This is a genomic window from Neorhizobium sp. DAR64872/K0K18 (assembly GCF_050500175.1).
Classification (GTDB): domain Bacteria; phylum Pseudomonadota; class Alphaproteobacteria; order Rhizobiales; family Rhizobiaceae; genus Neorhizobium; species Neorhizobium soli.
Window position 1 is genome coordinate 1177190 of the sequence record NZ_CP191446.1, and the last position, 115343, is coordinate 1292532.

The window sequence follows — 115343 nt, forward strand, 5'->3', positions numbered from 1 at the left end:
ACGGACCACCGGCAACGGGCGTTCCTGTACCGGGCGCGTAGGCGGGGTCCAGGCAGTCGATGTCGAAGGTGAGATAGCACGGGCGGTCGCCGACATGGGCAAGGATCGCGTCGGCAATTGCCTGGGCGCTCAGATCCTCTACCTCATGGCCCGGCATGATCCTGATGCCGAAATCCCCAGGCGCATGGGTGCGGATGCCGATCTGGATCGAATGCTGCGGCTCGATCACGCCCTGTCGCACGGCGCGCGCCACGAACGAGCCGTGGTCGATCCGTTCTATGTCGCCGGTCTCGTCCGCATCGTCGCTCCATGTGTCCTGATGGGCATCGAAATGCACGAGGGCAAGCGGACCGTGGCGGGCTGCATGCGCCCTCAAGAGCGGCCAGGTAACGAAATGATCGCCGCCGAGCGACAGCAGAAACGCGCCCGACTCGATGATCTTCGTCGCCTCCGCCTCGATCAGCCGCGGCGTCTTCCAGTGATGACCGTAGTCGAGCATGACGTCACCATAGTCGATGACCGACATGGCTTCGAAGAGATCGCGCGAGAACGGATATTGCGGGTCGTTGTCGAAGATCGCCGAAGCCCGGCGGATGGCCTGTGGCCCGAACCGCGCACCCGGCCGGTTGGAGACCGCAGCGTCGAAGGGAATACCGAGGACGACCGCATCGGCGCCGATCAGATCCTTGGTATAGCGCCGCCGCATGAAGGACAGCGCGCCCGCATAGGTCGGGTCGGTGGCAGCATCGCGCAGGGACTTGGCGGTAAAGGCGTTGTCGATGGATTTTGAAGCCATTGCATTCTCCCGGATCGCAGAGAAAGTGCAGTGGGAGTGTCTGGAAGACAAGACTCGGACCGAAGAAAGCCCGAAACGAAAAAGGCGGAGCCGAAGCCCCGCCTTTCGAAATGCAAAGTCTTGAAGCGATTAACGCTTCGAGAACTGGAAGGACCGGCGGGCCTTCGCCTTACCGTACTTCTTACGCTCGACGACGCGGCTGTCGCGGGTCAGGAAGCCACCCTTCTTCAGAACCGGGCGAAGGCCTGGTTCGAAGTAGGTGAGGGCCTTGGAGACGCCGTGACGAACGGCACCGGCCTGACCGGAAAGACCACCACCGGTGACGGTGGCAATGATGTCGAACTGACCTGTGCGGGCAGCGGCAACCAGCGGCTGCTGAAGGATCATCTGCAGAACCGGACGGGCGAAATACGCCGAGAAGTCGCGACCGTTGATGATGATCTTGCCGGAGCCTGGCTTGACCCAAACGCGGGCAATCGCGTTCTTGCGCTTGCCGGTTGCATAGGAACGGCCCTGTGCATCGACCTTGCGGACGTGAACCGGTGCCTGGCTTTCAGCCGGAGCGAGGTCCTTCAAAGAGGAAAGATCGGCCATGATCAGGCGCTCCTTACGTTCTTGCTGTTCAGCGATGCCACGTCGAGAGCGACAGGCTGCTGTGCTTCATGGGGATGGTTGGAGCCGGCGTATACACGCAGGTTCTTCAACTGGCGACGGCCGAGCGGGCCGCGCGGGATCATACGCTCAATCGCCTTTTCGACGACGCGCTCAGGAAAGCGGCCTTCGATGATGGCGCGTGCAGTACGCTCCTTGATGCCACCCGGGTAACCGGTGTGCCAGTAGTACTTCTTGTCTGTGTATTTCTTGCCGGTCAGGACAACCTTTTCAGCGTTGATGATGATGACATTGTCACCGTCGTCGACGTGAGGTGTGTAGGTGACCTTGTGCTTGCCGCGAAGGCGATTGGCAACGAGGGTGGCGAGGCGACCGACAACGAGGCCTTCGGCATCGATGATGATCCACTTCTTCTCCACCTCTGCAGGCTTCTGAACGAAGGTTGACATTGTTTTTCTCTCTCATCTGAACCCAAGACCACCGGAAGACCGGCCGTAAGGGCGTTTTTTGTTGCTTGATTTGCTCGGCTATGCCGACAAAAAAGAAAGCGGGCCTTCGAGAGGTCCGCGATCTGGGCGGCTTATACGACGGAGCCTAAAAAGCGTCAAGCAGCCGGCCCGGAGCGGTCGGAAAAATAGCTCAACGTTTAGAATGACTTACTGATGAGGTAAAATAATACCTCACAAATATTCGGCCGGTGTTTCGTCTCTTACACGACTTCTTGAGAAGGGATACCTTGGTTTGAGCCGCAGCAGGCCGGACGCCTGGCTGGTGGGAAAATGTGATTCCGGAACCGAGTTGGAAGATTTCCATTGCTTTCCTATGTCCAGGTGACTGCATGAGGAGGTTAGAACCATGGCTCACGATCGGTATGACGACGACGTCATCGCTGGCGTCTTGAAAAGCACGAAGACGATTTCGCTGGTCGGCGCATCGCCCAATCCCGACCGGCCCAGCAACCGCGTCATGGGATTTCTGTTGCAGCGCGGCTACCGGGTGTTTCCGGTCAATCCCGGCCAGGCCGGCAAGCAGATCCTCGGTCAGGACGTCTATGCGAGCCTCGCGGATGTGCCCGAACCCGTCGATATGGTCGATGTGTTCCGCGCTTCGGAATATCTGGACAGTGTGGTGGACGAAGCGCTGGCGCTGGATCAGCTGCCCAAGGTCATATGGGCGCAGCTTGGCGTGCGCGACGATCAGGCCGCAGTCAAGGCGGAGGCCGCCGGCATCCAGGTAATCATGGATCGCTGCCCGGCGATCGAGTACCCAAGGCTTGCCCGTCTTCTCGGATAGGGTAAGGGAGCGGGGCAGGTAATTCGCGGACTCTTTTCGCAATCGCTGCGAATGCTGCAACGATATTTCTTGATCGCCGTCGGCCCGCAGGCCCTGCTGTGATGAAACGACCCTAGAGGAGACCGGCATGGCCAACCCGAATTCACGCAGTTCCGGCAATCCCGGATTTTCAACGCTCGCTGTTCATGCCGGCGCCGAGCCCGATCCGACGACCGGCGCCCGGGCGGTGCCGATCTATCAGACGACGTCCTTCGTCTTCAAGGATACCGAACATGCAGCCGCATTGTTCGGGCTGAAGGAATTCGGAAACATCTATACCCGCATCATGAACCCGACGCAGGCCGCGCTGGAGGAAAAGGTGGCGGCGCTGGAAGGCGGCACGGCAGCCCTTGCCGTCGCGTCCGGCCATGCAGCGCAGTTGTTGGTCTTCCACACGATCATGCAGCCCGGTGACAACTTTGTCGCGGCGCGCAAACTCTATGGCGGTTCGATCAATCAGTTCGGCAACGCGTTTCAGAATTTCGGCTGGCAGGTGCGCTGGGCCGATAGCGCCGATCCGGAAAGTTTTGAAAACGAGATCGACGATCGCACCAAGGCGATTTTCGTCGAAAGCCTGGCAAACCCCGGCGGCACCTTCGTCGATATCGCGGCGATTTCGGAGGTGGCCCAGCGTTTCGGAATCCCGCTGATCGTCGACAACACGATGGCGAGCCCCTATCTCGTCCGGCCTCTCGAACACGGCGCCGATATCGTCGTGCACTCGCTCACCAAATTTCTCGGCGGCCACGGCAACTCCATGGGCGGCATCATCGTCGACGGCGGCACGTTCGACTGGTCGCGCTCCGGCAACTACCCGGTACTATCAGAGCCGCGGCCAGAATATTCAGGCATGGTGCTGCACGAAACCTTCGGCAACATCGCCTTTGCGATCGCCGCCCGCGTGCTTGGCCTTCGCGATCTCGGGCCGGCCATCTCGCCCTTCAACGCGTTCCAGATCCAGACGGGGATCGAGACACTTTCACTGAGGATGCAGCGGCACTGCGACAACGCGCTTGCCGTTGCTGAATGGCTGAGCCGCCATCCGAAGGTTGGATGGGTGAACTATGCCGGCCTGCCTGACGACCCGAACAATGCTCTGCAGCAGCGCTATTCGCCGAATGGCGCAGGCGCTGTCTTCACCTTTGGCCTGAAGAACGGCTATGAGGCCGGCAAGATCTTCGTGGAGAGCCTTAGGCTCTTCTCGCATCTCGCCAATATCGGCGATACCCGCTCGCTGGTCATCCACCCGGCATCGACCACCCACCGGCAACTTACCGAAGAGCAGCAGATCGCCGCCGGTGCCGGACCTGACGTGGTTCGCCTGTCTGTTGGCATCGAGGATGTGGCAGACCTGCTCTCCGACCTCGACCAAGCATTAGCAAGGACTTGAGACACTCATGAAGAACTGGCTGACATTCGATCTGACCGCAATTGAACCGGAGGAGGGCGCACCCGCTCCCGACCGCGTCATCTTCGGCGATCCGAAATTCCTCACCTGGAATTTCGAGGAGGCCGACGGCGGCATCTATGCAGGCGTCTGGGAAGCGACGCCGGGTAAGTGGAAGATCGTCTATGACGAGTGGGAATATTTCCACATCCAGTTCGGCTACTCGATCATCACCGAAGAAGGCGCAGAACCGCTGCATCTGAAGGCCGGCGACAGCATGGTTCTGCGGCCAGGTCTGGTTGCCACCTGGGAAGTGGTGGAGACGACCCGCAAGGATTACGTCATCAGGCTGTAAGCCTGACGGCGGGTCCTCCGGCTGCTCCTACCCCCAGGTGAGATCGAGCCGCTCCAGCCCGTGGAAATGGTAGACATCCTTCACCGTCGGCACCCCGGCCAGTTTGAGGCCGGGCAGGCGGCGAAACAGGATGGGCAGAACGGTATTCAGTTCCAGCCGCGCCAGTGGTGCGCCGATGCAGAAGTGGATGCCGGCGCCGAAGGACAGGTTCTGGCCTTCCTGACGATCCGGCTTGAACGTCAGCGGATCTGAAAATTTCTTGCTGTCGAGATTGGCGGCGGCGAGGATCAGGCTCACCTTGTCGCCACGCTTCAGGGAAACGCCGTCGATTTCCGCGTCTTCGAGCGCCCAGCGCTGGAAAATATGGACGGGCGCGCACAGCCGCAGCGTCTCTTCCACCGTCCGCTCCGTCGCGGCCTCGTCGCGGAAGAGCTCGACCGGCGCTAGACCGCTTTCGAGGATCACGCGAACCGAATTGCCGATCTGGTGCACGGTCGCCTCGTGGCCAGCGTTGAGCAGCACGATCGTGGTCGAGACGAGTTCGTCATCGGTCAGATACTGGCCCTTGTGCTCCGTATGGATCATGTGGGTCAGCAGGTCTTCGCGCGGTTCACGCCGGCGCTCAGCGATCAGCGTCTTCACATAAGCTGCGAATTCCGCAGCGGCGCGGTCCGCCGCATGTTCGTCTTCCCGCGAGCGCTTGAACATGTACATGCCGACATAGGCATGGCTCCATTTCAGCAACTGCGGACCCATCTCGTCCGGAATGCCGATCATTCTCGCAATCATCGTCACGGGAATGATGTCGGCGAAAGCCGAGAGCAGTTCCACCCGGCCTTGCCCGTCGAACGCATCGATGAGACGCTCCGCAAGCTCGGTAATCTCCGGCCTCAGCTTCTCGATATGGCGGGAGACGAAAGCGCGGTTTACCATTGTCCGCAGCCGCGTATGTTCCGGCGGTTCGATCTCCAGCAGCGAGTGCCGCTCGGCGAGGTCGAAATTCGCAAGATGCGCTTCCGGCTCGGGGAGGCCAAGCTCCTCGCGGCTGGCGACATGCAGGATCTGCCGGCCGAATCGGCGGTCGCGAAGGAGAAGGTTCACATGGTCATAACCTGTGAAGAACCACTGCCGCTGCTCCTCCCAGAAGAACGTCGGACAGTTTTTATGCAAAAGCTCGTAGACGCGGTTCGGATCGCTGTAGAAGGCCGGGTTGCGGCCATCCAGCGAGACGCGGCGGGTTTCTGGATCGATGCGGAGGAAATCGGGGATCGCGGTCATGCGGAATGGGTAACTCAATCCGCGGTCCCACGAAAGCCCGTCATTCGCCTGTCGCGATACCCTCGCGCCGCGGATCGGCACTTCCCGCAAGTCCTCGGTCGGTGATCTCGATTGCCTGCAGGCCAGACGTCATTTCGCCGGCCTTCACCTCGTAGCCGAGTGACTTCAGCGGCTCCATCAGCGTCTCGGCCCGCGTTCCGGCTTCGATATCGTATGTCCCGAAACGGTTGATCAGATGCGGCTGGGCGACGATTTGCTCCACCGGCATGCCCCAGTCGATATAGGCGACCAGCGCCTGCGCCACATATCCGATGATCTGGCTGCCGCCGGGCGACCCGATGGCCATCAGCGGCTTGCCGTCCTTCATCACGATCGTCGGCGCCATCGAGGAGCGGGGGCGTTTGCCCGGCTCGACGCGGTTGGCGACCGGCAGGCTTCCATCATGCGTCTTGAAGGAAAAGTCGGTCAGTTCGTTGTTCAGCAGAAAGCCGTTGACCATCAGCCGCGAGCCGAAGCCGTTCTCGATCGTCGTCGTCATGCTGGCGACGTTGCCGTCGCTGTCGACGATGGAGATATGGCTGGTGGAGGGAAGTTCGATCGCCTCGCCGCGGCCAAACAGGAGCGCGTGATCCCAGGTCGGCTCACCCGACTTCACGGCATCCTTGGCAAGCGCCTTATCCGTGTCGAGCAGTCGTGCCCGTTCGCCGAGATACTCTTTTTTGAGGAGACCCTTGATCGGTGCCGGCACAAAATCGGGATCGGCGAGATATCTTTCGCGGTCAGCAAACGCCAGACGCTGCGCATCGCCGATCAGCCTCCAGCTTTCAACATTGTCCGGCCCGAGCCCCTTCAGATCGAAGTTTTCGAGCATGCCCAGCATCTGGCCGACGGCAACGCCACCGGAGGAGGGTGGGCCCATGCCGCATATATCGAGAGCGCGATAGGCAAGGCAGACGGGTTCCCGCTCCTTGACCCTGTAGTTGGCGAAATCGGATAGCGACAGAACGCCGGGATTGCCCTTCGCTTCGCGCACGGCCCTGACGATCGCCTGCGCAATCGGGCCGGAATAGAAGGCATCAGCGCCGCCGGCCGCGATCGTCCGCAGCGTTTCGGCATAGGCCGGGTTCTTGAGGAGAGTGCCGGTTTTCAGCGGTGCGCCGGCATCGTCGAAGAAATAGCGGATCGTAGCGTCATCGGTCTTCAGCTTGTCACCCTCGGCCGCAAGCAGAGTGCCGAGCCGCGGCGAGACCTCAAAGCCGTCAGTGGCGAGGCGCTCGGCGGCAGTAAACAATCCCGCCCAGTTCGCCTTACCGTATTTGCGGTGGACGGTTTCCAGAAGCCGCACCGTGCCCGGCGTGCCGACCGACCGGCCGCCGACCACGGCTGCCATGAACTTCAACGGCTGGCCCTGATCGTCGAGAAAGAGCTTCGGCGTGGCTTCCATCGGCGCCGTCTCGCGGCCGTCGAACGTCGTCAGTTTCTGCGAGGCTGCGTCGTAATAGACGAGGAAAGCGCCACCGCCGAGGCCCGAACTTTGCGGCTCCACGAGCCCGAGCACGGTCTGCACGGCAACCAGTGCATCGGCGGCACTGCCGCCTTTCTCGATGACGGCGCGACCCGCTTCCGCGGCGAGCGGATTGGCGGCGGCGACCACGTAGCGCTTCGTCTCCACCCGCTTGGCCGACGTGACTGCCGATGCCTTTTCCGGCGCGGTGGTGTCCGATGCCTGCTGCGCCGAGGCAACCGAGATCGTCAGGAAACCGGCGAGAACAGTTCCGGAAATTTGCTTCAGCATGGCATGTCTCTCCGCATTTTTGAATTTGCTCGGAGAGAGTGTGGAGCATTGTCGCGCCATTGCAAGACTTTAGGCGGTCGTGGGCAACGGCACTATTGGCTGAGGACGACGATGCGTTTCAGCGACGCCACCTGTTGGGACACGCTGATGTCTTCGAAAGGTTCTGCGGCAAACGAGGTTGGGGACGCAAAATCCGTCGACGGTACGATCATGATTTCCTGATCCGTATGAACGGCGGTGCGGTCGCGGCCGCTGGTTTTCGACACGTAAAGAGCCTTGTCGGCAGCGGTTAGCAACACGTCGATATCAGCGTCCTTCGTGGAGCACAGCGAGATGCCGGCGCTGACCGTCACGGCTATCCTGTGTTCGCCGACACTGATTGGCTGCCGTCTGAGCGTCGAGCGGATGGCCTCTGCGATACTGGCTGCTTCGACCATATCGGAGACGCGGATGATAGACGCGAATTCCTCGCCGCCCATGCGTCCGAACGAGCCGCGGCCGCGCTGAGCCGCCGCACCAATCCGTGCAAAGGCGGAGAGCACGTCATCGCCGGCCTGATGACCGTAGACGTCGTTGATCTGCTTGAACCCGTCGAGATCGAACTGGATGAAAGCAATCATGCTGCCATCCACCGCATCAACACCCTTCGACCGGTGAAACTCTTCCAGCAGACCGCGGCGGTTGAGCACGCCGGTCAGCGGGTCGGTCCGCGCCAGCTCCTTCAGGGTCAGCTCGGACCGCTCGGTCAGGAGTCGCGCCCCGCAGACGATGCTGCCGACAAAGACGAAAGCCGTCGGGAGATAGAGCCACGGCGAATGCGACGCAGCGACAAGCGCATCCGGTCTACCGATGAACACCATCAGGACAATCAGCGCACAGGAGAAGAACTGTATCCCGATGACGCTGGCAAACACGCGACGGGTGATACTGGGCGGACCGCGATGGTAAAGCAGAATGCCGATGATCATGGCGTGACCGACCATGGCCGCGACGTGGTGAAGGATGGCGCGACTGGCGAAGTCGCCGCGGACGGGGTCGAGAAACATCCCGGCAATCCAGATAAGGGCCGGAATGCCAACATAGGGTTCCACGGGCCGGCGGTCGAGTTGCATCAGGCCCGCAGCCCACAGGCCGATACCCGCAAGAACCACGGTATTGGCGATCTCAATCGAAACGAAGTCCGGGATGTCGCCGCGCATTGCGACCAGAGCTGCGCCAATCCCGTGCACAGCGAAGCCGCTGCCCCAGCTGAGATAAAGTGGTTCGCGCTCAAAGTACCAGCGTGAAAAGAGCAGGACGGCGAGCGTCACCGCTTCAGCGGCCCAGATCAACAGACCCGTCAAGATATCCACGTCCAGCTCCGTCATTCATTCCCGGCCGGCTCAGTATGCGGCCAAGTCTTTAAGGCTGCGTTGCTGTTTTGCGTCGGTTATTTTGATTAGAATGCTGTCATTTATTCATATCTGCTTTACCCTGCTCGATCAAAAATGCTTGGATGGCCGTCGATACTTCTCTTTTGCCTCTGGTATATGAGAGTTGTTGCATTATCGGTCAGCCTCGCGCATCCCAAGCCGATTAAGGATATCGGGCTCTCCGTCTTGAAGTACCCGGCGGTGACACTCTATGTAGGAGATAACCCATTCCAATGATTCCGGAGCGCATCGCCGCCTTCGGCGATGCATTTGACAAAGGACGGACATGAGAAATCCAGTTGATACCGCAATGGCCTTGGTGCCGATGGTCGTTGAGCAGACCAATCGCGGTGAACGCTCCTACGATATCTACTCGCGCCTCCTGAAGGAGCGCATCATCTTCGTCACCGGTCCGGTGGAAGATTACATGGCGTCGCTCGTTTGCGCCCAGCTGCTTTTCCTCGAGGCTGAAAATCCGAAGAAGGAAATCGCGCTCTACATCAATTCGCCAGGTGGTGTTGTTACCGCCGGCATGTCGATCTACGACACGATGCAGTTCATCAAGCCGGCGGTGTCGACGCTCTGCATCGGCCAGGCCGCGTCGATGGGCTCGCTGCTGCTGTGCGCCGGCGAGAAGGGCATGCGTTTTGCAATGCCGAACTCGCGTATCATGGTTCACCAGCCCTCCGGCGGCTTTACTGGTCAGGCCTCTGACATCGAACGTCACGCCCGCGACATTCTGAAGATGAAGCGCCGTTTGAACGACGTTTACGTGAAGCACACTGGCCGTACGCTTGAGGAAGTTGAAAAAACCCTCGATCGTGACCACTTCATGACCGCCGACGAAGCTCAGGACTGGGGCGTCGTCGACAAGATCCTGACCACGCGTCAGGAAATGGAAGGCGTTTCGGCGTCTTGAGGCAATAGTGGCATCCGTGCTGCTCACCCGGATTTGAGTGATTTCGGGGGTTCCAAGTGGCACGGAACGCGCTATTAGTACCTATTAAGGCTGTGTTGAGTGTTTATGACATAGCATTGGCGTCTTAGGGGTTTCGTTGCAGCCGGTCATTCTGGACCTGCGAAAGCGAGTTTAAGGCCGGTAGAGTACCCCTTGAGCGAAGACAGGCGCGGCATGGCGTCCGCGCGTGTCGACAGCGACAAAGTTGACCGCGACCGTCTGGACAGGCGGATAGGCGGAGTGCTGGAAGGAAAGTGATATGAGCAAAGTCAGCGGCGGCAACGGCAGCGACTCTAAGAATACCCTGTATTGCTCCTTCTGCGGAAAGAGCCAGCACGAGGTCCGCAAGCTGATTGCCGGCCCGACCGTATTCATCTGCGATGAATGCGTCGAATTGTGCATGGACATCATTCGCGAAGAGAACAAGTCTTCGATGGTGAAGTCCCGTGAAGGCGTTCCCACGCCGCAGGACATCATCAAGGTCCTCGACGAGTACGTCATCGGCCAGAAGCAGGCCAAGCGTATTCTGTCGGTCGCAGTCCACAATCATTACAAGCGTCTCGCGCATGCCTCAAAGGGCGGCGATGTCGAGCTTGCGAAGTCGAACATCATGCTCGTCGGTCCGACGGGTTGCGGCAAGACCTATCTTGCCCAGACGCTCGCGCGCATCATCGACGTGCCCTTCACGATGGCCGACGCGACGACACTCACGGAAGCCGGCTATGTCGGTGAAGACGTGGAAAACATCATTCTGAAGCTGCTTCAGTCTGCGGATTACAATGTCGAGCGCGCCCAGCGCGGCATCGTCTATATCGACGAAGTCGACAAGATCTCCCGCAAGTCGGACAACCCTTCGATCACCCGCGACGTGTCGGGCGAGGGCGTCCAGCAGGCGCTTCTGAAGATCATGGAAGGCACGGTTGCATCGGTTCCGCCGCAGGGTGGTCGCAAGCATCCGCAGCAGGAATTCCTGCAGGTCGACACGACGAACATCCTGTTCATCTGCGGCGGCGCCTTTGCCGGTCTCGACAAGATCATCTCTGCCCGTGGCGAGAAGACCTCGATCGGTTTCGGTGCATCCGTCCAGTCTCCGGACGATCGTCGCGTTGGCGAAGTGCTGCGCGAACTCGAACCGGAAGATCTGGTCAAGTTCGGTCTCATTCCGGAATTCATCGGTCGTCTGCCGGTTCTGGCAACGCTCGAGGATCTCGATGAGGATGCGCTGATCCAGATCCTGTCGGAGCCGAAGAACGCGCTGATCAAGCAGTACCAGCGCCTGTTCGAGATGGAAGACGTCGAACTGACGTTCCACGAGGACGCGCTGCGCGAGATCGCCAAGCGCGCCATCATCCGCAAGACGGGTGCTCGTGGTCTTCGCTCGATCATGGAAAAGATCCTGCTCGACACGATGTTCGAGCTGCCGGCGCTGGAAGGCGTTCGCGAAGTGGTCATTTCCGACGATGTGGTGCGGGGCAATGCACGTCCGCTCTACATCTATGCCGACAGGCAGGAAGAAAAGGCCAACGTTTCGGCCTGATCCTCAGCGGTCATAGCAACATTGAGAAGGGGCCCCATTGGGGCCTCTTTTTCGTTTTAGCCTCGGCTATTGTTTTAGGCCGTATTACACGATTTTTGCACTGCAAAGAGTTGCAAGATAATCCGCTTGATTTAGACAGGGTCAGGGATGAACCTTTCCGTTCCGGCTGCTTCGCACCTTTTGTGCGTGTGCCGTTGATTTCGGACCTCGTCTCGAAAAGGTTTGTCGGCAAGGACGGTAGCGCGTCCGTGCTGAAGAGCTGACATTTTGCGTAAGGCGTTATGCGTGGGCGCTTTGTCTGACGGCTGGTTGCACAAGGTGCAGTGCAGCGACCTTGCAAGGCTTGAAAACGATCTGTGAAAACTCCACTTTTAGCGGGAGTGAAGTGCTTGGGTAATTTCTCAAGCCATCCCGGCAACGGGACGATGGAAAGGAAATGACATGACGAATTCAACGTCTGCGGCATCCGGCGCTGAGACCTATCCGGTCCTGCCTCTGCGCGACATTGTGGTCTTCCCGCACATGATCGTGCCGCTGTTCGTCGGACGGGAAAAGTCCATTCGGGCGCTTGAAGAGGTCATGGGTTCCGACAAGCAGATCATGCTCGTCACCCAGATCAATGCCAGCGACGACGATCCTGAGCCTGAGCAGATCTACAAGGTCGGCACGGTGGCCAATGTGCTGCAGCTCCTGAAGCTCCCGGACGGAACCGTCAAGGTTCTGGTCGAAGGCAAGGCACGCGCCCAGATCTCCGAATACAGCGATCGCGAAGAGTTCTACGAAGCCAAGGCCGAGATTCTGGCCGAGCCGGATGAGGACGCCGTCGAGGTGGAAGCGCTGTCGCGCTCCGTGGTTTCCGAATTCGAGAACTACGTGAAGCTCAACAAGAAGATCTCGCCGGAAGTCGTTGGTGCCGCGAGCCAGATCGAGGATTACTCGAAACTGGCAGACACGGTTGCCTCGCACCTGTCGATCAAGATCACCGAAAAGCAGGAAATGCTCGAAACGGTCTCGATCAAGCTGCGGCTTGAAAAGGCCCTCGGCTTCATGGAAGGCGAAATCTCCGTCCTCCAGGTCGAGAAGCGCATCCGCTCGCGCGTCAAGCGCCAGATGGAAAAGACCCAGCGCGAGTATTACCTCAACGAGCAGATGAAGGCGATCCAGAAGGAACTCGGCGACGGCGACGAAGGCCGTGACGAGATGGCCGAACTGGAAGAGCGCATCGGCAAGACCAAGCTTTCCAAGGAAGCCAAGGAAAAGGCCGACGCCGAGCTGAAGAAGCTGAAGCAGATGAGCCCGATGTCGGCGGAAGCCACCGTCGTGCGCAACTATCTCGACTGGCTGCTAGGTATTCCGTGGTCCAAGAAGTCGAAGATCAAGACCGATCTTAACGCGGCTGAAAAGGTCCTCGAACTGGATCACTTCGGTCTCGACAAGGTCAAGGAACGCATCGTCGAGTATCTTGCCGTGCAGGCCCGCGCCACCAAGCTCAAGGGTCCGATACTTTGCCTCGTCGGTCCTCCGGGCGTCGGCAAGACGTCTCTTGCCCAGTCGATCGCCAAGGCGACCGGCCGCGAGTACGTGCGCATGGCACTTGGTGGCGTTCGTGACGAAGCCGAGATCCGTGGTCACCGCCGCACCTATATCGGTTCGATGCCCGGCAAGGTCATCCAGTCGATGAAGAAGGCGAAGAAATCCAACCCGCTCTTCCTGCTCGACGAAATCGACAAGATGGGTTCGGATTTCCGAGGCGATCCGTCGTCGGCCCTGCTCGAAGTGCTCGATCCAGCGCAGAACTCGACCTTCATGGACCACTACCTTGAGGTCGAATACGATCTGTCCGACGTGATGTTCATCACCACGGCGAACACGCTGAACATCCCAGGTCCCCTGATGGACCGCATGGAAGTGATCCGCATCGCCGGGTACACCGAGGATGAGAAGCGCGAGATTGCCAAGCGTCACCTTCTGCCGAAGGCTATCCGGGACCATGCGCTGCAGCCGAAAGAATTCTCGGTGTCGGACGATGCCCTGATGGCGATCAGCCAGCAGTACACGCGCGAAGCCGGCGTTCGCTCCTTCGAGCGCGAGCTGATGAAGCTCGCCCGCAAGGCCGTGACCGAGATCATCAAGGGCAAGACGAAGTCGGTCGCGGTTACCGCTGCCAACATTTCGGATTACCTTGGCGTTCCGCGTTTCCGTCACGGCGAAGCCGAAGGCGAGGATCAGGTCGGTGTCGTTACGGGTCTTGCCTGGACAGAAGTCGGCGGTGAGCTTCTCACCATCGAAGGCGTCATGATGCCGGGCAAGGGTCGCATGACCGTCACCGGCAACCTCAAGGACGTGATGAAGGAATCGATTTCGGCTGCGGCATCCTATGTCCGCTCCCGTGCCGTCGATTTCGGCATCGAGCCGCCGCGCTTCGACAAGTCGGATATCCACGTGCACGTGCCGGAAGGTGCGACGCCGAAGGACGGTCCGTCGGCCGGTGTCGGCATGGCAACCGCGATCGTTTCGATCATGACCGGCATTCCTGTTCGCAAGGATGTCGCCATGACCGGCGAAATCACGTTGCGCGGCCGGGTGCTGCCGATCGGTGGTCTCAAGGAAAAACTCCTTGCGGCTCTGCGCGGCAACATCAAGGTTGTGCTGATCCCGGAAGAGAACGCGAAGGACCTCGCGGACATTCCGGACAACGTGAAAAACGGAATGGAGATCATCCCGGTGTCGCGTATGGGCGAGGTGATCAAGCACGCTTTGGTTCGCCTTCCCGAACCGATCGAGTGGGATGGCACGGTAGAGACTCCGGTCATTGCGACAGTTGACGGTGCCGACAACTCGTCGACAACGATCGCTCACTAAGCGGTGCCTTGAAGCCGCCACGAACTGATAAAAAAGCCGGCGAAAGCCGGCTTTTTTTGTGAAAAATGCCCAAGACCCCTTGTTTTTCAGGCTTTTTCGGAGCCTTTGGGTTGCCAAGTGCCGACGCAAAACTATTGTCGGCGCCGACCAAATGAGTCGTTCCAAAACCGTTGAAAGGGTGGAAATATGAACAAGACCGAACTGGTGTCCGCAGTGGCCGAAAAAGCCGGCCTCTCCAAGGCTGATGCCGCCTCTGCAGTCGATGCCGTTTTCGAGACTGTCCAGGCCGAACTGAAGAATGGTGGCGACATCCGCCTCGCTGGCTTCGGCAGCTTCTCCGTTTCGCGTCGCGAAGCATCCAAGGGCCGCAACCCGTCCACGGGCGCTGAAGTCGATATCCCTGCTCGTAACGTGCCGAAGTTCTCGGCCGGCAAGGGTCTCAAGGAAGCTGTTAACAGCTAATCGAAAGCATCTGGCGGCTTGCCGCCATGATGCAAAACGTCTCGAAAGGCCCGGTGAAAACCGGGCCTTTTGCATTGCTGGACGCATTTGTTTTGGCCAATCCAACAGACCGTCGTTCAACGCCAAAAAGTGTCATCCGCCTGTCATGACAGTGCAGCACAAGCCGAGTGTAGTTTCACGGAGGCTTCCCATGACATTTTCGACACGCGCCGCTTTGACCGCGCTCCTCCTCGGCTCCGTTGCAGCTCCTGCCGGCGCCGAGCAAGTCTTCAACCGCATTGCATCCTTCCCGGTCGCCCAGAACCTGCCCAAGGGCGAGGACAAGGCGACCTCGTCGGAAATCATCACGGCGACCGCAGACGGCAACACGCTCATCTATTCCGATGCGCCTGGCGGCACGATCGGCTTTATCGACATCACCGATGCGAAGGCTCCGAAGGCCGCCGGGTCGGTCAAGATCGACGGCGAGCCGAACTCGGTCGCCGCAACCGGTGCGAAGGTTCTCGTCACCATCGACCGGACCAAGGACCTCACCAAGCCCGCGGGCCAGCTCGGGGTGGTCGATATCGCCTCCCGCAAGATCGAGGCCACTTGCGATCTCGGCGGCCAGCCGGATAGCATCGTCGTCTCGCCGGATGGCACGTTTGCGGCCATTGCCATCGAGAACCAGCGCGACGAAAAGCTCAACGACGGCGCTCTTCTGCAGCTGCCGGCCGGCGAATTGCAGATCGTCACCCTGAACAACGGGGTGCCCATCTGCGACAGCATCCGTCACGTCGATCTGACGGGACTGTCCACCGTCGCTCCTGAGGATCCCGAGCCGGAATTCGTCAATATCAATGCCAACGGCGAAATCGTCGTGACGCTGCAGGAAAACAATCACATCGTCATCGTCGACAGCAAGACCGCAAAGGTCACCGCCCATTTCACGGCCGGCACGGTTGATCTCGATGGCGTTGACACCAAGACCGACGGCGCACTGACCTTCTCCGGCAAGCTCACGGCCATTCCCCGCGAACCGGATGCGGTGAAGTGGCTCGGTACCGATCGTTTCGTTGTCGCCAACGAAGGTGACTACAAGGGCGGGTCGCGCGGCTTCACCATTTTCGACCGCACCGGCAAGGTTCTCTATGACGCCGGCACGTCGCTCGAATATGCCGTAGCCCGCGTTGGTCACTTCCCGGAAAAGCGTGCCAAGAACAAGGGCATCGAGCCGGAAGGCCTGGAAGCTGCGACCTTCAACGGTCAGAAGTATTTCTTTGTCCTGTCGGAACGCGGTTCGATGATCGCGGTCTACAAGGATACCGGTGCGGAACCGGAACTGGTGCAGCTTCTGCCCTCGGGCATTTCGCCTGAAGGTGCCGTTGCCATTCCCGGCCGCAACCTGCTCGCCTCCGCCAACGAAGCCGATCTCGACGAAGATGGCGGTGCCCGCTCGCATGTCATGATCTACGAGCTTGGCGAAGGCGAAAAGGCCTATCCGATGCTGGTCTCCAAGGATGTCGACGGCAAGCCGCTCGGCTGGGGCGCCATGTCGGGCCTCGTCGGTGATGCGGAAAAGGACGGCATTCTCTATGGCGTGAGCGATAGCGTCTATGCCATGCAGCCCTCGATCTTCACCATCGACGCCACCAAGAAGCCGGCCGAAATCACCAGTGTCGTGCGTGTGACCCGCAACGGTCAGCCGGCCCAGAAACTCGATATTGAAGGTATCGCACTCGACGGCAAGGGCGGCTTCTGGCTCGCTTCCGAAGGCGACAGTGCCAAGTTCGTCGGTCACGGCATCTACAACGTCAGCGCCAAGGGCGAGATCAAGTCCGAGATCGCGCTTCCGGCAGAACTTCTGGCAGGTGAAACCCGCTTCGGTCTCGAAGGCATCACCACAACCGGTTCCGGCGACGACCTGACACTCTGGATGGCAATCCAGCGCGAATGGAAGGACGATCCGAAGGGCCAGGTGAAGCTTCTGTCCTACAAGCCGAAGTCCAAGGAATGGGCCGCCGTTCGCTACCCGCTCGACAAGACCGAAAAAGGCTGGGTCGGCCTGTCGGAAATCACCGCCCGCGGTGACTACCTTTACATCATCGAGCGCGACAACCTGATCGGCGACAAGGCAAAGCTCAAGAAGCTCTACCGCGTGGCGATCGCCGATCTGAAGCCGGCAAAGCTTGGCGGAGAACTGCCGCTCGTCACCAAGCAGGAAGTGCACGATTTCATGCCCGACCTGAAGAATGCCACGAACGGCTATGTCGTCGACAAGCTCGAAGGTTTTGCCTTCGACAAGTCGGGTAAGGCCTTTGCCATCACCGACAATGACGGCGTCGATGACAGTTCCGGCGAGACGCTGTTCTTCCCGGTTGAGATCGAGGCGACCAACTAGACCGTTCATCAACAGGAAAAGGCCGGGTGTTTCCGCACCCGGCCTTTTTTATTGCCGATGCGTGACTTAAGTCTGTCGTTCCCGATGTGTTCCAGCAGCCGAGTCGATGACCTCATTCCGCTTCATCCATGCCGCCGATCTGCATCTTGGCAGTCCCTTTCAGGGCTTGGCGCTGAAGGATGTCGAGCTTGCCGATATCTTCATCGAGGCCAGCCGCAAGGCGTTTTCAGGCCTGGTGGACGAGGCGGTTGAGCGCAAGGTCGACTTCTTCATCGTCGCGGGCGATGTCTATGACGGCGATTGGAAAGACAACAAGATCGGCCTGTTTTTCAACCGCGAGGTCGCCCGCCTGGAACGCGCCGGCATTCCGGTCTATCTGCTGAAGGGCAATCACGACGCAGAAAGCGTCATCACCAAGACAATCACGCTACCAAAGAATGTCAGCGAATTCCCGACGGCAAAGCCCGGTACGTTCAAGCTGGATCACCTAAAGGTCGCGCTGCACGGCCAGGGTTTCGCCGAGCGCTCTGCCAATGAAAACCTGGCGCTTGCCTATCCGAAGCCGGAGCCGGGCTGGTTCAACATCGGCGTGCTGCACACGTCGCTGACTGGCCGCGAGCCGCACGCAGCCTACGCGCCCTGTTCCGTCGAAGACCTGCGATCGCGAGGCTACGATTACTGGGCGCTCGGCCACGTCCACGATTTCGAAATCGTCGCGGAAGACCCGCTGGTCGTGTTCCCTGGCAACCTTCAGGGACGATCGATCCGCGAGAAGGGCGCAAAGGGCGCCGTGCTCGTGACCGTCGAGGACGGGCGCATCGCCTACGAGCGTATCGTCACCGACAGCGCAAGGTTCGCCGAACTGGCCGTACTCGTCGAGCCGGACGAGACGCCGGCGGCAATCCTGCGGCGGCTGGAAGACCTTCTCGGCTCCGTGATCGATGCCATGGAAAGCCGCCCGCTTGCGCTGCGCATCCGCATTAGTGGGCGCAGTCGCTTCCGCAACGAGATCTTGGCGAGAGCGGCCGATTTTCGGGACGAGGTGCAAGCCGCCTGCCACCGCGGCCATGAGGATATCTGGCTGGAAAAGCTGGAAGTGAAACTCGAAGCCGAGATCGCATCGACGGGCAAATCCACCGATCTGCTCGGGCTCGAAGGCCTGCTGCCGACGGCGGAGTTTTCGCCGCTTCTGGTCAGCGAGGCCGAGGCCCGGATTGCCGAGATCGCCGCGCGTCTGCCGGGCGGTATCGGTGCCGGCGATTTGGCACTGGGTGATGATGCGGCAGCGCTGTTGGCGGAGGCGCGCGAGCTGCTTCTGTCGCGCGCGGCAAGGGTAGGGTAGTCCCATGCGTTTCACCCGTCTCGACATCCTGCGCTACGGCGCGCTTACCGATCGCGCGCTTGCGTTCCGGCCGGATGCGCAGTTGCATGTCATCTATGGCCCGAACGAAGCCGGAAAGTCTTCCGCGCTGTCGGCAATCTCGGATCTGCTGTTCGGTTTTCCGACGGCTGCCGAATACAGTTTTCTCCACGATGCGACTGCACTTCGCGTCGGCGCCGAAATCGAGACGCGCGACGGTAGCAAGCTGGGCTTTCGCCGTCGTCGCGGCCGCAAGAACACGCTGCTCGCCGCAAGCGACGCGGAAGAAGCGCTGCCCGAAGATGCGCTGGCACCGTTTCTCGGCACGCTGAACCGCGATGTGTTTCAGCGCGCCTTCGGTCTCGATTCGGCGTCGCTGCGCGCCGGCGGCCAGAGCATGCTGAAAAGCGGTGGCGAGATCGGCAGCCTGCTGTTTTCCGCAGCGTCGGGCCTTACCGGCCTCTCCGACCTGCGCAAAAGCTTCGATGCTGAGGCCGACACCATCTACGCGGCGCGCCGCTCCAAGGACCGGTTGTTTTACCAGGTCCTCGACAGCCATGACGAGGCGCGCAAGGCCGAGCGGGACAACGAGCTGAAGTCCGGCGACTGGAAGAAGCTGCTGGCCGAGCAGGCCGAGTTGGAAGCGGAACTCGCCACCATCAAGACCGAGCGCGAAACCACCAAGCAGACGCTGGAACGGCTGCGCAAACTGATGCGGCTGGAGCCGGTGCTGCGCGAAATCGATCGCGAGCAGGACCAACTGGCGCAGTATCAGGCGCTGGGATCGCTGCCGCCGGGCTTCGAGGATGCGTTGGCGCGGGCGCTGGACGAAGCGCGGCGCAACGACGACGCGCATCGGGCGGCGGAAACCGAAGTCTCGCGACTGAGCGATGAGATCGCCGCTCTCCATGTCGACGACGCGCTGATCGCCGCTGCCGGCAGCATTCTTGCCCGCCACGCTGACAAGGGCGTCTATCTGAAGGCCCGCGAGGATATCGCGAGGGTGCGCGGCGAGGTCGAGGATTTCGACACCCGGCTGGTGCAGCTGGGGCGCAGGTTAGGTCTTGTCAGGACCGATGACCTTGAACGCTACCAGCCTGCCGATGCCGACCTGGTGCGGCTGAAGACCCTGCTCGAGGAAGGCAGCGAACTCGACCGCAGCCTCAAACAGCTGCATCTCCGTCTGGAAGAAGAGCGCGAGGCGCTGCGGCGTCTGGATGAAGCCAATCCGGACAGCCGCCTGATCGATCCGAAACCATGGGCCGAGCAGCTCACGGCGCTGCGCCCCGAACTCAGTGATCTCGCAGGCATCGAAAACCTGCAGGTCCGCGCCACACGGGCAGAGAGCGATCTTGCCGCCGCCGTTGCAAGACTCGATCCGCCGGTCAAGGACATCGACGCCCTGCTTGCGAGCCCGCTGCCGGATCTGGCAGCGCTCAGCAGCCACCGCAAACTGATCGACGACGCACGCGCGGTGCATGCGAGGATCACCCAGACGCTGACGACGGTGAAGGCCGACGCCAAGACCGTGGCCGATCAGATGGCGGCGCTGGAAGGGCAGGGCCGCATCGTTTCGCGTGCTGACATCATGGAAGCCCGCCAGCTGCGCGATGCTGGTCTTGCCGCATTCGGAGCAAAGCCATCAGCGGATAAGCTCGCCGATGTGCACAAGGCCGTTCAGAATGCCGACGAACTGGCCGACGCCGCCCTGACCGACGCCGAGCGCGTGTCCCGGCACGCACAACTCAGCTTGCGTCAGCACGAGATCGAGCATCAGTTGACAAACGCCCGCGCCGAAGCGCGCGAAAGCGATATCGCGCTGTCGGATGCGATCACCGAATTCGAGGACCTGTTCCGCTCGGTGCCCATCTCGCCGCTATCGCCCGAGCGCATGCTTGAATGGCGCCGCGGCGTCGAAGCCCTGTCGCATCAGGTCGAGGCGCTGAAGGATGCGAACGACGCGCTGCAGACCGCACGGCTGAAGGAAGAGCGGTTGAAGCCGGTGCTGGTCGGTCTTGCCGACGCGATCGGCCTTGCCGCAGCCGCCTTGCCGCCCGCGGCCCTGGCGCGTGCTCTCGACCGCAGACTGGCAGAGATCGCGGAACGCTGGACGGAAAGCCGCTCGCTGGAAGGCAAGCGCCATTCCGCTGTCGATGCGCTGCAACGTCTCGAAGAGCGCGAAACCGTGTTGCGTCGTGAGGTCGATAGCTGGCGGGCTGCATTCTCCAACGCTGCGACCATGGCCGGTCTGCCGGATGAGGCGACGGTCGACATGGCAGCGGCAGCGCTCGATGTCTGGCGCAGCGTGCCGGATATTCTGGCCGAGCGCGAAAACCGCCGCCGCCGTGTGCGCGGCATGCAGCGCGACATGGAAACCTTTGACGAAGAGATCCGCAGCCTCTGCACCAAGGTGGCGCCCGACCTGATCTCGGTGCCGGCGGATGTCGCGGCCGGGCTGCTCAACGACCGGGCGATGGATGCCAATGCCGCTGCCAAGCACAAGGCTGCGATGTCGGTCGATCTCGAACGTGCGACGCTCGCTCTCGAACGCTATGCCACGCGCGAAAAGACCCTGCAGGACGAGCTTGCTTCCCTTGCCGCATCCGCCTCGCGAGACGTCGCCGACCTCGAGCAGGTGTTGGAGGAATTGCGCCAGCGAAGCCGGTTGAACGGACAGCTTCTGCAGTGCCGCTCCCGTTTCAACGAGCACGCTGATGGTGACGATGAAGCGGCAGTGCGCTCAGCGCTGGTCGATTTCGACAAGGTGACGGCAGGTCTTGAGATCGAACAGCTGGAAAGCGCCGATAGCAGGCAGATCGACCGTATCTCGACTTTGAGGACCGCCGAGGCCGACAATGCCCGCCGTCGCCGCGAACTGGAAAGCGGCATCGGTGCCGAGCGCGCGGTGTTCCAGAAGCACGCGGCCGAAACCGAGGCGAGGGACCTTGCGCGGCGGTGGGTGGTGCTGAAGCTCGCGGCCAGCCTTCTATCGTCCTCGATGGAAACCTATCGCGAGCATCAGGCCGATCCGGTCATGCAGCGGGCCGGCAAGGTATTTGCGGATCTCACCGGTGGACGGTTTGCGAAGCTGGTGCAGCTCTATGACGAAAAGGACGAGCTGCAGCTGGCTGTCGAGCGAAACACCGGTGAGCAGGTTCCGCTATCGGGCCTCAGCGAAGGCACCGGCGATCAGCTCTATCTCGCACTGCGTCTGGCGTTCCTCGAAGATTACTGTAGCCGCAACGAACCCGCACCGCTGATCCTCGACGACATCTTCCAGACATTCGACGACGAACGGACCGCAGCCGGCATCCGCACACTCGCTGCCGCCGGCGACAAGTTCCAGACGGTGCTGTTCACCCACCAGCTGAGCCTGGTGGAAACGGCGCAGCGCGAACTCGGCGAGCGGCTGGACTTGATCAGGATTTAACGCAATCTGACGGTTGCGTAGCGTGGCTAGCCTTGCGGCGAAAAAACTTGCCCCATTGGGAGCGTCAGGCAGCCGATCCGCGTGCTGACGATCGCTCGCTGTGACGCTCTGCCAGGTTCGGGCGTCGGTACCGGGCATGCCATGTTAACGGGATGGGCAACGAGGAGCAGGTTGAACCGCCGCTGGTCCATCATTTCGGGGACAAAGGTGGCGCGGTAGTTTTCGAGATCGGATTTAAACGCCGTGCGGGCGGAAAGCCTTGCCTCGAGATATGACCGGCTCTGCGGTGTCAGCGACAGGCCGTAACCGTCGAGCGTGGTCAGTGCAGTCTGCAACAGCGCACCGTCGTGGCGCTCATCCGTGAAACTGAGCTTGATCCGGAAGGTGCGCAGGTCATCCTCTCCAACCCCTTTCGCCTGGATGAACAGAGACGCCGGATCTTCACCCGGGCCCAGCGGCAGGAAGAACGTGCACTCCCATACATTGGCGCCCGCCAAGAAGTTCGGCGGTTCAACGCCTATGCCCGCCAGTGCTTGGCAGCGTTCCTCGGTTGATGCCGTAACGGGTGGGATGAGACGCGACGTGTCGTGCGCCAGCGGCCGGACCAGTCTGGGCAGCTGCTTGCTACTCGCCGCAAGCCGTCGCTGGCGCCCGATGCGAACAGCCGGTGCGGGAGGAGGAGGAAGCAGATAGGTTTGCAGGCCGAACTGGCGCACCAGACGCTTATAGTTGCGCCCTTCGTTGACGAAAAGGACGGTCGCCGCAAGCCCGCTGAAGACAACGAGAAGGAACACCGCAAGAACGAACAACCGGCCGCCGCGTCGGCGACGTTGTTCGGCAGGGGTCGAAATTGCGGGCCTCTCCTCTTGCGGCATAGTCTTGTTCCGATCGAGGAATGCCTGCGATGATGCCTGCGCTTACCACATTACTAACAGGCTTCAAATCTAGAGCTTCGCCATATTTTCGATTCGACCGGCGGTCATCAGCGTCTGGCGGACGAGTTTACGTTGGTCGGAGCTGTAAGCTGTCTCGCCTTCTCAACTCCATTTGCAGGCGTGGTGCCGCTTTCTGTTCACTGTATGGTTGATTGTTGCTGTAAGGTATCTGGCGATCCAACCCATGCTAGTATAAACAGGAGGCAGGTTATGTAATGGCTTGTTTATGCAATAACTTTGTGCTTTTTGCGAACCCCTGAACCCGCCTTGGGCCATATGTGTATTAGCTTTTCTCGTGACATCCGCTAATAAGTATGTTGTTAAAGTTGTCCGATGCGGGCATTCCGCATCCGCCATTTTAGCTGTGAAAACAGAGTGACAATGACGATCGAAATTATTGGTAGAGCCTGTGTGGCGCCGGGTGCAAGCTCCGTCAAGGAACTCAAGACGATCCTGAGCGGCGGCCGTTGCACCGTTTCGGAGATCCCTGGAGATCGATGGGACTTGGCACGTTTCTGGCATCCGGCACAGGGTATCGCTGGAAAGACCTATACGTTTGCCGCAGGCGTTATCGACAGGCTGTATGACTTTGATCCTGCCGTTTTCGGCATTTCGCAGCGCGAGGCCATGCAGATGGACCCGCAGCAGCGCGTGCTTCTGACACTGGTCTGGCAGGCGCTGGAAGACGCCAATCTTCCGGCAAGCACGCTCGCCAAGGAAAAGGTCGGCGTTTATATCGGCGCGTCCAGTCTCGAAAACAGTACGCTGTCGTCGGAGGATCCGGCATCCGGCAGCCCGTATTTCATGACGGGCAACACGCTCTCGATCGTCTCGAACCGCATTTCGCACGTCTTCGGCCTCAATGGGCCGAGCATGACCATCGACACCGCCTGCTCGTCGTCGTTGGTGGCGCTGGATCAGGCGGTGCGCTCGCTCGAGCGCGGTGATATCGACACCGCGATCGTCGGCGGCGTCAATATCCTGGTCAACCCGCTCTCCTTCGTCGGCTTCGCGCAGGCGCGCATGCTGTCGCCCGAAGGGCTTTGCCGTGCTTATGACACCAACGGCCATGGCTATGTCCGCGCCGAAGGCGGGGTGGCGATCGTCCTTCGTCGCAGCGATCGCGCGAAGCGGGAAAATGACCGCAGCTACGCCAAGATCCACGCAACAGGCGTGAATTCTTCGGGCCGCACCAACGGCATCAGTCTGCCATCGCGTGAGGCGCAGGCCGATCTTCTGCGCTCCATCTACCAGGGTAACGGCATCGACGTGAACCGCGTCGCCTTTATCGAAGGCCACGGCACGGGAACGCGTGTGGGCGACCCGGCGGAAGTCTGGGCCATTGGCACTGTCATCGGCCAGAACCGTCCGGCCCCGCTACCGATCGGTTCGATCAAGTCGAATATCGGCCATACCGAGCCGGTGTCGGGTCTTTTCGGTCTCATCAAGGCGATGATCGCGCTGGAAAACGATTTCCTGCCCGCGACGCTGCATATCGAAAAAGCCAACGAGGATATCGACTTCGCCTCGCTCAACGTGCGGGTCAATATGTCCGCGATGAAGCTGATGCCTGCCAAGGGCGCTCGGCTCGCCGGCATCAACTCGTTCGGCTTCGGCGGCACCAACGCCCACGTCGTGATCGGCGATCCCGAGCCGGTCGACACGCCGGCGCTGCCCACCAAGGCCGACAGCCAGTTCTTCTTTGCCAGCGCCCATAGCGCCACCGCCCTGAAGTCGCTTCTGGAAAACTACCAGTCGGCCCTCGAACGCTCCGATGCTGTGAAGGCACGTCGGATGATCGCCGCCTCCAGCGCCAATCGCGACCCGATGCGTTATCGCTTCGCCGTCGAAGCCAAGGACGAGGGCAGGGTTCTCAGGGCGATCGAAACGCATTTGGCCGGAACGGCTTCGCAGGGGGAGCGCGGAGAAGCGCCGTCCCATCCCGGCAAGACAGCTTTCGTGTTTTCCGGCAATGGTGCGCAGTGGGCTGGAATGGGTGTTGAGGCCTATCGTGAAAGCCGCCATTTCCGCCAGTGCTTCCAATCCTTCAGCGCGCTGTTCGAGTATCACCTGGGCGAAAAGCTCTCGGATCTGCTGTTTGCCGACGATATCGGCAGTAGGCTTGCCGATACCAAGATCGCTCAGCCTATGCTGTTTGCGATCCAGGCTTCCATCTCGGATTGCCTCGCTAATCTCGGGGTTCGCCCGGATGTCGTCTTCGGCCACTCTGTGGGCGAAATTGCAGCTGCCTATGCCGCCAAGGCCCTAACGGCTGCGGAAGCCGTGGCGATCGTCGCCAAGCGCTCCAAGTCGCAGGATCTGTTTGCCGGCAAGGGCAAGATGGCTGCCGCTGTGATGAACGAGGAGACGGCGCTTGCCTTCGCAAAGACCCATGGTCTGAACGAGATTGGCGTCGCCGCCATCAATGCACCGAACTCGGTCACGATTTCCGGTCCGACTGACGAGATCCAGGCGTTTCGCGATGCGGCACGCAAGGCGCAGACCGTCGTCCATGTTCTCGACATCAACTACCCTTTCCATCACCCGATCATCGACAGCGCGCGCGATCTTTTCCTCGCGGACCTGCCGACGATCGAGCCGAAGAGTGGCGCCTGCATCTATGTTTCGACGGTCACCGGCGGCATCTACGACTGCCGCGGCCTGGATGCCGATTACTGGTGGCGGAATGTCCGCGATCCGGTTCTCTTCAAGTCCGCGGCCGAAACAGCACTGGACCTCGGCTGCAACCTCTTCATCGAGATTTCGCCGCGTTCGATTCTGTCGAACTATGTCAGTGAAATCGCCAAGCATGCGTCGCATTCGGCTGTCGTGATCGGCACCCTGCAGCGCGAGACCCCGATCGAGGGACGTGACCCGATCGCGCAGTCCTTTGCCCGCGCCATCGCCCACGGCGTCTCGCCGAGCGTGTCGCGCCGTAGCAGCAAGCGCGATGCGTTTGCAGGCCTCCCGGTCCTGCCGCTCGAGCCGTCCGTCTTGAAGATGGCGAACACGACCGATGAGGTCGATATCTTCGGCCGCGAACACCGCGGCAGCTACTCGCTGCTCGGATGGCGCACCGATCCCAACAGCGCCCACTGGAAGAACCATGTCGACGCGCAGCTTTTCCCGGATCTGGCTGAGCACGTCGTCGATTCGCGCGCGATCCTTCCGGGTAGCGGATTTGTCGAGATCGCCGTCACAGCCGCACAGGTGCATTTCGGGTCCGACGACGTCGAACTGACGAATATGGAGATCGTGCGTCCGCTCGAACTTCGTACCGACCGGCTGCTCGAGCTATCGACGATCCTGTCGCCCGAGACAGGCGATATCGAAATCCGCTCGCGCGAACGACTGAGCAGCGACGACTGGACCGTGCATGCGGTGGCCCGCTGCCGCAAGCCAGTAGAGCATGCATCTGACCGTCAGATCTGGCGCGCCAACGAAGGCGAAAGCGCGAAGCTCTCCTCGCTGGAGGTCTACGGGACTGCCGAAAAGTTCGGCCTTCAATACGGCCCGCACTTCCAGCTGCTGCGCGAAGCGCGCGTCTTTGGTCGCAACACCGTCGAGGTCGATCTGAAAGCGGCCGAGGCTCCGGCCCACCCCTATCTGACCTACAACCTCAACCCGTTCTCGGTGGACGCGGTGTTCCATGGCCTCGTTGCCATGTTCGACCAGTTATCGGGCAGCGATGCCGGCTCTCCCTATATCCCCGTACGATTTGGTTCGGTTCGGGTGGGGGCGCGGGCCAAGCCTATTACCCGTGCAGTCATTGAGATCGAACGGTTCAGCGGCTTCTCGATCAAAGTCAACTTCCGCATGTTCGGGGAAGATGGCGAAATCGTCGCCTCTTTTGACGACTGCCGGTTCCGCCGCACCTCGTTGCGTCGTCATCACACGCTGGCTTCGGTTGCGTTCCATTACGAAGCCGTGCCGTCGACGATGTCAGGCAATTTCGCTCGGATCGGGTTTGCCGGCGGTCTACTGGCCGCGACGACGGATGCAGAAGCCAAGGACACTGCGTCGTTGATGCTGGATGCAATGATTTACCGTGCCTGCCACGAGATTGCGCTGTCGCTCGCATCACAGGTCGGGTTCGTGTCCGTTACCGAGTTCCCGGGAGAACCCAATTTCCGGGCTTTCCTGGCAAGCTGTCTGTTTATTCTGGAAGATGCCGGGATCGCGTCGTCCGAGGAATCCGGCTGGCGCGTGCCGTCCGAATTCACCATGCCGGCCGTCTCTGAACTTCTGCAAGAAATCTACCGTGAGGATTCCGGACGTATCGCCGAGGCCGTGCTGCTGCACAATGCCTATCGCGATGCTCTGGAACACCTGTCGCTTACCGGCCTCCATAGTGGCGAAGACGTCTCCGAAGCGCGCCACACCAGCGAAGCAACGCTCGAACACGTGCTTGTTCACTCGCCACTTGGGCGCAAGCGCTCCGATCTGGCGCTGCATCTTGTCGAGCAAGCCTGTCGGGCCAATGGCGGCCGGACCCGGGTCATTGTCGAGCTCGGCTCCACATCCGTATCCGTCAGCAGCAAGCTTGCGTCGCTTGCCGTCGATCACTCGGCGACGCTCGCCATCGTCGAGCCGCGCGAAAGCGTTCGCCGTACACTCGAACTTGCCTTCGAACAGCATGCACATGTCGCGGTGATCGAGCCGAAGGCGCTGGCCGATCTCCGCGGCATCGATGTGATCGTTGCCGCCGGACTTGAAAGCCAGGCGGTTCTGGTCGCCGACGATAGCCTTCGTTCGGCTGTGCGAGGCGCTGCCGCAAGAGGCGCTGCATTCCTGTTCGTCGACCGTGCACCGTCAGCGTTCAACGACTTTGCCTTCGGCCTGTCGGATGACTGGTTTGCCGCAAGTCAGTCGCCGGAATTCCCGGTCGGGCGTCTCGCGACAACCGAACAGGTAACCGACCTTCTGACAGGTCTCGGCTTTGCCGCCCCGCTTGTCGAAGAGAAAGATGTGGCCGAAGGGCTGCTGATCGTTGCAGGCGCATCCTCGGCCGCGGCCGACCAGCTGCAGGCACTGCCGTCGATCCCGTCGGCGCTCGTCTTCGCTGAAGATGTTGCCCGTGCTGCAGCGTTTGGTGACGGCGACACCGTCGTCCTGCTCAGCGCGGATGCGGACGAGACTGCGATTTCGCAGTCGCTTGCCGGATTCGATGGCAAACCCGTGCAAGCCATCTTCCTCGCCGAACGTCTGGGCGATCGCGAAGCCTCCGATGTCGCTCTGGCACGTATCGAAAACCTGAAGCGTATCGTTGAAGCGTTCACCCGCCATAGCGCCAGCCTCGCGTCGGGCGACCAGTCCCGTCTCGTGATCGTCGCACCCGGCGGCTCGCCGCTTGCCGGTGAGGCGACTGATGACGTCAACGCCGGTCTCTGGACCTTCGCCCGCGTTCTTCAGAACGAATACGATGCGGTCGCCACGCACCTTCTCGATCTCGAGACGGACAGTGCGGAACTCGGCCTGTATGTCGGCGAGATCCTTGCATCCGCCAGTACCAACCGTGAGTGGATCCTGCGCCATGGTTCGCTGTCGGAAATCCGCGCATCGAGCGGTCCGTTCGGGCCGAAGGATACAGAAAGCGCCGACTTCACCGCGGCCACGATCCGTCAGACGGTGAATGGACGCGTCGACAGCATCATCTGGGAGAGCGCCTCCGAGCCGGTGCCGGATGCCGACGAGATCGTTCTCGCCGTGGAAGCGGCCGGCCTCAACTTCCGTGACGTCATGTGGGCCATGGGCCTGCTTCCGGAAGAAGCGCTCGAAGACGGCTTTGCCGGCGCAACCATCGGCATGGAAATGTCCGGCCGCGTCATCTCGGTCGGTGCGTCGGTGACGGATCTCGTTGCCGGAGACCGTGTCATGGGCATCGGCCCGGCCGCCTTCTCCACCCACGTCAAGGTTCGACGCGACGGCGTTACGAAGTTCCCGGCCCGCCTCGACTTTGAGGCTGCTGCAACCGTTCCGGTGGCATTCCTCACGGCCTATTACGCCATGGTCCAGCTCGGCCATATCGAACCTGGTGAAACCATCCTCATCCATGGCGCGGCTGGCGGTGTCGGCCTTGCCGCATTGCAGATCGCCAAGCTGAAGGGTGCAGTTGTCATCGCGACGGCCGGTACGGTGGAAAAACGCCGCTTCCTGGAAGCGCTTGGTGCAGACCATGTGTTCGACAGTCGCTCGCTGGATTTCGTGGCCCGCGTGCGCGGCGTCACCGGCGGCGAAGGCGTCGACCTTGTCCTCAACTCGCTGTTCTCGGAAGCGATGGAACGCAGTCTGGAACTGGTAAAACCGTTCGGACGCTTCCTCGAACTCGGCAAGCGCGACTATTATTCCGACCGCAAGATTGGCCTTCGTCCGTTCCGTCGCAACATCAGCTATTTCGGCATCGACGCCGACCAGTTGCTGGTGAAGCTGCCGGCGATCACGAAGAAGATCTTTACCGAGATCGGCGTCCTGTTCGAACGGGGCGACCTGTCTCCGCTGCCCTATCGCGCCTTCGGCTATGACGAGATCGGCAGTGCCTTCCGTCTGATGCAGAATGCCGGCCAGATAGGCAAGATCGTCATCCGTCCTCCGGTTGCCGGCAAGGACAAGGTGGTGATTTCAAACGAAAAGCCGGTCGCCTTCGATCCGGATGGCCTCTATTTGGTTGCCGGCGGCATTGGCGGCTTCGGCCTCGTTGCGGCAGACTGGCTTGCCGCACGCGGTGCCAAGCAGATTGCACTTTGCTCGCGCAAGGGTGTCGCCGACACTGAAACCGAGGCGGCGATCGCCAAATGGAAGGCGAAGGGCGTCAAAGCATCTGTCCATGCCTGCGATATCACCAGCGAGCCGGCTCTTTCGAAGCTCCTCGACAGCCTGCGCAAGCAGGCTCCGATCAAGGGCATCGTTCACGCGGCCATGGTGCTCGACGACGCGCTTCTGTCCAACCTGACGCCCGAGCGCAACCGACCGGTTGTCGAGGTCAAGGTTCGCGGTGCGGCTCTGCTCGACAAGCTGACGGCGGGCGACGATCTCGATCTCTTCCTCGTCTTCTCCTCGGCCACGACCATGCTCGGTAACCCGGGCCAAGCCAACTACGTCATTGCCAACGGCTATCTCGAAGGTCTTGCCCGTGCACGTCGCGCGGCCGGCAAGCCGGGTCTCGCAGTCGGCTTTGGCGCCATTGCCGATACCGGTTTCCTTGCACGCAATGCCGAGGTCAACGAAATCCTGTCCAAGCGAATCGGCAAAACGGCCATGAAGGCGCGCGATGCGCTGGAGCAGGTCGAACGCTACATGGCGTCAGACACCGGCACCATTGATGCGGCAGCCGTGATGATTGCCGAAGTCGACTGGCAGGCAGTGCGGATGCTGCCGATTTCTAACGCCTCGATCTTCGAGACGGCGATCCGTTCGGCCGGCAATCAGCAATCGGCCTCCGATGGCGACCGGATTGATCTTGAGGATCTGATCCGTGGCAAGTCGGCGGATGAAGCGCAGCAGCTTCTTCACAACCTCGTCGCGTCTGAAATCGCCACGATCCTGCGTGTCACGGAAGACAGTATCACGCCGGAAAAGGTCTTGAAGGATATCGGTCTCGACAGTCTGATGGCGATGGAGCTCGGTATGAGCTTCCAGCAGAAGACGGGCTTTGATATTCCGCTGAGCGGAGTAGGGGAAGACACGTCCGTCAGCGACGTGGTAAGCCGTCTGAGAGAGCGTGTCGCCAAGCGCAACGGCGAGGACGACACCGTCCAGAACGAAGTGATCGACCGGCTGGTCAAGAGCCATTCGACGCAGCAGAAAGCCGCAACGCAGTGACAGACAGCAGTTCGGATGAAACCCGGCCCTCCAAGCTGAGCCTTGGGGGGAAGGGCAATTTTATCGACCAGATGCGCAAGGCCAACGAAAACGTCGGGCGCAATCGCACGACGCGGCTCAATGCACAGCCGCAGCAGCCGGCCCGCCCTCCGGTCGGCTTTGACGCCTTGCCCGAATATCAACGGGTCATGGTGCAGCGCAAGGCGAGCGAAATCATCGGCGTCGACAACCCGTTCTATCGCTCGCACGACGAAGCCGCCGGCGCGACGACGACCATGGACGGGGAAGTCTATGCGAATTTTGCTTCCTACGACTATCTCGGCACCAACACGGACCCGAGGGTGACCGAAGCCGCCAAGGCTGCGATCGATCGTTTCGGCATTTCCGCCTCCGCCAGCCGTCTGGTCGCAGGCGAGCGCCCGGTGCATGCGGAACTCGAAGAAAAGCTTGCCAGCGTCTACGGCGTTGATGCTGCAGTCTGTTTCGTCAGCGGCTACCTTACCAACGTTGCGGCAATCAGCTGTGTTGTCGGCCCCAAGGACCTCGTCATCCACGACGAATTCATCCACAACAGCGCGCTGGCCGGCATCAAGCTTTCCGGCGCCACGCGGCGCCTGTTCAAGCACAATGACGTCGATAATCTCGAGACGGTGCTCAACACGCTCGCCGGCGATTTCCGGCGCGTGCTCGTGATTGTCGAGGGCGTCTATTCGATGGATGGCGACATCGCCGACCTGCCGCGCCTGATCGAGCTGCGCAATCGGTACGGCTTCTGGCTGATGGTCGACGAGGCCCATTCGCTCGGCGTTCTCGGCAAGACCGGTCGCGGCTCGTTTGAACATTTTGATATCGACCCGAAGAGCGTCGATATCTGGATGGGCACCCTGTCGAAGACAACGTCGAGCTGCGGCGGATATATTGCCGGTAGCCGGGCGCTGGCTGACATCCTCAAGGCAGAAGCGGGCGGTTTCGTCTACAGCGTCGGGCTTGCGCCTGTTCTGGCAACGGCTGCAGCCACGGCCCTCGATATTCTGCGCGAGGAACCGGATCGGGCCGAGCAGTTGCACCGGAACGGTTCGCTGTTTTTGAAGCTCGCCCGGGAAGCCGGTCTCGACACAGGATTGAGCCTCGGCTTCTCCGTCGTGCCGATCCTCGTCGGTGATTCGCTTCGCTCCATCCAGCTGTCGAACGAATTGCTGGAAGATGGCGTCAACGCTTTGCCGATCATTCATCCCGCCGTCCCGGAAGGCATGGCCCGGTTGCGATTCTTTATCACCAGCGACCATACGGAAGAGCAGATTCGCCACGCGGTGGAATCGACAGCAAGACGCCTGAAGGACCTGCAGGACAGGAATTTCGGTCTTGCCTCTCTCAGCCCGGAAAAACTGATGCAGCTTGCGCCGCTTCTCCAGTCGCCCGACAACACCTGAGGCTGTGGCGACGACGATGCACGTGATCGTAACGGGTGGATCAAGCGGCATCGGACTGGAAGTGGCGCGGATCTACGCATGCCGGGGTGCGCGCGTATCGATCATCGCGCGCACGGCGGCAATGCTTGAAAGCGCTGTTGTCGACCTCCGCAGTACCGGCAAGGCTGACATCAGATGTGAACGCGCGGATGTCGCGAACGATAGCGAGATCTCGCGTGCTGTTGATGCCTGCGAGGCCGCATTCGGACCGTGCGACGTTCTTGTTGCCTCGGCCGGGATGGTAGAACCCGCTTTTTTCGACCAGCAATCGCAGAGCGACTTTTCCCGCCAGATAGACGTCAACCTGCTCGGTACGGCGAATGCTGTACGCGCAGTCTACGCGGGCATGAAGAGCCGCGGGCAGGGCGCAATCATGATCGTGTCCTCGGGTGCGGCACTGATCGGCATACCCGGCTACACAGCTTATTGTGCCTCCAAGTCGGCGCTCACGGGCTTCGCCGAGGCCCTCCAGGCTGAGTCGGTTGGAGATGGCGTCACCATATCGCTGTGCTTCCCGCCGGATACCGAAACGCCGCAGTTCGAGAGGGAACTCGCCAAACGCCCGGCGCAGGCACGGGCTCTGATGGGTGCCGCGCCGCCGTGGAGGGCGAATGCCGTTGCCGAAAAGATCGTTCGCGGCATCGATCGGCGGTCGAAGAAAGTCTATTTCGGCTTTTCCATCACTGGCCTTGGCCTGTTCGGTCCACTGGTAAAGCCGTTCGTTGCGGCCTGGTTTTCCAGACGTCGCTAGATAAACCGCGTCTCTTCGCCCGCAATCCTCAAGATTGTCAGCTTGCCCGAATAAAATGCCCCGGTATCGATGCCGATTCTGTTCGGTCCGAGCGAAGGCTCAGCCTGCGGCGTGTGGCCGTGGATCACGAAGGTGGATGGAAGGTTTGGTCCTTTGGCGAGGAATGGATCGCGGATCCACATCAGGTCAGCCTCCTCCTGGTCTTTCAACGCGACACCCGGCCGGATGCCGGCGTGGACGAACAGAAGCTGTCCGACCTTCATGCTGATCGGCAAATCGGTGAGGAACTGGCGGTGCGCATCGGGCACGACTTCAGCCAGCAGCTGCTTCAGCGTGCCATTGCGGCTGCGCTGGCGAAAGTTCTGGTCATGCACGTCGAGCCCGTAGGACGCCAGCGTCTGCTCTCCGCCGAGGCTCAGCCATTCGCCATGCGTGTCCGGATCATCGAGGAAGAGGCGGAACACATCGTCATGGTTTCCGCATAGCGGCAGTCGGCGCAGACCGTATTCGCTCGGCTTGATCAGATAGTCGAGAACACCCGAGGATGCCGGGCCGCGGTCCACATAGTCGCCGAGAAGAACCACCACGCCCGCACGGCGCGTTTCTTCGATGTCCCGGGCGATCTTCGACTCGGCTTCCTTGAGGAGCTCCAGGCAGCCATGCACGTCGCCGATCGCGTAGATCGGATAGGTCGGCGCGTCTACGCCAAGGTCGATACGCCGACGGGGACGTGGGACGCTCCCCTGGCTGGAACGTTTCTGGGTGAGCCACCCGATGACCTTGCGCATGATACAGTTCGTTTCGAGAATGAGAGAGAACGTGAGGATACAATGGGAAATGTGCCCCTAATGGACGTTTAACAAGCCCTTTCGGATCTCGTTGCAAACCGTTCAACGATCCCGATGCTGCTGCACCTCCGCTGCAGTATGAGAAAGTATAAACCGGCGCTCCGCAAAATATAATGCCGTACTTCACCAAGTCCTCGTGCTGCTATGGACAGTTGTTTTATTTTGAAACACTATCGAGGGGAGGAGCTGGGGGAGGGAAATAAATGCGGATACAGATCGTTGCCATCTCGATTATGGCAAGCCTTTTCCTGTGGATTTTCGCATACTATTGTCTGCAGACCACCTACAGGACGGGCCAGGCTTACGGCGTGATGCCGAACCTGAACATCAGCAAACGACTCAGCATCTTTGATTGAACGGGTAAGCGCTTCGAGTGCACGAGAGCTTCTGCGCTGTCGCTAAGGCTGCCTCTGCGCGTAGGTCGCCGCGAGTTGCTTGACCCCTTGGCGATATTTGAACACCTCTATGCCACCGACGAAGACGGCGCAGCAGGAGAGAAGAATAAAGGCGACAGCGGCAGCTTTCATGGCGGGACAATGGCATGCTGCTCGCCTCTGCGCCAGTCCCTGTTGAAGTGCTGCCGGACAGGCGTACAAAACAAGAGACCGGAGAGTGTTCGCCGGCCGTCCAACTGCTACAACGCGTATTGCCGTGCAGGCCGACAGTCTTCTGCAACGTAGCCCCTCAGCGATGCAAACCACAATGGTGTAGCCTGCCAACGTCATCTGCCGGTGATCGACTGACTAAGACTAGATAACGAATCGGTTGGAACCTGGCGTTGAAGTCGCGAAGTATTCTGTCGGAGCGGATGAGCCCCCTTTGACCGCCGCCTATTTCTGGTCAACGCAATCGTCCAAAGAGCAGTGATGGGCAAACATGTGCCATTGTCAGCGCGAGAGAATTCTACGGAATTTATCTCGGAGGGAGGGCCGAAGAATGGTGGGCGATGACGGACTCGAACCGCCGACATCCTCGGTGTAAACGAGGCGCTCTACCAACTGAGCTAATCGCCCCTAAACCGCAGACCGTTCGTCTGCCGCTTCGGTGGCCGTGATCTATGCGGATCGCGCGAAAACCGCAAGAGCTTTGACGACATTTTTTTGAATTTTCGACAAAATCCGTGGCAGATAAGGGTTCTTTACGACAAACCACGGGCCTCGATGTGGGAAAGTGAGTGGCGTCATTATTTTGTCTTCAAACTTGCTTGACACCTCCCGTCGAACCTCTTAGGAAGCGGCCAACCGAGCAGTCGAGGCTGCCTGGTGAGAGACGAAAGTTTCTGAAGAAATGTGCGGGTGTAGCTCAGTTGGTTAGAGTGCCGGCCTGTCACGCCGGAGGTCGCGGGTTCGAGCCCCGTCACTCGCGCCATTCTTCTTCCTCGAACGTCGTGTCCAAATGATGCGGCGCCGTAAAGTCGGCAATATGCGCGGGTGTAGCTCAGTTGGTTAGAGTGCCGGCCTGTCACGCCGGAGGTCGCGGGTTCGAGCCCCGTCACTCGCGCCATTTACTTTCTTTCCTCCAAACTGATCAAGGGTCTCTATCCTCACCGGGATGGGGAATGATCGGGTCGTCGAACCCACCTGTCGCGCTGAGAGTTGCAACGTCCGTCCGCCGCGCCTCTCGAATCGCTATTCCTGAATAAAACTCCATCGTTAGAAGACCGTCGGCAGACCCTTGGCCGGGAACATGTCGGGTACTGATTTGTTGGCGAACGAACTGGTGTTTTCCAGTGGAGTATTATTGGTAGGTGAGGGGGACTCAAAGGGCTTGCGCCTTTCCTCACGCTGCGCTAGTCACGCCTTGTTGCAATGCACGTACGCTTGTCGAATTCATGTTCGAGCGTCGCCCGGCGCTAAAGGCAAGCAGGGATCGAATATCATGAGTGAACTCCTCACTTCCTACGTCCCGATCGCGATCTTCATCGGTATATCCTTGGTGATCGGTCTGGCGCTTCTGATCGTGCCTTTCGCCGTTGCCTACAAGGCGCCTGATTCGGAAAAGCTTTCCGCCTACGAATGCGGCTTCAATGCCTTCGACGATGCCCGCATGAAGTTCGACATCCGCTTCTATCTCGTGTCGATTCTGTTCATCATTTTTGACCTCGAAGTTGCCTTCCTGTTCCCTTGGGCTGTGTCCTTCGGTGAAATCGGCTGGTTCGGCTTCTGGTCCATGATGGTGTTCCTGGGTGTCCTCACGATCGGCTTTATCTACGAATGGAAAAAAGGAGCGCTGGAATGGGAGTAGTCGATAGCGGCACAACTCTCGTCGCGCCGAAGTCCAAGGGTATTATCGACCCGAATACCGGCAAGCCGATTGGCAGCGACGACGCGTTCTTTGGCGAGATCAACAATGAGCTCGCCGACAAGGGCTTTCTTGTCACGTCGACCGACGAACTGATCAACTGGGCCCGTACCGGCTCGCTGATGTGGATGACGTTCGGTCTGGCCTGCTGCGCCGTCGAAATGATGCAGCTTTCCATGCCGCGTTATGACGTCGAGCGTTTCGGCTTTGCGCCACGCGCTTCGCCGCGCCAGTCGGACGTGATGATCGTGGCGGGAACGCTGACCAACAAGATGGCGCCTGCGCTTCGCAAGGTCTATGACCAGATGCCGGAGCCACGTTACGTCATCTCGATGGGATCATGTGCAAACGGCGGTGGGTATTATCACTATTCCTACTCCGTCGTTCGCGGTTGCGACCGCATCGTGCCGATCGACATCTACGTGCCGGGCTGTCCCCCCACGGCAGAGGCGCTGCTTTACGGCGTGCTCCTGCTGCAGAAGAAGATCCGGCGCACCGGAACGATCGAGCGTTGAGGGCTTGAGGAGGATATGATGACCGAGACCCTGAGCGAGCTTTCGACCTACATTCGCGAATCGCGCTCGACGCTGGTCGAAGACGCGGTGATGTCCTATGGCGAACTGAACCTGATCGCCACCAGCGACAACATCATCGAGCTTCTGACCTTCCTCCGCGATGATCCGAAATGCCGTTTCATCAGCTTCATCGATATCTGCGGCGTCGATTATCCGGCCCGTGCGAAGCGTTTTGATGTGGTCTATCACCTGCTGTCGCCGCACCGGAACCTGCGTATCCGGATCAAGGTTGCAACGGGCGAGGACGAACCGGTTCCTTCGGCATTCTCGGTCTACCCGGGCGCCGACTGGTTCGAACGTGAGGCATGGGATCTCTACGGCATCCTGTTTACCGGTCACCCGGATCTTCGCCGGATCCTGACCGATTACGGTTTCGAGGGGCATCCGCTCCGCAAGGACTTCCCGACGACCGGCTTCGTCGAGGTTCGCTACGACGACAGCGTCAAGCGCGTCGTCTACGAACCGGTCGAGCTCCGGCAGGAATTCCGCAACTTCGATTTCCTGTCGCCTTGGGAGGGGACGGATTACGTTCTTCCCGGTGACGAGAAAGCGAAGACCTGACGCGGTTGATTTGGTAATTGCCGGGTTGGGTGGACTTGGTTGAGGGAGCGGGCAGGCGGGTCGATTAGACGCGGTAATGTGATATCGGTCTAAAATATCAGGAGAGGACAGCAACATGGTTGCACTCCCTGAAAGATCGGTTCCTACTGGGTCGGCGTTCGTCTGAATTGATTGACATGACGATGAAGCAGAATTTCGGGCGGTTGCCCATTTTCCAAAGCGCGGAGCGCTGAAATGACGGAACACAACGTCCGGAACTTCAATATCAACTTCGGTCCGCAGCATCCGGCTGCCCACGGCGTTCTGCGTCTGGTGCTGGAACTGGATGGCGAAATCGTCGAGCGTGTCGATCCGCATATCGGCCTCCTGCATCGCGGCACCGAAAAGCTGATCGAGACCAAGACCTATCTGCAGGCCTTGCCCTATTTCGACCGGCTCGATTACGTCGCGCCGATGAACCAGGAGCATGCCTATTCGCTCGCGGTCGAAAAGCTGCTCGGCCTCGAGATCCCGATCCGCGGTCAGCTGATCCGCGTTCTCTATTCGGAAATCGGCCGTATCCTCTCGCATCTTCTGAACGTGACCACTCAGGCCATGGACGTCGGCGCACTGACGCCGCCGCTCTGGGGCTTCGAAGAACGCGAAAAGCTGATGGTGTTCTATGAGCGCGCCTGCGGCGCCCGCATGCATGCCGCCTATTTCCGTCCGGGTGGCGTTCATCAGGACCTGCCGGTGGAACTGGTCGAAGACATCGGCCAGTGGTGCGACGAGTTCCCGGCAAAGCTCGACGATATCGACGACCTTCTGACCGGCAACCGTATTTTCAAGCAGCGCAACGTCGATATCGGCGTTGTGAGCCTCGACGACGCATGGGCCTGGGGCTTCTCCGGCGTCATGGTCCGCGGTTCGGGCGCGGCATGGGATCTGCGCAAGTCGCAGCCTTACGAATGCTACGCCGACCTCGACTTCGATATTCCGATCGGCAAGAACGGCGATTGCTACGACCGCTACCTGATCCGCATGATCGAGATGCGCGAATCCTGCAAGATCATGAAGCAGTGCGTCAATCGTCTGCTCAGCGACGCAAAGACCGGCCCGGTGTCTTCGACCGACGGCAAGGTCGTGCCGCCGAAGCGTGGCGAGATGAAGCGTTCGATGGAAGCGCTGATCCACCACTTTAAGCTCTACACCGAAGGCTACCACGTTCCGGCCGGCGAAGTTTACGCGGCCGTCGAAGCGCCCAAGGGCGAGTTCGGCGTGTTCCTGGTCGCCGACGGCACCAACAAGCCCTACCGCTGCAAGATCCGCGCTCCGGGTTATGCACATCTCCAGGCGATGGACTTCATCTGTCGCGGACACCAGCTGGCGGACGTGTCCGCGGTGCTCGGTTCTCTGGACATCGTGTTCGGTGAGGTTGACCGCTGATGAAGCTTCGCGCCGTCGCAGCCGCTGCTCTCGTGCTCTCTGCTCCTGCGGTCTCGCAGGCGCAGGAGGCGCTGTCGAGTGTCAGCGGCGGTTCGGCGTCGATGGCTACGCTCCTGTCCGAGGGATACGAGATCAAGACATCCGTACTCAACGGCACGAAGCTGATCGTGTTCATGCAGAAAGACAAGACGGCCTATGCCTGCGAATTCGTGACACTCACGAGATCGCGGTGCGGGGTCATAAACTGATAAGGCGTTGAAAGCATGTCCGTTCGTCGACTAGCCGAAGAACAGTTCCAGCCGGCAAACTTCTCCTTCAACGAGGAGAATGCGGTCTGGGCAGAGGCAACGATCAGGAAATACCCGGAAGGCCGGCAGCAGTCGGCCGTCATTCCGTTGTTGATGCGTGCGCAGGAGCAGGATGGCTGGGTCACCCGTTCCGCCATCGAGCATATCGCCGCCAAGCTCGACATGGCCTATATCCGCGTTCTCGAAGTCGCGACCTTCTATACCCAGTTCCAGCTGAAGCCGATCGGCACCCGTGCGCATATCCAGGTCTGCGGCACGACGCCTTGCATGCTTCGCGGCTCGGAAGACCTGATCAAGGTCTGTCAGAAGAAGATCCACCACGATCCGCTGCATCTGAATGCGACCGGCACGCTGTCCTGGGAAGAGGTCGAGTGTCAGGGCGCCTGCGTCAACGCACCGATGGTGATCATCTTCAAGGATGCCTACGAGGACCTGACACCCGAGCGTCTTGAAGAAATCATCGACACGTTCGAGGCAGGCAAGGGCGCCGAGGTCAAGACCGGTCCGCAGATCGACCGTCATGAGTCGGCACCGATCGGTGCTCCGATCACGCTGGTCGACGATATCAAGCCGGTCCGCACCAATCTCGAGCCGCAGCCACAGGCTGTGACCGAAGGCGCATCCGTGCCGCCAGCAAATGCCGGTCGTCCGAAGGATACGGCGCCTGAGACCGACAAGTCGCTGAAGACGCCGGTCACGGCACCGAAGGCTGCTGCCGAGAACGTCAAGGTTGCTGAAAAGGGCGAAGGTTCGCCGACGACAACCGAGACGGCGCCAGCAGCGACCGGGAGCAAGGCCGAAGGCGCTCCGGCAGAGCTCGGCGTTCCCTCGGGCGAGACGAAGCCGAAGCGTAGCCGCAAGCCGAAGCCTGAAGGGGAAAGCTCCTGATGATGGGCGCGGCAAAGTTTCGGTCCGTCACTACGGGCATGCTGATGATGACATCCGATGTGATAAAGTCGGTCGAGTAGGTAGATAGATCATGTTGCAAGACCAGGATCGAATTTTCACCAATATCTACGGTCTCAAGGACAAGTCCTTGAAGGGCGCGATGAGCCGTGGCCACTGGGATGGTACGAAGATCATCATCGAGAAGGGCCGGGACTGGATCATCAACGAGATGAAGGCCTCCGGTCTTCGCGGTCGTGGTGGCGCAGGCTTCCCGACCGGCCTCAAGTGGTCCTTCATGCCGAAGGAATCGGATGGTCGCCCGCACTACCTCGTCGTCAATGCCGACGAATCGGAGCCTGGCACCTGCAAGGACCGCGAAATTATGCGCAACGATCCGCATACGCTGATCGAAGGCTGCGTGATTGCCGGTTTCGCCATGAATGCGCACACCGCCTACATCTATGTCCGCGGCGAATATATGCGCGAACGTGAAGACCTGCAGGCGGCGATCGACGAATGCTATGCCGCCGGTCTTCTCGGTGTGAACAACAAGAACGGCTGGGATTTCGACATCTACGTCCATCACGGCGCCGGTGCCTATATCTGCGGCGAAGAGACGGCGCTGCTCGAAAGCCTGGAAGGCAAGAAGGGCCAGCCGCGCCTGAAGCCTCCGTTCCCGGCCAATATGGGTCTCTACGGCTGCCCGACGACCGTCAACAACGTCGAATCGATCGCTGTTGCGCCGACCATTCTGCGCCGCGGAGCCTCGTGGTTCTCGTCGATCGGTCGTCCGAACAATGTCGGCACCAAGCTGTTCATGGTGTCTGGTCACGTCAACAAGCCCTGCACCTTTGAAGAGGCGATGGGTCTGTCGTTCCGCGAGATCATCGAGCATCATTGCGGCGGTATCCGCGGCGGTTGGGATAACCTTCTCGGCGTCATTCCCGGCGGCGCGTCCTGCCCGATCGTTCGCGGCGAAGACATGGCCGATGCCATCATGGACTTTGACGGCATGCGCGACGTGAAATCGTCGTTCGGCACGGGCGGCATGATCGTCATGGACAAGTCGACCGACGTCATCAAGGCGATCTGGCGCATCGCAGCCTTCTTCAAGCACGAGAGCTGCGGCCAGTGCACGCCGTGCCGCGAAGGCACGGGCTGGATGATGCGCGTTCTCGAGCGCATGGTGCGCGGCAACGCGCAGAAGCGCGAAATCGACATGCTCTTCCAGGTATCAAAGCAGATCGAAGGCCACACGATCTGTGCGCTCGGCGACGCGGCCGCTTGGCCGGTCCAGGGCCTGATCCGCAATTTCCGCCCCGAAATCGAGGCGCGTATCGACCAGTACACGAAGGACTCGACCTCACACGGCGCAGTTCTGGAAGCAGCGGAGTAACCGGACGGCATCTGCTTGAAGGTTGAAAAGAATTCGAAGGACAAAGGTGTTGGCGGGCTTGCCGCGATCGCCGCTTGGTCCGAAACAGATATTGCCCGGTTCGAAGACGACTTGGGTTTCGATGGGCGCATTTCGCGGGACGACTGGGTCGGCCAGGCGCGGGCGCTGTTGAAGTAAGGAATGTGTCCCTCGGCGAGACGGCTGATGGATGAACTGAGGACGTAGTTAAGACGATGACGAAGCTGAAGGTAGACGGCAAGGAAATCGAAGTCCCGGATCATTTCACGCTGCTTCAGGCGTGTGAGGAAGCCGGCGCCGAAATCCCGCGCTTTTGTTTCCACGAGCGTCTGTCCGTGGCAGGCAACTGTCGCATGTGCCTGATCGAGGTAAAGGGTGGCCCGCCAAAGCCGGCGGCATCCTGCGCGATGGGCGTGCGCGATATTCGCGGCGGCCCGAATGGCGAACTGCCGGAAGTCTTCACCAACACGCCGATGGTCAAGAAGGCCCGCGAAGGCGTGATGGAATTCCTGCTGATCAACCATCCGCTGGATTGCCCGATCTGCGACCAGGGTGGCGAATGCGACCTGCAGGACCAGGCGATGGCCTTCGGCATCGATAGCTCGCGCTACACCGAAAACAAGCGCGCCGTCGAAGACAAGTATATCGGCCCGCTCGTCAAGACCGTGATGAACCGCTGCATTCACTGCACGCGCTGCGTCCGCTTCACGACCGAAGTCGGCGGCATTTCTGAGCTTGGTCTTATCGGCCGCGGTGAAGATGCCGAAATCACGACCTATCTCGAGCACGCGATGACCTCGGAGCTTCAGGGCAACGTTGTCGATCTCTGCCCCGTCGGTGCGCTCACCTCCAAGCCGTTCGCCTTCACGGCCCGTCCTTGGGAACTGAACAAGACCGAATCGATCGACGTCATGGATGCCGTCGGCTCCGCAATCCGCGTCGACACCCGCGGCCGCGAAGTGATGCGCATCATGCCGCGCGTCAACGAGCAGGTGAACGAAGAGTGGATCTCGGACAAGACCCGCTTCATCTGGGACGGTCTGAAAACCCAGCGCCTCGATCGCCCTTATGTCCGCAAGGACGGCCGTCTGCAGGCTGCAAGCTGGGCCGAAGCCTTCGCAGCGATCAAGACCGCTGTTTCCGCGACATCAGGCGACAAGATCGGCGCAATTGCCGGCGATCTGGCTTCGGTCGAGGAAATGTACGCGCTGAAGTCGCTGATGAACTCGCTCGGTTCGGAAAACCTCGATTGTCGCCAGGACGGGACGGCGCTCGATCCGTCGCTTGGTCGCGGCAGCTACATCTTCAACCCGACCATCGAAGGCATCGAACAGGCCGGTGGCTTGCTCCTGATCGGCGCCAACCCGCGCTATGAAGCTTCGGTTCTAAACGCCCGCATTCGCAAGCGTTTCCGTCGCGGCAACTTCCCGATCGGCGTGATCGGCGAAGTAAGCGAACTCCGCTACGCCTATGATTATCTCGGCGCCGGCCCGGACTCGCTTGCCGAGCTTTCGTCGGGCAGCAACAGCTTTGCCGAAAAGCTGCGCGGTGTGAAGAACCCGATGATCATCGTAGGGCAGGGGGCTCTTTCCCGTCCTGATGGCCTTGCCATTCTCCAGGCAGCAGCAAAGCTCGCCGGTTCCATTGGCGCGCTGACGGACGAGTGGAACGGTTTCGGCGTCCTGCACACGGCAGCATCGCGCGTCGGTGGCCTCGATCTCGGCTTCGTGCCGGGTGCCAAGGGTGCCAATGCCGCAACCATGCTGAAGTCGATGGACGTTCTCTTCCTGCTTGGCGCCGACGAGATGGAGTTCTCGACGAAATACGCCAAGTTCACGGTCTATATCGGCAGCCACGGCGACAACGGCGCGCATACCGCCGACGTCATTCTCCCGGCAGCGACCTACACGGAAAAGTCCGGCACCTGGGTCAACACCGAAGGCCGCGTTCAGATGGGCAACCGTGCCGGCTTCGCGCCGGGTGAAGCCCGCGAGGATTGGGCAATCATCCGCGCCCTGTCCGATGTGCTTGGCAAGAAGCTGCCGTTCGATTCGCTTTATGGTCTGCGTGCGAAGCTCTATGCGGATCACCCGCATTTTGCGGATCTCGACGAGATCGCGACCGGCTCGGTCAACGACATCGCCACCCTCGGCCTGAAATCCGGTGAGCTTTCCAAGGGCGGCTTCACGACCCCGATCAAGGATTTCTATCTGACCAACCCGATCGCCCGCGCATCTGCCGTCATGGCGGAGTGCTCGGCACTGGCCCGCAACAATTTCCAGGTTGCGGCGGAGTAATATGAACATGGATTCGTTCTTCTGGACCTACGTTTGGCCGGCACTGATCATGGTTGGGCAGTCTCTTCTGCTCCTGGTCTGCCTTCTGGTCTTCATTGCCTATATCCTTCTCGCCGACCGCAAGATCTGGGCGGCCGTTCAGCTGCGCCGTGGTCCGAACGTCGTTGGTCCGTTCGGTCTGTTCCAGTCCTTCGCCGACCTTCTGAAGTTCATCCTGAAGGAGCCGATCATTCCGGCTGGCGCCAATAAAGGCGTCTTTCTTCTGGCGCCGCTGATTTCGGTGACGCTGGCACTCGCGACATGGGCGGTCATTCCGTTCAGCCAGAACTGGGTTATCGCCAACATCAATGTCGGTATCCTCTACGTCTTCGCGATCTCGTCGCTCGAAGTCTACGGCATCATCATGGCCGGCTGGGCATCGAACTCGAAATACCCGTTCCTCGGTGCACTTCGCTCCGCGGCGCAGATGGTGTCTTATGAAGTCTCGATCGGCTTCGTCATCGTCTCGGTCCTGCTCTGCGTCGGTTCGCTCAACCTGACCGACATCGTCAATGCGCAGCATGATGGTCTCGGCACGATGATGGGTCTGCCGGCCTCGTTCCTCGACTGGCACTGGCTGGCGCTGTTCCCGATGTTCGTGATCTTCTTCATCTCGGCCTTGGCAGAAACCAACCGTCCCCCGTTCGATTTGCCGGAAGCGGAATCCGAACTTGTCGCCGGTTACATGGTCGAGTATTCGTCAGCGCCATACATGATGCTGATGCTCGGCGAATACGCCGCCATCCTGATGATGTGCTCGCTGACCACTATTCTTTTCCTCGGAGGCTGGCTGCCGCCGGTAGACGTCTGGTTCCTCAACTGGGTTCCCGGCATCATCTGGTTCATGCTGAAAGGCTCCATGGTCTTCTTCATGTTCGCTATGGTGAAGGCCTTCGTACCGCGCTATCGCTACGACCAACTCATGCGTCTCGGCTGGAAGGTGTTTCTGCCTCTGTCGCTCGCCATGGTCGTGATCGTTGCATTCGTGCTGAAACTGATGGGATGGGCATGATCATGGCTCGTTCGTCACTCGGCATCATTGGAGAATAAGATGGCTATTGCCCAGGCTATCAACTCGCTGTTCCTGAAGGAATTCGTCGGCGCCTTCTTCCTGTCGATGAGGTATTTCTTCAAGCAGAAGGCGACGATCAACTACCCGTTCGAAAAGGGCCCGGTCTCGCCGCGCTTCCGTGGCGAACATGCACTGCGCCGCTATCCGAACGGCGAAGAGCGTTGCATCGCCTGCAAGCTGTGCGAGGCGATCTGTCCCGCCCAGGCGATCACCATCGAAGCCGGCCCGCGCCGCAACGACGGCACGCGCCGCACGGTGCGTTACGATATCGACATGGTGAAGTGCATCTACTGCGGCTTCTGCCAGGAAGCCTGCCCGGTCGATGCGATCGTCGAAGGTCCGAATTTCGAATTCTCGACGGAAACCCGCGAAGAACTGTATTTCGACAAGGCACGTCTTCTCGAAAACGGCGATCGTTGGGAGCGTGAAATCGCGCGCAACATCGGGATCGACTCGCCCTACCGGTAACGGGGCGAGCATGCCGTCGCTCTCATCGGGCGCCGGGCAAGCATTGGTCATTTAATCTCGGTGCGTTCGAAGCGCCGGGTTCTGACGGGCAGGGGGCTTTTTGGAAGCGCCGCCCGATGAGGAACGAAAAGGCACCACGATGGGTCTGCAGGCTATCTTTTTCTACATCTTCGCGTTCATCGCGGTGGCGTCGGCGTTCATGGTCATCTCGGCCAAGAACCCGGTCCATTCGGTGCTCTTCCTCATCCTCACCTTCTTCAATTCGGCGGGCCTGTTCCTGCTGACCGGGGCCGAGTTCCTGGCGATGATCCTGCTCGTCGTTTATATCGGCGCGGTCGCGGTTCTGTTCCTGTTCGTCGTGATGATGCTCGACATCGACTTTGCCGAACTGCGCTCCGGTATTCTTCAATACGCGCCGATCGGCATCGTTATCGGGCTGATCCTTGCGGCTGAACTGATCGTCGTGATCGGCGGCTCGGTGCTGGCACCGGAGGCGGCGAGTTCCATCACGATGCCGATCCCGAACCCAGCCGTGCGCACCAACACGGCTGCTCTCGGCGATGTGCTCTATACGAATTACGTCTATTTCTTCCAGCTCGCCGGCATGGTGCTTCTGGTCGCAATGATCGGCGCCATCGTGCTGACGCTGCGCCATCGCACCAACGTCAAGCGTCAGGATATTTCGAGACAGGTCGCACGCACGCCCGAAACCGCCGTCGAGGTGGTCAAGGTCAAGTCCGGCCAGGGTCTCTGAAGGTAGCGGGAACAAGGAACAACAAACATGGAAATCGGTCTTTCCCACTATCTGACGGTCAGCGCCATCCTGTTCACGCTCGGCGTGTTCGGCATCTTCCTGAACCGCAAGAACGTCATCATCATCCTGATGTCGGTCGAGCTGATCCTGCTCGCGGTCAACCTCAACATGGTGGCCTTCTCATCCTTCCTGAACGACATCGTCGGCCAGGTCTTCGCACTGTTCATTCTGACCGTCGCTGCTGCGGAAGCCGCCATCGGTCTTGCAATTCTCGTCGTCTTCTACCGCAACCGCGGCTCGATCGCGGTCGAAGACGTCAATATGATGAAGGGCTGATCGGGTCATGATCTACAAGGCAATCGTCTTTCTTCCCCTGATCGGCTTCCTGATCGCCGGCCTGTTCGGCCGCCAGATCGGCGCCAAGGCTTCCGAATACGTCACCAGCGGTCTGATGATCATCGCGGCGATCCTCTCCTGGATCGTCTTCTTCAACGTGGCCCTTCACCACGGCGAAGCCGGCGAAGTCATCAAGGTTCCGGTAATGCAGTGGATGCAGTCCGGCGGCATCGACGTAGAGTGGTCGTTCCGCATCGATACGCTGAGCGCGATCATGTTCGTCGTCGTCAACTCCGTGTCGACGCTCGTGCACATCTACTCGATCGGCTACATGCACCACGATCCGCATCGCCCGCGGTTCTTCGCCTACCTGTCGCTGTTCACCTTTGCGATGTTGATGCTGATCACGTCCGACAACCTGGCCCAGATGTTCTTCGGCTGGGAAGGCGTGGGTCTCGCGTCCTATCTTCTGATCGGCTTTTGGTACAAGAAGCCGTCCGCTTCGGCTGCGGCCATGAAGGCGTTCATCGTCAACCGCGTCGGCGACTTCGGCTTCATCCTCGGCATCGCCGGTCTGTTCGTTCTGTTCGGCTCGATCAGCTTTGAAACGATCTTTGCGGCTGCTGCCAACTATCTGCCGGCTGAAGGTGCACCGGAAGCGACGCAGGTCGTTGCCAACATCTTCGGCATGGAACTGACACGGGCGACAGCACTTACCGTCGTCTGCCTGCTTCTGTTCATGGGCGCCATGGGCAAGTCGGCGCAGTTCCTGCTGCACACCTGGCTGCCGGACGCGATGGAAGGCCCGACCCCGGTCTCGGCGCTCATTCACGCAGCAACCATGGTCACCGCCGGCGTCTTCCTCGTCGCCCGCATGTCGCCGGTGTTCGAACTGTCGCCAGATGCGCTGACCATCGTCACCATCATCGGCGCGATCACCGCCTTCTTCGCGGCAACCGTCGGCCTCGTACAGAACGACATCAAGCGCGTCATCGCCTATTCGACCTGTTCGCAGCTCGGCTACATGTTCGTGGCGCTCGGCGTGGGCGCTTATGGTGCTGCCGTATTCCACCTGTTCACGCACGCCTTCTTCAAGGCTCTCCTGTTCCTCTGCGCCGGCTCGGTCATCCATGCCGTCGATGGCGAACAGGACATGCGCCACATGGGCGGTCTCCGCTCCCACATCAAGCTCACCTTCGCGATGATGCTGATCGGCACGCTTGCCATCACCGGCGTCGGCATTCCGTTCACGCCGATCGGTTTTGCAGGCTTCTTCTCGAAGGACTTCATCATCGAGGCGACCTACGCATCCCATTCGCCAGTTGCAGGCTTTGCCTTCACGCTGCTGGTCATTGCCGCGATGTTCACGAGCTTCTACTCCTGGCGCCTGATCTTCCTCACCTTCTTCGGCAAGCCGCGCGCGAGCCATGAAGTGATGCATCACGTCCATGAGAGCCCCAACGTCATGCTGGTGCCGCTCTATATCCTGGCAGCCGGCGCGGTTCTTGCAGGTGTCGTGTTCAAGGAATTCTTCTACGGCCACGACTACGACGCCTTCTGGAAGGGCGCCCTGTTCACATCAGAGCAGAACGAACTGCTGCACGAGTTCCACCACGTGCCCGCACTGGTCGCTCTGTCGCCGTTCATCGCCATGCTGATCGGACTTGTCACCGCCTGGTATTTCTACATCAAGTCCCCGGAGACGCCCAAGCGTCTCGCCGCTTCGCAGCAGGGCCTCTACCAGTTCCTGCTCAACAAGTGGTATTTCGACGAACTCTACGACTTCCTCTTCGTCCGTTCGGCCAAGGCTCTCGGCCGCTTCCTGTGGAAGAAGGGTGACGTCGCCGTCATCGATAACTACGGCCCCAACGGCGTCGCCGCCCGCGTGGTCGATATCACCGACCGGGTGGTCAAGCTGCAGTCCGGTTACCTTTATCACTACGCGTTCGCGATGCTGATCGGCGTCGCCGCCCTCGTCACATGGATGATGCTCGGGAGCTCAATGTAATGACCGACTGGCCAATTCTCTCGACGGTCACCTTCCTGCCGCTGGTCGGCGTTCTCCTCCTCGTGCTGACAAACGGCGAGGGGGCGAACGGTCGCCGCAACGTGCTCAACATCGCGCTCCTGACGACGGTCGTCACCTTTATCGTCTCTCTGTTCATCTGGATCGGTTTCGACAATTCGAACCCCGGCTTCCAGATGGTGGAAAAGCATGAGTGGCTGAGCACAGGGATTTCCTATCATCTCGGCGTCGACGGCATTTCCATGCTGTTCGTCATCCTGACGACATTCCTGATGCCGTTCTGCGTGCTTGCCAGCTGGGAAGCGATCGAGAAGCGCATCAAGGAATACATGATTGCCTTCCTGCTTCTGCAGGTGGCCATGACCGGCGTCTTCGTCGGCCTCGATATCGTCCTGTTCTATATCTTCTTCGAAGCGACGCTGATCCCGATGTTCATCATCATCGGTGTCTGGGGCGGCAAGGATCGCGTCTACGCCTCCTACAAGCTGTTCCTCTACACGCTTCTCGGTTCGGTTCTGATGATGCTGGCCGTGATGGCCATGTACTGGCAGGCCGGCACGACCGATATGACCGAGCTTCTGAAGTTCGGCTTCCCGGCCGGCGTCCAGACCTGGCTCTGGCTCGCATGCTTTGCAGCCTTCGCGGTCAAGATGCCGATGTGGCCGGTCCACACCTGGCTTCCGGATGCGCACGTTCAGGCTCCGACCGCAGGTTCGGTCATCCTGGCTGGCGTCATGCTGAAGCTCGGCGGCTACGGCATGATCCGTATCCTCCTGCAGATGTTCCCGCTGGCGTCGGAGTACTTCGCACCGATGGTGTTTGCGCTGTCCGTAATCGCCATCATCTACACATCGCTGGTGGCGATGATGCAGGACGACATCAAGAAGCTGATCGCCTATTCGTCGGTTGCCCACATGGGCTACGTCACGATGGGCATCTTTGCGGCTAACCAGCAGGGCGTTCAGGGTGCGATCTTCCAGATGCTGTCGCACGGCATCGTCTCCGGCGCGCTCTTCCTCTGCGTCGGCGTTGTCTATGACCGCCTCCATACCCGCGAGATCTCGGCTTACGGTGGTCTCGTCAACAACATGCCGAAATACGCCGTCGCCTTCATGATCCTCACCATGGCGAATGTCGGTCTTCCGGGAACGTCCGGCTTCGTTGGCGAATTCCTGACGATCATGGGCGTCTTCCGGGTCAATACCTGGGTGGCACTGTTTGCCGCCACCGGCGTCATCCTTTCCGCGTCCTATGCGCTCTGGCTTTATCGCCGGGTCATTTTCGGGGCACTGGAAAAGGAAAAGCTGAAGGCACTTCTCGACCTTTCGACGCGAGAGAAGTTCCTGCTCTACCCACTGGTCGCGCTCACGATTTTCTACGGTTTCTATCCAATGCCGGTCCTTAACGCGACCGCAGCCTCGGTGGATCTCGTGGTGAACAATTACTCCGCAGCCTTGGCCGCAGCAAAGAACCTTGCACTCAACGTGCACTGAGACGGGACGAAACTGGACATGACCGCTGAACTCTTGAGCCAAAGCCTGCGTCTGGCCCTGCCGGAAGTCATCCTGGCCGTAGGCGCGCTCGCCCTTCTGATGATTGGCGTCTTCTCCGGCGAGAAATCCGCTCCGCTGGTCACCGGTCTTGCGATCGCCCTTCTGGCGGTCGTAGGCGCCATGCTGATCTTCATGACCGGCGACGGTCAGGCCTTCGGCGGCGCCTTCGTATCGGATACGTTCGCCCGCTTCATGAAGATCCTGGCACTGATCGGATCGATCACCGCCATGGTTATGTCGATGGGACAGGCCAAGGCGCTGGAACTCGACAAGTTCGAATTCCCGGTCCTTCTGGTTCTGGCGACGCTCGGCATGATGGTGCTGATCTCGGCCAACGATCTGCTCGCCTTCTATCTCGGCCTCGAGCTGATGTCGCTGGCGCTCTATGTCGTCGCCGCCTTCAGCCGCGACAACCTTCGCTCGACCGAAGCCGGCCTCAAGTACTTCGTCCTCGGCGCGCTTTCGTCGGGCATGATGCTGTACGGCATGTCGCTGGTCTACGGCTTCACCGGCAATACCGGCTTCGACGAAATCGCGACCGTTCTGTCGTCTGAAGAGCGCGGCCTCGGCCTCATCTTCGGCATGGTCTTCATCCTCGCCGGCGCCTGCTTCAAGATCTCCGCCGTGCCGTTCCACATGTGGACGCCGGACGTTTACGAAGGTGCACCGACACCGGTGACGGCCTTCTTCGCGTCGGCGCCTAAGGTTGCGGCCATGGCAATCCTGGTTCGTGTCGTCTCGGAAGCCTTTCTGCCGATCCTTTCCGACTGGCGCCAGATCGTCGTCTTCGTGGCGATCGCATCGATGCTGCTCGGTTCCTTCGCGGCTATCGGTCAGAAGAACATCAAGCGCCTGATGGCCTATTCCTCGATCGGCCATATGGGCTACGCACTGGTCGGCCTTTCTGCCGGCACAGAGACCGGCGTCTCCGGCGTCGTGCTCTACATGACCATCTACATGGTGATGACGCTCGGCACCTTTGCCTGCATCATGGCGATGCGCCGCGAAGACGGTACCTATGTCGAAACCGTGGAAGATCTCGCAGGTCTTTCCTCGACCAAGCCCTTCATGGCGCTGGTGCTGACGGCGCTGATGTTCTCGATGGCCGGCATTCCGCCGCTCGCAGGCTTCTTCGCCAAGTACTTCGTGTTCGTGGCGGCGATCGAGGCTAAGCTCTATGCGCTGGCAATCATCGGCGTGCTCTCTTCCGTCGTCGGCGCCTACTACTACCTGCGCATCGTCAAGCTGATGTGGTTTGATGAGCCGAAGGGTCAGTTCGCCCGTGTCTCCGGCGAACTGCGTCTGATCTTCGGCCTGTCCGGCCTGTTCGTCGTCGCCTATGTGCTGATCGGTGGACCGATCGGCTCAGCCGCCAGCGCTGCTGCGAAGTCGTTCTTCTGAGGATGACGTTGAGGAGCCGAAGCCTATCGCTCAATGCGTTTCGTCATGAAGCGCTGAACGAGGTCGGCTCCACCAACACAGAATGCCTCGCCCGCGCCCGTGCGGGCGAAGCCGGTTTGTTGTGGTTGACAGCTACCCGCCAGACAGACGGCCGTGGCCGCCGCGGCCGCGCCTGGACGTCAGAGCCGGGCAATCTCTATGCCTCACTGCTGCTGATTGATCCGGCACCTCCCGAGCGTTTAGCGTCCCTCCCGCTCGCCGTCGCCGTCGCTGTTCATGCCGCCCTGCGTGCCGTTCTACCGACCGGTGGAGAGCCGCTCGAGGTCAAATGGCCGAACGATATCCTGATCGGGCGCAAGAAAACCTGCGGCATCCTCATTGAAAGCGAAGCGCTTCCCGGCGGCCACCGGGCGCTCGTGATCGGCATCGGCATCAATATTCGCCACATGCCCGATAGCGCACCCTACGGTGTCACCCGTCTTCACGACCAAGGGTCTTCTGCGTCGCCAGAGGATGTATTCGCACATCTTTTCAGGGAGATGGCGACAGTTCTGGAGGAATGGGACAAGGGTCGGGGTATTACCACAGTCGTCGACAGATGGCGCCGCGTCGCATGCGGAATTGGTGAGAAAATTACGGTAAATCTACCTGAGCGCTCGCTAAACGGCACATTCGCAGGTATCGATGACACTGGATTTCTGCTGCTTGATACCGGCCATGGCTCTTTGATGCCGATCGCAGCAGGCGATGTATTTTTTGCAAGAACGGAATAACAATAAAAATGGCTAAACAGGACGAACTGGTGTTCCTGCCGCTTGGCGGCGTGGGTGAGATCGGCATGAACCTCGCTCTCTACGGCTACGGAACGCCGGACAAGCGGCAGTGGATCATGGTCGATTGCGGCGTCACTTTTCCAGGTCCGGACCTGCCGGGCGTGGATCTTGTCCTACCCGATATCCGGTTTCTGACGGCCCAGAAGAAAAACATCAAGGCGATGATCATCACGCACGCGCATGAGGATCATTACGGCGCCATGAATGATCTGTGGCCCGGCCTCAACGTGCCGGTCTACGCCTCGCCGTTTACCGCGGGCATGCTGGAAGCAAAGCGGAATTACGAAGGCACGCGCGCCGAAATCCCGATCACCATCTTCAAGGCTGGCGACCGCATCAATGTCGGCCCGTTCGAGATCGAAGCCGTCGGCGTCAACCACTCGATCCCAGAGCCGATGTCGCTGGTCATCCGCACGCCGCTCGGCAACGTCGTCCATACCGGCGACTGGAAGATCGACCATGCGCCGTCGCTAGGGCCCCTGACCGATGAGAACCGTTTCCGCGCGATCGGCGACGAGGGCGTTCTCGCACTGATGTGCGACAGCACCAACGCACTGCGCGAAGGCGTTTCGCCCTCAGAGGAAGAAGTGTCGGAAGGCCTGCGCCAGGTCATCCAAAATGCTGCGGGCAGGGTGGCAATCACCACCTTCTCGTCGAATGTCGGCCGCATCCGCTCGATCGCCGAAGCAGCCGACGCCGCCGGCCGCGAAGTTCTGCTGCTCGGCTCGTCGCTGAAGCGAGTCGTCGCCGTGGCCCGCGACCTCGGCATCATGGAAGGCATCAAGCCCTTCATCTCCGAAGACGAGTTCGGTTATATCCCGCGCGACAAGGTCGTCGTGATCCTGACGGGCAGCCAGGGCGAATCGCGCGCAGCGCTTGCCAAGATCTCCCGCGACGAGATGCGCAACGTCGCGTTTGCTGCGGGCGATACGGTCGTATTCTCCTCGCGCACCATTCCGGGCAACGAAAAGCCGATCATCGAGATCAAGAACGCGCTGATCGAACAGGGCATCAAGATCATCACCGACTCGGATGCGCTGGTGCATGTTTCCGGCCACCCGCGCCGCAATGAACTTCTGAAGATGTACGAGTGGACCCGGCCGGAAATCCTCGTGCCTGTGCACGGCGAGGCAGCCCATCTCACCGCCCAGGCAGCGCTTGGCGCCACAGCCGGCATCAAAAACATCCCGCGCGTGCGCAACGGTAATATCCTGCGCCTTGCACCGGGCCCCGCCCAGGTGATCGACGACGCGCCGCACGGCCGTGTCTTCAAGGACGGCAAGCTGATCGGCGACTTTGAGGAAATGGGTATCGGCGACCGCCGCAAGCTCTCCTTTGCCGGTCACGTCTCGGTCAACGTGCTGCTCGACAGCCGCTTCGACTTCCTGAGCGATCCCGACGTCGTTGCCTTCGGCATGCCGGAGGTCGACTATGAGGGCGAGGACATGGAGGACACGCTTTATGACGCGGTTCTCAATGCGATCGAAAGCATCCCGCGCGCCCGCCGCAAGGATCTCGACATGCTGCGCGAAGCCGTGCGTCGCTCCGTCCGTTCCGCGGCCAACCTGGCTTGGGGCAAGAAGCCGGTCGTGACGGTGTTCGTCTCCAAGGTCTAAGGCGCCGTCGCCAAACCAAGTCTGCCCGCGGCCTCCAACACCTTCTCCTCGCTGTAAGCGTCAAGAGGGTTCGGGGCCGGGCAGATGTGTTAGCATTTCAGCATGTTGGCTGCGTCTGCGGAATCAATCTCGCAGAGCTTGGCCGGACGGGAAATATCGAACCTCGTCCTTTGCGCCCGGCATCCCCTGTTCTATAGGTAGTGCGGAGGAGACACATCATGCCATTGCTGACCGTCGCTGCGATCTATTTCATTCTCTGGTGGACGGTTCTGTTCGCCGTCCTGCCGCTTGGCTATCGCAGTCAGCAGGATGATGGGGAAGTGATGATCGGGACGGTTGAAAGTGCGCCCGTTCGATTCCGCGGAGGCAGGGTCATCTTGTTGACGACCGTGATCTCGGCGGCGCTCTACCTCACCTACCATCTCGCCTCCACCTATTTCGGCTTCGGGATCGACAGCATTCCCAACTTCATGCCGACATTTGAGTAGGGCGCTGCCGGCGGACGTGTCATCCGGCTGTCATTTTCTTCAGGCATAGCAGCGACGAAATGCAGCTTTCGTTCTGGATTTCTGCAGAAGCGGCCCGGCCTGTGAGCAGGCCAAAAAAAAACAAGGCGGTTAAGCCTTGTTTTTCAGTTTCGCGTGATACTCATTCCGTTACCGGGGCTGCGACGAGCGCGCCAGAGATCTGATCCTCCCAAGACTTGACCGCGAACTGGCAAGAATTTGAACTCCTTGCCTCTTTTGTGAGCTGAACCTAGCCCAACGAATGTGCTTTGTCACTCGATTTTTTTGCATTTTTGACACAGTTTGGCAAAAATTTCCCGTGGACGAATTTGTCGCAGGGCTTGTCATCAAACCGTTGAGCTCCAGTCGTTGCAAGCGCAATCTGCTGTTCCGCAGCGTGCGCTATGGGTTCCATTTGCGCCCTCGAACGGCTATGTACGCCGTCAAAGTTTAAACCAAGAAACGGCCGATTCCCTTGTTATCTGGGGAACGCCTCGGAAACCGGAAACGTCCATGCGTCTGTCCCGCTATTTTATGCCCATCCTGAAGGAAAACCCCAAGGAAGCGGAAATCGTCTCGCACCGGCTGATGCTGCGTGCGGGCATGATCCGTCAGCAGAGCCAGGGCATCTATTCCTGGCTGCCGCTCGGCAAGCGCGTGCTGGACAAGGTCAACAAGATCGTCCGCGAGGAACAGAACCGGGCTGGCGCCGTCGAACTGATGATGCCGACGCTGCAGTCGGCCGAGCTGTGGCAGGAAAGCGGTCGCTACGACGCCTACGGCAAGGAAATGCTGCGCATCAAGGACCGCCAGGAGCGGCCGATGCTCTACGGACCGACCAACGAGGAAATGATCACGGATATCTTCCGGTCCTACGTCAAGTCCTACAAGAGCCTGCCGCTCAACCTCTACCATATCCAGCTGAAGTTCCGCGACGAGATCCGCCCGCGTTTCGGCACCATGCGCTCGCGCGAATTCCTGATGAAGGATGCCTATTCCTTCGATCTCAACAAGGAAGACGCCGTCCATTCGTATAACAAGATGTTCGCGGCCTATCTGCGCACCTTCGATCGGCTGGGCCTGCGCGCCATTCCGATGCGTGCCGATACCGGCCCGATCGGTGGCAACCACAGTCACGAGTTCATCATCCTTGCGGAAACCGGTGAGTCGGAAGTCTTCTCGCACCGCGACTTCGTCAATTTCGACATTCCCGGCGAAGACACCGATTTCGACGATGTCGCCGGCATGCAGGCGATCTTTGACAAGTGGACATCGGTCTACGCCGCGACGTCCGAAATGCACGACGAATCAGCCTTCGATCAGATCCCGGATGCCGATCGCCTCTCTGCCCGCGGCATCGAAGTCGGCCATATCTTCTATTTCGGCACGAAATATTCCGAGCCGATGGGCGCAAAGGTGCAGGGCCCTGATGGCAAGGAACATCTTGTCCACATGGGATCCTACGGCATCGGGCCGACACGCCTTGTTCCCGCCATCATCGAAGCATCGCATGACGATAACGGAATCATCTGGCCTGCATCGGTCGCGCCGTTCGATGTCGTGGTGATCAACATGAAGCCCGGCGATGAAGCGTGCGACCGCATGTCGGAAGAGCTTTATGCAAATCTCACCAAGGCCGGCAAGGACGTGCTGTATGACGATACCGACGAGCGCGCCGGCACCAAGTTCGCGACAGCGGATCTGATCGGCGTACCCGTGCAGGTGATTGTCGGTCCGCGCGCCGCCGCCAACGGCGAGGTCGAGGTCAAGGACCGCAAGTCCGCAGCCCGTGACGTCATGACGCTCGAAGCGGCGCTCAACCGCGTCGCCGGATGATCGGACACCGACGTCTTGCCGGGCCAGTCTGACGACAGGCTAGGCAGGCATATCTGATACAGCAGCGCGGGAAGACTCCCGCGCGCTCCATGTGTAAGGAAGCGTGAATGGCGAGCATCGCGACGAGTGGTGAACCAGAGAAGGTCGACAAGTCTCCGCGGGCTGGCGCTTTCTCGTCGTTCGAGCGAATGGTCGCCTGGCGCTACCTGCGCTCGCGCCGCAAGGAAGCCTTCATCTCGGTCATCGCGGGCTTCTCTTTCGTCGGCATCATGCTTGGCGTCGCGACACTGATCATCGTGATGGCGGTCATGAACGGCTTTCGCACCGAGCTCATTTCCCGCATTCTCGGCATCAACGGCCACATGGTGATCCAGCCGATCGACCAGCCGTTCACCGATTACGCCGAACTGACCAAGAAATTCGCTGCCGTTCCCGGCGTCAAGATGGCCCTGCCGCTTGTCGAGGGGCAGACGCTGGCATCCGGCAAGGGTGGCGCCGGTTCCGGCGCTCTTGTGCGCGGCGTACGGCCGGAAGACCTTGAGAAGGTCACGGAAGTTGCTGGTAATATCAAGCAGGGCGATATCGTCGGCTTCGCGTCGGGGCAGGGCGTTCTTGTCGGCTCCAGGCTTGCCTCGCAGCTCGGCATTTCGGCCGGCGACCAGATCACGCTGATTTCGCCCGAAGGCGACGTGACACCGATGGGTGTCAATCCGCGCGTTAAATCCTATCCCGTGTCCGGCGTTTTCGAGATCGGCATGTCGGAATACGACGCGACGATCATCTACATGCCGCTTGAGGAATCGCAGCTCTATTTCAATGCCGAAGGGCTGGTGCAGTCGATCGAACTGTTCATTGATCACCCCGACAATGTCGAGGACATGCGTCCGCTGGTGGAGCAGGCTGCCGGTCGCCAGATTTTCATCACCGACTGGCGTCAGCGCAACCAGACCTTCTTCTCGGCGCTTCAGGTTGAACGCAACGTGATGTTCATGATCCTGACGCTGATCGTGCTGGTCGCGGCACTGAACATCATCTCGGGCCTGATCATGCTGGTGAAGGACAAGGGCTCCGATATCGCAATCCTGCGCACGATGGGCGCGAGTTCCGGCGCCATCATGCGGATCTTCTTCATGACGGGTGCTGCTATCGGCATCGTTGGCACGTTTGCCGGCGTCGCGCTCGGCGTTATCGTCTGCCTCAACATCGAATCGATCCGACAGTTCTTCTCCTGGGTCTCGGGCACCATCCTGTTTGATCCGGAGCTCTATTTCCTCAGCCAGCTTCCGGCCGAAATGAGTTTTGGCGAGACCTTCTCGGTCGTCATCATGGCGCTGGTCCTGTCCTTCTTCGCCACCATTTTCCCGGCATGGAGAGCCTCGAAGCTCGATCCTGTCCAGGCCCTCCGATACGAATAGGTCTCCATGGCTGTCCCGCGTAAAACCGTCCTCAATCTCTCAGGCGTCGAACGTCACTACGGCCAGGGGGAGACGAGCCTGTCGATCCTCAACGGGGCAGACTTCTCGCTCGTGAGCGGCGAGATCGTGGCGCTCGTCGCCCCGTCCGGTACCGGCAAATCGACGCTCTTGCATCTGGCAGGCCTGCTTGAACATCCGGACGCTGGCGATGTGACGATCGGCGGTCGGGCCTGCAACGGTTTGTCGGATGAAGAGCGCACCTCGATCCGTCGCTCCGACATCGGCTTCGTCTACCAGTTTCACCATCTCCTGCCGGAATTCACGGCGATCGAGAACATCATGATGCCGCAGCTGATTGGCGGCCTTTCGAAGGGGGAAGCGCGCGAACGCGCGGGCCAGCTTCTCGATTACATGCGAATCGGTCATCGCGGCGAACACCGCCCGTCGGAACTGTCGGGTGGCGAACAGCAGCGCGTGGCGATTGCCCGTGCGGTAGCCAACGCGCCCCGCCTTTTGCTGGCCGACGAACCGACCGGCAATCTCGACCCGAAGACGGCATCCTACGTGTTCGAAGCGCTGGAGGCGCTGGTGCGCCAGTCAGGGCTTGCTGCACTGATTGCCACCCACAATCATGATCTCGCTGCCCGCATGGATCGTCGCGTCACGATCGAAGGCGGCAAAGTCGTTGAGTTCTAGCGAACGCACTGATCCCCAAAGCGTGCCCCTGATCCGCTAGAGTCCATCGTCACCTTCTCGAAGGGGCGTGCGATGGACACTGGTGCTATGGAATGACGTCACGTCAGCGATCCGCAGCGATGGCTGGCGTTTGGCTGCCGACCGCGTGCGTCGGCCGGCAACGGCTTGGTCCTATGGAGCGCTGGTTACCTCCAGCCAGCAAGCAGCATTAACCATCGGTCAGAATCTTCTATTCCCGTTTTGTTCTACTATTGACGTTGGCACGAAAAGAGAACAAAGTGCCAACATAAACGAACACGGGAGACGACGATGACTGACCTTCTTCGTGATATTGCCGCATTCGCCTCCATTGCAACTTTCGTTGCCAGCTTGTCGATGATCATGCTGGTGATGTGAGCCGGTCCGTGCTCGCCCAGCTGGCGGGCGCAAGCGGAAAGAGGTTGAGAAGACCATTCTTGACTCGACTCTGAAGCCCCCGCGCCGGACAATGACCCGATTCAAGGAATGGGTATCAGATGGCGGACGCAGCGACTTTACAATCGGAATCGGAGGATTTGGGAGCGACGCCACAGTTCGTGCATCTGCGCGTCCATTCCGCCTATTCGCTTCTGGAAGGTGCGCTGCCGCTTAAGAAAATCCTCTCCAAGGCCATCGCGGACAATCAGCCCGCGATCGCCGTCACCGATACCAACAATCTCTTCGTCGCGCTGGAATTCGCCCAAAAATCCATCGGTGATGGCATTCAGCCTATCATCGGTTGCCAGCTGTCGATTGACATGGAGGATCAGCCAGACGAGCGCCGCAACGGCCATTTGGCGAAGCTGCCGGCAATCGTTGTGCTTGCCGCCAATGCCAAGGGATACGAGCGGCTGGTGGATCTCGTCAGCCGTGCCTATCTCGATGGAGAAGGGCAGGCGGCAACGCATATCTGCCGCGCCTGGCTCGAAGATGGCGGCACCGAAGGACTGATCGCGCTGACAGGTGCTGCCGGTGGCCCTGTCGACATGGCAATGAAGGATGGCAACACCGTACTCGCAAAGGCGCGCCTCCTGTCATTGAAGCAGGCCTTTGGCGATCGTCTGTATATTGAACTGCAGCGTCACGGCACTTACGACCGCCGTCATGAGCAGCGGATGATCGATCTTGCCTACGACCAGGATGTGCCGCTGGTCGCGACCAATGAGGCCTTCTTCCCGGGCAAGTCCGATTACGACGCTCATGATGCCCTGATGGCCGTCGCGCACAATGCGATCGTATCCGACGATACCCGTTTCCGTTTGACGCCCGACCATTACCTGAAGAGCCGTGCCGAAATGGCAAAGCTGTTCGCCGATCTGCCGGAAGCGCTCGAAAACACGGTCGAGATCGCCAAGCGCTGCTCGTTCATCCTGAAGACCCGCAGCCCGATCCTGCCGCGCTTCACCGGCGCCACCGACGATCCGGCAGAAGCGGAGCGCGCCGAAACGGCGGAGCTGCGCCGTCAGTCGGTCGAAGGCCTCGAGAACCGGATGGCCGAACTCGGTATCACCGCGGGCTTCACCGAGCAGGATTATCGCGAACGGCTCGATTTCGAGCTCGGCGTCATCGAGAAGATGAAGTTTCCGGGCTACTTCCTGATCGTTGCCGACTTCATCAAATGGGCAAAGCTGCAGAACATCCCGGTCGGTCCGGGTCGCGGTTCCGGTGCAGGCTCGCTGGTTGCCTATGCGCTCACGATCACCGACGTCGATCCGCTGCGCTTCTCGCTGCTGTTCGAACGCTTCCTCAATCCCGACCGCGTCTCGATGCCCGACTTCGACATCGACTTCTGCCAGGATCGCCGCGAAGAAGTGATCCGCTACGTGCAGCGCAAATATGGCCGCGAGCAGGTGGCGCAGATCATCACCTTCGGTTCGCTGCAGGCCCGCGCAGCACTGCGCGACGTCGGCCGCGTTCTCGAAATGCCCTATGGCCAGGTCGATCGCATCTGCAAACTGGTGCCCAACAACCCGGCCAATCCGACCACCTTGGCAAAGGCGATCGAGGAAGAGCCGAAGTTTCAGGAAGAGGTCGACAAGGAGCCGGTCGTTGGCCGTCTTCTCGATATCGCCCAGAAGATCGAAGGTCTCTACCGCCACGCCTCGACCCACGCCGCCGGTATCGTCATCGGTGACCGCCCGCTGTCGAAGCTGGTGCCGATGTACCGCGACCCGCGCTCCGACATGCCGGTCACCCAGTTCAACATGAAATGGGTCGAGCAGGCGGGTCTGGTCAAGTTCGACTTTCTCGGCCTGAAGACGCTGACGGTTCTTAAAACCGCGGTCGAATTCTGCAAGAAGCGCGATATCGTTGTGGATCTCGCCAAGATCCCTCTCGATGACGAACTGACCTACCAGATGCTGTCGCGCGGCGAGACCGTCGGCGTGTTCCAGGTGGAAAGTGCCGGCATGCGGAAGGCGCTGATCGGCATGAAACCGGACTGTATCGAGGACATTATTGCGCTGGTGGCGCTTTATCGCCCGGGTCCGATGGAAAACATCCCGACCTACAATGCCCGCAAGCACGGCGAGGAAGAAATCGAATCGGTCCATCCGTCGATCGATTATCTGCTCAAGGAAACCCAGGGCGTTATCGTCTACCAGGAACAGGTGATGCAGATCGCCCAGGTCCTGTCGGGCTATTCGCTCGGCGAAGCCGACCTTCTGCGCCGCGCCATGGGCAAGAAGATCAAGGCCGAGATGGACCAGCAGAGCGAACGCTTTGTCAGTGGCGCCATCAAGAACGGCGTGTCGAAGCCGCAGGCGAAGAACATCTTCGAACTGCTGGCGAAGTTCGCCAACTACGGCTTCAACAAATCTCACGCCGCCGCCTACGCCATCGTCTCCTACCAGACGGCCTATATGAAGGCGCATTACCCGGTCGAGTTCCTCGCCGCGTCGATGACCTACGATATGGCGAACACCGAAAAGCTGAACGATTTCCGCGAGGATGCCGGCCGGCTCGGCATCAAGGTCAGTCCGCCGTCGGTACAGACCTCGTTCCGCCGCTTCGAGACAGGCGACAACCGCATCTATTACGCGCTGGCCGCCATCAAGGGCGTCGGCGAAAACGCCGTCGATCACATCGTCGAGGTCCGCGGCGACACGCCCTTCGCGTCGATCGAGGATTTCTGCCTGCGCATCGACCCGAAGCAGATCAACCGCCGCGTCTTTGAAAGCCTGAATGCTGCGGGTGCCTTCGATTGCTTCGGCTTCGACCGCGCCCAACTCAGCGCCGGCATGGACCGCGTCATCGGCTATGCCCAGCGCGCCCAGGAGGAGAAGGTCTCCGGCCAGTCCGATTTCTTCGGCTCGGGCGCGGCCAGCGGTCCGGAAAAACTCGTTCTGCCAACATTCAATCCGTGGATGCCGTCGGAAATGCTGATGCGCGAGTATCAGGTGCTCGGCTTCTACCTGTCTGCCCATCCGCTCGATACCTACGGCGCGGTGCTCGACAAGATGCGCGTCCAGACTTTCGCTGACTTCTCGACGGCTGTGAGGGCAGGCGCCACGGCCGGCCGTCTTGCCGGGACCGTGACCGGTCGCCAGGAACGCAAGACCCGCACAGGCAATAAGATGGGCATCGTCATGTTTTCCGATTCGACCGGTCAGTTCGAGGCGGTGCTGTTTTCCGAAGCGCTTGCTCAGTACCGCGATCTGCTTGAGCCCGGAAAATCGCTTGTCATCACCGTTCAGGCCGACGAGCGTCCGGAAGGCATTGGCCTGCGGATCCAGACGGTGCAGTCGCTGGAGGAACAGTCGGTCCGCATGCAGAAGGCGCTGCGGGTCTTCGTGCGCGACTCAGGGCCGCTGAAGACGGTCGCCCGGCATCTTAATGCCCGCGGCGATGGCCTCGTCTCGTTTATCGTCATCAAGGATGATGGCAAGCGCGAGATCGAGGTGGAACTGACGGAACGGTATCGCATCTCGCCGGAAATCGCCGCCGCCCTGAAGGCGGCGCCCGGTGTGCTGGATGTGGAACTGGTCTAACCGACCGTGGTGGGCGTTGGCCTCAGTAGAGGCCGACGCCGCCTTGGTAACGGATGACACTCCGCTTGGCGCGCGGCTCGGCGGCAGGCGTTGAGCCAATATCCTGAACTGCCACCATCTCGCTTTTCGACGACTTGGTCAGCGTGACGAAATCGGTGCCCTTGCCGGTCTCCGGTCCAAGCGATTCGTCGTTGATCGTGACCGACGTCCCATCCGCCATCAGCGTCTCGATCCGGTCGCGCACGTCCTGCGAAATCTCGATCCGGTCGAGTGCGGCTTTCGCGGCACCCGGCAGTTTCGCATCGGCCGCCATGGTGATCCCCAGCCGCTTCATCGTTGCATCGGACAGCACGTTCGGCAGCGTCACCGCGTGCCAATCGGCTGATTCGATCGAGCGATCGATCTTGTCGACAGTGAAGAGATGCGTGCCGAGGGCCACTTCCGGCGCCTTGATGCCGACAGGGGCCTCAAACAGCGGTTCGAAATTCTGCCGCACCATGATCTGGCCGGCAGGTGGCTTCGGCTGGCCGGCAGAGGCGTAAAGCGCGTCGATGAACTCGCCGCTTATCATCGGGCCCGTCTGCTTCAGGCCTTTCCAGCGCTTGAAGCCGGCAACGGCGCTGCGGGTCAGCGGTCCGACATAACCGTCGGAGCCGCCGGTCTCAAAACCCATTTCTTCCAGCAACTTCTGGGCGTCCATCAGCGTCTCGCGATCGGTACGCCGCGTGATCAGGATGCGCAGCGCGTGCGTCTGCGCTTCCTCGAGATCATCAGGCTGCGTCGGAACAGCATCCGTGGCGCGGTTCGGATTGGCCGGCGCGACATTCATCGCCACTTCCACCGGCTTCTTCGGCGAGGCCTTGATCGATGCGGTGCGAAGATCGACATCGGTCATCAGCGCGCCGGCAGGCAAAGGCTTGCGCGGCGAAAACAGCACGACGTCCTCGATGCGCTGCGGCACCACGTCCGCATCGGTCACGATCACATGCGCACCACGCTCGGTCAGGCCGTAAAGCTTGGTCGCAAAACCGCTCGGCAGGCGCACGCAGCCGTGCGACGCCGGATAGTTCGGAACGTTGCCCTCGTGCAGCGCGATACCTGACCAGGTGATTCGCTGCATGAACGGCATCGGTGCATTCGAATAGATGTTCGACTCGTGGTATTTCCGCTTCTCAAGGATGGAGAAGATGCCGGTCGGCGTATCGTGCCCGGCCTTGCCGCTCGATATCCGCGACCTGGCGACCACGGTCTCGCCCTCGTAGACGGTCAGCGACTGCTTGTCCTTGGAAACGATGATCTGCAGGGGAACACTGTCCGCTGCAAACGCTGGAGGCGACAGCATCGTCGCGGACATCAGACAGAACCCCAAAACCAGGCGACGCATCATGCTAAACCTCATACGCAAAACTTGAGCCGCATTTTACCGAGCGAGGTTTAACGAAGGTTTGCATCCGCGCTGATCTCGTCACGTTTAGCAGGAAAAATTTAATCACGTTTGATTGAAACTATCGGTCGCGGCGCTTGTCGCCAAACGTATAGCCGGTCTCGACGGCCGCAGCTCCGAACTTCTCACGCAGCTTGTCCATGGCCGCTTCCGCCGCAGCCCGGCGTCCGGCCTGCACATCCACGAGATCGGGCGGATCTGCACGGGCAGGGTCGGTCAGATCGGTGACGCCGATCCCGAGCAGGCGAAATTTTGTACCGTCCGTCTCCCGCTCCAGCATTGAGATACCGGTGCGGAAGATCCGGTCGGCAAGCTGGGTCGGATCTTCCAGCCGCTTGTTGCGGGTACGGCTCTTGAAATCCGCGGTCTTCAATTTCAACACCACCGTCTGGCCTGCAAGGTCCTCGCTCTTCAGTCGTTTAGACACCTTCTCCGAAAGCCGGCGCATGATCGGGACCAGGTCGTCGTGGCGGGAGATGTCGTCGAAGAACGTGGTCTCGGCCGACACGCTTTTCGCCGGGTCGTTGAGATGCACCTCTCGGTCGTCGATACCGCGCGACAAACGATAGAGGCGCTGGCCCATCGTGCCGTAGCGGCGCATCAGGTCGGCCTCGTTCATGGCTTGCAACTGCCCGATGGTGCGGATGCCGTCCGCCTCCAGCGTCGCATCAAAAGCCCGGCCGACGCCCCAGATCGTCGTGACCGGTCGGGTCGCCAGAAACTCCACGGCCTCAGCGCGACCGATCACCGAAAAACCCCGCGGCTTTTCGAGGTCGGAAGCGACCTTGGCGAGGAACTTGCAGTAGGAGAGCCCGACGGAAATACTGATGCCAATCTCGGATTCGACGCGTTTTGCGAGCTTTGCGAGAATGTGGCTGGGCTGATCGTGGTGCAGACGCTGGGTGCCTGCCAGTTCCAGAAACGCCTCGTCGATCGAGATCGGCTGCACCAGCGGCGTCAGGTCCATCATCATCTGCCGCACCTGTCGGCCGGCAGTGACGTATTTTTCCATGTTCGGCTTGATGACGACCGCATCCGGGCAGAGTTCGAGCGCCTTGAACATCGGCATTGCCGACCGGACGCCGCTGATGCGGGCGATGTAGCAGGCGGTCGACACCACGCCGCGCTTGCCGCCGCCAATGATCACCGGCTTGTCCACAAGGCTCGGGTCGTCGCGTTTCTCGATGGTGGCGTAAAAGGCATCGCAGTCGATATGCGCAAGCGTCAGGTCATGAAGTTCGCGGTGATACACCAGCCGTGGACTGCCGCAGGCGCGACACCGTCGCACCTCTGCCTTCTGCTCGGTAAAGCAGTCTCGACAGAAGCCGGGCTTGTGATTTGGTACGACTGTCATCGGCGGAACAAAGATTGAACATTCCGACAATAGGCCGTAAGCTGCAACCTCTCAAGAGTAGAACGCACATCCTTCAACCACTATTTTGCGGTTCGATGATGCGGGATGTGGGACAGGATGTAGGCGTCGATCATCTCTGCGGCATGCGGCCAGTCTGTGGCCCGGATGATCGGTTGATCAGGCTTCGGAGCAAGCTGGTGCAGAGGACTGTCCGGCATCATGTGGATCAGCAGGCAGTTCTCGACGTGGTCGCGGACCGAATGCAGGTTGTGGGCCATGTCATCGATAAAGACCGAGGGAAGGGGGCGCGCGGCATGGATCATCTGCATGACAGGGCCTTTCTTTTCCTCAGTCGCGACGAGAGGGAAGGTGAGGTCGAGCCGGTCGAGAAGCCGGCGACGCTGTTCCTGATAGCGTGGCGGCATGGCAGTGAGGAAGATGACGTCTGCAGCCTTACCGATCGCCTTAAGGGTCTCGATCGAAAGCGCAGAGGGCGTCTGCCAGTCTTCTTGGCGGTCGAAGAACGCGCCGATCAGGCGTTTGACGTCCGCTTCCTCGATAGGGACCTGCGTTTCGACCGAAACGATATTGCCGGTGAGGCGGAAGGAGCGCGGCAGCAGCTCCAGCCCCTCTGCCTTGATGAACTCGGTGAAAGGTGCCGCGAAGTCCAGAACGACGTCATCGACGTCGCATACGACCAGCGGGCGGTCGCCAAGTTGGACGTGGGAAAAATCGAGGGCAACGCCGAAAGAGTTCTCCATCTCAGTAGTCGCCCGAATCGAGTGCAGGCTTGGAATAATAGTGTGACGCTGCGGCAACCGTTTCCGGTCTCGTGTTCGTCGCTTCGCAAAATGCCATCAGCGTTGGCTCGTGGCTCATCAGGAAATCGATCATTCCGCCAAGAAAGCCCGGATCGTCGATCACAGAACGCAGCTGACCGGGCTGGAGACCGGACAGCGCCAGAAACCTTGAAAACATGTCGGGCTCGTCCGCAAGCCAGCTGAGGATTGCGCCGGCCGTCTCTTCGGGGGCTGCGGCGGGTGCCTTGTTATTCAACGGATCGAACCTCATCGCCTGCTCAAGTTACCTATTTCTCAACCAAATGCCCTTAACGTGTGCGGCCAGCGGCTGAAAGAATCTCGTATTCGGAAAGCTTATAGACTGAAAGCACGCTTGCAAGGCGCGATTTAAGGAACGGATCGACATGCCCAAACGGGTCATGATTGTCGAAGACAACGAGCTGAACATGAAGCTCTTCCGCGATTTGATCGAAGCGTCCGGCTACGAGACGATCCAGACGCGCAATGGCATGGAGGCGTTGGATCTTGCCCGCCGTCACCGTCCGGATCTGATCCTGATGGATATCCAGCTGCCCGAAGTATCGGGTCTGGAAGTGACCAAGTGGCTAAAGGAAGACGACGAACTGCACGTCATACCGGTCATCGCCGTCACCGCATTCGCGATGAAGGGCGACGAGGAACGAATCCGACAGGGCGGGTGCGAAGCCTATGTTTCGAAGCCCATCTCGGTGCCGAAGTTCATCGAGACCATCAAGACGTATCTTGGCGACGCGTAAGGTCGGAGAATGACATGACGGCACGGATCCTGGTAGTCGACGACATTCCCGCAAACGTAAAGCTGCTCGAGGCACGCCTGCTTGCGGAATATTTCGATGTGTTGACTGCCGACGACGGCTACAAGGCGCTGGCGATCTGTGAACAGGCCCATGTCGATGTCATCCTGCTCGACATCATGATGCCGGGCATTGACGGGTTCGAAGTCTGCGAGCGGCTGAAAGCCAATCCGCGGACATCCCATATCCCTGTTGTCATGGTCACCGCGCTGGACCAGCCCTCCGACCGCGTGCGCGGCCTGAAAGCCGGTGCCGACGATTTTCTGACCAAGCCGGTCAACGACCTGCAGCTGATTTCCCGTGTCAAAAGCCTCGTGCGGCTGAAGACGCTGAGTGACGAGCTGCGCATCCGGTCAGACACCGCGCAGGATCTCACGCTGCAGGACATGATGAAGAGTGCAGCGGGGCAGGACGCTCAGGACGACGTCGCGCAGGTCCTACTGGTCGATGGCCGCGGAAGCTCGCAGGAACGCATCGTCAGGGCGCTGAAACCGGTCGCGGATATCACTGCCATCTCCGATCCGCAGGCAGCCCTTTTCGAAGCGGCTGAAAACCCGTTCGATCTGGTGATCGTCAATACGAATTTCGATGACTACGATCCGCTGAGGCTCTGTTCACAACTGCGATCGCTGGAGCGGACCCGATTCCTCCCGCTGCTGCTGGTGACGGAACACGGCGACGACCAGGTCATCGTCCGGGCGCTCGATCTCGGCGTCAACGACTACATCATCCGGCCGATCGATCCAAATGAACTCGTGGCCCGGACCCTGACGCAGATCAAGCGTAAGCGTTACAACGACCGCCTGCGGTTGAGCGTGCGCCATACGATCGAATTGGCTGTGACAGATGCCCTGACCGGTCTGCACAATCGCCGTTATCTCGACAATCACATGAAGGTGCTGTTTGCCCGTGCAACAGCCCGTGGGCGGCCGCTGTCCGTCTGCATCACCGACATCGATCGCTTCAAATCGGTCAACGACACGCACGGCCACGACGCCGGTGACGAGGTGCTGAAGGAAGTTGCGGCCCGTATCCGGTCCACGGTACGCGGTGCTGATCTCGCCTGCCGGTTCGGTGGCGAGGAATTCGTTGTGGTTATGCCCGATACGGATAGCGCCGCCGCGGCTTTGATTGCCGAACGATTGCGCAACATCATCGAGCAGACGCCGTTCGTGCTGAAAAGCACTGGCGCCAGCCTGAACATCACAGCTTCGCTTGGGATTGCCTGCAGCCGCAGTGGAGCGGAAACGCCGGAGCAGTTGTTGAAACAAGCCGACCGTGCGCTTTACGACGCCAAGAACAGCGGGCGCAACCGAGTCGTTGCAGCCGCCGCTTAAGATTTGCACGAGAATCGTCGTATATTAAAATACGCTAATATAATATCTTTCGTCTTGCAGCGAGGCTTTTTGATAAAGAAGCGCTCGTCCCCCAGTTTCCTCAATTAAATTTGACGATTCGTACGCGGCTTCGAGCCAAATAAAACGCATACGGGAATGGAAGACCGGTGCTTTGTTTGAGCATTGCCGAACGATACGGTAGCATCTACACAGAAGCGAGAAAGTCCTGCTTCTCGCTGACGATTTATAATCGCCTTTTACTTCCGTCTCGAAGCCGGGCTAATCTTCGAGCTCGCATCGAACACCGTAGGGTGGGTAAAGCTAAAAATGCTTTGGCTCAGAATAAACCTAACAATTGAAGAGCTGGAATAGCCTCTTTCTACAAAGACGCGTGTGGATTTTAACCATCATATCCAAACAGTTTCGTACTGATCTAAGTATGTGTTGATTTTCCATTGATTTTGCGCAATTTTGGTTTCAACGGGGCGAAGGGTTCCTTCAGCTTACGTCGAGATACCCCATGATGCTCAGGTCCGCCGCATCTCCTGGGTCGTGGGGTCGGTCGACTGGCAAGCAATTTCAACGGCTCCTCGTGCCGCGATTGCAAGCCGGTCGACCCCCAATCAAAGCGCCGCTGTCAGAAATGACGGTGGCGCTTTTTGCGTTTTGGTACTCACGCTTGAAAACAGCAGGCAAAGAAAAAGGCGCCCGGCTGATCAGCCTGCGCCTTCTTTCATGCCTTTAAGTGACCAGATCTTACTTGATCTTGGTTTCCTTGAATTCGACGTGCTTCCGGGCAACCGGATCGTACTTCGTCTTGGTCATCTTGTCTGTCATCGTACGGCTGTTCTTCGTGGTTACGTAGAAGAAACCGGTATCAGCCGTCGACAGCAGCTTGATCTTGATGGTCGTAGCTTTTGCCATGGTCTTAGCGCCTTTAAGAAAAGTGGAGCCGCGGACGCAGACGGTCGACGGCGAAATCTGGGGCGAAATTACAAATCGCGGTCAGAATGTCAACCTTGTTTCGTTGGTAAAAACCATCGAGCCCCCGAAACAACCACGTAAAAGCCGAAGAAACCGGCCAGCGCCCAGGCAAAGCCGTCATTGCCCGCGACATCCATGGCAGCGCCGATGCCCTGTGGTCCTGCAACCGTGCCGACGGCATAGCAGAAGATGAAGGCGGCATTGGCAGCGACCAGATCGGCACCTCGAAGGCGAGCGCCCAGATGCGCGAGGCCAACGGTATAGAGGCCGGAGATACAGCCGCCCCACATGAATAGGAGAACCGCGGTCATCATCCAGTTGCCGATCAGGAAGGGGATCGTCAGCGAGCCGAGAACGCCCAGTACGGCGAGGCCGGTCAGAAGCGGCCTGCGGTCACGCATGCGGTCCGAAATCATCCCCAGCGGGATCTGGAAGGCCATGTTGCCCAGTCCCATCACCGTCAAGAGGATGGCCGCATGCGATTCGGTCATCTGTTCGCGCAACGCATAGATCGGAAACAGCGACAGTCCGCCAACCGAGACTGCACCAAAGGCAAAGACGGCTGCCGTCGCACTGGGAACGAGGAATATATAGTGGAAGAAGTGCCGCTCGGGCTTGCTGTCTAGCTTCGGGCTTTCGTGACGGGCGAGAAAGATCGGTATGATGGCCGTCATGATAATGAGTGCGCCGACGATGAACGGAAGCACGCCATCGCTGCCGAGAAGCGAAAACAGCATCGGCCCGATCGCAAACCCGACCGCCAGCACCGTTGCGTATATGCCGAGGACCAATCCGCGTCGTCTGGGTGGCGCGGCTTCATTGATCCAGAATTCGGACAGGATGAACAGAGCCGTGGTCGCGCCATGGAACGTAAAGCGTAGTGGAAACCACATCCAGAATTGGTCGGCGTAGTAGAAACAGATGGCGCTGACGGCGGCGATCACCACGGCGATCATCATGCTACGCGCCACACCAAAGTCATGTGCACATTTCGTCGTGATCGGGGCGGCAACCATGGCTGCAACGCCTGCCATGGCAGCGTTTAGCCCGATCAGCGTCGATGAGATGCCACGTTTTTCAAGGATGATGCTCAGCAGCGGCAGGCCGAGCCCCATGGCTATTCCCACGGCGCTGACGGCGGCGGTAGCTGCGATCAGGGATGGCCAGTGGATCTCCGCGACATGGCCGTTTTCGTCGGTCGTCGGCTGAGGCATTCAGACTTCCTTACAAGTCGGCTTCGGACTGGACGTCCGTACGCATGAAATAGGACGGGAAGGTGGTAACGAACGGTGGTCCATGATCAGTTCGGTCTGTTGCTCGGACCGCTGGTCGAATCGGCCCCGTCCTCGCCGCCGCCGAACCCATGCATGCGGTTTGCCCATTGCAGGCCGATGACACCGCCCTTGATGGGCTGGATCGTCGCGATGGCGGCAAGCACCGCAAGCGGTGCCCAGATGGCGAGGTGGACCCAAGGAGAGACCCGCAGGATCATATCGGTCAGCATGTAGCCGGTCATCAGCACGTGACCAACCACGACGATGACGAGATAGGCCGGAAGGTCGTCTGCACGATGGTGGGAGATATCTTCACCGCAGACGGAACAATGATCGACTGGCTTCAGGAAGGCACGGAAAAGCCGGCCCTCTCCACAGGCAGGACATCGACAGGTGAGGCCCCGTTTGATGGATCGGCCAAGAGGTCGATCGACCGGGTCCGACCCGCCGAAGCGGACCGTCTGTTCGCCATCTGACTGCATTGCTATCTCCTGCCGCCACGGAAGGGGCGCGTACCTGGCTTTTTGGGCCGTCCGCCAGATTTGTCTCGTCGTGCAGACTTGTGGAACGAGCGGGCGCCGCCCGGCAGCTTCTTGCCTTCGCTCAGCATTTCAAACTGAAGCGCACCGGCAAGCGGAACTGCCGCCTTCAGCTTCACATCGACGGTATCGCCGATCTGGTAGCCGAGACCGGAACGTTCGCCTGTTAGCGCCTGATGCGCCTCGTCATAGATATAGTAATCGTCGCCGATCGTTGACACCGGCACGAAACCATCGGCGCCATAGGTCGGCAGGGCCACGAACAGGCCTGCCTTGGTCACGCCGGACACGCGGCCCTGGAACTCCTCGCCGATCTTCGTCGAGAGGTGGTGCGCGACAAGACGGTTTACCGTGTCGCGTTCGGCGGCCATGGCGCGGCGCTCGAAGGTGGAGATCTCTGCCGCGATATCTTCGAGCTGGGCTTCCTCGCCCGGCGTGATTCCACCTTCGCCGAGGCCGAGCGACCCGACCAGCGCGCGATGCACGATCAGATCCGCATAACGGCGGATGGGCGACGTGAAATGCGCGTATTTCATCAGGTTGAGGCCGAAATGGCCGATATTGTCGGGGCTGTAGATCGCCTGGCTCTGGGAGCGCAGCACCATCTCGTTGACCATGATCTGGTGCGGCGTGCCCTGTGCCTGCGACAGGATGCCGTTGAACGAGTTGGAGCGCATCTGGCCGCCGCGAGCCATTGAAATGCCGAGCGTGTTCAGGAACTCGCGCAGCGTCTCCTGCTTGGCAAGCGAGGGGCCGTCATGGATCCGGTAGATCAGCGACTGTTTTTTCTTCTCGAGCGTTTCGGCGGCGCAGACGTTTGCCTGGATCATCATCTCTTCGATGAGCCGATGCGCGTCGAGCCTCTCTGGCACGATCACACGATCCACCGTGCCATCCGGCTTCAGCATGATCTTGCGCTCGGGCATATCGAGTTCGAGCGGCTGTCGACGGTCGCGGCCGATCGTCATGATGCGGTAGGCGTCCCACAGCGGCTTCAGGACAGGCTCCAGCAACGGACCGGTCTTGTCGTCGGTCTCGCCGTCGATGGCGGCCTGAGCCTGCTGGTAGGAGAGCTTGGCCGCACTCTTCATCATGATGCGGTGGAACGTATGGCCGGCCTTGCGGCCTTCCTTGGAAAAGACCATGCGCACGGCAAGTGCGGGCCGGTCTTCGCCCTCGCGCAGCGAGCAGAGATCGTTGGAAATGCGTTCCGGCAGCATCGGTACGACGCGGTCGGGGAAGTAAACGGAATTGCCGCGCTTCTGCGCTTCGCGGTCCAATGGCTTGCCGGTGCGGACATACCAGGAGACATCGGCGATCGCGACGGTGACGATGACGCCGCCCGGATTGTCGGGCGAGGTGTCTGGCTCGGCATAAACAGCGTCGTCGTGATCCTTGGCGTCGGCGGGATCGATTGTCAGGAGCGGCACGTCGCGCCAGTCTTCGCGCTTCGACATGCTGGCCGGCTTTGCAGCTTCCGCTTCTTCCATCACCTCGTTCGGGAAGATGTGCGGAATGCCGTGCGAATAGATGGCGATCATCGAGATCGCCTTTTCCGAACCGACGGAGCCGACAATGTTGAGGACGCGGGCGCGCGGCAGGCCGAACCGGCCGTTGCGCACGACTTCCGACTCGACCAGGTCGCCGTCCTTGGCGTCCCCGATGTCCTCGGGTTCGATCACCATTTCCTCGCCGCGCCTCTCGGTCGGCAGAAGACGCATTTCGCCGTCAGCCAGTCTCTGGACGACGCCGAGGGCCGCGCCGCGGCGCTTGTCGATGACCTTGATGACGCGGGCCGTATAGGCCGGACCTGAGCGGTCCTTGTTCGGGAAGATCTTTGCCAGAATGCGATCGTTGAGACCCGCGGCTGGCGCCTTGCCCTTTCCGCGGCTGTCATGCGACTGGCGGATGAGCACGGCAGGGGCCGCACCCATATCTTCCGGCCATTCCATCGGCCGACCGATCAGTTCGCCATCCTTGTCGCGGGTGGTGATGTCGAGAACGGTGACCGGGGGCAGGGCACCCGGGCGCGAGAGCGACTTGCGGTTCTTGGTGAGAAGACCGTCTTCCTCGAGCGAATGCAGCAGATCCTTGAGCTCGATGCGCGTATCGCCTTTCAGCCCGAAAGCCTTGGCAATCTCCCGTTTCGAGCTCTTGTCGGGATTGTCAGCGATGAACTGGAGCAGCACATCGCGCGGAGGAACCGCACCCTGGACAATAACCGGTCTGCTCGCCGACTGGCTGTCGCCACGGTCAGCCTTCGCGGCGCGTTTCTGCTGGCGATTGGATCGCTCGTTCGGTTCTCTCACGTGTCCGTCTTCTTCGCCTTCGATGCGGTTGTCTTTTTGGCCGGTGCCTTCTTGGCAGGCGCCTTCTTGGCTGCGGTCTTAGCCTTGGCAGGCGACTTCTTTGTGGCGGTCTCGGTCGTTGCGTCCGCCTCTGTCTTGGCAGCAGCCTTTTTTGCTGTGGCCTTCATGGCAGGCGCTTTCGCCTTGGCCTTGCCCGACGATGCCTTGCCGCCCTTTTCGATGATCAGCGCCATCGCCTGTTCCATCGTTACCGACTGCGGGTCCATGCCCTTCGGCAGCGTGGCATTGACCTTGGCCCAGTTGACGTAAGGCCCGTATTTGCCGTCGCGCACGGTAATCGCGCCGCCGTCCGGATGCGCGCCAAGGTCCTTGAGCGCTGCCGGTGTGCCACGACCGCGTCCGCCGGGGCCTTTTTCCTTTTTCTCGGCAATCACGGTGACGGCGCGGTTGAGACCGATCGAGAACACGTCCTCGATCGTTTCCAGGTTCGCATAGCCACCGTCATGCAGCAGGAACGGCCCGTAACGGCCAAGACCTGCCGAAATCATCTTGCCCGATTCCGGATGCTTGCCCACGTCGCGCGGCAGGTTGATCAGTGCCAGCGCCTTTTCATGGTCGATATCGTCAGGCAGCCAACCCTTGGGCAGCGAGGAGCGCTTGGCTTCTTTGCCGTCGCCGCGCTGGATATAGGGTCCGAAACGACCCGACCGCAGCGTCAGCTGCTCGTTGGTCATCGGATCGGTCCCGAGTTCCTTCGGTTCGTTGAGGCCGGAAGCTTCCGCATCCGCGCCGCCTTCGGACGACAACTGACGTGTGAAGTTGCACTCCGGATAGTTCGAGCAGCCGACGAATGCGCCGTACTTGCCGAGCTTCAGCGACAGGTTGCCGGTGCCGCAGACCTGGCAGATACGCGGATCCGAACCGTCTTCCCGCTTCGGAAAGACCAGCGGTGCCAGCGCTTCGTTCAAAGCGTCCAGCACGTTGGTGACGCGCAGTTCCTTGGTGTCTTCGATCTGGCCGAAGAAATCCTGCCAGAACTCCCGCAGAACCTGCTTCCAGTCCAGTTCGCCGGCCGAGATCCGGTCGAGCTTTTCCTCGAGATCTGCCGTGAAATCGTATTCGACGTATTTCGTGAAGAAGTTCTCGAGGAACGCCGTCACCAGCCGTCCCTTGGAATGCGGGATCAGCTTGCGCTTATCCATGATCACGTATTCGCGATCGGACAGCGTCTTCAGCGTCGCGGCATAGGTGGAAGGACGGCCGATGCCGAGTTCTTCCATCTTCTTGATCAGCGATGCTTCCGAATAGCGCGGCGGTGGCTCGGTGAAATGCTGGCTCGAGTTGACCTTGTTCTTGTCGAGCTTTTCGCGAGCGTTGATCTCGGGCAGGCGACCGTCTTCGTCGTCTTCCTCGCTTTTGTCATCCTCCTCGCGGCGGTCCACATAGGCGCCGAGGAAGCCGTCGAAACGTACGACCGAACCGACGGCCCGAAGGCCAGCCTTCTCGGCGCCGTTCGTCGCCGAGATCTCGACGGTTGTGCGTTCCATTTCGGCTGACGCCATCTGGCTGGCAATGCCGCGCTTCCAGATCAGCTCGTAGAGACGCGCCTGATCGGCATCGAGATACTGGCGAACCTTGTCCGGCGTGCGGTTGAAGTCGGTAGGGCGGATCGCTTCGTGAGCTTCCTGCGCGTTCTTCGCCTTGGTGGAGTAGAAGCGCGGCTTTTCAGGCATGTAACGCGGGCCGAACTGCTCGACGATGGCGCTACGCGCCTGCTCGATCGCCTCGGGTGCCATCTGCACGCCATCGGTACGCATGTAGGTGATGAGACCGACAGTCTCGCCACCGATATCGATACCTTCATAGAGCTTCTGCGCGACCTGCATCGTGCGCGACGCGCCGAAGCCGATGTTCGAAGACGCGGCCTGCTGCAGGCTCGACGTGGTGAACGGAGGGCCGGGATTGCGCTTCACCGGCTTTGCTTCGACCGTCTCGACGCTATAGGCGGCGCCGTCGAGCAGCGTCTTCAGGCGGCCGGCTTCTTCGCCGTTCGTGATCGATTTGCTCTGCAGGCGCTTGCCGTCGGCCTGCACCAGCTTGGCCAGGAACTCGTCGCCACGCGGTGTCTTCAGAAGCGCGGAGATATTCCAGTACTCTTCCGAGACGAAGCGCTCGATCTCGGTTTCGCGGTCGCAGACGAGGCGCAGCGCAACCGACTGCACACGGCCGGCAGAACGGGCGCCCGGCAGCTTGCGCCACAGGACCGGAGACAGGTTGAAGCCGACGAGATAGTCGAGAGCGCGGCGGGCGAGATACGCGTCCACCAGCGGCACGTCGATATCGCGCGGGTTGGCCATCGCATCGAGAACCGCCTTCTTGGTGATGGCGTTGAACACGACGCGCTTGACCAGCTTATCGCCGATCACCTTCTTCTTCTTCAAGAGGTCGAGGACATGCCAGGAAATCGCTTCACCCTCGCGATCCGGGTCGGTCGCGAGATAAACGGCGTCCGAACCCTTCACGGCGTCGGCAATATCCTTCATCCGCTTCTGGGATGCGCTGTCGACTTCCCAGAGCATCTCGAAGTCCTGGTCAGGCAAAACCGACCCGTCCTTGGCAGGAAGGTCGCGGACGTGGCCGAAAGAGGCGAGAACCTTGTAACCCGAGCCAAGATACTTGTTGATGGTCTTGGCTTTGGCTGGAGATTCTACAATGACTACATTCATCTTGTTTCTCTGCAATAGAGCTTTGCCCGGTCTCGTAACGATCCAGGCGGAAATCTGGTCTCCCGACATGGCGGGCGTTTGTCCCGGGGTCAAGAGGTCATCGTTAATTAGTAGGATACAACGAACTGCAACCTGAGAGTGATGTGCAATTAGTTGCAATCTTAAATAAACATCTCTAAGCTGCGCTGATAAGGTGACGAATAGTTATATTAGGCGGTGTCGCGCCCTATTTGACAGGATGTGAAATGGTCTCTCACGGTGACAAGGACGGACGGGGCGACGAGAATTCGCGCAACATCGCCTACATCCGGCAGATGCTGGCAGAGTTGCGGCAGGTCGCGCTCAGCGAGGGGGCTGATATGCTGTGCTACCTCATCGAGATGGCCTATGTCGAGGCTGGCGACGTGCAGGCCGGGCGACGACCGCGATCAGTCTTCCATAGCAAGTGAGACCATGCCGCCCGGGTGCCGGTGCAGCCGACCGGCAAGATCGAGTTCCAGCAGAATAAGATAGACACTGGCCGCGGCAACACCCGTATGCCGGATGATATCGTCGATATCGACCGGTGTCGGACTAAGCGCCGAAATGATGCGCGTCCTGTCGTCGTCATCGGGCGGCAGGAGTGTGCTGCCTCTGCCGGGCTCTTCGATGACGGTATTTTGAAATCTATCGAGATCGGACAGCGGCGCCAACGCGTCCAGCACATCCGAAGCGCCGGTCGTGACGATGGCGCCCTGCTTGAGAAGTCCGTTCGTACCGTGGCAGCGCGGATCGAGTGGCGAGCCGGGGACGGCAAACACCAGCCGGCCGAAATCGGCAGCAAGCCTTGCGGTGATCAGCGAACCTGAACGCTCAGCCGCTTCGACAACAACAAGGCCCAGCGAAATTCCAGCGATAAGCCGGTTGCGACGGGGGAAATCACGCGCCCGGGGCTCCCACCCGAATGGCATCTCTGAAACGGCAAGGCCCCTGCCGGCGGTGATCTCATCGAGCAGGGCGACGTTTTCCGGCGGATAGGGACGGTCGAGGCCGCCGGCCAGAACCGCGATCGTGCCGGTATCGAGACTGGCGCGGTGCGACGCCGCATCGATGCCGCGAGCAAGTCCTGACGTGATCGCATAACCGGCGCGGCCGCAATCTCTGGCAATCGCCGCCGCAAACTTCGCCCCGGCGATTGAGGCGTTGCGCGAGCCGACAATGCCGACCGAGGGGCGGGTGGCGGTGGAGAGATCGCCCTTTGCCGCAACGAGCGGCGGCGCTGCCTCGATCTGTCGCAACGCGGGAGGGTAGTCGGGTTCACCGATGCCGATGAACTGTGCGCCCTGGCGGCGTGCGATCTCCAGCTCGCGTTCGGCCTCACTGGCACTGGCGATGCGGATTGCCCGTGTCGATCCGCCGCGCGCTGACAGTTCCGGTAACATGGCCAGCGCATTTTCCGCCGAGCCGCAATGATTGATGAGATCCCGGAATGTCGCCGGGCCGACATTGTCGGAGCGGATCAACCGCAGCCAGGCGATCTTCTGCCGTTCGGTGAGCGCAATTCCTATCCGTCTTGCGCTGCTATCCGGCATGATCCGTCCTTTAAGGGACTAGCCCTTTTGGCCGATCTTGCTTTCGGTGCCGGCAATCAACCGCTCGATATTGGTCTTGTGCTTGATAAAGGAGATGATCGTCATGAGAGCCATGACGGCAGCAATCTTTGGTTCCTGTATGAACCACAGCACAACCGGAATGACAAGTGTTGCAACCAGGGCGGACAGGGATGAGTATTTGCTGAGCTTGGCAACCGAGAGCCAGACGGCGGCAAACACCAGAACCATCAGCGGCGCGACCCCGAGCAGCGTGCCGATATAGGTTGCGACACCCTTGCCCCCCTTGAAGCCGAGCCAGACCGGATAGAGGTGACCCATGAAGGCGGCAAAGCTGGCGATGAGGCCCGCTTCCGGCCCGAAGGCGTACCAGCCGATCAGGGCCGCGGCGGTCGCCTTCAAGGCGTCGAGCAGAAGCGTGCCTGCGGCGAGCTTCTTATTTCCGGTGCGAAGGACGTTGGTCGCCCCGATATTGCCGGAACCGATCGAGCGGATATCGCCGAGACCAGCGGCACGGGTGAGAAGCAGGCCGAACGGGATCGAGCCCAAGAGATAGCCGAGAACAAGCGCGCCGGCTGCGATCGGCAGGGTGATCTGCCAGGTAAGAAGGTCGGTTATCATGTGTTTCCCCCAAAGCCCCTAGTCGGGTTTGCCCCCGTTCCAACCCTTTCGCGCAAGCGCGCGATGGGTCGGCCCGCCCCATCTCTATCCCAGTTTATAGACGCATTTGCCGCCGACATAGGTTGCGACGGCCCGGCCGGAAAAGCGCGCGTCCTCGAACGGCGTGTTTTTCGAGCGCGACAGAAGCATATCCTTGGCGACGATCCAAGGCTCGTCGAGATCGATCAGCGTGATATCGGCTTTTGCACCCGGTCTCAGCGTACCGGCATCGAGACCGAAGATTTCGGCCGGGCGGGTCGACATCGCCGAAATCAGCCGCATCAGCGGCACGCGCCCGTCATGATGCAGGCGAAGGGCTGCCGACAGCATGGTTTCGAGCCCGATCGCGCCATCGGCGGCATCAGCGAAGGGAAGGCGCTTGGTATCGACGTCCTGCGGATCGTGCGAGGACACGATGATATCGATGCTGCCGTCGGCGAGCGCCTCGACCATGGCGATTCGATCGTCTTCGGACCGCAGTGGCGGCGACAGCTTGAAGAAGCTGCGGTATTCGCCGATGTCGTTTTCATTGAGCGAAAGATGGTTGATCGACACGCCGCAGGTGACGTTGGCGCCGCGTGCGCGGGCAGACCGCATGGCTTCGGCCGATTCCGCCACCGAGATTTTTGCCGCGTGGTATTTGGCGCGGGTGAGGCCGGCGATGCGCAGATCGCGTTCAAGCGGAATGATCTCCGCTTCCTTGGGCACGCCCGACAGGCCGAGCCAGGAGGCGAACAGGCCCTCGTTCATGACGCCGTTGCCAAGATATTTCTCGCGCAGTTCGAGCGAGATCACCGCATCGAACTCGCGCGCATAGGTCATCGCGCGGCGCAGCAGCAGCGAATCGGACAGGCCGTGACGGCCATTGGTAAAGGCCACGGCACCGGCTTGCTGCAGCAGGCCGAACTCGGTCATCTCCTTGCCGGCAAGCCCTTTGGTGAGCGCTGCGGCAGTGTGGACATTGACGATCGCCTTGTCACGAGCCGTCTTCTGAACAAACTCAACGAGTGCGATATCGTCAAGAACAGGATCGGTATCCGGCATCATGATAAACGAGGTGACGCCACCGGCGGCAGCGGCGCGGCTGGCCGAAGAAATCGTCTCGCGATGTTCAGCACCCGGTTCGCCGACATAGACGCGCGCATCGACAAGCCCGGGCGTGGCGACAAGACCCTGGCAATCGCGGACCGTGGCGCCGTCGGGCGTGCCCTGGTTCTGGGCATCCTTTCCGGCTGCGAGGATGCGGCCGTCGGCGCCGACGATGATCGTGCCGGTTTCATCGAGATTGCGCGATGGATCGATGATGCGCAGGTTCCTGAGAACGGTGTCATTGGACATGGTCGTGCTCATGCGCGCTCTCCCTGATTGGAGGTAAGGAGCGTTTCCATGACCGCCATGCGGACGGCGACGCCCATTTCGACCTGCTGCTCAATGACGCTCTGCGGACCGTCGGCGACATCGGAAGCGATCTCGACGCCGCGGTTCATCGGACCCGGATGCATGACCAGCGCATCACCCTTGGCGACTTTCAGCTTTTCCGCATCGAGACCGTAGAAGTGGAAGTATTCGCGCACCGACGGCACAAAGGAGCCGGCCATGCGCTCGCGCTGCAGACGCAGCATCATCACCACATCCGCATCCCGCAAACCTTCTTCCATCGAGTGAAAGACCTCGACGCTCATGTCGCGGATGCCTGACGGAAGTAGCGTCGACGGCGCGACGACCCGGACACGGGCGCCCATGGCATTCAAGAGGATGATGTTGGAGCGGGCGACGCGCGAATGTAAAACATCGCCGCAGATGGCGACGATGATGCCCGACAGCTTGCCCTTGGCGCGGCGGATGGTCAAAGCGTCGAGCAGCGCCTGAGTCGGATGTTCGTGCTGGCCATCGCCGGCATTGACCACCGAGCAGGTCACCTTCTGAGCAAGCAGGGCCGCGGCACCGGCCGAGGAATGCCTGAGGACCAGCACGTCCGGGTGCATGGCGTTCAGCGTCATCGCCGTATCGATCAGCGTCTCGCCCTTCTTCACCGACGAATTGCTGACGGACATATTCATCACGTCGGCGCCGAGCCGTTTGCCGGCAAGCTCGAACGAGGACTGCGTCCGCGTCGAGGCTTCGAAAAAGAGATTGATCTGGGTGAGGCCCCGAAGCGTGGACGTCTTCTTTTCCCGCTGCCGGGAAATCTGCACGGCCTCGTCGGCCTTGTCGAGAAGCGTCGTAATGTCCTGCCGGGTGAGACCCTTGATGCCAAGGAGATGGCGGTGGGGAAAGAAGACCATAGGGGGCGTCTCCGCTTGCGTTCGGCGGTCTATAAGGTCTGGGGGGAAAGGCCGCAAGCGGGATGGGAGGTTATCTACGGCTTGTTCGTCATGATCGCCCGGTAATCCCGGCCGCGATAGAAGACATTGACGATGTCGACGGCTGTTTCTACCTCGCGGTAGAGGATGACGGCATGATGCTCGAAGGGGACCATGCGAATGCCGGGACCGAGGTCTGGCCTAGCCGCGCCGCCCGCCGGTGCGTTGCCGATCCTGTCGCAACGCGCCAGAAGCCGGTCGGTAAATTGTCGAGCGGTCTGAAAACTCTGGCTTGCCTCAAGGATGTAGAGAAAGATCGCATCGATGTCGTCGAGAGCGTCCGGCCTGTATTGCACCGGCAGACGCTTCATCGGCGTCATCCCTTATGCGAGGTGTAAAGCCTGTCGAGATGGGCACGAGCCTCAGCACCGCTGATACTGGGTCGCGGATCGTCCAGCGATCTTTTGACGCGGTTGCGTATTGCCTCGAGACGCTCGTCCTGTTCGGCGTCTTCCCGCATAAGTGCATCGACCGCGGCCTGCATTGCTTCATCCGTCGAAGCGTATTGGCCGGTCTCGACACGGCTCACGATTGCATCTGCCAGATCTTGCGGTAGCGTGATGCTGAATTTTCGCAAACTCATGATTGCAACTCTCGTCTTCGCTCTGTGCCAGTATGGACTATGCGCCGGTCGTCAGCTTTTGTGAAGAACCATCGAATTCCTTCTGTGCTGCCGTTCCCACGCCCTTTAACTTCCGCTAGAACCGCCCCATGAACGACATGTCGCGCGATGAAGAAAAATTTGGTGAACTGAACCAGCCGAAGCCCTGGTCCGGCATCAATGCCTACCGCTCCGATCCCCTTGTGGTCGACCTGACCGGCGATCTGAACCGCGCGATCCGCGACGAATACGACCAGCTCGGCAATTACGTGACCTCTCCGGAAGCCCAGGAACTGGCGCGGATGGCGAACGAAAATCCGCCCAAACTGCGCACCCACGGTCCGCGCGGCGAGCGGCAGGACACGGTCGAGTTCCATCCTGCCTGGCATGCCCTGATGCGCCGCTCGATGCAAAGCGGCCTGCATTCGTCGATCTGGGAGACCATTCCGGAGCAGCGTGCCCACGAACACAAGGTTCGCGCCACCCGCTTCTATCTGTCCGCCCAGCTGGAATGCGGCCATCTGTGCCCGCTGACGATGACGAGCGCTTCGATTGCGGCGATGATGGCTTCCCCACGCGTCCACAAGGAATGGGCGCCGAAAGTTCTGTCGCGCAAATACGATTCGACCAATCGGCCGGCCATGCAGAAGTCCGCCATCACGGTCGGCATGGGCATGACCGAAAAGCAGGGCGGCACCGACGTGCGCGCCAACCGGTCTACCGCCGAGCGTGTGGGCGAGGGGATCTACCGCCTTTCCGGCCACAAGTGGTTCATGTCGGCGCCGATGAGCGACGGCTTTATCATGCTGGCAAAGACAAATGAGGGAATCGGCTGTTTCCTCGTGCCGCGGCTCCTCGAGGATGGTTCGGCCAACGGGCTGAATTTCCAGCGGCTGAAGGATAAGCTCGGCAACCGCTCCAATGCATCGTCCGAAGTCGAGTTCACGGACGCCTTCGGCTATCTGCTCGGAGAGTCTGGCGGCGGCATCCGCACCATTCTCGATATGGTGACTCTGACCCGTCTCGATTGTGCTGTCGCGTCTGCCGGCATGATGCGCGCGTCGCTGGCCGAAGCGGTCCATCATACCCGCGGTCGTGCCGTGTTCGGCAAGAACCTGATCGATCAGCCGCTGATGACGCGCGTGCTCGCCGATATGGCGCTGGATGTCGCGGCTGCAACGGCGCTGTCGTTCCGGCTGGCCGACGCGTTCGATCGCGCCCGCGGAAATCCCGGCGATGCGGCCTATGCGCGCGTCATGACGCCCGTCATCAAATACTGGAACTGCAAGATCGCGCCATCGCTGATCGCTGAGGCGATGGAATGCCTTGGCGGCAATGGCTACGTCGAGGAGCGTCCGATTGCCCGGCACTACCGCGAAGCTCCGGTCAACGCGATCTGGGAAGGCTCGGGCAGCGTCATGGCGCTCGACGTTCTGCGCGTGCTGTCGCGAGGACGCGATCTGTTCGACACGGTTCTGGCCGGTTTTGAGCGGGATCTCGGCGCATCGGGCAAGAAGACCGTGGAAGTTCTGCGTGCCGCGATGGCGCTGTGCGAGCGCGACGAGGGTGCTGCGAGGCTTCTGATCGAACAGCTGGCGCTGGCGGCCGGTGCCGCAGAGCTTGCGCGCCTCGGTGCCGGCAAGATCGCCGATGCCTTCCTCGAAACCCGTCTCGCGGGCGGCTGGCGCTCGACCTACGGCATGCTCGATGCCCGCTTTGATGCCCGCTACATCGTCGATCTTCTCTACCCGCCGGCGGCGTAAGAGGAAGTCACCGCCAGGCGAGACGAAGACTGCCTGTGGGGCCAGGGCGTGCACAGCCGCGTCCCCACTTATCTCTTGTGTAACGCAGCATGCGCCAGTTTCGGTCTTCTATCCTGTGCACGGCGTCCGTGTGGCGCTTGCGATGATGGGAAACGACGGGGTATCGCAACAGTTAACAAAGAGTTGCGAGACAGGCGGGCGATGCTTCAGATAGCCGAGACGAATACCGAGACCGGTGCTGCATCAGCTCAGGCCATACGTCCGCGCAACCGGGCCGGGACGGAGCGGGCGATCTTCATTGCTGCCCGCACGCTGCTGGCCGAGGAAGGGTTTCAAGGCTTCGGCGTCAATGCGGTCGCACGGCGCGCCGGCTGCGACAAGCAACTGATCTATCGCTATTACGGCGGGCTGAACGGCCTCATCGACGCGATCGGCGCCGATCTCGGCAACTGGGTCAAGGATCGCATTCCCGAAGATACCGGCGGCATGTTTCTTCTGACCTACGGCGACCTGATGGAAAAGCTCGCCATCTATTTCATGGATGCGCTGCGCGAGGATCCGCTCGTCTGCAAGATCGTCGCCTGGGAAGTCTCGCAGGATACGCCACAGGTGCGGCGTCTGACCGAATCACGCACCAAGGCTCTCTCAAAGTGGCTGGACAAGATGCGCGGCTCGCTCACACCCCCGAAGGGTGTCGATGTCGCGACCACGAATGCCATCCTGTTTGCCGCCATCCAGCATCTGGTCGTCTCGTCTGCCGTCAGCGGCCAGTTCGCCGGCATACCGTTAAAGTCCGAGAAAGACTGGGAAAAGGTAGCGTCTTCCGTCCGCCGCCTGGTTCGCGCCATCTACGGCTGAGCAGCAGACGTTCTCCACAGCGACGCTCTGGAAATTAACCATGTTTGGCGTTTTGAATTGCAGCTTTCGCCATGCGGCCTAAATCTCTGGTTAATGATTTCTTAACCAAATCGCGGCCGTCCATGGGCAAGAATGCAACTTCCACAACGAGCATCGCATTGCTGATCGTCATGACGACGATCTTCGCAGTGCTGGCGCTCGACATTGCCATTCCTGCTCTGGTCCTCAGCCTGATGGCGCTGTCGAGATGGGTCGTAACGCTGGACCTGTCTCCAGCGGAACCAGAAGGCGAAACCGCATGAAGTTGCTCTTGATCTTGTGGGCAGGGCCCGTGCTTTTGCTGGGCAGCTGGTACGGGCTTTCCTATTACGACATGAGCTTCGGCTTCTTCATGCTGACCCGTCAGACCCATGATCTGGTCTTTCAGGTCTATGGCGACGTCCTCGGAATTCCGCCCGAAACCATCCCGCCCCTGGTTGCGCGCGCAATCGCATTCGACAGTCTTGTCGTTTTCGCCATCATCGCCTTCCGCAAGCGCAAGCAGATTGCAGCCTGGTGGCGTAGCCGTCAGGTGGGGACGTCGTTGCCGGTTTCTCTGGCAAGGGACGAAAGCCTGTCCAAGGCACCCTGAAGAATAAAGCTCGCGGCCGCCGAATCGATGCGTTCGGCGCGCTTGGCCCGCGACACGTCCATCTCCAGAAGTGCCCGTTCGGCCGCGACCGTCGATAGTCTCTCGTCCCAGAAGACGAAAGGAATGGCAGTCTTGTCCGACATCGCCCGCACAAAGGCGCGGGTTGCCTGGGCGCGTGGCCCGGCCGAACCATCCATGTTCATAGGCATGCCCAGAATGAAGGCCGAGACCTTCTCCTTCTCCGCAAACGCCAGCAGAACCTCGGCATCCTTGGTGAATTTGACGCGCTTGATGACGGTGCGGGGCGTGGCAAACCGCCGGCCGAGATCGGACATCGCAAGCCCGATGGTTTTGGTACCGAGGTCGAGCCCTGCAACAGCCTTGCCGGGCGCAAGTGTCGCGGCGAGTTCTGCGATGGTGAGGATTGCCATATGCCGGCCTTAGGTTTTCTTGCGCACGAATTCGGTGCGCAGCACCAGGCCCTTGATCGCATCGTGGCGGCAATCGATCTCTTCCGGATTGTCGGTGAGCCGGATCGAGCGGATGACGGTGCCCTGTTTCAGCGTCTGACCGGCTCCCTTCACCTTGAGATCCTTGATGAGAGTGACTGCATCGCCATCGGCAAGAATATTGCCGGCTGAGTCACGCACCTCGGATGCAGCGGAAGCCTTCGCAGCCGCATCGGCTGCAGACAGCCATTCGCCTGTAGCCTCGTCGTAGATATAATCGTCGTCGGCCATGTCGGTTTCCTCAGAGGTTCGGATGTGACGCAATCGCAGCGAGCATGCAACGATCATATCGGGATGCGACCGCTTAACCCAGTGGCAAGTCCGTGGCAACGTGGCGCCGCCTGTGTGTCAATTCCGATACGGGCGCTGCTCGCGCAATCATCGTCCTAGACCTTTGAAATGTGAAAGCGCCGCGTTATTTGATGAGGTGTGAGGTGAGACAACTGAGTTCAGAGTCTCATCCGCTTTCGGTGCTTTGAAACCTCCCTTTCGAAGTTCCATCTATGAATTTTGATTTGGTGTCATCACCTCTCTTTTTGCCATCCTCAAGGACACTTCCCCATGAAAATTACCTGGCTCGGCCATGCCGCCTTCCGCATCGAAACGGCAAAGGCAAAGATCCTGATCGACCCGTTCCTGACTCATAGCCCGACCTTTGCCGGCCAGGATCTGAAAGACGTGACCGAAGGTGTCACGCATATCCTTCTCACCCACGGTCATGGTGATCATGTCGGTGATACGGTCGCGATCGCCAAGGAAAAGGGCGCCATCGTTCTGGCCAACGCCGATCTTGCTTCCTGGCTGGGTGGAAAAGGCGTCGAGAAGCTCGAGATGGGCAATACCGGCGGCACAGTCGGCTTCGAGGGCTTCACCGCGACCTTCACACAGGCGCTCCATTCGTCCGGCCAGATCGACGAGCTCGGCGTGTCCCACTCGCTCGGTTCCGCGAACGGACTGATGCTGCATTTCGACGACGAGATGTCGGTTCTGCACATGGGTGATACGGATATCTTTACCGACATGGGACTCATCAACGAGTTGCACCAGCCGGATATCGGCATCGTGCCGATCGGCGACCGCTTCACCATGGGCGGTGCTGTCGCAGCCGTTGCCTGCCAGCGCTTCTTCGATTTCAAGCACGCCATTCCCTGCCACTACGGCACGTTCCCGATCATCGAGCAGACACCCGACAAGTTCGTCAAGGGCATGGAAGGCAGCCGCACCGCCGTCGAGGTGCCGGGCGTCGGCGTGACGCTGACCTGCTGAACAGGCATTTCAGTTGCAGCGCGCCAGGAAACCGGCGCCCTGCCTGTTGCGAAGGACGGACATGGCCATTATAGCGAAGGTGAATTTTGCCACCGGAGCCCTGCCATGTCCGTCGATCTCGCCACCGTCAAGCGCGTCGCGCGCCTCGCCCGTATTGCGGTTACGGAGGATGAGGCCAATCGCATGGTTGGCGAACTGAACGGGATCATCGATTTCGTCGAGCAACTCTCGGAAGTGGACGTCGCAGGCGTCGAGCCCATGACCTCGGTGATGCCGATGGAAATGCGGTTGCGCGCCGACGTCGTCACCGACGGCAACAAGGCAGACGAGATCGTCGCCAATGCGCCCGCAACCGACCGCAATTTCTTCATGGTGCCGAAGGTCGTCGAATAAGCCGCTTGAGCCTGAGCGCCGCCGACCCGTTTTAGCCTTTCGAGAGCACGAAAATCATGACCGACCTGACCAGCCTGACCATTGCCGAAGCCCGCGACAAACTGGCATCGAAGGAATTCACCTCCGTCGATCTGACCAACGCCTATCTCGGCGCCATCGACGCTGCAAATTCCGTCCTTAACGCCTACATCACCGTTACGCCCGAGATGGCGCTGGAGATGGCCGGGGCATCCGATGCCCGTCGCGCTTCGGGTCAAGTTGGGGCGCTCGAAGGTATTCCGCTCGGCATCAAGGATCTGTTTGCCACCAAGGGCGTCCACACCCAGGCCTGCAGCCATATACTCGACGGGTTCAAGCCCGAATACGAATCGACCGTCACTCAGAACCTGTGGGATGACGGCGCCGTCATGCTCGGCAAGCTCAACATGGACGAGTTCGCCATGGGCTCCTCCAACGAGACCTCGCATTACGGACCGGTGGTCAATCCCTGGAAAGCCGAAGGTTCGAACACTCAGCTGGTCCCGGGCGGCTCCTCCGGTGGTTCTGCCGCTGCCGTTGCCGCGCATCTCTGCGCCGGCGCGACTGCAACCGATACCGGCGGCTCGATCCGCCAGCCCGCTGCCTTTACCGGCACCGTTGGCATCAAGCCCACGTACGGTCGCTGCTCGCGCTGGGGTACTGTCGCGTTTGCATCCTCGCTCGATCAGGCCGGCCCGATTGCGCGTGACGTGCGCGATGCCGCCATCATGCTGAAGTCGATGGCAAGCGTCGACCGCAAGGACACGACCTCGGTCGACCTGCCAATTCCGGATTACGAGAAAGCGCTCGGCCAGTCGGTTAAGGGCATGAAGATCGGCATTCCGAAGGAATACCGCGTCGAGGGCATGCCTGAAGACATCGAAGCCTTGTGGCAGAAGGGCATTGCCTACCTAAAGGATGCCGGTGCCGAGATCGTCGATATCTCGCTGCCGCACACAAAATACGCGCTGCCCGCCTATTACATCGTGGCGCCTGCCGAAGCCTCGTCCAACCTTGCCCGCTATGACGGCGTTCGCTACGGCCTGCGCGTCGATGGCAAGGACATTTCCGACATGTACGAAAAGACCCGCGCGGCCGGCTTCGGCACCGAGGTCAAGCGCCGCATCATGATCGGCACCTACGTCCTGTCAGCCGGCTATTACGACGCCTACTACCTGCAGGCGCAAAAAGTCCGGACGCTGATCAAGCGCGATTTCGAACTCTGCTTCCATGCCGGTGTCGACGCCATCCTGACACCAGCAACGCCGTCATCGGCCTTCGGCATCGCCGATGAGGCACTCGCTGCCGATCCGGTCGCAATGTACCTGAACGACATCTTCACCGTCACGGTCAACATGGCAGGCCTCCCCGGCATCGCCGTACCGGCCGGTCTCGACAAGAAGGGCCTGCCGCTTGGCCTGCAGCTGATCGGCAAGCCGTTCGATGAGGAAACCCTGTTCCGCACAGCGCATGTGATCGAACAGGCGGCAGGCAAGTTCACGCCTGCGAAATGGTGGTAGCGGCTGTCCGGCCTCTGCCCCACCCAATGCGATGCTAGCCCGAATCGCCGGCCGATGATCTACTGTTCCTGAAACAGGGGACGCCATGCCACTCATCCGCAACGCACGCCAGGACGACGAAGCCGCGCTAGTTCAGATCGGCTTGTTCAGCTGGGAAAAAGCGATGGGCGCCGTTGGCGATCCGTCCAGCATGCGCGAAAGTGCGCTTGCCGCATTCCGCGACTTCGTTTCCTCGTCCTGGCTGACAATCTTGGTGATCGAGGCCCACGGCACGGTCGCCGGTTGGGCTGCCTGCGAGAATCGCGACGACCTGATCACCGACTTCTGGATCGACCCGCAGTTTGAGGGGCAGGGGCTCGGAAAGGCGCTGCTCGCCGATATCGAGGCCGATATCGTTCGTCGCGGGTTCGATATGGCGCGGGTCGAGACCCATGCGCAGAACGACGGGGCAGTCGGTTTCTTCGAAAAGCAGGGATACAGCGTCCATTGGCTTTCGAGCGCCTATCAGCCGAAGATCGATCGCGACATCCAGTCCATGGGACTGTCCAAGCAACTCGTCTCCGACGATCCGGGCACTTACGGGCCGAATTTTTAAACGCCGACGAGCAGCGTCCAGATCGATGCCAGCATTCCGGACACCGCAAGGATCAGCACGACAGCCAGGAAGACATGCAGCGTGGCGATGGCTTTGAGGATGGTCCTGAACGGCTCCTTGTGCGTCTTGTGGCGCAACACGCGCTGGGCCGCCACGGCGCCCAGACTTCCGCCGGCAAATGCGAGCAGGAGGAGCGTTGTTTCGCTGACCCGCCAGCGTCCATTCCTGGCGGCCCGCTTGTCGATCCAGTAGACGGAAAAGACGACTGCGTTGACGAGGATGCAGAGAACGAGAAGTGTCAGCGCAAGGTTGAGGGTCATGAACCCCAGCTAACTGCGCTCCGGTTAAGATTCATCCTCGGTGGTATCAGATGTTTCACCCGGCAAGCCTTGGCCTACGCTTGCACCTCGCCAACATTTGCTCTACCCACAAAGCACTTCGAAACTAAGCCCGAACGAGCATAAGATGACCCTAGTTGACGTCCGCACGCCCGATCCGAAACGCTTCATTCCCGGCGCCACTGGCGATTGGGAAGTGATCATCGGCATGGAGGTGCACGCCCAGGTTCTCTCCAATTCAAAACTGTTCTCCGGCGCTTCGACCGAGTTTGGCAAGCCTGCCAATGCCAACGTCTCACTGGTCGATGCGGCAATGCCCGGCATGCTGCCCGTGATCAACGAGGAATGCGTCCGCCAGGCTGTCCGCACCGGGCTTGGTCTGAAGGCGCAGATCAACAATCGTTCGATCTTCGACCGCAAAAACTATTTCTATCCGGATCTTCCGCAGGGCTACCAGATCTCGCAGTTCAAGGATCCGATCGTCGGCGAAGGCCAGATCGTCATCTCGCTCGGTCCCGACCGTCAGGGCCAGTTCGAAGATATCGAGATCGGCATCGAGCGCCTGCATCTGGAACAGGATGCCGGCAAGTCGATGCATGACCAGCATCCGACCATGTCCTATGTGGATCTCAACCGATCCGGCGTCGCTCTGATGGAGATCGTGTCGAAGCCCGACATGCGTTCGTCCGACGAGGCGAAGGCCTATATGACGAAGCTGCGCTCGATCGTGCGCTATCTCGGCACCTGCGACGGCAACATGGACGAGGGCTCGATGCGCGCCGACGTCAACGTCTCCGTCCGTCGTCCGGGCGAAGGTTTTGGCACGCGCTGCGAAATCAAGAACGTCAACTCGATCCGCTTCATCGGTCAGGCGATCGAATACGAAGCCCGTCGCCAGATCGCCATCCTGGAGGACGGCGGCTCGATCGACCAGGAGACCCGTCTCTTCGATCCGGGCAAGGGTGAAACGCGGTCGATGCGCTCCAAGGAAGACGCGCATGACTACCGCTATTTCCCGGATCCGGACCTGCTGCCGCTCGTCTTCGACGACGCGTTTGTCGCAGAGCTTGCCAAGGACCTGCCGGAACTGCCTGACGACAAGAAGGCCCGCTTCGTGGCTGAACTTGGCCTTTCGATCTATGACGCCTCGGTTCTGGTGTCCGAGAAGGCGATCGCCGATTACTACGAAGCCGTGGCTGAGGGACGCGACGGCAAGATGGCGGCCAACTGGGTCATCAACGACTTGCTGGGCGCCTTGAACAAAGCGGGCAAAGGCATTGAAGAGACTCCGGTTTCTCCCGCCCAGCTTGGCGGCATCATCGATCTGATCAAGTCGGAAGTCATCTCCGGCAAGATCGCCAAGGACCTGTTCGAGATCGTCTTTTCCGAAGGCGGTGACCCGGCGGACATCGTCGAGAGCCGCGGTATGAAGCAGGTCACCGATACCGGCGCCATTGAAAAAGCCGTGGACGACATCATCGCCGCCAATCCCGATCAGGTCGCCAAGGTTCTGGCCAAGCCGACGCTTGCCGGCTGGTTCGTGGGACAGGTGATGAAGTCGACCGGCGGCAAGGCTAATCCGCAGGCCGTCCAGGCCCTGGTCAAGGCCAAGCTGGGCATCGAGGACTAACCTGTTGGTCTACTTCATTCGCACAGCGGGCGACGAGGACGTGGAGAAGATCCGCGTCCTTCTCGCCGAGACGTTTCATCAGTCCTACGACCCGTTCTACGGTGCAGACGCCGTCGAGAAGATGGTGCGCAACTGGCATTCGCCGGTCGCGATCCGCACTAGGCTGATCAAGAAGGATGGCGAGTTTCTCGTCGCCGACGATGGAAGCAAGATCGGCGGCATCGCTTACGCCGCCGTATACCCGAAAATGGCAAAGACGGTGATGCTGCATCAGCTCTACGTCGCGCCCGCCTGCCAGAATGACGGCATCGGTCGGGATCTGTTCGCCGAAATCGAGACCTGCTTCCCGGATGCGGAAATCATGCGGGTCGAGGTGTCGCTGCCGAATGTGCGTGCCGCCTCCTTCTACCAGCGTCTCGGATTTGCCGAGGTCGACCGCATGGAGGAATGGGGTGCGCCAAATTCCGGCCTGCCGGCGATCATCATGGAAAAGCGGCTCCAGTCGCTTTAGACGGGTCGGATCAGGGGAGGGTGAAATGGACGGCATCATCATTCGCAGGGCTCGCGAATCGGACCTCTCCCAGCTGATCGCAATGTTTGCGGCCGACGATGTCGGTGGTCACGGCGATACGACCGATGCGGACGCCTACGACGATTACCTGCGTGCTTTCAACATGATCGACGCTTCCCAGAACGAGCAGCTCTTCGTCGCCGAGCGGGACGGATACGTGGTCGGCACGTTCCAGATTCTCTTCAACCGAACGCTGACCGGCCGCGGCTCGCTGTCGATGATCATCGAAGCCGTGCAGACAAGACCCGACATGCGCGGGCAGGGCATCGGCGCGCAGATGATCGGTTACGCGATCGAAGAGGCAAAGCGGCGCGACTGCCGCCTCGTGCAACTGACGTCCAACGCAGCTCGCACGGATGCCCATCGCTTCTACGAGCGGCTGGGTTTTGCAAAGAGCCACGCGGGCTTCAAGATGAAGTTCAAATAGACCTCGAAATCTCGGAAATGCTGGACATCATCGCTGTCTGGCGGCATAAGCGGTGGAGCCAGTTCGACTGGTCACCTGTTTGCCAATCCTATGGACAAGCCCATGAAAAATCTCCTGCTGCAGATCTTCACCTGGTGGAACGGCCAAACCATGGGCACGCGTTTCTTTACCTGGCGCCATGGCAAGAAGGTGGGCGACGATGAATTGGGCAACGTCTATTTCGAAGGTCCGATGACCTCCTGGGGTAAGCCGAAGCGCTGGGTGATCTACAAGGATTACGCCGAAGCCTCTGCTATCCCGCCAGGCTGGCACGGCTGGATGCATTACCGCACCGATACGCCTCCGCCCAAGGAAGACTACAAGGCGCGCGAATGGGAGAAGGCGCACAAGCCGAACCTGACCGGCTCGGCGCTTGCATACCGTCCTCAGGGTTCGCTGTCGGCCAATGGTGAACGTCCTCGCGTGACCGGCGACTATGACGCCTGGACACCCGGTAACTGAGCCTGACTGGCACCTGTTTTAGCCATATTCCACAACTAGTCCTCGATCGGGCATTCCCAGGACGCCTTTTCGAGACGGGACCAATAATGACACGTACGAAGCTTTCCCCCCGCACACGATCGATTGGCGTCTTTCTGGCCGTCGTCTCGGTTCTGACAGGGGGAAATGCCTCGGCTGCGCGGATCGAAAATCCGGTTGCCGTCTTCAACGGCATCGACAAGATCACCGGCCGCATCACCACATTCGACGTCTATCTCAACGAGACGGTGCAGTATGGCGCGCTTCAGGTGACGCCGAAGGTCTGCTATTCCCGAGACGAAACGGAAGCCCAAAAGATCGACGGGTTTATCGAAGTCGACGAGATCACACTCGACCGCAAGATCCGCCGCATCTTCACCGGTTGGATGTTTGCGGACAGCCCCGGCCTCAACGCCGTCGAGCACCCAATCTATGACGTCTGGCTGACAGGCTGCAAGCAGACTTCCGACGTGCCGGCACCCGCCCGCGCGACCAACTGAAGCTCACGATTTCTGGCAGATCAAAATTCGAGATGCGGCGAGTTGACTGCCGCATGCAGCAGCTTGAGATAGTCATCCTTCGGAACGTCGATCGCCCCGAAGGTCTTCAGGTGTTCTGTCGTGAACTGCGTATCGAGCAGCACGAACCCCTTGGCCTTCATCCGTTCCACCAGATGCACGAGGCAGATCTTGGACGCGTCGGTGCGGCGCGAAAACATGCTCTCGCCGAAGAAAGCAGCGCCAAGCGAAACGCCGTAAAGCCCGCCGACGAGTTCATCGCCATCGTAAGCCTCGACACTATGGGCATGGCCCATGTGGTGGAGTTCGCGGTAGAGTTTGCGGATCGTCTCGTTGATCCAGGTACTCGGCCGGTCATCGGCCGGCTGCGCGCAGAGCGCGATGACGCCCTCGAAGTCGGTGTCGAAACGGATGTCGAAGGGTTTTCTGCGGACCGTTTTCTGCAGGCTCTTGGAGACGTGGAAAGCGTCGAGCGGCAGGATACCCCGCATCTCGGGATCGACCCAGAATATCTCCGGATCATCGGCTGCTTCCGCCATCGGGAAAAGCCCGATGGAATAGGCTCGCAACAGAATTTCCGGGGTTATTGCCGGGTAATATTTGCCACGACGCCCTGCCATCGGTCTCCTTGATCCGGCCATCGCATCCCGCGCCTCATCTGGCGCGGGATGGTCGACAGCATCTTATGAACCGCTAACGGATCGTGTGGATCCGGTAGGTAGCGTCTAGTGAGACTTGTCGCCGGCCAGATGGTTCTCCAGCCAGTGAATATCGTAGTTGCCGCTCAAGATATCCGGATTGTCCACCAGTTCCTGGAAGAGGGGAAGCGTGGTCTTGATACCATCCACGACGAACTCATCCAGCACGCGGCGAAGGCGCATCATGCATTCGGCGCGGGTGCGTCCATGCACGATGAGTTTGCCGATGAGGCTGTCATAGTAAGGCGGGATCTTGTAGCCGGCATAGGCACCCGAATCGACGCGAACGCCGAGACCGCCGGGAGCGTGGAAATGCGTGATCGTGCCAGGCGACGGAACGAAGGTCCGTGGATCCTCGGCATTGATGCGGCACTCGATCGCATGACCCTGGAACTGGATCTCGTCCTGGGTCACGGACAGGCCGTTTCCGGAGGCAACACGGATCTGCTCGTGCACCAGGTCGATATTGGTGATCGCTTCGGTGATCGGATGCTCGACCTGAAGACGGGTGTTCATTTCGATGAAATAGAACTCGCCGTTTTCGTAGAGGAATTCGACCGTACCGGCGCCGCGATACTTCATCTTCTTCATGGCGTCGGCGCAGATCTGGCCGATCTTCATGCGCTGTTCGACATCGAGGGCCGGCGAATTGGCTTCTTCCCAGACCTTCTGGTGGCGGCGCTGCAGCGAGCAGTCGCGTTCACCCAGATGAATGGCATTGCCTTCGCCATCACCGACGACCTGGATCTCGATATGCCGCGGCTTGCCGAGATACTTTTCCATGTAGACGGCATCGTTGCCGAAAGCTGCGAGCGCTTCGGAACGGGCCGTGGACACGGCCTCCTCGAGCTCGGCCTCGGTCTTTGCCACCTTCATGCCGCGGCCACCGCCGCCGGCGGTCGCCTTGATCAGCACCGGGAAACCGATTTCGCGGGCAATTTCGAGCGCGTTCTCAGGCAGAACTTCGCCGGGCGAACCCGGAACGACCGGAATGCCAAGCTCCACTGCCGTCTTCTTGGCAGTGATCTTGTCGCCCATCAGCCGGATATGCTCGGCGGTCGGTCCGATAAAGGTGATGCCGTGTGCTTCCAGAATGTCTGCGAACTTCGCGTTCTCGGACAGGAAGCCGTAACCGGGATGAACGGCGTCGGCACCGGTGATCTCGCAGGCGGCAACAATCTGGTGGATGTTGAGATAGCTGTCACGCGAAGGCGGCGGGCCGATGCAGACGCTCTCGTCGGCAAGGCGCACATGCATCGCATCCGAATCGGCCGTCGAGTGAACGGCGACGGTCGCGATGCCGAGTTCCTTGCAGGCGCGCAGGACGCGAAGTGCAATCTCGCCGCGGTTGGCTATGAGGATTTTCGAGATCATGAGATCGCCTTACTCGATGATGACGAGCGGCTGGCCATATTCGACAGGCTGCCCGTCTGTGACCAGGATTTCCGTAACCTTGCCGGACTTCGGCGAGGGGATCTGGTTCATCGTCTTCATGGCTTCGATGATGACGAGGGTCTGGCCTTCCTTCACGGTCGCGCCGACTTCTACGAAGTTGCGTGAACCGGGAGCAGGTGCAAGGTAGACGGTGCCAACCATCGGAGCGGTGAGCGCGTTCTTGAGGTCCGGGCCGGCTACGGCAGCGGGTGCTGCAGCGGCGGCAGGAGCGGCGGCAAGCGCCGGAGCGGCTGCAATCGGAGCCTGAACGTACTGGGGAGTGCCTGCGCGTGAAACACGGATGCGCAGGTCATCCTGCTCAACTTCGATCTCGGTGAGATCGGTGTCGTTGAGGATGTTCGCGAGATCGCGGATCAGTCCCTTGTCGATACCGGCTTTCTTCTCAGACATGGCAAACCCTACTGTTTTGTTATGTTGTCAGGCAATGGTGGTCTTCAAGGCGTGCAGCGCGAGCACGTAGCTCTGCGTGCCGAACCCGCAGATGATGCCCTTGCAGGCCGGTGCAATCATGGAATGGTGGCGGAATTCCTCCCGCGCATGCACATTCGAGATATGAAGTTCCACCACCGGTACGGAAATGGCCTTGATCGCATCGTGAAGGGCGATCGAGGTATGGGTAAAGGCGCCGGCATTGATGGCGACACCGGAAGCCCGCTCGCCGGCCTCATGCATCCAATCAATGAGCACGCCCTCGTGATTGCTCTGGCGAAACTCGACAGTCAGTCCGAGTTCGGCAGCAACGGCCGCACATTCCTGCTCGACATCGGCCAAGGTCTTGCCGCCGTAGATGCCAGGTTCGCGTTTTCCCAACATGTTGAGGTTGGGACCGTTGAGGACGAAAATCGGTTTGCTCATCGCGATAACTATTTGTTCCACCCAGAATTCAGCGGCCACGTATAAACCGCTGGGACGGCAAGGGAAAGCCCCTGACGCGCCTAAACGCCATGCATCCACCGGCGAACGGGCAAGAATGCAGCATCCTGCTCGAAATCTCGACCGTCAGCAGCTGGCCTTTCCGCAAGCGCGCACATTGGCGACCTTTTCCTCGATCGTATCGAGGCCAACAGCACCGAACACGGCCTCGTCTCCGACAACATAAGTCGGCGTGCCGGTGATGCCGATCGCGGTGGCCAACTGATAGGCCTGGCGTACGAGATCGTCGTTGGGATTGTCCTTCATCGACTTCCGCAGTGCTGCTCCGTCGATCCCAAGCGCGGTGGCGACAGAGAGCGCGGTCTCTTCGGACGCGTGCTCGCGGCTGCCGAGCAGCGTGCGGTGGAACTCGGCATACTTTGTCGGGGCGACCAGACGCACCGCATTGGCCACCTTGTGCGCAGCAATCGAGTCCGGGCCGAGGATCGGGAATTCCTTCAGCACGAAGCGGACGTTCTTGTCCTTCTTGAGAATGGTGTCCATGTCGGCCAGCGCATGCTTGCAGTAGCCGCAATTGTAATCGAAGAATTCAACGACCGTGACGTCGCCCTTCGGATTGCCAAGCGTGATGTCGGTGGGGGAGGCAAAGATCGCCTCCTTGTTGGCCGCGACCGCCTTGGTGGACTGGTCGACGCGCTGGTTCTGCTGCTTGGCCTCCAGCGCGTTCTGGACCTCGATCATCACTTCCGGGTTCTGGATAAGATATTCCCGGATGAATTCGCCCATCTCCTTCTTCTGCTGGTCATCCAGGGCAAAGGCCGGAACGGCAAACGCCGTTGCGGCCAGCATCGAACCGGCAGCAAGCGTCTTCAGTATCGGGTTGAGAAGGCGGGTCATTCGTTTCCTCGTCGGTCTGTTGGGCGTGGCTTCGCGCGAAACGCCGCACCATCATGTCTGTTTGCGCCAAAACTAAGCCAGCATGGCGCGAGGCGATAGAGTAAAAACGGCAGGGGTGCCCGGGACTGCGCAACAGTGGCCAACTCCGCAGGGCAGGCGGTACAAAAAGCACTTGCAATCAGAGCCTTAGATCCGTTTCCGGAATCAATCAGCAAGCGACTTGAATCATTTTCTGAGGACATGCCGCAGACAAAAAAACGGCCGCGTCAGACGCGGCCGTTTCGATTTCTAGGATGGGTTACGGCTCAAAAGAAGCCGCGCTTCTGCCACCAGCCGCCCTTTTTGGGCTTGGCCGGATCGCCGTCGCTCTCGGTCGCTGCCTTGGCAGGATCGGAGCTCTTCACCACCGCTTCGCTGGACGAAGAGATGTTGGAGGCGCGGTTGGCGCGGGCAGGCTTCGATTCGTCCGCATCATCGGCAGCGACAGCCTGTGGAGCAGGCTCTGCGACCGGCGCGGCTTCTTCGGCCTGCGGGGCTTCTGCGACAGGTGAGGCTTCAGCGGCCGGCGTAGCTTCAGGGGCCTCGGCAGGTGTCTGTTCGCCAAGGGCTGCATCGACCTGTTCGACGATCGCTGCGACCGGAGCTTCCACCGGAAGTTCGACCGGGGCAGGAGCCGGAGCTTCGGCAGCAGTCTCAACGACGGCATCAGGTTCGGCAACAGCCTCAACTTCGGACGAAACCTCTTCCGTCTTGGAAGACGCCTTGCCACGGCGCGAACGGCGTGGCTTGGGCGCAGGCTCGACCGGCGCTGCAGCAACGTCAACTGGCGCAGCTTCGGTTTCAGAACCGACATCAGCACCCGCGTCAGCAGCGACCGTCTCGGCCGGACCGGCTTCGGAACCGTCACCAGCGTCTGCGGTTTCGGTCTCGTCGTCGGACGCGTTCAGCTCCTGACCGTCTTCGGTCCGGTTGCGACGTCCGCCACGCTTCCCGCGACGACGGCGCTTGCGGCGCGAGTTCTCATCCGAGTCGTCGCCGTCTGCGACAGGCGCAGTTCCGTCGGCAGCAACTGCTTCGTTCTCGTCGCCGTCTTCATCGTCTTCGTCATCGGCACCCGATTCGGCATCGCTTGCCGCGTCGAGCGTCTGGCCTTCGCCATTCTTCTCGCCGTTGCGGTTGCGACGACGCCGGCGACGCTTGCGCTTGCGGCCGTTCTGATCATCGCCTTCGGTCCGCTCGCGGTCCTGCTTGGCGGCAGGCGCGGCAGCGACGATCTCCTCGTCTTCTTCCTCTTCATCAACCTCGATGATGATGTCGTCGTCCTCGTCCTCAACTGGGATCGCCGCAAACTGCATCAGGCTTTCGATCTTGACCGGGTTCTCGACGGCTTCGCCGCGATCGATTGCAAAGTGGTTCGAACCGATGGTGACGTCGGATTCGATGAAGATCGACACACCGAAGCGGTTCTCGTAATCCACCACGCTGCCGCGCTTGTGGTTCAGCAGGAACAGCGCGATGTCAGGCGTGGTCCGCACGGTGATGTCGTGTGTGGTGTTTTTCAGCAGGTATTCCTCGACGCCGCGCAGAACATGAAGCGCAACCGACGACTGCGAGCGCACATGACCTGTGCCGCCGCAATGCGAGCAGATCTGCGTGGTCGATTCGAGAACCGATGCGCGGATACGCTGGCGCGACATTTCGAGCAGGCCGAAATGCGAGATACGGCCGACCTGGATGCGGGCGCGATCGTTCTTGAGGCAATCCTTCAGCTTCTTCTCGACAGCGCGGTTGTTGCGCTTTTCTTCCATGTCGATGAAGTCGATGACGATCAGACCGGCAAGGTCGCGCAGGCGAAGCTGACGAGCCACTTCTTCGGCGGCTTCCAGGTTCGTCTGGAGTGCTGTGTCTTCGATCGAATGTTCGCGGGTCGAACGACCGGAGTTCACGTCGACTGCAACCAGAGCTTCGGTCTGGTTGATGATGAGATAGCCACCCGACTTCAGCGTCACCTGCGGCTGCAGCATGCGGTCGAGCTGTGCCTCGATGCCCGAACGGGAAAAGATCGGGTGAAGGTCGCGGTAGGGCTGAACCACCTTGGCGTGGCTCGGCATCAGCATCTTCATGAAGTCTTTTGCTTCACGATAGCCTTCTTCGCCGGAGACGATGACCTCGTTGATGTCTTTATTATAGAGGTCGCGGATCGAGCGCTTGATCAGCGAACCTTCCTCGTAAACGAGGCAAGGTGCGGTCGAGGCGAGCGTCAGCGTACGGACGTTCTCCCAGAGGCGCATTAGATATTCAAAGTCGCGCTTGATTTCGACGCGGGTGCGGTTGGCACCGGCGGTGCGCAGGATGACGCCCATGCCCTGCGGCACGTCCAACTCGCGAGCGACTTCCTTCAGACGCTTACGGTCGGTCGGCTGGGTGATCTTGCGGGAAATGCCGCCGCCACGTGCCGTGTTCGGCATCAGAACCGAGTAGCGGCCTGCGAGCGACAGATAGGTCGTGAGAGCTGCGCCCTTGTTGCCGCGCTCTTCCTTGGCGACCTGCACGAGCAGGATCTGGCGACGCTTGATGACTTCCTGGATGCGATACTGCTTGCGCGGCTTGCGCTGGATGCGATCCGGAACCTCTTCCATGGCATCTTCGGCGCCAACGGATTCGATCTCTTCCTTCTCGTGGTGATCGTCGTCGTCACCATCATCATCGTCGTCGTTCCCGCCACGCCCACCGGCATCCTCGGAAATCGAATCGGTGTCGACCACTGCGGCCATCTCGCCGGGCTTTGAACCCTCGTCGTCGGAAGACGGGTTTTCGTCGGAGGAGGGCGCTTCTTCTTCGGAGACAGTTTCAGTAGCTGGCGCATCTTCCGCAGTCGGCTCGACAACCTTCTTGCGCGAGCGGGTGCGCTTCGGCTTGGCCTTCTTCTCGACCACGTCTGCAACCGGTGCGTCCTCGGCAGCCGGGGCGTCTTCAACTGCAGCTTCAACCGGTTCTTCTACGGCGTTGACAGGGACGATGCCGACATCCGGCTGGTCCTGCTGGGAGAGATCGACCACCGGATCGCCAGGATCCGCCGAATCGGCTTCCGCAATGCGGCGCTGGTCTTCAGCTTCCTGCTGCATCAGCGCCTGCCGGTCGGCCAGCGGGATCTGGTAGTAGTCGGGGTGGATTTCCGCAAAAGCCAGGAAGCCGTGGCGGTTGCCACCGTAATCGACGAACGCGGCCTGCAGCGACGGCTCAACGCGCGTCACTTTGGCCAGATAGATATTGCCCCGGATCTGTTTCTTGTGTTCCGATTCAAAATCGAATTCTTCGATACGGTTGCCGCGTACAACGACTACCCGCGTCTCCTCTTCGTGAGACGCGTCGATAAGCATTTTGTCTGCCATGTAAATTCTGCTCCTCGGCGCCGAGCAAATGCACAAAAGCCTGCCGCGAGGATTTCCCCGACAACAGGCTTGTCATGCGAAATGGTCGTTCCGCCGGATAAAAAGGATCCCGTCGGGTGGGATTGTGCGGGCAACCGGAAAGAAGACGGAGCCAAAGGCGTCCCTGATCTCTCCCGGTTCTGAAAATTGTGCCGCGCCATCAAAAACCAAACGAGAATGACTTTACCATAGGCCCCAAACGGGGCCCGATGAATTTGCTCCAATGAGATTTGCTCGATGGAGCGGTGGGTGGCATGCCACCCGATATGTTTCCGGCCACCGCCGGGCGGATCGTGTATCAGGATGAAGCGTAGCGACGGCGGATGTCTGTCGGTCCATGGCGCCAGATCATTATCAGCTGGCAGCCTATCGGCAGACTATCCCGTCAACACTTCAACCTTCGCTCGCGTTGTATGGTTTATCTGTCACAATAGCAAGGGAAAAGCCGCCTTTGCCATATTGTCGATCGAATTGCCATTCTATGCAAAAACAACGGGCGGACGAGATGATTCGCATCCGATCTGCATGAAATTGCTATGTTAAAAACATGCGGCTGCAGCGGCTGCCGTTGCTGCATTCCGAATGTGCGAAGTCAGGTTAGGGGACTTATGTGAGGGTGGGCAAACCGACGGGTGCGTTGCGTGTATCACATGAGACGTCCAGATACGATTTCGCGACCGGTGCAACCGGTGTCGTAAGGCGAATCGCTTTTGGTTTGGTCATGTTGTTGGCTGGGGCAGCGTTGGCGCCTGCGATGGCGGCAACCACGAAGCCGATCCTCGCATTCGGAGCCCGCATTGCCGGCGACGCGGCACGCAGCCGCATTGTCATCGACTTCGAATCGAAGCCTGAGTTTTCAGTGCACTATGTCGGCGGCCCCGAACGCGTGATTGTCGACCTCTCGGCGACCGCCTTCGGTTTTCCACCCGAAGATCTATCGCCGCGCGGTCTGTTCAAGGATATCCGCTTCGGCACCATGGATGAACAGAGCGCCCGGATCGTGCTGACCACCAACCGGCCAGTGAAGCTCTCGACGGCGGATGTTCGGCCGGGGGAGAACGGCGTCTGGCGCCTCGTCCTCGATGCCGAGGTCGTCTCGAAGGAAGAATTTGCCGTTCTCCTGAAAGGCCAGGACTGGCGCGCCACGACGCAAACTGACTCGGAGCCGACGCCACTGATGGCCGACGACGGCGTTTTCACCGTTGCGGTTGATGCAGGTCATGGCGGGATTGATGCCGGTGCGACTGCGCTGACGACGAAGACGCAGGAAAAGGTCATCACCCTCGATTTCGCAAAGACGCTTGCCGAGCGCCTGAACCGGCTATCCGGCGTGAAGGCATTTCTGACGCGTGACGACGACACGTTTCTTTCGCTGTCCGAGCGGGTGGCGACCGCCCGTGAACATCGCGCCGACCTGTTCATATCCCTTCACGCCGATACGCTGACGCAAAAGGATATCCGCGGCGCCACCGTCTATACCCTCTCCGACAAGGCATCGGACCGGATGGCGGAAAACCTTGCGGCGCGAGAAAACTTTTCTGACCAGCTCGCCGGCTACAGCATTCAGAACGGACCGTCGGACGTGGCGGATATCCTTCTCGACCTGACGCGGCGCGAGACCCAGGCCTTCTCGATCGCCATGGCGGACAATGTCGTCAAGTCGTTCGAGGGCCAGATCGGGCTTATCAACAACCCGCATCGGCAGGCAAGCTTCCAGGTGCTGCGCGCGCCGGATATTCCCTCCGTCCTGCTCGAACTGGGTTTTCTGTCCAATCAGGAAGACGAAAAACTTCTGCTCGATCAGAACTGGCGCAACCGGATTGCAGACCTGATTGCCGCAGCCGTCGATCGGTATCGCGGTCACTCTGTCGCCAACGGCGGGTGAGGGGAGTGCTGCGTCGCATGCGGCGTGGCTGACGTGCAACAACGGCCCGGGAATATCCCCGTATACAAGCTAAGTTGCGGAAATACCTTGGTTGAAGCCCTATTTTACGCACATTCAGACGGTTACACCCTGCTGCACGAGGCAGGGCGGATAACGCGCCTTTTATCCTCGACGCCTTGCGCTGGCGTAATCACCGTGCAAAACGCCGAGAACCATGCGATGTTGCGCCTTGCGCAGCAACCCGAAAGCCGAACGGTAGCTTCGACATGATCAGATTGATTGGATACTTCTTTGGAATGGCCTGCGTCCTTTTTCTGGGCGTTGCTGCAGCGGTTGCCATCTATTTGAATGGTGTATCCAAGGATTTGCCCGATTATGCGGTCCTTGCTGCCTATGAGCCTCCGGTTGCCACACGTGTCCACGCCGGCAACGGTGCACTGGTCACGGAATATGCGCGCGAGCGTCGCTTGTTCCTCCCCATCCAGGCTATCCCCGACCGAGTCAAGGCGGCCTTCCTGTCTGCTGAAGACAAGAATTTCTACAACCACCCCGGCGTCGATATCTTCGGCCTTGGCCGCGCGGTTGTGAACAATCTCCAGAACTTCGGCTCAGGCCGTCGTCCGGAAGGTGCGTCCACGATCACCCAGCAGGTGGCAAAGAACTTCCTTCTGTCGGCAGACCAGACGATGGACCGCAAGGTCAAGGAAGCGATCCTGTCGTTCCGCATCGAACAGGCCTACTCGAAGGACAAGATCCTCGAGCTCTACCTCAACGAGATCTTCTTCGGCCTTAACTCCTATGGCATCGCCGGTGCAGCGCTGACCTATTTCGACAAGTCGGTGACGGAGCTGACGACGGCGGAAGCAGCCTATCTCGCGGCGCTGCCGAAGGGCCCCAACAACTATCATCCGTTCCGCCATCAGCAGGCAGCGCTTGATCGCCGCAACTGGGTTGTCGATCGCATGGCCGAAAACGGCTACATTACCCAGATGGACGCCGACGATGCCAAGACCCAGCCGCTTGGTGTCAAGCAGCGCCGGAGTGGTACACACCTGTTCGCGTCCGACTATTTCTCCGAAGAGGTCCGTCGCCAAATCATTGGCCGGTATGGCGACAAGTCGCTCTATGAAGGTGGCCTGTCCGTCCGCACCTCGATCAATCCCGAGCTTCAGCTTGCTGCGCGCGCCGCGCTGCAGAACGGGCTTCTTGATTACGACGAACGCCGCGGTTTTCAGGGCCCGGTGACCACGGTCGACATTTCACCCGATTGGGGTGTCTCGCTTGCCAAGGCGATCACCGACGGCAAGGCGCCTGACCTGCGCGATGTCCCGGAATGGCAGCTTGCCGTCGTGATCAGCGCGTCCGCCAAGTCCGCCGAGATCGGTTTGCGTCCCGCTGCCGATGGTGGCGGCAAGGTGACCGAAGAGCGCGTGACGGGAACGATCCCCGCGGACGCCATGAAATGGGCCTATCGCGACGCCAAGGGTTCTCGCCGGACGGCGAAAGGTCCCGATGGCGTGCTGAGCCCGGGCGACGTCGTCTATGTCGAGCCGATCAATGAAGAAGCCAAGACCTTCCGGCTGCGTCAGCCTCCGAAGGTACAGGGCGGCTTTGTCGCGATGGACCCGAATACCGGCCGCGTTCTCGCCATGGTCGGCGGCTTCTCCTATGCACAGTCGGAATTTAACCGCGCCACCCAAGCGATGCGTCAGCCGGGTTCGTCGTTCAAGCCCTTCGTCTATTCTGCAGCGCTCGACAACGGCTACACCCCGGCATCGGTTGTGCTTGACGCGCCGATCGAGATTGTCACCGGCGGCCAGGTCTGGCGCCCGTCCAACTACGGCGACAAGGACGGCAACGGTCCGGCAACGCTGCGCACCGGCATCGAAAAGTCGCGCAACCAGATGACTGTCCGCCTGGCGCAGGACATGGGCATGGAACTGGTGGCCGAATATGCCGAACGCTTCGGCATCTACGACAAGATGCTGCCTGTTCTCGCCATGTCGCTCGGTTCCGGTGAAACGACCGTGATGCGGATGGTATCCGCCTATGCGGTCATCGCCAACGGCGGCAAGCAGATCAAGCCGACCGTAATCGACCGCATCCAGGATCGTTACGGCAAGACCATTTTCCGCCATGAAGAGCGCACGTGCGAAGGCTGCAATGCCAACAGTTGGGCGAACCAGGAAGAGCCCGTTCTGGCCGACAACCGCGAGCAGGTTCTCGATCCGATGACCGCCTACCAGATCACCTCAATGATGGAAGGCGTCGTGCAGCGCGGCAGCGCGGCCGGCAAGATCCATCTGACCGACCGTCCGGTCGCCGGCAAGACCGGAACGACCAATGACGAGAAGGACGCCTGGTTCGTCGGCTTCACGCCGAACATCGTGGCCGGCCTTTATATCGGCTTCGACACACCGGCTCCGCTCGGACGCGGCAGCACGGGTGGCGGACTTGCTGCGCCCATCTTTGGTCAGTTTATCGAAGCGGCGGCAAAGCATATGCCGGCTGAAAAATTCCTGGTGCCGGAAGGCATGCAGTTCGTCGCTGTCAACCGCAAGACGGGCATGATGGCCATGGAAGGCGAGCCGGATACGATCACCGAAGCCTTCAAGCCCGGAACCGGCCCGGCCGACGTCTTCCAGGTCATCGGTGGCGGCGAATACATGACGCAGGACCAGATCCTGGACTCCTCGCCACAGGCACAGCAGGCCATCACGTCCGGTGCCTCCGGCCTGTTTTGATCCTCATACTGACGTCCTCTAGGACATCGACGCGCCGGCCCGGGGTTTACTTCCGGGGCCGGCGCAACTATGTCCACCGCAACTTCGGTCAACAACGAAAAGACGAGAGAAGCATTACGCCATGCGCGCGGAAATCATCAACGTAACCGACGAAATCAAGCAGGCCATAAGCCTGCTGAGGAGGCATCTTTGACTGGGATCAGGCGGTAAGACGACTGGACTGGTTGAACAACAAGGCAGAGGATCCAAACCTCTGGAACGACGCCTCCGAAGCGCAGAAGCTGATGCGCGAGCGTCAGCAGCTGGATGACAGCATCAACGGCGTGCGAGCGCTCGATCAGCAGCTCAACGACAATGTCGAACTCATCGCGATGGGGGAAGACGAGGGCGACGACTCGATCGTTAAAGAGGCCGAGGAAGCGCTGAAGACGTTGCGCACTGAAGCCAACCGCCGGCAGGTGGAAGCGATGCTTTCGGGCGAGGCAGACAGCAACGATACCTATGTCGAAGTGCATTCCGGTGCCGGTGGCACGGAAAGCCAGGACTGGGCGAACATTCTGCTGCGCATGTACACCCGCTGGGCCGAGCGCCAGGGCTACAAGGTCGAGCTCTTGGAAGTGCACGATGGCGAAGAGGCCGGCATCAAGTCCGCGACCATTCTCGTCAAGGGACACAATGCCTTCGGGTGGTTGAAGACCGAGTCGGGCGTCCATCGCCTGGTGCGCATTTCGCCCTACGACAGCGCGGCACGCCGCCACACGTCGTTCTCGTCGATCTGGGTCTATCCTGTGGTCGACGACTCGATCAACATCGAGATCAACGAGAGCGATTGCCGCATCGACACCTATCGTTCGTCGGGTGCCGGCGGGCAGCACGTCAACACCACCGACTCGGCCGTGCGTATCACGCACATTCCGTCCGGTATCGTCGTCGCCTGCCAGCAGGAACGCTCGCAGCACAAGAACCGCGCCAAGGCGTGGGACATGCTGCGCGCCCGTATGTACGAAGCGGAACTGATGAAGCGCGAAGCGGCCGCCAATGCGGAAGCCGCTTCGAAGAGCGACATCGGCTGGGGCCACCAGATCCGCTCCTACGTTCTGCAGCCATACCAGCTGGTGAAGGACCTGCGCACCGGTGTCGAAAGCACGGCACCCAGCGACGTTCTCGACGGCGAACTCAACGAGTTCATGGAAGCTGCCCTTGCACACCGCATCAGCGGCAAGCCCGATCTTGGCGCCGACGCCGAGTAAGGTTTGGACGCATCACGAATCACAAACGGCCGGATCTCGCGATCCGGCCGTTTGCGTTTCTTGGGGGTCGTTGTCAGTCGTTGAACTGCTCGGCCAAGATCCGGTCAGACCAGGAATGGTCGGGATCCGATAGAAGCCGTGCCGTCAGTTCAGTCGATTGCGCGATGCGGATATGGATGACGGATTTCACCTCGGTATTGTCGGCGACCGCGTTGACCGGTCGCTTTTCGGGCTCAAGAATCTCGATGTCGACGCAGACACGGTTTGGCAAAAGCGCACCGCGCCAGCGACGTGGACGAAACGCACTGACGGGCGTCATCGCCAGAAGCGGCGCCTCCAGCGGCAGGATCGGCCCGTGCGCCGACAGATTGTAGGCGGTGGAGCCGGCGGGCGTCGCGACCATCAGGCCGTCGCAGATCAGTTCCTCCAGCCTTGTGTGCCCATCGACCACCACCTTCAGCTTCGCGGCCTGATAGGATTGGCGGAACAGGTAGACCTCGTTGATCGCGAGCGAGTGGGATATCGCACCCCAGGCATCGGTCGCCGTCATCTTTAGCGGGTGAAACTCGTTTTCCACGGCACGCGCAATTCGGTCGGGAAGATCGACCGTTTCGAAATCGTTCATCAGAAAACCGACCGAGCCACGGTTCATGCCGTAGACCCTTTTGCCGATATGCATGGTCTCGTGCAGCGTTTGCAGCATGAGCCCGTCACCACCCAAGGCCACGACCACGTCGGCCTCCGACAGGGGAACGTTTCCGTAAAGCCGGGTCAGCTCGTCAAACGCTGCCTCGGCATCGGGTGCCGTTGAGGCGATGAATGCGAGCTTTTCGGTCGCGATCGACATGGGAAGGCCTTTGGTGTGACGCGGACATGCGCCCAGGGAATACAGGTCTGAAACACCGCATCGTCAACATACGGCTTCCAGCAGGTAGCTATAGGAGAAACGACAGGACGAACAAGCCGCTTCCGTGCAGCGTCGGTACTTCATCAGCCATTCCGGCTGCGGGTAGACCACGAGTATCTCGTTTCTCGAAAGTGTTTATCGCGATCAACGGAATTTTCGCTTTACACGAAATCAGAATCTGGTAATTCCACCCCCAGAAGTGCCCTTGTAGCTCAGTTGGTAGAGCACCTGATTTGTAATCAGGGGGTCACGAGTTCGAACCTTGTCGGGGGCACCACTTCTATCCCAATCATTTTGATCGGTTGATCATGCTTTTCTCGGGCTGAGGAGAGCAGGGTTTGACGCACGTCGCTCCGTTGTCTTTCCGGCATCTCTTCTCGTGCCGGCCAATCCTTGCAACATGGAATGCGCTCTGTCAGGATCTCTTAAATTTAAGGGGAGACTGATGGGAAAAGTCTTGATGTGGATTGGCTGGATCGGGATCGTTCTGGTGGTCTGCGCCCTCGTGGCGCTGATGGCCAGCGCCGGGCAGGGGTCCTATGCCCTGCTCGCGCTCTTGGCAGCACTGCCTTGGGCGGCACCCGCCTTCATCGGCTCTGTGCTCGTCGCGGCGTTTGGCAGCATGCTTTTGCAGCTCAATGCGATCCGAGCAGCAACCGAAAGACAGGCCGAACTCTTCGCTCAGTTATTGGACGGCAAGAAGAAGCGTGACGCAGCGGTTGAGGCCTGACGGAAACGTCAATGCATCCTTCGTGCGTCGCTATCTCGCGTTTTCAAAACCATCCGTTTGACGGTTCGCTGCTCAGTAAGCTTCCAACGACCTCCCGGGCGTTGGGTCTGAGGGCGAAGCAACAGAAAAAGCCGCCTCGACGAATCGGGCGGCTGTCTCTTTAGAGTATGGCAGTTGTGGAAGGGTAGTTCTTACTTATCCATGTCCTGTGCCATCTTGTAGTGATGCTCGAGGGCCGGAAGTGTCTTCGCGGCAAAGGCCTTTAGATCGGCATTTTCACCTTCTTCAGCGTAGCGCTTGAAGAGGTCTACCGCGTCTTCATGTGCTTCGACCTGATCGTCGAAATATTCCTCGATGAAATCGGCACCTTCAAGCTTTGCCAGCTCGTCGACATCTTCCTTGTCATCTTCGGTCAATGCCGTGACAGGATTGCCCTGGACCTTGCCGCTGTCGATCAGCGCCTTGAGTTCGGCAGAAGCCTTTTCATGGTCTGTAATCATCTGCTGCGCAAATTTCTTGGTGGCGTCGTCGCCCTTGGTCAGTGCGAGCTTGCTCGACTCGATCTCGTACATACCGCTCGCAGACGCCTGCATGATAAAGTCTGCGGTGGTCGGAGCGCGACCCAGAACCGAGTTTGCGCCGGTGCTTTCTGCAGCCGACTGCGCGAAAGCTGCCGTTGCGGTCATGAGAAATGCTGCGGTGAGAATTGTTTTTTTCATGGTCGGTATCTCCTGTGAGCCCTACCAACCCATGGAAATCAAAGAGGTTCCGCAAAGATTTTTCAACGTGGTACTTCATCTGATTGAGATAAAGCGTCGAAGCGAGGGGATGACGAAGGCGGCCATTGCGCGTTAACGAACCTGAATGGCAGACAACGGGATATTACGGATTCCGTCAGGATTCGTAGTCTAGCATAAGCACAGCAATCCGCGGCGATTCTCATGCCAGGAGCGGACCGGAGGAAACGGATGCCCACATTCTACGGCAACGATTACGACAACACCGTCTACCAGGATGATTACGATTCTGATCTCACCGTCTACACCTATGGCGGCGACGACCGGATCTTCCTCAACCTCGTTGGCAAATACGGTGGTTTCAACACGGTCTATGCAGGCGCTGACGACGATTTGGTGCAAAATTCCTTCGAAGGCGGCAACAAGATCGATCTCGGCTCCGGCAACGACAGCTACGTCGCAACAGGGTTCTCGACGTCGAGCAAGCTCTATGATGTCGTCTATGCCGGCAGCGGCAACAACTCTTTCGAAGTCTCCACCTATCACAGCGACTATTACGGCGAGACGGGCAATGACGCCTTCTTCTCGGTCGGCTATCGCAACTATTTCAACGGTGGCTCGGGGACCGATACGATCAGCTATGAGACGCAGGACGAGGATGATGATCTGGCCGGTCTCGGCGTCGCCATCGATCTCGGCAAGGGTTCGGCGCAGACGCTCGGAACCAGTTACAAAGAGACGCTCGTCAGCATCGAGAATGCCATCGGGACCGGTGCGAGCGACAAGATCTACGGCTCATCAGGCGCAAACAAGCTTTGGGGCGATGACGGAAACGACTTGATCGATGGCAAGGGCGGTAATGACACGCTCTACGGCGGCGCGGGTAGCGACGACCTCTACGGTGGAAGCGGCAACGACAAGCTGTACGGCGGATCCGGCAACGACCATCTCTATGGTGGATCGGGCGCCGATACGTTCGTGTTCACCTCGATCGCAGACTCCAAGGCAAACAGCAGCCGCGACATCATCCAGGACTTCAGCCGCGCAGAAGACGATTATATCGATCTCCGGTCGATCGATGCGGATACGACCTTCGGCGGCAATCAGTCTTTCGATTTCATTGGTTCGAAAGGCTTTTCGGGCGAGGCGGGCGAGTTGCGCTTTAGCGGCGGCATCGTCTCAGGCGATGTGAACGGCGACGGTTATGCCGACTTCCAGATCAAGATCGCGGGCCAGACCAAAATGTACGACAGCGATTTCTTCCTCTGAGATATCGAGCTGTCTTAGGAAGGCGCTTCTGAAAGGAGGCGCCTTTTTTCGTGGTCGAGAGAATTTGGAAAACTACAGGACTTCAACCGATGCACCGGTCGCGATGAAGTCGCCATTGGCGAAATCATTCTCATCCGATCGACCGACCTTGCCGTACCGGAGCGGCTGTCCGTCGATAGCGCAGGTCTTGCCACCGGCGGCGCGCAGGACCGCATCTCCGGCTGCCGTGTCCCACTCCATCGTCCGGCCGAACCGCGGATAAATGTCGGCGGCACCTTCCGCCAGCAGACCGAATTTCAGCGATGAACCGACGGAAAGGGTTTCGAGGTCGCCGTATTGCGCCAGGAAATCATCCGTTTCGACAGTTCGGTGGGACCGGCTGGCACAGGCGATGGGTCGCCGTGGCATGACGCGGGCGCGGATCGCCTGACGGTTTTCGATGGTGAAATCGGGGGCGATCGCGAGCTTGGACGCTTTGTTCTGTGCGCCGCCATAGCCGACGTTGAGCGCCGGAGCATACACGATACCAACGGTCGGAAGGGCATTTTCGATCAGCGCAATATTGACGGTGAAGTCATCGCGGCCGTTGATGAATTCACGTGTGCCGTCAAGCGGGTCGATCAGAAAGAAACGACCACCGGAAATATCTGGGATCTGCCCGGCGGCGACGGCTTCTTCTGCAACCGCGGGGATCGCTGGCCAATGCTGCGCAAGCGCTTCGAGAATCATCGCTTCCGCGGCTTCGTCGGCCTCCGTCACCGGCGAGTGGTCCGGTTTGTAGTGGGTATGAGCGCCACGGCCACGGATCTCAAGAATCGTGCGGCCTGCATCGAGCGCGATCGTCTCGAATATCAAAAGCATACTCATCATAAAGACGATCTACTGCCTTGCCTCCAGCAGCGCAAGCTCGTCTCGCCTCTGCATCACCGTGCCTATGCCATTGGTTGCTGACGACCGACGGCCCAGGAATTGCCAAGGTGCGCATCCGCCGCGGCCGGAAGATCCGATGCTCCCCGGCGAAGCTGGGGCCGCAGCACGCCCGCGGCGCGTCGGGCGCCGAGCCGTGCAATCATGCCGATCGTCCGCGAGAGCTCTGCCAATAATTCGCGCATGCAGGGTGTGTGTGGGCTGGCCGGCCCAGCCCCCGATGCCGCGGAATGCGGCTCGCTCCAGCTAATCACCGGGTGGTGATATGACGGGAGTGAATCCAGTTCGCCAGCATCGGGCTCGGTATAAGCAAGGGTAAGCCCGCGTAAGCGGGGGGACTTACTGAGGCGGCGCCGGAACGGTGCGAGGGGGGCGAGGCGGTCCGGCGAGATCGGCAGGGTCGCAAGTGAGGCCGGGACGTCTTTGATTGGTTCGCCATCGATATCGGCAAGAAACGTTTGCGGTTGAACATGGAAGCCGGCCTCTAGTGCAGCCTCAATGAAATCGGCGCGGGCAAGGGCCGCTACGCTTCGGCCCGTCAGCACGTCGCGGCACGCCATCACCGCCGCCATATGCGCTTCTGTTCGTGCGGCCGGCCATCCGCTGAGCAGCATAAGAGCGGCATCCAGCGTGCCTTGCACGATGATCGGCCCCGGTTGGCCGAAGATTTCCAGGATGACAGGTTGCTTCCAGGTCCCGCGATCCATCCAAGCTCTCCCATTTAAGATAATTAGGAAATACTCATATAAAGCTTGCGCCAGGATGGAGCGCGGCGGCCCGACGGTTTTCGTCAGGCCGCTGATGTGATTTCAGGAGATCTTCAGGAGATGCTGCCTTGTCGCGTAAAGCGCAATCGCTGCGGCATTCGAGACGTTGAGCGACTTGATCTCGCCGGGCATGTCGAGCCGGGCCAACGCATTCACCGTTTCGCGGGTCTTCTGGCGCAAGCCCTTGCCCTCGGATCCGAGGACCAAAGCAATCCGCTCACCGGAGAACGTGCCTTCCAGCGGGGCAGGACCTTCCGAATCAAGCCCGATCGTCTGGAAACCAAGCTTGTGGATCGATTCCAGCGCGTCGGCGAGGTTGGTGATCTGGATATACGGGATGAGTTCCAGTGCGCCGGACGCGGATTTTGCCAGCACGCCTGACTCGGTAGGGCTATGTCTCTGGGTGGTGATGAGTGCGCCGGCGCCGAAGGCTACGGCCGATCGCATGACGGCACCGACGTTATGGGGATCCGTTACCTGGTCGAGTACCAGGAGGAGCGGGCTCTCTTTAAGGGCTTCAAGCCGGCGTACGGGCAGGGGCCGCGTTTCCAGCATCACGCCCTGGTGGATCGCCTCGGGACCCAGCACCTTGTCGATATCCTGCGGCGAGACGAACTCGACAGGAAAAGACAGCTCGCTCGATTCGCCGATCTCCAGTCGCATAAAGGCGTTCTGTGTCACCGAAAGCTTGATCAGCTTGCGCTCCGGGTTCTGGATCGCAGCCCGAACCGTATGGAGACCATAGAGCAGCACCTGTTCCGGCTGCAGCTGCGGTGGCGTCCAATCCTTGGCGCCCTTGTTGGATTTGACGCGGCCCTGCTGCGGCGTCGGGATCTCGCCGCGTTCGCGCTTGGTATCGCGAACATTCCGGCGAAGCGTCGCGTAATGGGTGTCGCGGGCGGTTTTGTCTTTAGGATCTTTTGTGCTCATGCTGCCTTATATCGAGGAGCGCGGTTTCGGCAAAGCCCTCCGCTCGAGCCTTCGTCGGATGGCATGACGATATCCAATTTTTTCCTCCTTTTTTCAAAGAGGTCGTGTTGACAGACGGACATGAGGCCGTCATATACGCGGCGCAGACCGAGGGGCGGCAAGCCTGACGGTCAGCAGACTTGGTCTAACGATCCAGACGAATGGAGAGATGCCCGAGTGGTTAAAGGGGACGGACTGTAAATCCGTTGGCTACGCCTACGTTGGTTCAAATCCAACTCTCTCCACCATTCGTCTTCGAGATCGGACCACCCCCGCGGGTATAGCTCAATGGTAGAGCAGCAGCCTTCCAAGCTGAATACGCGGGTTCGATTCCCGCTACCCGCTCCAATATCCCGGACAAATGATTTCTATTTTCGACCGGTTTGATCCATTCAAACATCGCGTCGATTTGTGCTCGTGTTGATCACGTGCGGCACGCGCAAAAACCGGATTGGACGTCAGGATTACGTATCAGGCCATCACCATCTCTGCGGCGACCATACTTCCGGCAGACGGGGAGGGCGACACGCCGAGGCCTTGAAATACAGGCAGATAGAGCGCCATCTTTCGGCCTGCCCCTTGTACGGGGCGGCGGCGTAATTATGTCTTGCGCAATCCTTGGGAAAGCCTTAAACGGCGACACCAAACCCGGTCGCCGGGTCAACCTCTTATGTTCACAGGAAGCATTCAATGGCAAAGAGCAAGTTTGAGCGCAATAAGCCTCACGTCAACATTGGCACGATCGGTCACGTCGACCACGGCAAGACGTCGCTGACTGCGGCGATCACGAAGTACTTCGGCGAATTCAAGGCCTACGACCAGATCGACGCTGCTCCTGAAGAGAAGGCCCGCGGCATCACCATTTCGACGGCACACGTCGAATACGAAACGCCAAACCGCCACTACGCACACGTCGACTGCCCCGGCCACGCCGACTACGTCAAGAACATGATCACCGGTGCAGCGCAGATGGACGGCGCGATCCTGGTTTGCTCGGCTGCCGACGGCCCGATGCCACAGACCCGCGAGCACATCCTGCTTGCTCGTCAGGTTGGCGTTCCGGCAATCGTCGTGTTCCTCAACAAGGTTGACCAGGTCGACGACGAAGAGCTCCTCGAGCTCGTCGAACTGGAAGTCCGCGAACTTCTGTCGTCCTACGACTTCCCGGGCGACGACATTCCGATCGTCAAGGGTTCGGCTCTGGCCGCTCTCGAAGATTCGAACAAGAAGATCGGCGAAGACGCCGTTCGCGAACTGATGGCAGCTGTCGACGCCTACATCCCGACGCCTGAGCGTCCGATCGACCAGCCGTTCCTGCTGCCGATCGAAGACGTTTTCTCGATCTCGGGCCGTGGTACGGTCGTGACCGGTCGCGTCGAGCGTGGCATCGTCAAGGTTGGTGAAGAAGTCGAAATCGTCGGCATCCGCGCCACGACCAAGACGACGGTTACCGGCGTCGAAATGTTCCGCAAGCTGCTCGACCAGGGCCAGGCCGGCGACAACATCGGCGCTCTGATCCGTGGCGTACAGCGTGACGGCGTTGAGCGTGGCCAGATCCTGTGCAAGCCGGGTTCGGTCAAGCCGCACAAGAAGTTCATGGCAGAAGCCTACATCCTGACGAAGGAAGAAGGCGGCCGTCATACGCCGTTCTTCACGAACTACCGTCCTCAGTTCTACTTCCGTACAACGGACGTGACCGGTATCGTTTCGCTTCCAGAAGGCACGGAAATGGTTATGCCAGGCGACAACGTCACCGTTGAAGTCGAGCTGATCGTTCCGATCGCGATGGAAGAAAAGCTGCGCTTCGCGATCCGCGAAGGCGGTCGTACTGTCGGCGCCGGCATCGTTGCCTCGATCATCGAGTAATCGATAGATCAACCACTTGAAAAAGGCCTCGCGGGAAACCGCGGGGCCTTTTTCGTTACAGCGTGTTGAAATCGGTCAGGAGACGTCCGCAGGAAGCGCGTACGCCGTTCAGCCAAAGAGTTCATTCATATAGCGGAACTGCGTGCTGCCGCCTGGCTTGGCCCAGCTCTTCGGCAGGCGTGGCGCAGGCTCCATCAGCCGTGCTGCAACATTCTCGGCGCCTGCTTCAATCGCGTCTCTCCCGATGAAACCACCGCGGACCTGCGTCGTCGCGGCAAGCGCCCGCTGGAAGGCGTCGAACAGTTCCATGTCCGGCCGTCCCGGATTCGTCCAGAACTCCGCGAGTGGCCCTTGGAATGTCAGCCCGGGGATGTCGTATACCGCAGCGCCCAGCGCAACTACCGGCTTTGCCATCGATAGCGCGGTCAGTCCGACGGTCGAGTTGACTGTGACGACGCCGGCCGCGCGGGTGATAAGGTCGTCGGTGTCGCCCCCATCCGCATAGAAGACACGGTCCGATATTCCGTGGCGGTTTGAGGCGGCCCGGATGCGCTCGGGCCAGCGCGACAGTCCATTGTCGATCGGATGGACCTTGAACAGCAGGCGGTCGTTACTGCCTGCGTGCTTTGCGAAAGAAGCAATCACCGAATCGACGATGGCGAAGAGGTCGCCGCTGGGGGCGTGACGGATGATCTGGTAATCCCCAGGAAGCTGCAATGGAAACAGGAAGACCCGAGGCAAGCGCACGCTATCCGCCGTCTGAATCGGGGTGAGGGCGGCTGTGGTCGCGAGATCGGCGTTCCGTCGCCGAGATTTCATCCTCAGCGCCTTCCAGATCCAGCCGGCATATTCCCTAACCGGATGCACGGGCCCATGGGTCCGGTAGTGGGGATGAACGAGCCATCCCAAGAGAACATTGGGAACGTGATAGACAAGATCGTAGAGCGCGTAGGTCAAGAAGCTGGAGCGGTAGCGTCCGACCCCGTCAATGGCCGGTGCGCTTTCCGCGATCATGCGGATACGCTCCGCATCCTGCGGAAAGCGAGAATGTGCCGACATGCCGTCCGGCTCTATCGTCAGCCAGTCGGGCCGCAGATACCCGTGTTCGAGAATATGGACGTCAACGCCTCTGGCTGACGCAACGGCAGCCGCGCTGTGATGCGGCGCACGACCATCACCAAGCATGACGATATCGGTTACATTGTGATCGCTTATGTAGCGATCGAGATACACTGCCCAATGTTCAGGCTTTTCGCGAAACAGTTCGCTTTTGCGCGGCCACCAAAACGCCACATCACCTATGGATAGGTTGATCTTCCATACCTTCGCGCCTTTGTTTTCAATGGCTTCCGCGAGCTTCTTGAGAAACGGCGAGGCGGGTCCTTGAAGCAGCAGGAATCGGCGTTGATGCATGGCGACGTAACCTTGGGATATGCTTCGTGCGTAAAAGGCGCCATTGACGACG

The 115343-nt window shown here is 60.1% G+C and carries 97 protein-coding genes and 6 tRNA genes (1 of these 103 cut by a window edge); 63 read left to right on the plus strand and 40 right to left on the minus strand.

Annotated features, from left to right (window positions below; genetic code table 11):
* The 3 genes from speB to rplM all read right to left on the minus strand — a co-directional run.
* Positions 1-796, minus strand: the 5' portion of a protein-coding gene (gene speB, locus ACQY1P_RS11105) for an agmatinase (protein ID WP_062579974.1). The gene continues 173 nt to the left of window position 1, outside the view; 796 of the gene's 969 nt are visible here — the first part of the coding sequence; its start codon is at positions 794-796; its stop codon lies off the left edge, out of view.
* A 129-nt stretch (positions 797-925) separates the two neighbouring features.
* Positions 926-1390 carry a 30S ribosomal protein S9 gene (gene rpsI, locus ACQY1P_RS11110; protein WP_062453256.1) on the minus strand — a complete coding sequence of 155 codons (465 nt, stop codon included), beginning with the start codon at positions 1388-1390 and terminating at the stop codon, positions 926-928.
* Between the two features lie 2 nt (positions 1391-1392).
* Entirely contained in the window at positions 1393-1857 is a 465-nt protein-coding gene (gene rplM, locus ACQY1P_RS11115) for a 50S ribosomal protein L13 (RefSeq protein ID WP_062453255.1), read from the minus strand.
* A 406-nt stretch (positions 1858-2263) separates the two neighbouring features.
* Between rplM and ACQY1P_RS11120 the strand changes: the two genes are divergently transcribed.
* The 3 genes from ACQY1P_RS11120 (at position 2264) to ACQY1P_RS11130 (ending at position 4482) form a co-directional block, all read left to right on the plus strand.
* On the plus strand, positions 2264-2701 hold the full coding sequence (locus ACQY1P_RS11120) for a CoA-binding protein (RefSeq protein ID WP_430240713.1): 438 nt from the start codon (positions 2264-2266) through the stop codon (positions 2699-2701).
* 127 nt (positions 2702-2828) lie between these two features.
* Entirely contained in the window at positions 2829-4130 is a 1302-nt protein-coding gene (locus ACQY1P_RS11125) for an O-acetylhomoserine aminocarboxypropyltransferase (RefSeq protein WP_430256400.1), read from the plus strand.
* A gap of 7 nt (positions 4131-4137) precedes the next feature.
* Complete coding sequence (locus ACQY1P_RS11130; protein WP_174195971.1) at positions 4138-4482, plus strand: cupin domain-containing protein; 345 nt, start codon at positions 4138-4140, stop codon at positions 4480-4482.
* A gap of 27 nt (positions 4483-4509) precedes the next feature.
* On the opposite strand, the gene ACQY1P_RS11135 is transcribed toward ACQY1P_RS11130, so the two are convergent.
* The 3 genes from ACQY1P_RS11135 to ACQY1P_RS11145 all read right to left on the minus strand — a co-directional run bounded on the left by ACQY1P_RS11135 (position 4510) and on the right by ACQY1P_RS11145 (position 8907).
* Entirely contained in the window at positions 4510-5760 is a 1251-nt protein-coding gene (locus ACQY1P_RS11135) for a cytochrome P450 (RefSeq protein ID WP_430256697.1), read from the minus strand.
* A 40-nt stretch (positions 5761-5800) separates the two neighbouring features.
* Positions 5801-7555, minus strand: a complete 1755-nt coding sequence (ggt, locus tag ACQY1P_RS11140) for a gamma-glutamyltransferase (RefSeq protein WP_325261086.1) — start codon at positions 7553-7555, stop codon at positions 5801-5803.
* A gap of 92 nt (positions 7556-7647) precedes the next feature.
* Positions 7648-8907, minus strand: coding sequence for a GGDEF domain-containing protein (locus ACQY1P_RS11145; protein ID WP_430256401.1), 1260 nt, complete (start codon positions 8905-8907; stop codon positions 7648-7650).
* 346 nt (positions 8908-9253) lie between these two features.
* Between ACQY1P_RS11145 and clpP the strand changes: the two genes are divergently transcribed.
* From clpP to ACQY1P_RS11180, 7 genes are all read left to right on the plus strand, one after another.
* Positions 9254-9886 carry an ATP-dependent Clp endopeptidase proteolytic subunit ClpP gene (gene clpP / locus ACQY1P_RS11150; protein WP_062453248.1) on the plus strand — a complete coding sequence of 211 codons (633 nt, stop codon included), beginning with the start codon at positions 9254-9256 and terminating at the stop codon, positions 9884-9886.
* A 298-nt stretch (positions 9887-10184) separates the two neighbouring features.
* Positions 10185-11462, plus strand: a complete 1278-nt coding sequence (clpX, locus tag ACQY1P_RS11155) for an ATP-dependent Clp protease ATP-binding subunit ClpX (RefSeq protein WP_192076752.1) — start codon at positions 10185-10187, stop codon at positions 11460-11462.
* 441 nt (positions 11463-11903) lie between these two features.
* Entirely contained in the window at positions 11904-14324 is a 2421-nt protein-coding gene (lon, locus tag ACQY1P_RS11160; protein ID WP_430256402.1) for an endopeptidase La, read from the plus strand.
* 186 nt (positions 14325-14510) lie between these two features.
* Positions 14511-14786, plus strand: a complete 276-nt coding sequence (hupB, locus tag ACQY1P_RS11165) for a DNA-binding protein HupB (RefSeq protein ID WP_062453245.1) — start codon at positions 14511-14513, stop codon at positions 14784-14786.
* Between the two features lie 190 nt (positions 14787-14976).
* A complete protein-coding gene (locus ACQY1P_RS11170) occupies positions 14977-17166 on the plus strand; it encodes an esterase-like activity of phytase family protein (RefSeq protein WP_430256403.1) in 2190 nt (729 codons plus the stop codon).
* A 106-nt stretch (positions 17167-17272) separates the two neighbouring features.
* The gene (locus tag ACQY1P_RS11175; protein WP_430256404.1) at positions 17273-18508 is read left to right on the plus strand and encodes a metallophosphoesterase family protein; all 1236 of its coding nucleotides are present in this window, start codon (positions 17273-17275) and stop codon (positions 18506-18508) included.
* Positions 18509-18512: 4 nt separating this feature from the next.
* The gene (locus ACQY1P_RS11180) at positions 18513-21956 is read left to right on the plus strand and encodes an AAA family ATPase (protein WP_430256405.1); all 3444 of its coding nucleotides are present in this window, start codon (positions 18513-18515) and stop codon (positions 21954-21956) included.
* 26 nt (positions 21957-21982) lie between these two features.
* Here ACQY1P_RS11180 and ACQY1P_RS11185 read toward each other — a convergent pair whose 3' ends face one another.
* The gene (locus tag ACQY1P_RS11185; protein ID WP_430256406.1) at positions 21983-22831 is read right to left on the minus strand and encodes a DUF6030 family protein; all 849 of its coding nucleotides are present in this window, start codon (positions 22829-22831) and stop codon (positions 21983-21985) included.
* Between the two features lie 441 nt (positions 22832-23272).
* Here ACQY1P_RS11185 and ACQY1P_RS11190 point away from each other — a divergent pair, with 441 nt between their 5' ends.
* The 3 genes from ACQY1P_RS11190 to ACQY1P_RS11200 are packed head-to-tail and all read left to right on the plus strand — an operon-like array spanning position 23273 to position 32929.
* The gene (locus ACQY1P_RS11190; protein WP_430256407.1) at positions 23273-30709 is read left to right on the plus strand and encodes a type I polyketide synthase; all 7437 of its coding nucleotides are present in this window, start codon (positions 23273-23275) and stop codon (positions 30707-30709) included.
* The gene (locus tag ACQY1P_RS11195; RefSeq protein WP_062453239.1) at positions 30706-32139 is read left to right on the plus strand and encodes an aminotransferase class I/II-fold pyridoxal phosphate-dependent enzyme; all 1434 of its coding nucleotides are present in this window, start codon (positions 30706-30708) and stop codon (positions 32137-32139) included. Before ACQY1P_RS11190 ends, ACQY1P_RS11195 begins: the two co-directional genes overlap by 4 nt.
* A 16-nt stretch (positions 32140-32155) precedes the next feature.
* Positions 32156-32929, plus strand: a complete 774-nt coding sequence (locus ACQY1P_RS11200) for an SDR family oxidoreductase (protein ID WP_430256408.1) — start codon at positions 32156-32158, stop codon at positions 32927-32929.
* Here ACQY1P_RS11200 and ACQY1P_RS11205 read toward each other — a convergent pair.
* Both ACQY1P_RS11205 and ACQY1P_RS11210 read right to left on the minus strand, forming a co-directional pair.
* A complete protein-coding gene (locus ACQY1P_RS11205; RefSeq protein WP_430256409.1) occupies positions 32926-33717 on the minus strand; it encodes a metallophosphoesterase family protein in 792 nt (263 codons plus the stop codon). The two genes, ACQY1P_RS11200 and ACQY1P_RS11205, sit on opposite strands and share 4 nt — an antisense overlap.
* A gap of 997 nt (positions 33718-34714) precedes the next feature.
* Positions 34715-34790 (minus strand) — tRNA-Val (locus ACQY1P_RS11210).
* A 278-nt stretch (positions 34791-35068) separates the two neighbouring features.
* On the opposite strand from ACQY1P_RS11210, the gene ACQY1P_RS11215 reads away from it, so the two are divergent.
* The 25 genes from ACQY1P_RS11215 to dnaE all read left to right on the plus strand — a co-directional run bounded on the left by ACQY1P_RS11215 (position 35069) and on the right by dnaE (position 62104).
* A tRNA-Asp gene (locus ACQY1P_RS11215) sits at positions 35069-35145 on the plus strand.
* A 58-nt stretch (positions 35146-35203) separates the two neighbouring features.
* Positions 35204-35280, plus strand: a tRNA-Asp gene (locus ACQY1P_RS11220).
* Between the two features lie 375 nt (positions 35281-35655).
* Positions 35656-36021: an NADH-quinone oxidoreductase subunit A gene (locus ACQY1P_RS11225; RefSeq protein ID WP_430256410.1), complete on the plus strand. Its 366-nt coding sequence runs from the start codon at positions 35656-35658 to the stop codon at positions 36019-36021.
* Complete coding sequence (locus tag ACQY1P_RS11230) at positions 36012-36593, plus strand: NuoB/complex I 20 kDa subunit family protein (protein WP_062453236.1); 582 nt, start codon at positions 36012-36014, stop codon at positions 36591-36593. The genes ACQY1P_RS11225 and ACQY1P_RS11230 overlap by 10 nt, the downstream gene beginning before the upstream one ends.
* Before the next feature lie 18 nt (positions 36594-36611).
* Positions 36612-37214 (plus strand): NADH-quinone oxidoreductase subunit C, encoded by a 603-nt coding sequence (locus ACQY1P_RS11235; RefSeq protein ID WP_062580253.1) that lies wholly within the window; start codon positions 36612-36614, stop codon positions 37212-37214.
* Between the two features lie 234 nt (positions 37215-37448).
* Positions 37449-38639, plus strand: a complete 1191-nt coding sequence (locus ACQY1P_RS11240) for an NADH-quinone oxidoreductase subunit D (protein WP_062453235.1) — start codon at positions 37449-37451, stop codon at positions 38637-38639.
* Complete coding sequence (locus tag ACQY1P_RS11245; protein ID WP_062453234.1) at positions 38639-38887, plus strand: hypothetical protein; 249 nt, start codon at positions 38639-38641, stop codon at positions 38885-38887. The genes ACQY1P_RS11240 and ACQY1P_RS11245 overlap by 1 nt, the downstream gene beginning before the upstream one ends.
* A 15-nt stretch (positions 38888-38902) precedes the next feature.
* Complete coding sequence (gene nuoE, locus ACQY1P_RS11250) at positions 38903-39835, plus strand: NADH-quinone oxidoreductase subunit NuoE (protein ID WP_174195981.1); 933 nt, start codon at positions 38903-38905, stop codon at positions 39833-39835.
* 91 nt (positions 39836-39926) lie between these two features.
* Entirely contained in the window at positions 39927-41231 is a 1305-nt protein-coding gene (nuoF, locus tag ACQY1P_RS11255) for an NADH-quinone oxidoreductase subunit NuoF (protein WP_092661984.1), read from the plus strand.
* Positions 41232-41246: 15 nt separating this feature from the next.
* On the plus strand, positions 41247-41408 hold the full coding sequence (locus tag ACQY1P_RS11260) for a hypothetical protein (protein ID WP_156466379.1): 162 nt from the start codon (positions 41247-41249) through the stop codon (positions 41406-41408).
* Between the two features lie 56 nt (positions 41409-41464).
* Complete coding sequence (nuoG, locus tag ACQY1P_RS11265) at positions 41465-43546, plus strand: NADH-quinone oxidoreductase subunit NuoG (RefSeq protein WP_430256411.1); 2082 nt, start codon at positions 41465-41467, stop codon at positions 43544-43546.
* A gap of 7 nt (positions 43547-43553) precedes the next feature.
* Positions 43554-44597: an NADH-quinone oxidoreductase subunit NuoH gene (gene nuoH, locus ACQY1P_RS11270; protein WP_062454722.1), complete on the plus strand. Its 1044-nt coding sequence runs from the start codon at positions 43554-43556 to the stop codon at positions 44595-44597.
* Between the two features lie 39 nt (positions 44598-44636).
* Complete coding sequence (gene nuoI, locus ACQY1P_RS11275; protein ID WP_062580005.1) at positions 44637-45125, plus strand: NADH-quinone oxidoreductase subunit NuoI; 489 nt, start codon at positions 44637-44639, stop codon at positions 45123-45125.
* Between the two features lie 139 nt (positions 45126-45264).
* Positions 45265-45879, plus strand: a complete 615-nt coding sequence (locus ACQY1P_RS11280) for an NADH-quinone oxidoreductase subunit J (RefSeq protein ID WP_092661988.1) — start codon at positions 45265-45267, stop codon at positions 45877-45879.
* A gap of 27 nt (positions 45880-45906) precedes the next feature.
* Positions 45907-46215: an NADH-quinone oxidoreductase subunit NuoK gene (gene nuoK, locus ACQY1P_RS11285; protein ID WP_062453229.1), complete on the plus strand. Its 309-nt coding sequence runs from the start codon at positions 45907-45909 to the stop codon at positions 46213-46215.
* Positions 46216-46222: 7 nt separating this feature from the next.
* Positions 46223-48223, plus strand: a complete 2001-nt coding sequence (gene nuoL, locus ACQY1P_RS11290) for an NADH-quinone oxidoreductase subunit L (protein ID WP_430256412.1) — start codon at positions 46223-46225, stop codon at positions 48221-48223.
* Positions 48223-49734 (plus strand): NADH-quinone oxidoreductase subunit M, encoded by a 1512-nt coding sequence (locus ACQY1P_RS11295; RefSeq protein WP_113111035.1) that lies wholly within the window; start codon positions 48223-48225, stop codon positions 49732-49734. The genes nuoL and ACQY1P_RS11295 overlap by 1 nt, the downstream gene beginning before the upstream one ends.
* An 18-nt stretch (positions 49735-49752) precedes the next feature.
* A complete protein-coding gene (nuoN, locus tag ACQY1P_RS11300) occupies positions 49753-51195 on the plus strand; it encodes an NADH-quinone oxidoreductase subunit NuoN (RefSeq protein WP_192076764.1) in 1443 nt (480 codons plus the stop codon).
* A gap of 2 nt (positions 51196-51197) precedes the next feature.
* A complete protein-coding gene (locus ACQY1P_RS11305; protein WP_430256413.1) occupies positions 51198-51968 on the plus strand; it encodes a biotin--[acetyl-CoA-carboxylase] ligase in 771 nt (256 codons plus the stop codon).
* 8 nt (positions 51969-51976) lie between these two features.
* Positions 51977-53644 carry a ribonuclease J gene (locus ACQY1P_RS11310; protein ID WP_062580016.1) on the plus strand — a complete coding sequence of 556 codons (1668 nt, stop codon included), beginning with the start codon at positions 51977-51979 and terminating at the stop codon, positions 53642-53644.
* A gap of 218 nt (positions 53645-53862) precedes the next feature.
* Positions 53863-54132 carry a DUF1467 family protein gene (locus tag ACQY1P_RS11315; RefSeq protein WP_113167090.1) on the plus strand — a complete coding sequence of 90 codons (270 nt, stop codon included), beginning with the start codon at positions 53863-53865 and terminating at the stop codon, positions 54130-54132.
* A 531-nt stretch (positions 54133-54663) separates the two neighbouring features.
* Positions 54664-55986, plus strand: a complete 1323-nt coding sequence (proS, locus tag ACQY1P_RS11320) for a proline--tRNA ligase (protein WP_430256414.1) — start codon at positions 54664-54666, stop codon at positions 55984-55986.
* 107 nt (positions 55987-56093) lie between these two features.
* Entirely contained in the window at positions 56094-57401 is a 1308-nt protein-coding gene (locus ACQY1P_RS11325) for a lipoprotein-releasing ABC transporter permease subunit (protein WP_062453221.1), read from the plus strand.
* Between the two features lie 6 nt (positions 57402-57407).
* Positions 57408-58097, plus strand: a complete 690-nt coding sequence (locus ACQY1P_RS11330) for an ABC transporter ATP-binding protein (RefSeq protein WP_062453220.1) — start codon at positions 57408-57410, stop codon at positions 58095-58097.
* A 515-nt stretch (positions 58098-58612) separates the two neighbouring features.
* Entirely contained in the window at positions 58613-62104 is a 3492-nt protein-coding gene (dnaE, locus tag ACQY1P_RS11335) for a DNA polymerase III subunit alpha (RefSeq protein WP_062580023.1), read from the plus strand.
* Between the two features lie 22 nt (positions 62105-62126).
* On the opposite strand, the gene ACQY1P_RS11340 is transcribed toward dnaE, so the two are convergent.
* From ACQY1P_RS11340 to ACQY1P_RS11355, 4 genes are all read right to left on the minus strand, one after another.
* Positions 62127-63491 (minus strand): L,D-transpeptidase family protein, encoded by a 1365-nt coding sequence (locus ACQY1P_RS11340; RefSeq protein ID WP_430256415.1) that lies wholly within the window; start codon positions 63489-63491, stop codon positions 62127-62129.
* A 118-nt stretch (positions 63492-63609) separates the two neighbouring features.
* The gene (locus tag ACQY1P_RS11345) at positions 63610-64902 is read right to left on the minus strand and encodes a DNA polymerase IV (RefSeq protein ID WP_430256416.1); all 1293 of its coding nucleotides are present in this window, start codon (positions 64900-64902) and stop codon (positions 63610-63612) included.
* A gap of 80 nt (positions 64903-64982) precedes the next feature.
* On the minus strand, positions 64983-65663 hold the full coding sequence (locus tag ACQY1P_RS11350; RefSeq protein ID WP_430256417.1) for a hypothetical protein: 681 nt from the start codon (positions 65661-65663) through the stop codon (positions 64983-64985).
* Between the two features lies 1 nt (position 65664).
* A complete protein-coding gene (locus tag ACQY1P_RS11355) occupies positions 65665-65973 on the minus strand; it encodes a DUF3572 domain-containing protein (RefSeq protein ID WP_062453216.1) in 309 nt (102 codons plus the stop codon).
* Positions 65974-66106: 133 nt separating this feature from the next.
* On the opposite strand from ACQY1P_RS11355, the gene ACQY1P_RS11360 reads away from it, so the two are divergent.
* The gene (locus ACQY1P_RS11360; protein WP_062453215.1) at positions 66107-66478 is read left to right on the plus strand and encodes a response regulator; all 372 of its coding nucleotides are present in this window, start codon (positions 66107-66109) and stop codon (positions 66476-66478) included.
* Positions 66479-66492: 14 nt separating this feature from the next.
* Positions 66493-67872, plus strand: a complete 1380-nt coding sequence (locus ACQY1P_RS11365) for a PleD family two-component system response regulator (protein ID WP_062453214.1) — start codon at positions 66493-66495, stop codon at positions 67870-67872.
* A 756-nt stretch (positions 67873-68628) separates the two neighbouring features.
* Here ACQY1P_RS11365 and rpmG read toward each other — a convergent pair.
* The 5 genes from rpmG to topA all read right to left on the minus strand — a co-directional run bounded on the left by rpmG (position 68629) and on the right by topA (position 75704).
* Entirely contained in the window at positions 68629-68796 is a 168-nt protein-coding gene (gene rpmG / locus ACQY1P_RS11370) for a 50S ribosomal protein L33 (protein ID WP_007626161.1), read from the minus strand.
* Positions 68797-68885: 89 nt separating this feature from the next.
* On the minus strand, positions 68886-70070 hold the full coding sequence (locus ACQY1P_RS11375) for an MFS transporter (RefSeq protein ID WP_062580028.1): 1185 nt from the start codon (positions 70068-70070) through the stop codon (positions 68886-68888).
* Between the two features lie 86 nt (positions 70071-70156).
* Entirely contained in the window at positions 70157-70612 is a 456-nt protein-coding gene (locus ACQY1P_RS11380; protein WP_430256418.1) for a DUF983 domain-containing protein, read from the minus strand.
* 2 nt (positions 70613-70614) lie between these two features.
* Positions 70615-72978 carry a ribonuclease R gene (gene rnr / locus ACQY1P_RS11385; RefSeq protein ID WP_430256419.1) on the minus strand — a complete coding sequence of 788 codons (2364 nt, stop codon included), beginning with the start codon at positions 72976-72978 and terminating at the stop codon, positions 70615-70617.
* Complete coding sequence (topA, locus tag ACQY1P_RS11390; protein WP_430256420.1) at positions 72975-75704, minus strand: type I DNA topoisomerase; 2730 nt, start codon at positions 75702-75704, stop codon at positions 72975-72977. Before topA ends, rnr begins: the two co-directional genes overlap by 4 nt.
* 245 nt (positions 75705-75949) lie before the next feature.
* Here topA and ACQY1P_RS11395 point away from each other — a divergent pair, with 245 nt between their 5' ends.
* Positions 75950-76153 (plus strand): hypothetical protein, encoded by a 204-nt coding sequence (locus tag ACQY1P_RS11395; RefSeq protein ID WP_062453210.1) that lies wholly within the window; start codon positions 75950-75952, stop codon positions 76151-76153.
* Here ACQY1P_RS11395 and dprA read toward each other — a convergent pair.
* From dprA to ACQY1P_RS11425, 6 genes are all read right to left on the minus strand, one after another.
* A complete protein-coding gene (gene dprA, locus ACQY1P_RS11400; protein ID WP_430256421.1) occupies positions 76133-77275 on the minus strand; it encodes a DNA-processing protein DprA in 1143 nt (380 codons plus the stop codon). The genes ACQY1P_RS11395 and dprA overlap by 21 nt on opposite strands.
* An 18-nt stretch (positions 77276-77293) precedes the next feature.
* Positions 77294-77914: a glycerol-3-phosphate 1-O-acyltransferase PlsY gene (plsY, locus tag ACQY1P_RS11405; RefSeq protein WP_430256422.1), complete on the minus strand. Its 621-nt coding sequence runs from the start codon at positions 77912-77914 to the stop codon at positions 77294-77296.
* A gap of 84 nt (positions 77915-77998) precedes the next feature.
* Positions 77999-79291 (minus strand): dihydroorotase, encoded by a 1293-nt coding sequence (locus tag ACQY1P_RS11410; protein ID WP_430256698.1) that lies wholly within the window; start codon positions 79289-79291, stop codon positions 77999-78001.
* Positions 79292-79299: 8 nt separating this feature from the next.
* On the minus strand, positions 79300-80238 hold the full coding sequence (locus tag ACQY1P_RS11415) for an aspartate carbamoyltransferase catalytic subunit (protein ID WP_062453206.1): 939 nt from the start codon (positions 80236-80238) through the stop codon (positions 79300-79302).
* 74 nt (positions 80239-80312) lie between these two features.
* Positions 80313-80627, minus strand: a complete 315-nt coding sequence (locus ACQY1P_RS11420) for a type II toxin-antitoxin system RelE/ParE family toxin (RefSeq protein ID WP_430256423.1) — start codon at positions 80625-80627, stop codon at positions 80313-80315.
* Between the two features lie 5 nt (positions 80628-80632).
* A complete protein-coding gene (locus ACQY1P_RS11425; protein WP_184654936.1) occupies positions 80633-80899 on the minus strand; it encodes a ribbon-helix-helix domain-containing protein in 267 nt (88 codons plus the stop codon).
* Between the two features lie 128 nt (positions 80900-81027).
* Here ACQY1P_RS11425 and ACQY1P_RS11430 point away from each other — a divergent pair, with 128 nt between their 5' ends.
* Both ACQY1P_RS11430 and ACQY1P_RS11435 read left to right on the plus strand, forming a co-directional pair.
* Complete coding sequence (locus ACQY1P_RS11430; protein ID WP_092662012.1) at positions 81028-82680, plus strand: acyl-CoA dehydrogenase family protein; 1653 nt, start codon at positions 81028-81030, stop codon at positions 82678-82680.
* 201 nt (positions 82681-82881) lie between these two features.
* Positions 82882-83538 carry a TetR/AcrR family transcriptional regulator gene (locus ACQY1P_RS11435; RefSeq protein ID WP_092662014.1) on the plus strand — a complete coding sequence of 219 codons (657 nt, stop codon included), beginning with the start codon at positions 82882-82884 and terminating at the stop codon, positions 83536-83538.
* Between the two features lie 34 nt (positions 83539-83572).
* Here the strand turns inward: ACQY1P_RS11435 and ACQY1P_RS11440 are convergent, their stop codons facing one another.
* Positions 83573-83710 (minus strand): hypothetical protein, encoded by a 138-nt coding sequence (locus tag ACQY1P_RS11440; RefSeq protein ID WP_156461817.1) that lies wholly within the window; start codon positions 83708-83710, stop codon positions 83573-83575.
* Here ACQY1P_RS11440 and ACQY1P_RS11445 point away from each other — a divergent pair.
* Entirely contained in the window at positions 83661-83840 is a 180-nt protein-coding gene (locus ACQY1P_RS11445; RefSeq protein ID WP_062453202.1) for a hypothetical protein, read from the plus strand. The genes ACQY1P_RS11440 and ACQY1P_RS11445 overlap by 50 nt on opposite strands.
* Positions 83837-84169 (plus strand): DUF6105 family protein, encoded by a 333-nt coding sequence (locus ACQY1P_RS11450; protein ID WP_062453201.1) that lies wholly within the window; start codon positions 83837-83839, stop codon positions 84167-84169. The genes ACQY1P_RS11445 and ACQY1P_RS11450 overlap by 4 nt, the downstream gene beginning before the upstream one ends.
* Here the strand turns inward: ACQY1P_RS11450 and ruvX are convergent.
* The gene (gene ruvX, locus ACQY1P_RS11455) at positions 84106-84600 is read right to left on the minus strand and encodes a Holliday junction resolvase RuvX (RefSeq protein WP_174196000.1); all 495 of its coding nucleotides are present in this window, start codon (positions 84598-84600) and stop codon (positions 84106-84108) included. The two genes, ACQY1P_RS11450 and ruvX, sit on opposite strands and share 64 nt — an antisense overlap.
* Positions 84601-84609: 9 nt before the next feature.
* Positions 84610-84909 (minus strand): alkylphosphonate utilization protein, encoded by a 300-nt coding sequence (locus ACQY1P_RS11460; protein WP_062453199.1) that lies wholly within the window; start codon positions 84907-84909, stop codon positions 84610-84612.
* 330 nt (positions 84910-85239) lie between these two features.
* On the opposite strand from ACQY1P_RS11460, the gene ACQY1P_RS11465 reads away from it, so the two are divergent.
* The 4 genes from ACQY1P_RS11465 to ACQY1P_RS11480 all read left to right on the plus strand — a co-directional run bounded on the left by ACQY1P_RS11465 (position 85240) and on the right by ACQY1P_RS11480 (position 88470).
* A complete protein-coding gene (locus tag ACQY1P_RS11465) occupies positions 85240-85944 on the plus strand; it encodes a metal-dependent hydrolase (RefSeq protein WP_092662017.1) in 705 nt (234 codons plus the stop codon).
* 105 nt (positions 85945-86049) lie between these two features.
* Positions 86050-86337 carry an Asp-tRNA(Asn)/Glu-tRNA(Gln) amidotransferase subunit GatC gene (gatC, locus tag ACQY1P_RS11470; RefSeq protein ID WP_430256424.1) on the plus strand — a complete coding sequence of 96 codons (288 nt, stop codon included), beginning with the start codon at positions 86050-86052 and terminating at the stop codon, positions 86335-86337.
* Between the two features lie 56 nt (positions 86338-86393).
* Positions 86394-87875, plus strand: coding sequence for an Asp-tRNA(Asn)/Glu-tRNA(Gln) amidotransferase subunit GatA (gene gatA, locus ACQY1P_RS11475; RefSeq protein ID WP_430256425.1), 1482 nt, complete (start codon positions 86394-86396; stop codon positions 87873-87875).
* 85 nt (positions 87876-87960) lie between these two features.
* Positions 87961-88470, plus strand: a complete 510-nt coding sequence (locus ACQY1P_RS11480; RefSeq protein ID WP_430256426.1) for an N-acetyltransferase family protein — start codon at positions 87961-87963, stop codon at positions 88468-88470.
* Here the strand turns inward: ACQY1P_RS11480 and ACQY1P_RS11485 are convergent.
* Positions 88467-88790 (minus strand): DUF1294 domain-containing protein, encoded by a 324-nt coding sequence (locus ACQY1P_RS11485; protein WP_062580056.1) that lies wholly within the window; start codon positions 88788-88790, stop codon positions 88467-88469. The genes ACQY1P_RS11480 and ACQY1P_RS11485 overlap by 4 nt on opposite strands.
* A gap of 145 nt (positions 88791-88935) precedes the next feature.
* Between ACQY1P_RS11485 and gatB the strand changes: the two genes are divergently transcribed.
* From gatB to ACQY1P_RS11510, 5 genes are all read left to right on the plus strand, one after another.
* Entirely contained in the window at positions 88936-90438 is a 1503-nt protein-coding gene (gene gatB / locus ACQY1P_RS11490) for an Asp-tRNA(Asn)/Glu-tRNA(Gln) amidotransferase subunit GatB (protein WP_113167079.1), read from the plus strand.
* Positions 90439-90442: 4 nt separating this feature from the next.
* Positions 90443-90949 (plus strand): GNAT family N-acetyltransferase, encoded by a 507-nt coding sequence (locus tag ACQY1P_RS11495; RefSeq protein WP_062453192.1) that lies wholly within the window; start codon positions 90443-90445, stop codon positions 90947-90949.
* A gap of 25 nt (positions 90950-90974) precedes the next feature.
* Entirely contained in the window at positions 90975-91436 is a 462-nt protein-coding gene (locus ACQY1P_RS11500; RefSeq protein ID WP_192076777.1) for a GNAT family N-acetyltransferase, read from the plus strand.
* Positions 91437-91538: 102 nt separating this feature from the next.
* A complete protein-coding gene (locus ACQY1P_RS11505) occupies positions 91539-91937 on the plus strand; it encodes an NADH:ubiquinone oxidoreductase subunit NDUFA12 (protein WP_430256427.1) in 399 nt (132 codons plus the stop codon).
* An 86-nt stretch (positions 91938-92023) separates the two neighbouring features.
* Complete coding sequence (locus tag ACQY1P_RS11510; protein WP_062453190.1) at positions 92024-92455, plus strand: DUF2155 domain-containing protein; 432 nt, start codon at positions 92024-92026, stop codon at positions 92453-92455.
* 20 nt (positions 92456-92475) lie between these two features.
* Here ACQY1P_RS11510 and aat read toward each other — a convergent pair whose 3' ends face one another.
* The 6 genes from aat to ACQY1P_RS11540 all read right to left on the minus strand — a co-directional run bounded on the left by aat (position 92476) and on the right by ACQY1P_RS11540 (position 99788).
* Positions 92476-93093, minus strand: a complete 618-nt coding sequence (gene aat / locus ACQY1P_RS11515; RefSeq protein WP_430256428.1) for a leucyl/phenylalanyl-tRNA--protein transferase — start codon at positions 93091-93093, stop codon at positions 92476-92478.
* Positions 93094-93198: 105 nt separating this feature from the next.
* Entirely contained in the window at positions 93199-94545 is a 1347-nt protein-coding gene (gene accC / locus ACQY1P_RS11520; protein ID WP_062453188.1) for an acetyl-CoA carboxylase biotin carboxylase subunit, read from the minus strand.
* A gap of 9 nt (positions 94546-94554) precedes the next feature.
* Positions 94555-95016: an acetyl-CoA carboxylase biotin carboxyl carrier protein gene (gene accB / locus ACQY1P_RS11525; RefSeq protein ID WP_062453187.1), complete on the minus strand. Its 462-nt coding sequence runs from the start codon at positions 95014-95016 to the stop codon at positions 94555-94557.
* Between the two features lie 27 nt (positions 95017-95043).
* Positions 95044-95481 (minus strand): type II 3-dehydroquinate dehydratase, encoded by a 438-nt coding sequence (aroQ, locus tag ACQY1P_RS11530; protein WP_062453186.1) that lies wholly within the window; start codon positions 95479-95481, stop codon positions 95044-95046.
* Between the two features lie 144 nt (positions 95482-95625).
* Entirely contained in the window at positions 95626-96396 is a 771-nt protein-coding gene (locus ACQY1P_RS11535) for a DsbA family protein (RefSeq protein ID WP_062580069.1), read from the minus strand.
* A 305-nt stretch (positions 96397-96701) separates the two neighbouring features.
* Positions 96702-99788 (minus strand): Rne/Rng family ribonuclease, encoded by a 3087-nt coding sequence (locus tag ACQY1P_RS11540; RefSeq protein WP_430256429.1) that lies wholly within the window; start codon positions 99786-99788, stop codon positions 96702-96704.
* 760 nt (positions 99789-100548) lie between these two features.
* Here ACQY1P_RS11540 and ACQY1P_RS11545 point away from each other — a divergent pair.
* From ACQY1P_RS11545 to prfB, 3 genes are all read left to right on the plus strand, one after another.
* Positions 100549-101712: an N-acetylmuramoyl-L-alanine amidase gene (locus tag ACQY1P_RS11545; protein ID WP_062453183.1), complete on the plus strand. Its 1164-nt coding sequence runs from the start codon at positions 100549-100551 to the stop codon at positions 101710-101712.
* 266 nt (positions 101713-101978) lie between these two features.
* On the plus strand, positions 101979-104456 hold the full coding sequence (locus ACQY1P_RS11550) for a penicillin-binding protein 1A (RefSeq protein ID WP_062453182.1): 2478 nt from the start codon (positions 101979-101981) through the stop codon (positions 104454-104456).
* 121 nt (positions 104457-104577) lie between these two features.
* Positions 104578-105706, plus strand: a protein-coding gene (prfB, locus tag ACQY1P_RS11555) for a peptide chain release factor 2 (protein ID WP_113111005.1) whose coding sequence is annotated in 2 segments (ribosomal slippage) — positions 104578-104646 and positions 104648-105706 — 1128 coding nt in all. Because the reading frame shifts where the segments join, the coding sequence is not laid out codon by codon here.
* A 73-nt stretch (positions 105707-105779) separates the two neighbouring features.
* On the opposite strand, the gene ACQY1P_RS11560 is transcribed toward prfB, so the two are convergent.
* Entirely contained in the window at positions 105780-106553 is a 774-nt protein-coding gene (locus ACQY1P_RS11560; protein WP_430256430.1) for an NAD kinase, read from the minus strand.
* A 261-nt stretch (positions 106554-106814) separates the two neighbouring features.
* Here ACQY1P_RS11560 and ACQY1P_RS11565 point away from each other — a divergent pair.
* Both ACQY1P_RS11565 and ACQY1P_RS11570 read left to right on the plus strand, forming a co-directional pair.
* Positions 106815-106890 (plus strand) — tRNA-Thr (locus ACQY1P_RS11565).
* Between the two features lie 168 nt (positions 106891-107058).
* Positions 107059-107343, plus strand: a complete 285-nt coding sequence (locus ACQY1P_RS11570; protein WP_139283848.1) for a hypothetical protein — start codon at positions 107059-107061, stop codon at positions 107341-107343.
* 191 nt (positions 107344-107534) lie between these two features.
* On the opposite strand, the gene ACQY1P_RS11575 is transcribed toward ACQY1P_RS11570, so the two are convergent.
* A complete protein-coding gene (locus ACQY1P_RS11575) occupies positions 107535-108062 on the minus strand; it encodes a DUF4142 domain-containing protein (RefSeq protein WP_062453178.1) in 528 nt (175 codons plus the stop codon).
* Positions 108063-108311: 249 nt separating this feature from the next.
* Between ACQY1P_RS11575 and ACQY1P_RS11580 the strand changes: the two genes are divergently transcribed.
* Entirely contained in the window at positions 108312-109349 is a 1038-nt protein-coding gene (locus ACQY1P_RS11580) for a calcium-binding protein (RefSeq protein WP_430256431.1), read from the plus strand.
* Between the two features lie 72 nt (positions 109350-109421).
* Here the strand turns inward: ACQY1P_RS11580 and cysQ are convergent, their stop codons facing one another.
* The 3 genes from cysQ to ACQY1P_RS11595 all read right to left on the minus strand — a co-directional run bounded on the left by cysQ (position 109422) and on the right by ACQY1P_RS11595 (position 111973).
* The gene (gene cysQ / locus ACQY1P_RS11585) at positions 109422-110219 is read right to left on the minus strand and encodes a 3'(2'),5'-bisphosphate nucleotidase CysQ (protein ID WP_430256432.1); all 798 of its coding nucleotides are present in this window, start codon (positions 110217-110219) and stop codon (positions 109422-109424) included.
* 62 nt (positions 110220-110281) lie between these two features.
* Positions 110282-110983 carry a DUF982 domain-containing protein gene (locus ACQY1P_RS11590; RefSeq protein ID WP_430256433.1) on the minus strand — a complete coding sequence of 234 codons (702 nt, stop codon included), beginning with the start codon at positions 110981-110983 and terminating at the stop codon, positions 110282-110284.
* A gap of 102 nt (positions 110984-111085) precedes the next feature.
* Positions 111086-111973, minus strand: a complete 888-nt coding sequence (locus ACQY1P_RS11595) for a TrmH family RNA methyltransferase (RefSeq protein ID WP_092662035.1) — start codon at positions 111971-111973, stop codon at positions 111086-111088.
* A gap of 202 nt (positions 111974-112175) precedes the next feature.
* Between ACQY1P_RS11595 and ACQY1P_RS11600 the strand changes: the two genes are divergently transcribed.
* From ACQY1P_RS11600 to tuf, 3 genes are all read left to right on the plus strand, one after another.
* Positions 112176-112260: transfer RNA gene (locus ACQY1P_RS11600), tRNA-Tyr, on the plus strand.
* A gap of 26 nt (positions 112261-112286) precedes the next feature.
* Positions 112287-112360 (plus strand) — tRNA-Gly (locus ACQY1P_RS11605).
* A 342-nt stretch (positions 112361-112702) separates the two neighbouring features.
* The gene (gene tuf / locus ACQY1P_RS11610; protein WP_092662037.1) at positions 112703-113878 is read left to right on the plus strand and encodes an elongation factor Tu; all 1176 of its coding nucleotides are present in this window, start codon (positions 112703-112705) and stop codon (positions 113876-113878) included.
* A gap of 108 nt (positions 113879-113986) precedes the next feature.
* On the opposite strand, the gene ACQY1P_RS11615 is transcribed toward tuf, so the two are convergent.
* The gene (locus tag ACQY1P_RS11615; protein ID WP_430256434.1) at positions 113987-115291 is read right to left on the minus strand and encodes a capsule biosynthesis protein; all 1305 of its coding nucleotides are present in this window, start codon (positions 115289-115291) and stop codon (positions 113987-113989) included.
* Positions 115292-115343 lie beyond the last annotated feature (52 nt).

Coding starts and splice junctions, on each gene's coding strand:
- ACQY1P_RS11615 (WP_430256434.1), bottom strand. CDS start 115,291: ATGCATCAACGCCGATTCCTGCTGCTTCAAGGACCCGCCTCGCCGTTT.
- ACQY1P_RS11240 (WP_062453235.1), top strand. CDS start 37,449: ATGACGGAACACAACGTCCGGAACTTCAATATCAACTTCGGTCCGCAG.
- ACQY1P_RS11575 (WP_062453178.1), bottom strand. CDS start 108,062: ATGAAAAAAACAATTCTCACCGCAGCATTTCTCATGACCGCAACGGCA.
- ACQY1P_RS11570 (WP_139283848.1), top strand. CDS start 107,059: ATGGGAAAAGTCTTGATGTGGATTGGCTGGATCGGGATCGTTCTGGTG.
- nuoH (WP_062454722.1), top strand. CDS start 43,554: ATGGATTCGTTCTTCTGGACCTACGTTTGGCCGGCACTGATCATGGTT.
- accB (WP_062453187.1), bottom strand. CDS start 95,016: ATGTCTGAGAAGAAAGCCGGTATCGACAAGGGACTGATCCGCGATCTC.
- gatB (WP_113167079.1), top strand. CDS start 88,936: ATGACCCTAGTTGACGTCCGCACGCCCGATCCGAAACGCTTCATTCCC.
- ACQY1P_RS11175 (WP_430256404.1), top strand. CDS start 17,273: ATGACCTCATTCCGCTTCATCCATGCCGCCGATCTGCATCTTGGCAGT.
- ACQY1P_RS11325 (WP_062453221.1), top strand. CDS start 56,094: ATGGCGAGCATCGCGACGAGTGGTGAACCAGAGAAGGTCGACAAGTCT.
- dprA (WP_430256421.1), bottom strand. CDS start 77,275: ATGCCGGATAGCAGCGCAAGACGGATAGGAATTGCGCTCACCGAACGG.
- hupB (WP_062453245.1), top strand. CDS start 14,511: ATGAACAAGACCGAACTGGTGTCCGCAGTGGCCGAAAAAGCCGGCCTC.
- lon (WP_430256402.1), top strand. CDS start 11,904: ATGACGAATTCAACGTCTGCGGCATCCGGCGCTGAGACCTATCCGGTC.
- ACQY1P_RS11135 (WP_430256697.1), bottom strand. CDS start 5,760: ATGACCGCGATCCCCGATTTCCTCCGCATCGATCCAGAAACCCGCCGC.
- nuoN (WP_192076764.1), top strand. CDS start 49,753: ATGACCGCTGAACTCTTGAGCCAAAGCCTGCGTCTGGCCCTGCCGGAA.
- ACQY1P_RS11305 (WP_430256413.1), top strand. CDS start 51,198: ATGACGTTGAGGAGCCGAAGCCTATCGCTCAATGCGTTTCGTCATGAA.
- topA (WP_430256420.1), bottom strand. CDS start 75,704: ATGAATGTAGTCATTGTAGAATCTCCAGCCAAAGCCAAGACCATCAAC.
- nuoE (WP_174195981.1), top strand. CDS start 38,903: ATGTCCGTTCGTCGACTAGCCGAAGAACAGTTCCAGCCGGCAAACTTC.
- ACQY1P_RS11380 (WP_430256418.1), bottom strand. CDS start 70,612: ATGCAGTCAGATGGCGAACAGACGGTCCGCTTCGGCGGGTCGGACCCG.
- ACQY1P_RS11465 (WP_092662017.1), top strand. CDS start 85,240: ATGAAAATTACCTGGCTCGGCCATGCCGCCTTCCGCATCGAAACGGCA.
- ACQY1P_RS11185 (WP_430256406.1), bottom strand. CDS start 22,831: ATGCCGCAAGAGGAGAGGCCCGCAATTTCGACCCCTGCCGAACAACGT.
- ACQY1P_RS11510 (WP_062453190.1), top strand. CDS start 92,024: ATGACACGTACGAAGCTTTCCCCCCGCACACGATCGATTGGCGTCTTT.
- nuoI (WP_062580005.1), top strand. CDS start 44,637: ATGGCTATTGCCCAGGCTATCAACTCGCTGTTCCTGAAGGAATTCGTC.
- ACQY1P_RS11480 (WP_430256426.1), top strand. CDS start 87,961: ATGCCACTCATCCGCAACGCACGCCAGGACGACGAAGCCGCGCTAGTT.
- ACQY1P_RS11540 (WP_430256429.1), bottom strand. CDS start 99,788: ATGGCAGACAAAATGCTTATCGACGCGTCTCACGAAGAGGAGACGCGG.
- ACQY1P_RS11345 (WP_430256416.1), bottom strand. CDS start 64,902: ATGACAGTCGTACCAAATCACAAGCCCGGCTTCTGTCGAGACTGCTTT.
- ACQY1P_RS11410 (WP_430256698.1), bottom strand. CDS start 79,291: ATGTCCAATGACACCGTTCTCAGGAACCTGCGCATCATCGATCCATCG.
- ACQY1P_RS11120 (WP_430240713.1), top strand. CDS start 2,264: ATGGCTCACGATCGGTATGACGACGACGTCATCGCTGGCGTCTTGAAA.
- ACQY1P_RS11500 (WP_192076777.1), top strand. CDS start 90,975: ATGGACGGCATCATCATTCGCAGGGCTCGCGAATCGGACCTCTCCCAG.
- nuoF (WP_092661984.1), top strand. CDS start 39,927: ATGTTGCAAGACCAGGATCGAATTTTCACCAATATCTACGGTCTCAAG.
- dnaE (WP_062580023.1), top strand. CDS start 58,613: ATGGCGGACGCAGCGACTTTACAATCGGAATCGGAGGATTTGGGAGCG.
- ACQY1P_RS11225 (WP_430256410.1), top strand. CDS start 35,656: ATGAGTGAACTCCTCACTTCCTACGTCCCGATCGCGATCTTCATCGGT.
- ACQY1P_RS11545 (WP_062453183.1), top strand. CDS start 100,549: ATGTTGTTGGCTGGGGCAGCGTTGGCGCCTGCGATGGCGGCAACCACG.
- ACQY1P_RS11560 (WP_430256430.1), bottom strand. CDS start 106,553: ATGTCGATCGCGACCGAAAAGCTCGCATTCATCGCCTCAACGGCACCC.
- nuoL (WP_430256412.1), top strand. CDS start 46,223: ATGATCTACAAGGCAATCGTCTTTCTTCCCCTGATCGGCTTCCTGATC.
- ACQY1P_RS11360 (WP_062453215.1), top strand. CDS start 66,107: ATGCCCAAACGGGTCATGATTGTCGAAGACAACGAGCTGAACATGAAG.
- ACQY1P_RS11375 (WP_062580028.1), bottom strand. CDS start 70,070: ATGCCTCAGCCGACGACCGACGAAAACGGCCATGTCGCGGAGATCCAC.
- ACQY1P_RS11460 (WP_062453199.1), bottom strand. CDS start 84,909: ATGGCCGACGACGATTATATCTACGACGAGGCTACAGGCGAATGGCTG.
- rpmG (WP_007626161.1), bottom strand. CDS start 68,796: ATGGCAAAAGCTACGACCATCAAGATCAAGCTGCTGTCGACGGCTGAT.
- ACQY1P_RS11330 (WP_062453220.1), top strand. CDS start 57,408: ATGGCTGTCCCGCGTAAAACCGTCCTCAATCTCTCAGGCGTCGAACGT.
- ACQY1P_RS11190 (WP_430256407.1), top strand. CDS start 23,273: ATGACGATCGAAATTATTGGTAGAGCCTGTGTGGCGCCGGGTGCAAGC.
- ACQY1P_RS11205 (WP_430256409.1), bottom strand. CDS start 33,717: ATGCGCAAGGTCATCGGGTGGCTCACCCAGAAACGTTCCAGCCAGGGG.
- ACQY1P_RS11435 (WP_092662014.1), top strand. CDS start 82,882: ATGCTTCAGATAGCCGAGACGAATACCGAGACCGGTGCTGCATCAGCT.
- gatA (WP_430256425.1), top strand. CDS start 86,394: ATGACCGACCTGACCAGCCTGACCATTGCCGAAGCCCGCGACAAACTG.
- ACQY1P_RS11425 (WP_184654936.1), bottom strand. CDS start 80,899: ATGAGTTTGCGAAAATTCAGCATCACGCTACCGCAAGATCTGGCAGAT.
- ACQY1P_RS11590 (WP_430256433.1), bottom strand. CDS start 110,983: ATGGATCGCGGGACCTGGAAGCAACCTGTCATCCTGGAAATCTTCGGC.
- ACQY1P_RS11415 (WP_062453206.1), bottom strand. CDS start 80,238: ATGGTCTTCTTTCCCCACCGCCATCTCCTTGGCATCAAGGGTCTCACC.
- ACQY1P_RS11445 (WP_062453202.1), top strand. CDS start 83,661: ATGGGCAAGAATGCAACTTCCACAACGAGCATCGCATTGCTGATCGTC.
- gatC (WP_430256424.1), top strand. CDS start 86,050: ATGTCCGTCGATCTCGCCACCGTCAAGCGCGTCGCGCGCCTCGCCCGT.
- ACQY1P_RS11245 (WP_062453234.1), top strand. CDS start 38,639: ATGAAGCTTCGCGCCGTCGCAGCCGCTGCTCTCGTGCTCTCTGCTCCT.
- ACQY1P_RS11355 (WP_062453216.1), bottom strand. CDS start 65,973: ATGAGGTTCGATCCGTTGAATAACAAGGCACCCGCCGCAGCCCCCGAA.
- cysQ (WP_430256432.1), bottom strand. CDS start 110,219: ATGATGAGTATGCTTTTGATATTCGAGACGATCGCGCTCGATGCAGGC.
- aroQ (WP_062453186.1), bottom strand. CDS start 95,481: ATGAGCAAACCGATTTTCGTCCTCAACGGTCCCAACCTCAACATGTTG.
- ACQY1P_RS11200 (WP_430256408.1), top strand. CDS start 32,156: ATGCACGTGATCGTAACGGGTGGATCAAGCGGCATCGGACTGGAAGTG.
- rpsI (WP_062453256.1), bottom strand. CDS start 1,390: ATGGCCGATCTTTCCTCTTTGAAGGACCTCGCTCCGGCTGAAAGCCAG.
- ACQY1P_RS11430 (WP_092662012.1), top strand. CDS start 81,028: ATGAACGACATGTCGCGCGATGAAGAAAAATTTGGTGAACTGAACCAG.
- ACQY1P_RS11235 (WP_062580253.1), top strand. CDS start 36,612: ATGACCGAGACCCTGAGCGAGCTTTCGACCTACATTCGCGAATCGCGC.
- nuoK (WP_062453229.1), top strand. CDS start 45,907: ATGGAAATCGGTCTTTCCCACTATCTGACGGTCAGCGCCATCCTGTTC.
- ACQY1P_RS11170 (WP_430256403.1), top strand. CDS start 14,977: ATGACATTTTCGACACGCGCCGCTTTGACCGCGCTCCTCCTCGGCTCC.
- tuf (WP_092662037.1), top strand. CDS start 112,703: ATGGCAAAGAGCAAGTTTGAGCGCAATAAGCCTCACGTCAACATTGGC.
- ggt (WP_325261086.1), bottom strand. CDS start 7,555: ATGCTGAAGCAAATTTCCGGAACTGTTCTCGCCGGTTTCCTGACGATC.
- ACQY1P_RS11580 (WP_430256431.1), top strand. CDS start 108,312: ATGCCCACATTCTACGGCAACGATTACGACAACACCGTCTACCAGGAT.
- ACQY1P_RS11315 (WP_113167090.1), top strand. CDS start 53,863: ATGCCATTGCTGACCGTCGCTGCGATCTATTTCATTCTCTGGTGGACG.
- rplM (WP_062453255.1), bottom strand. CDS start 1,857: ATGTCAACCTTCGTTCAGAAGCCTGCAGAGGTGGAGAAGAAGTGGATC.
- plsY (WP_430256422.1), bottom strand. CDS start 77,914: ATGATAACCGACCTTCTTACCTGGCAGATCACCCTGCCGATCGCAGCC.
- proS (WP_430256414.1), top strand. CDS start 54,664: ATGCGTCTGTCCCGCTATTTTATGCCCATCCTGAAGGAAAACCCCAAG.
- ACQY1P_RS11125 (WP_430256400.1), top strand. CDS start 2,829: ATGGCCAACCCGAATTCACGCAGTTCCGGCAATCCCGGATTTTCAACG.
- aat (WP_430256428.1), bottom strand. CDS start 93,093: ATGGCAGGGCGTCGTGGCAAATATTACCCGGCAATAACCCCGGAAATT.
- ACQY1P_RS11365 (WP_062453214.1), top strand. CDS start 66,493: ATGACGGCACGGATCCTGGTAGTCGACGACATTCCCGCAAACGTAAAG.
- ACQY1P_RS11350 (WP_430256417.1), bottom strand. CDS start 65,663: ATGGAGAACTCTTTCGGCGTTGCCCTCGATTTTTCCCACGTCCAACTT.
- ACQY1P_RS11310 (WP_062580016.1), top strand. CDS start 51,977: ATGGCTAAACAGGACGAACTGGTGTTCCTGCCGCTTGGCGGCGTGGGT.
- ACQY1P_RS11230 (WP_062453236.1), top strand. CDS start 36,012: ATGGGAGTAGTCGATAGCGGCACAACTCTCGTCGCGCCGAAGTCCAAG.
- ACQY1P_RS11180 (WP_430256405.1), top strand. CDS start 18,513: ATGCGTTTCACCCGTCTCGACATCCTGCGCTACGGCGCGCTTACCGAT.
- ACQY1P_RS11440 (WP_156461817.1), bottom strand. CDS start 83,710: ATGACGATCAGCAATGCGATGCTCGTTGTGGAAGTTGCATTCTTGCCC.
- nuoG (WP_430256411.1), top strand. CDS start 41,465: ATGACGAAGCTGAAGGTAGACGGCAAGGAAATCGAAGTCCCGGATCAT.
- ACQY1P_RS11450 (WP_062453201.1), top strand. CDS start 83,837: ATGAAGTTGCTCTTGATCTTGTGGGCAGGGCCCGTGCTTTTGCTGGGC.
- ACQY1P_RS11420 (WP_430256423.1), bottom strand. CDS start 80,627: ATGAAGCGTCTGCCGGTGCAATACAGGCCGGACGCTCTCGACGACATC.
- ACQY1P_RS11595 (WP_092662035.1), bottom strand. CDS start 111,973: ATGAGCACAAAAGATCCTAAAGACAAAACCGCCCGCGACACCCATTAC.
- ACQY1P_RS11280 (WP_092661988.1), top strand. CDS start 45,265: ATGGGTCTGCAGGCTATCTTTTTCTACATCTTCGCGTTCATCGCGGTG.
- clpX (WP_192076752.1), top strand. CDS start 10,185: ATGAGCAAAGTCAGCGGCGGCAACGGCAGCGACTCTAAGAATACCCTG.
- ACQY1P_RS11395 (WP_062453210.1), top strand. CDS start 75,950: ATGGTCTCTCACGGTGACAAGGACGGACGGGGCGACGAGAATTCGCGC.
- ACQY1P_RS11535 (WP_062580069.1), bottom strand. CDS start 96,396: ATGACCCGCCTTCTCAACCCGATACTGAAGACGCTTGCTGCCGGTTCG.
- ACQY1P_RS11550 (WP_062453182.1), top strand. CDS start 101,979: ATGATCAGATTGATTGGATACTTCTTTGGAATGGCCTGCGTCCTTTTT.
- ACQY1P_RS11505 (WP_430256427.1), top strand. CDS start 91,539: ATGAAAAATCTCCTGCTGCAGATCTTCACCTGGTGGAACGGCCAAACC.
- ACQY1P_RS11295 (WP_113111035.1), top strand. CDS start 48,223: ATGACCGACTGGCCAATTCTCTCGACGGTCACCTTCCTGCCGCTGGTC.
- ruvX (WP_174196000.1), bottom strand. CDS start 84,600: ATGGCAATCCTCACCATCGCAGAACTCGCCGCGACACTTGCGCCCGGC.
- accC (WP_062453188.1), bottom strand. CDS start 94,545: ATGATCTCGAAAATCCTCATAGCCAACCGCGGCGAGATTGCACTTCGC.
- ACQY1P_RS11130 (WP_174195971.1), top strand. CDS start 4,138: ATGAAGAACTGGCTGACATTCGATCTGACCGCAATTGAACCGGAGGAG.
- clpP (WP_062453248.1), top strand. CDS start 9,254: ATGAGAAATCCAGTTGATACCGCAATGGCCTTGGTGCCGATGGTCGTT.
- ACQY1P_RS11340 (WP_430256415.1), bottom strand. CDS start 63,491: ATGATGCGTCGCCTGGTTTTGGGGTTCTGTCTGATGTCCGCGACGATG.
- ACQY1P_RS11485 (WP_062580056.1), bottom strand. CDS start 88,790: ATGACCCTCAACCTTGCGCTGACACTTCTCGTTCTCTGCATCCTCGTC.